This window comes from Actinosynnema sp. ALI-1.44 (assembly GCF_001984155.1).
Taxonomy (GTDB): domain Bacteria; phylum Actinomycetota; class Actinomycetes; order Mycobacteriales; family Pseudonocardiaceae; genus Kibdelosporangium.
Genome location: NZ_MTQO01000036.1, coordinates 57672 through 173014 on the forward strand (window position 1 = coordinate 57672; position 115343 = coordinate 173014).

The 115343-nt window shown below is 68.7% G+C and carries 88 protein-coding genes and 2 pseudogenes (1 of these 90 only partly in view); 37 read left to right on the forward strand and 53 right to left on the reverse strand.

Features of this window, described 5'->3' with window-relative positions:
* Positions 1-252: 252 nt before the first annotated feature.
* The gene (locus ALI144C_RS58360) at positions 253-387 is read left to right on the forward strand and encodes a hypothetical protein (RefSeq protein WP_269086663.1); all 135 of its coding nucleotides are present in this window, start codon (positions 253-255) and stop codon (positions 385-387) included.
* A gap of 21 nt (positions 388-408) precedes the next feature.
* Here ALI144C_RS58360 and ALI144C_RS09795 read toward each other — a convergent pair whose 3' ends face one another.
* From ALI144C_RS09795 to ALI144C_RS09810, 4 genes are all read right to left on the reverse strand, one after another.
* Positions 409-3324 carry an ATP-binding protein gene (locus ALI144C_RS09795; protein WP_076986721.1) on the reverse strand — a complete coding sequence of 972 codons (2916 nt, stop codon included), beginning with the start codon at positions 3322-3324 and terminating at the stop codon, positions 409-411.
* 62 nt (positions 3325-3386) lie between these two features.
* A complete protein-coding gene (locus tag ALI144C_RS09800) occupies positions 3387-3632 on the reverse strand; it encodes a hypothetical protein (protein WP_076986722.1) in 246 nt (81 codons plus the stop codon).
* A gap of 37 nt (positions 3633-3669) precedes the next feature.
* Positions 3670-6657 (reverse strand): type 2 lanthipeptide synthetase LanM family protein, encoded by a 2988-nt coding sequence (locus ALI144C_RS09805; protein ID WP_202818905.1) that lies wholly within the window; start codon positions 6655-6657, stop codon positions 3670-3672.
* Positions 6658-6779: 122 nt separating this feature from the next.
* Positions 6780-7277 (reverse strand): DUF488 domain-containing protein, encoded by a 498-nt coding sequence (locus ALI144C_RS09810; RefSeq protein WP_076986847.1) that lies wholly within the window; start codon positions 7275-7277, stop codon positions 6780-6782.
* A gap of 62 nt (positions 7278-7339) precedes the next feature.
* On the opposite strand from ALI144C_RS09810, the gene ALI144C_RS09815 reads away from it, so the two are divergent.
* The 3 genes from ALI144C_RS09815 to ALI144C_RS09825 all read left to right on the forward strand — a co-directional run bounded on the left by ALI144C_RS09815 (position 7340) and on the right by ALI144C_RS09825 (position 10010).
* Positions 7340-8317: a helix-turn-helix transcriptional regulator gene (locus tag ALI144C_RS09815; RefSeq protein ID WP_076986724.1), complete on the forward strand. Its 978-nt coding sequence runs from the start codon at positions 7340-7342 to the stop codon at positions 8315-8317.
* Positions 8318-8516: 199 nt separating this feature from the next.
* Positions 8517-9095, forward strand: coding sequence for a DUF1062 domain-containing protein (locus ALI144C_RS09820; protein WP_237774075.1), 579 nt, complete (start codon positions 8517-8519; stop codon positions 9093-9095).
* Between the two features lie 129 nt (positions 9096-9224).
* Positions 9225-10010, forward strand: coding sequence for a BPL-N domain-containing protein (locus tag ALI144C_RS09825; protein WP_076986725.1), 786 nt, complete (start codon positions 9225-9227; stop codon positions 10008-10010).
* Positions 10011-10052: 42 nt separating this feature from the next.
* Here the strand turns inward: ALI144C_RS09825 and ALI144C_RS09830 are convergent, their stop codons facing one another.
* The 16 genes from ALI144C_RS09830 to ALI144C_RS09905 all read right to left on the reverse strand — a co-directional run bounded on the left by ALI144C_RS09830 (position 10053) and on the right by ALI144C_RS09905 (position 30628).
* The gene (locus tag ALI144C_RS09830; RefSeq protein WP_076986726.1) at positions 10053-10907 is read right to left on the reverse strand and encodes a helix-turn-helix transcriptional regulator; all 855 of its coding nucleotides are present in this window, start codon (positions 10905-10907) and stop codon (positions 10053-10055) included.
* A gap of 125 nt (positions 10908-11032) precedes the next feature.
* A complete protein-coding gene (locus ALI144C_RS09835) occupies positions 11033-11836 on the reverse strand; it encodes an SDR family oxidoreductase (protein ID WP_076986727.1) in 804 nt (267 codons plus the stop codon).
* A 211-nt stretch (positions 11837-12047) separates the two neighbouring features.
* The gene (locus ALI144C_RS09840) at positions 12048-13340 is read right to left on the reverse strand and encodes an NAD(P)/FAD-dependent oxidoreductase (RefSeq protein ID WP_076986728.1); all 1293 of its coding nucleotides are present in this window, start codon (positions 13338-13340) and stop codon (positions 12048-12050) included.
* Positions 13340-14785: an NAD(P)/FAD-dependent oxidoreductase gene (locus ALI144C_RS09845; RefSeq protein ID WP_076986729.1), complete on the reverse strand. Its 1446-nt coding sequence runs from the start codon at positions 14783-14785 to the stop codon at positions 13340-13342. The genes ALI144C_RS09840 and ALI144C_RS09845 overlap by 1 nt, the downstream gene beginning before the upstream one ends.
* 25 nt (positions 14786-14810) lie before the next feature.
* Positions 14811-16646, reverse strand: a complete 1836-nt coding sequence (locus tag ALI144C_RS09850) for a phosphopantetheine-binding protein (RefSeq protein ID WP_083752882.1) — start codon at positions 16644-16646, stop codon at positions 14811-14813.
* Positions 16603-20163 carry a type I polyketide synthase gene (locus ALI144C_RS09855; RefSeq protein ID WP_076986731.1) on the reverse strand — a complete coding sequence of 1187 codons (3561 nt, stop codon included), beginning with the start codon at positions 20161-20163 and terminating at the stop codon, positions 16603-16605. The genes ALI144C_RS09850 and ALI144C_RS09855 overlap by 44 nt, the downstream gene beginning before the upstream one ends.
* Positions 20156-21820 carry a condensation domain-containing protein gene (locus ALI144C_RS09860; protein ID WP_076986732.1) on the reverse strand — a complete coding sequence of 555 codons (1665 nt, stop codon included), beginning with the start codon at positions 21818-21820 and terminating at the stop codon, positions 20156-20158. Before ALI144C_RS09860 ends, ALI144C_RS09855 begins: the two co-directional genes overlap by 8 nt.
* The gene (locus ALI144C_RS09865; protein ID WP_076986733.1) at positions 21817-23328 is read right to left on the reverse strand and encodes an amino acid adenylation domain-containing protein; all 1512 of its coding nucleotides are present in this window, start codon (positions 23326-23328) and stop codon (positions 21817-21819) included. The genes ALI144C_RS09860 and ALI144C_RS09865 overlap by 4 nt, the downstream gene beginning before the upstream one ends.
* Positions 23325-24656 (reverse strand): class I adenylate-forming enzyme family protein, encoded by a 1332-nt coding sequence (locus ALI144C_RS09870; protein ID WP_076986734.1) that lies wholly within the window; start codon positions 24654-24656, stop codon positions 23325-23327. The genes ALI144C_RS09865 and ALI144C_RS09870 overlap by 4 nt, the downstream gene beginning before the upstream one ends.
* Positions 24653-25123 carry a hypothetical protein gene (locus ALI144C_RS09875; protein ID WP_076986735.1) on the reverse strand — a complete coding sequence of 157 codons (471 nt, stop codon included), beginning with the start codon at positions 25121-25123 and terminating at the stop codon, positions 24653-24655. The genes ALI144C_RS09870 and ALI144C_RS09875 overlap by 4 nt, the downstream gene beginning before the upstream one ends.
* Positions 25120-26229 carry a beta-ketoacyl-[acyl-carrier-protein] synthase family protein gene (locus ALI144C_RS09880; RefSeq protein WP_143230547.1) on the reverse strand — a complete coding sequence of 370 codons (1110 nt, stop codon included), beginning with the start codon at positions 26227-26229 and terminating at the stop codon, positions 25120-25122. The genes ALI144C_RS09875 and ALI144C_RS09880 overlap by 4 nt, the downstream gene beginning before the upstream one ends.
* A complete protein-coding gene (locus ALI144C_RS09885; protein WP_202818906.1) occupies positions 26226-26729 on the reverse strand; it encodes a 3-hydroxyacyl-ACP dehydratase FabZ family protein in 504 nt (167 codons plus the stop codon). The genes ALI144C_RS09880 and ALI144C_RS09885 overlap by 4 nt, the downstream gene beginning before the upstream one ends.
* On the reverse strand, positions 26716-27141 hold the full coding sequence (locus ALI144C_RS09890) for an acyl-CoA thioesterase (protein WP_202818907.1): 426 nt from the start codon (positions 27139-27141) through the stop codon (positions 26716-26718). The genes ALI144C_RS09885 and ALI144C_RS09890 overlap by 14 nt, the downstream gene beginning before the upstream one ends.
* Complete coding sequence (locus ALI144C_RS09895; RefSeq protein WP_076986737.1) at positions 27138-28514, reverse strand: aminotransferase class III-fold pyridoxal phosphate-dependent enzyme; 1377 nt, start codon at positions 28512-28514, stop codon at positions 27138-27140. The genes ALI144C_RS09890 and ALI144C_RS09895 overlap by 4 nt, the downstream gene beginning before the upstream one ends.
* 26 nt (positions 28515-28540) lie before the next feature.
* Entirely contained in the window at positions 28541-28813 is a 273-nt protein-coding gene (locus ALI144C_RS09900) for an acyl carrier protein (protein ID WP_076986738.1), read from the reverse strand.
* Between the two features lie 51 nt (positions 28814-28864).
* Positions 28865-30628, reverse strand: a complete 1764-nt coding sequence (locus tag ALI144C_RS09905) for a non-ribosomal peptide synthetase (RefSeq protein ID WP_237774076.1) — start codon at positions 30626-30628, stop codon at positions 28865-28867.
* A gap of 207 nt (positions 30629-30835) precedes the next feature.
* Here ALI144C_RS09905 and ALI144C_RS09910 point away from each other — a divergent pair, with 207 nt between their 5' ends.
* Positions 30836-32458 carry a beta-ketoacyl synthase N-terminal-like domain-containing protein gene (locus tag ALI144C_RS09910; protein ID WP_083752884.1) on the forward strand — a complete coding sequence of 541 codons (1623 nt, stop codon included), beginning with the start codon at positions 30836-30838 and terminating at the stop codon, positions 32456-32458.
* 19 nt (positions 32459-32477) lie between these two features.
* Here ALI144C_RS09910 and ALI144C_RS09915 read toward each other — a convergent pair whose 3' ends face one another.
* Positions 32478-33713 (reverse strand): MFS transporter, encoded by a 1236-nt coding sequence (locus ALI144C_RS09915; protein ID WP_083752885.1) that lies wholly within the window; start codon positions 33711-33713, stop codon positions 32478-32480.
* A gap of 311 nt (positions 33714-34024) precedes the next feature.
* The gene (locus ALI144C_RS09920; RefSeq protein WP_441297546.1) at positions 34025-34363 is read right to left on the reverse strand and encodes a DUF3140 domain-containing protein; all 339 of its coding nucleotides are present in this window, start codon (positions 34361-34363) and stop codon (positions 34025-34027) included.
* Between the two features lie 574 nt (positions 34364-34937).
* On the opposite strand from ALI144C_RS09920, the gene ALI144C_RS54230 reads away from it, so the two are divergent.
* Complete coding sequence (locus ALI144C_RS54230) at positions 34938-35939, forward strand: 8-oxoguanine DNA glycosylase OGG fold protein (RefSeq protein WP_143230549.1); 1002 nt, start codon at positions 34938-34940, stop codon at positions 35937-35939.
* Positions 35940-35957: 18 nt separating this feature from the next.
* Here the strand turns inward: ALI144C_RS54230 and ALI144C_RS09930 are convergent, their stop codons facing one another.
* Positions 35958-36926, reverse strand: coding sequence for a helix-turn-helix transcriptional regulator (locus tag ALI144C_RS09930; RefSeq protein WP_076986743.1), 969 nt, complete (start codon positions 36924-36926; stop codon positions 35958-35960).
* A 108-nt stretch (positions 36927-37034) separates the two neighbouring features.
* On the opposite strand from ALI144C_RS09930, the gene ALI144C_RS09935 reads away from it, so the two are divergent.
* From ALI144C_RS09935 to ALI144C_RS55390, 3 genes are all read left to right on the forward strand, one after another.
* On the forward strand, positions 37035-38126 hold the full coding sequence (locus ALI144C_RS09935) for an FAD-dependent monooxygenase (RefSeq protein ID WP_083752886.1): 1092 nt from the start codon (positions 37035-37037) through the stop codon (positions 38124-38126).
* A gap of 283 nt (positions 38127-38409) precedes the next feature.
* On the forward strand, positions 38410-40263 hold the full coding sequence (locus tag ALI144C_RS09940) for a S53 family peptidase (RefSeq protein WP_076986745.1): 1854 nt from the start codon (positions 38410-38412) through the stop codon (positions 40261-40263).
* Positions 40264-40756: 493 nt separating this feature from the next.
* Entirely contained in the window at positions 40757-40909 is a 153-nt protein-coding gene (locus tag ALI144C_RS55390; RefSeq protein ID WP_168211217.1) for a hypothetical protein, read from the forward strand.
* Here the strand turns inward: ALI144C_RS55390 and ALI144C_RS09945 are convergent.
* A complete protein-coding gene (locus ALI144C_RS09945) occupies positions 40894-41244 on the reverse strand; it encodes a VOC family protein (protein ID WP_076986746.1) in 351 nt (116 codons plus the stop codon). The genes ALI144C_RS55390 and ALI144C_RS09945 overlap by 16 nt on opposite strands.
* A gap of 44 nt (positions 41245-41288) precedes the next feature.
* Here ALI144C_RS09945 and ALI144C_RS54235 point away from each other — a divergent pair, with 44 nt between their 5' ends.
* Both ALI144C_RS54235 and ALI144C_RS09950 read left to right on the forward strand, forming a co-directional pair.
* Positions 41289-41537 carry a hypothetical protein gene (locus ALI144C_RS54235; protein WP_143230550.1) on the forward strand — a complete coding sequence of 83 codons (249 nt, stop codon included), beginning with the start codon at positions 41289-41291 and terminating at the stop codon, positions 41535-41537.
* Positions 41474-41638 (forward strand): annotated as a pseudogene (locus ALI144C_RS09950) (phenylacetate--CoA ligase); the annotation flags it as partial. The gene ALI144C_RS54235 and the pseudogene ALI144C_RS09950, both read left to right, overlap by 64 nt.
* Positions 41639-41693: 55 nt before the next feature.
* On the opposite strand, the gene ALI144C_RS09955 reads toward ALI144C_RS09950, so the two are convergent.
* On the reverse strand, positions 41694-41945 hold the full coding sequence (locus ALI144C_RS09955; protein WP_143230551.1) for a hypothetical protein: 252 nt from the start codon (positions 41943-41945) through the stop codon (positions 41694-41696).
* Between the two features lie 421 nt (positions 41946-42366).
* Here ALI144C_RS09955 and ALI144C_RS09960 point away from each other — a divergent pair, with 421 nt between their 5' ends.
* Complete coding sequence (locus tag ALI144C_RS09960) at positions 42367-43599, forward strand: lipase family protein (protein WP_076986748.1); 1233 nt, start codon at positions 42367-42369, stop codon at positions 43597-43599.
* Positions 43600-43767: 168 nt separating this feature from the next.
* On the opposite strand, the gene ALI144C_RS09965 is transcribed toward ALI144C_RS09960, so the two are convergent.
* The gene (locus ALI144C_RS09965; RefSeq protein WP_076986852.1) at positions 43768-45276 is read right to left on the reverse strand and encodes a PucR family transcriptional regulator; all 1509 of its coding nucleotides are present in this window, start codon (positions 45274-45276) and stop codon (positions 43768-43770) included.
* A 182-nt stretch (positions 45277-45458) separates the two neighbouring features.
* On the opposite strand from ALI144C_RS09965, the gene ALI144C_RS09970 reads away from it, so the two are divergent.
* Both ALI144C_RS09970 and ALI144C_RS09975 read left to right on the forward strand, forming a co-directional pair.
* On the forward strand, positions 45459-47063 hold the full coding sequence (locus ALI144C_RS09970; protein ID WP_076986749.1) for an amidohydrolase: 1605 nt from the start codon (positions 45459-45461) through the stop codon (positions 47061-47063).
* Positions 47064-47095: 32 nt separating this feature from the next.
* Positions 47096-48475: a purine-cytosine permease family protein gene (locus ALI144C_RS09975; RefSeq protein ID WP_237774077.1), complete on the forward strand. Its 1380-nt coding sequence runs from the start codon at positions 47096-47098 to the stop codon at positions 48473-48475.
* Between the two features lie 31 nt (positions 48476-48506).
* On the opposite strand, the gene ALI144C_RS09980 is transcribed toward ALI144C_RS09975, so the two are convergent.
* Entirely contained in the window at positions 48507-49730 is a 1224-nt protein-coding gene (locus tag ALI144C_RS09980) for a cytochrome P450 (protein WP_076986751.1), read from the reverse strand.
* Positions 49731-49933: 203 nt separating this feature from the next.
* Between ALI144C_RS09980 and ALI144C_RS09985 the strand changes: the two genes are divergently transcribed.
* Complete coding sequence (locus ALI144C_RS09985) at positions 49934-50947, forward strand: YncE family protein (protein WP_076986752.1); 1014 nt, start codon at positions 49934-49936, stop codon at positions 50945-50947.
* 25 nt (positions 50948-50972) lie between these two features.
* Here ALI144C_RS09985 and ALI144C_RS09990 read toward each other — a convergent pair whose 3' ends face one another.
* The 8 genes from ALI144C_RS09990 to ALI144C_RS10025 form a co-directional block, all read right to left on the reverse strand.
* A complete protein-coding gene (locus tag ALI144C_RS09990) occupies positions 50973-52598 on the reverse strand; it encodes an FAD-dependent monooxygenase (RefSeq protein ID WP_076986753.1) in 1626 nt (541 codons plus the stop codon).
* A 10-nt stretch (positions 52599-52608) separates the two neighbouring features.
* Positions 52609-53142: a cupin domain-containing protein gene (locus ALI144C_RS09995; protein WP_237774078.1), complete on the reverse strand. Its 534-nt coding sequence runs from the start codon at positions 53140-53142 to the stop codon at positions 52609-52611.
* Positions 53139-54353 (reverse strand): cytochrome P450, encoded by a 1215-nt coding sequence (locus ALI144C_RS10000; protein ID WP_237774079.1) that lies wholly within the window; start codon positions 54351-54353, stop codon positions 53139-53141. Before ALI144C_RS10000 ends, ALI144C_RS09995 begins: the two co-directional genes overlap by 4 nt.
* Positions 54350-55480, reverse strand: coding sequence for a type III polyketide synthase (locus ALI144C_RS10005; protein ID WP_076986754.1), 1131 nt, complete (start codon positions 55478-55480; stop codon positions 54350-54352). Before ALI144C_RS10005 ends, ALI144C_RS10000 begins: the two co-directional genes overlap by 4 nt.
* A gap of 136 nt (positions 55481-55616) precedes the next feature.
* On the reverse strand, positions 55617-56810 hold the full coding sequence (locus tag ALI144C_RS10010) for a cytochrome P450 (RefSeq protein WP_076986855.1): 1194 nt from the start codon (positions 56808-56810) through the stop codon (positions 55617-55619).
* A gap of 5 nt (positions 56811-56815) precedes the next feature.
* Entirely contained in the window at positions 56816-57988 is a 1173-nt protein-coding gene (locus tag ALI144C_RS10015) for a cytochrome P450 (RefSeq protein WP_076986755.1), read from the reverse strand.
* Entirely contained in the window at positions 57985-61065 is a 3081-nt protein-coding gene (locus ALI144C_RS10020; protein WP_076986756.1) for an amino acid adenylation domain-containing protein, read from the reverse strand. The genes ALI144C_RS10015 and ALI144C_RS10020 overlap by 4 nt, the downstream gene beginning before the upstream one ends.
* A 31-nt stretch (positions 61066-61096) precedes the next feature.
* A complete protein-coding gene (locus tag ALI144C_RS10025; protein WP_076986757.1) occupies positions 61097-61549 on the reverse strand; it encodes a pyridoxamine 5'-phosphate oxidase family protein in 453 nt (150 codons plus the stop codon).
* Between the two features lie 458 nt (positions 61550-62007).
* Here ALI144C_RS10025 and queC point away from each other — a divergent pair, with 458 nt between their 5' ends.
* From queC to ALI144C_RS10080, 11 genes are all read left to right on the forward strand, one after another.
* Positions 62008-62718: a 7-cyano-7-deazaguanine synthase QueC gene (gene queC, locus ALI144C_RS10030; RefSeq protein WP_076986758.1), complete on the forward strand. Its 711-nt coding sequence runs from the start codon at positions 62008-62010 to the stop codon at positions 62716-62718.
* Complete coding sequence (locus ALI144C_RS54240) at positions 62715-63191, forward strand: 6-pyruvoyl trahydropterin synthase family protein (protein ID WP_076986759.1); 477 nt, start codon at positions 62715-62717, stop codon at positions 63189-63191. The genes queC and ALI144C_RS54240 overlap by 4 nt, the downstream gene beginning before the upstream one ends.
* On the forward strand, positions 63188-63958 hold the full coding sequence (locus ALI144C_RS10040) for a 7-carboxy-7-deazaguanine synthase QueE (protein WP_237774080.1): 771 nt from the start codon (positions 63188-63190) through the stop codon (positions 63956-63958). Before ALI144C_RS54240 ends, ALI144C_RS10040 begins: the two co-directional genes overlap by 4 nt.
* Positions 63955-64545, forward strand: coding sequence for a GTP cyclohydrolase I (folE, locus tag ALI144C_RS10045; protein WP_076986760.1), 591 nt, complete (start codon positions 63955-63957; stop codon positions 64543-64545). The genes ALI144C_RS10040 and folE overlap by 4 nt, the downstream gene beginning before the upstream one ends.
* Before the next feature lie 66 nt (positions 64546-64611).
* Positions 64612-64986, forward strand: coding sequence for an RIP homotypic interaction motif-containing protein (locus tag ALI144C_RS10050; protein ID WP_076986761.1), 375 nt, complete (start codon positions 64612-64614; stop codon positions 64984-64986).
* Positions 64987-64995: 9 nt separating this feature from the next.
* Positions 64996-67299: a tetratricopeptide repeat protein gene (locus tag ALI144C_RS10055; protein WP_076986762.1), complete on the forward strand. Its 2304-nt coding sequence runs from the start codon at positions 64996-64998 to the stop codon at positions 67297-67299.
* A 135-nt stretch (positions 67300-67434) separates the two neighbouring features.
* On the forward strand, positions 67435-68394 hold the full coding sequence (locus ALI144C_RS10060; RefSeq protein WP_076986763.1) for an aldo/keto reductase: 960 nt from the start codon (positions 67435-67437) through the stop codon (positions 68392-68394).
* Positions 68395-68490: 96 nt separating this feature from the next.
* Positions 68491-68682, forward strand: a complete 192-nt coding sequence (locus ALI144C_RS58990; protein ID WP_441297547.1) for a serine hydrolase — start codon at positions 68491-68493, stop codon at positions 68680-68682.
* A 362-nt stretch (positions 68683-69044) separates the two neighbouring features.
* The gene (locus tag ALI144C_RS10070; RefSeq protein WP_076986765.1) at positions 69045-70289 is read left to right on the forward strand and encodes an MFS transporter; all 1245 of its coding nucleotides are present in this window, start codon (positions 69045-69047) and stop codon (positions 70287-70289) included.
* 335 nt (positions 70290-70624) lie between these two features.
* Entirely contained in the window at positions 70625-71677 is a 1053-nt protein-coding gene (locus ALI144C_RS10075; RefSeq protein WP_143230553.1) for an amidohydrolase family protein, read from the forward strand.
* A gap of 13 nt (positions 71678-71690) precedes the next feature.
* Entirely contained in the window at positions 71691-74981 is a 3291-nt protein-coding gene (locus tag ALI144C_RS10080; RefSeq protein WP_083752892.1) for an AfsR/SARP family transcriptional regulator, read from the forward strand.
* Positions 74982-74987: 6 nt separating this feature from the next.
* Here ALI144C_RS10080 and ALI144C_RS10085 read toward each other — a convergent pair whose 3' ends face one another.
* The 3 genes from ALI144C_RS10085 to ALI144C_RS58365 are packed head-to-tail and all read right to left on the reverse strand — an operon-like array spanning position 74988 to position 77597.
* Positions 74988-76130 (reverse strand): YcaO-like family protein, encoded by a 1143-nt coding sequence (locus tag ALI144C_RS10085; RefSeq protein WP_076986768.1) that lies wholly within the window; start codon positions 76128-76130, stop codon positions 74988-74990.
* Entirely contained in the window at positions 76130-77449 is a 1320-nt protein-coding gene (locus tag ALI144C_RS10090) for a TfuA-like protein (protein WP_076986769.1), read from the reverse strand. The genes ALI144C_RS10085 and ALI144C_RS10090 overlap by 1 nt, the downstream gene beginning before the upstream one ends.
* 22 nt (positions 77450-77471) lie before the next feature.
* Positions 77472-77597, reverse strand: a complete 126-nt coding sequence (locus ALI144C_RS58365; protein ID WP_269086664.1) for a hypothetical protein — start codon at positions 77595-77597, stop codon at positions 77472-77474.
* A gap of 337 nt (positions 77598-77934) precedes the next feature.
* On the opposite strand from ALI144C_RS58365, the gene ALI144C_RS10095 reads away from it, so the two are divergent.
* Both ALI144C_RS10095 and ALI144C_RS10100 read left to right on the forward strand, forming a co-directional pair.
* Positions 77935-79035 carry a hypothetical protein gene (locus ALI144C_RS10095; protein ID WP_143230554.1) on the forward strand — a complete coding sequence of 367 codons (1101 nt, stop codon included), beginning with the start codon at positions 77935-77937 and terminating at the stop codon, positions 79033-79035.
* Between the two features lie 256 nt (positions 79036-79291).
* A complete protein-coding gene (locus ALI144C_RS10100; RefSeq protein WP_083752894.1) occupies positions 79292-80677 on the forward strand; it encodes a DUF2079 domain-containing protein in 1386 nt (461 codons plus the stop codon).
* Here the strand turns inward: ALI144C_RS10100 and ALI144C_RS10105 are convergent.
* Both ALI144C_RS10105 and ALI144C_RS10110 read right to left on the reverse strand, forming a co-directional pair.
* The gene (locus ALI144C_RS10105) at positions 80656-81345 is read right to left on the reverse strand and encodes a response regulator (RefSeq protein WP_076986771.1); all 690 of its coding nucleotides are present in this window, start codon (positions 81343-81345) and stop codon (positions 80656-80658) included. The two genes, ALI144C_RS10100 and ALI144C_RS10105, sit on opposite strands and share 22 nt — an antisense overlap.
* Positions 81342-82520, reverse strand: a complete 1179-nt coding sequence (locus tag ALI144C_RS10110; RefSeq protein ID WP_083752895.1) for a sensor histidine kinase — start codon at positions 82518-82520, stop codon at positions 81342-81344. Before ALI144C_RS10110 ends, ALI144C_RS10105 begins: the two co-directional genes overlap by 4 nt.
* Before the next feature lie 72 nt (positions 82521-82592).
* Between ALI144C_RS10110 and ALI144C_RS10115 the strand changes: the two genes are divergently transcribed.
* The 3 genes from ALI144C_RS10115 (at position 82593) to ALI144C_RS10125 (ending at position 90988) form a co-directional block, all read left to right on the forward strand.
* Positions 82593-83159 (forward strand): helix-turn-helix domain-containing protein, encoded by a 567-nt coding sequence (locus ALI144C_RS10115; RefSeq protein ID WP_193441166.1) that lies wholly within the window; start codon positions 82593-82595, stop codon positions 83157-83159.
* Between the two features lie 221 nt (positions 83160-83380).
* Positions 83381-89887 (forward strand): golvesin C-terminal-like domain-containing protein, encoded by a 6507-nt coding sequence (locus ALI144C_RS10120; RefSeq protein ID WP_076986772.1) that lies wholly within the window; start codon positions 83381-83383, stop codon positions 89885-89887.
* 192 nt (positions 89888-90079) lie between these two features.
* On the forward strand, positions 90080-90988 hold the full coding sequence (locus ALI144C_RS10125) for a YncE family protein (protein WP_076986773.1): 909 nt from the start codon (positions 90080-90082) through the stop codon (positions 90986-90988).
* A 43-nt stretch (positions 90989-91031) separates the two neighbouring features.
* On the opposite strand, the gene ALI144C_RS10130 is transcribed toward ALI144C_RS10125, so the two are convergent.
* From ALI144C_RS10130 to ALI144C_RS10165, 8 genes are all read right to left on the reverse strand, one after another.
* Positions 91032-91748 (reverse strand): alpha/beta fold hydrolase, encoded by a 717-nt coding sequence (locus tag ALI144C_RS10130; protein ID WP_076986774.1) that lies wholly within the window; start codon positions 91746-91748, stop codon positions 91032-91034.
* 60 nt (positions 91749-91808) lie between these two features.
* Positions 91809-92399, reverse strand: a complete 591-nt coding sequence (locus tag ALI144C_RS10135) for a TetR/AcrR family transcriptional regulator (protein WP_076986775.1) — start codon at positions 92397-92399, stop codon at positions 91809-91811.
* Positions 92400-92414: 15 nt separating this feature from the next.
* Complete coding sequence (locus tag ALI144C_RS10140; RefSeq protein WP_076986776.1) at positions 92415-93236, reverse strand: ABC transporter ATP-binding protein; 822 nt, start codon at positions 93234-93236, stop codon at positions 92415-92417.
* On the reverse strand, positions 93233-95047 hold the full coding sequence (locus tag ALI144C_RS10145) for a dipeptide/oligopeptide/nickel ABC transporter permease/ATP-binding protein (protein WP_076986777.1): 1815 nt from the start codon (positions 95045-95047) through the stop codon (positions 93233-93235). The genes ALI144C_RS10140 and ALI144C_RS10145 overlap by 4 nt, the downstream gene beginning before the upstream one ends.
* Positions 95044-95985, reverse strand: a complete 942-nt coding sequence (locus ALI144C_RS10150) for an ABC transporter permease (protein WP_076986778.1) — start codon at positions 95983-95985, stop codon at positions 95044-95046. Before ALI144C_RS10150 ends, ALI144C_RS10145 begins: the two co-directional genes overlap by 4 nt.
* 74 nt (positions 95986-96059) lie before the next feature.
* Complete coding sequence (locus ALI144C_RS10155) at positions 96060-97583, reverse strand: ABC transporter substrate-binding protein (protein ID WP_076986779.1); 1524 nt, start codon at positions 97581-97583, stop codon at positions 96060-96062.
* A 203-nt stretch (positions 97584-97786) separates the two neighbouring features.
* Positions 97787-98764 (reverse strand): methyltransferase family protein, encoded by a 978-nt coding sequence (locus tag ALI144C_RS10160; RefSeq protein ID WP_076986780.1) that lies wholly within the window; start codon positions 98762-98764, stop codon positions 97787-97789.
* A gap of 62 nt (positions 98765-98826) precedes the next feature.
* Positions 98827-99771: an aldo/keto reductase gene (locus ALI144C_RS10165; RefSeq protein WP_076986781.1), complete on the reverse strand. Its 945-nt coding sequence runs from the start codon at positions 99769-99771 to the stop codon at positions 98827-98829.
* 77 nt (positions 99772-99848) lie between these two features.
* Between ALI144C_RS10165 and ALI144C_RS10170 the strand changes: the two genes are divergently transcribed.
* Positions 99849-100571: an SDR family NAD(P)-dependent oxidoreductase gene (locus tag ALI144C_RS10170; protein ID WP_083752898.1), complete on the forward strand. Its 723-nt coding sequence runs from the start codon at positions 99849-99851 to the stop codon at positions 100569-100571.
* A gap of 93 nt (positions 100572-100664) precedes the next feature.
* On the opposite strand, the gene ALI144C_RS10175 is transcribed toward ALI144C_RS10170, so the two are convergent.
* Positions 100665-102014 carry an amidohydrolase gene (locus ALI144C_RS10175; protein WP_143230556.1) on the reverse strand — a complete coding sequence of 450 codons (1350 nt, stop codon included), beginning with the start codon at positions 102012-102014 and terminating at the stop codon, positions 100665-100667.
* 113 nt (positions 102015-102127) lie between these two features.
* On the opposite strand from ALI144C_RS10175, the gene ALI144C_RS10180 reads away from it, so the two are divergent.
* The 5 genes from ALI144C_RS10180 to ALI144C_RS10200 are packed head-to-tail and all read left to right on the forward strand — an operon-like array spanning position 102128 to position 107404.
* Complete coding sequence (locus ALI144C_RS10180) at positions 102128-103231, forward strand: zinc-binding dehydrogenase (protein WP_076986783.1); 1104 nt, start codon at positions 102128-102130, stop codon at positions 103229-103231.
* A 34-nt stretch (positions 103232-103265) separates the two neighbouring features.
* Positions 103266-104225: an aldo/keto reductase gene (locus ALI144C_RS10185; protein WP_076986784.1), complete on the forward strand. Its 960-nt coding sequence runs from the start codon at positions 103266-103268 to the stop codon at positions 104223-104225.
* Between the two features lie 4 nt (positions 104226-104229).
* Complete coding sequence (locus ALI144C_RS10190; RefSeq protein WP_076986861.1) at positions 104230-105222, forward strand: alpha/beta hydrolase; 993 nt, start codon at positions 104230-104232, stop codon at positions 105220-105222.
* Positions 105219-106190, forward strand: a complete 972-nt coding sequence (locus tag ALI144C_RS10195; protein WP_076986785.1) for an alpha/beta hydrolase — start codon at positions 105219-105221, stop codon at positions 106188-106190. The genes ALI144C_RS10190 and ALI144C_RS10195 overlap by 4 nt, the downstream gene beginning before the upstream one ends.
* On the forward strand, positions 106187-107404 hold the full coding sequence (locus ALI144C_RS10200; RefSeq protein ID WP_076986786.1) for a multidrug effflux MFS transporter: 1218 nt from the start codon (positions 106187-106189) through the stop codon (positions 107402-107404). Before ALI144C_RS10195 ends, ALI144C_RS10200 begins: the two co-directional genes overlap by 4 nt.
* On the opposite strand, the pseudogene ALI144C_RS58995 reads toward ALI144C_RS10200, so the two are convergent.
* The 4 genes and pseudogenes from ALI144C_RS58995 to ALI144C_RS10220 all read right to left on the reverse strand — a co-directional run.
* Positions 107398-108590, reverse strand: a pseudogene (locus tag ALI144C_RS58995) (APC family permease); the annotation flags it as partial. The gene ALI144C_RS10200 and the pseudogene ALI144C_RS58995 overlap by 7 nt on opposite strands.
* Before the next feature lie 193 nt (positions 108591-108783).
* Positions 108784-109449: an HAD family hydrolase gene (locus tag ALI144C_RS10210; RefSeq protein ID WP_076986787.1), complete on the reverse strand. Its 666-nt coding sequence runs from the start codon at positions 109447-109449 to the stop codon at positions 108784-108786.
* A gap of 61 nt (positions 109450-109510) precedes the next feature.
* Positions 109511-112924, reverse strand: coding sequence for an RICIN domain-containing protein (locus ALI144C_RS10215; RefSeq protein ID WP_083752899.1), 3414 nt, complete (start codon positions 112922-112924; stop codon positions 109511-109513).
* Positions 112925-112926: 2 nt separating this feature from the next.
* A protein-coding gene (locus tag ALI144C_RS10220) for an RHS repeat-associated core domain-containing protein (RefSeq protein ID WP_076986789.1) crosses the window boundary here: on the reverse strand, positions 112927-115343 show its final stretch. The gene runs 4351 nt beyond the window's last position; only the last 2417 of its 6768 coding nucleotides appear in the window; its start codon lies off the right edge, out of view — the gene reads right to left on this strand; the stop codon is at positions 112927-112929.

The window sequence follows — 115343 nt, forward strand, 5'->3', positions numbered from 1 at the left end:
CCTGCCCGTCGACCTGCCCCAGGGAACCACGGACTATCAAGAGGATCGGTTTGGCTGTCGCTGGGGCTCTTTTGGAGGCCGACCTCTTGACAGCCCGTGGTTGGCTTCGCCCAGGCCGACGGGCAGGAGACACCCCCGAAGCACCACTCTGCGCTTGCGCGCAAGCCGCCTGCCCTGCGCTTGCGCGCGAACCGACCGTGGTTGCTCTGCGCTTGCGTGCGAGCCGCAAACCTCCACAGCCTCTCCCAGGCCATGGCCGAAGTGAACGTGGCCAGGATCTGGGCCGGAGTGCACTACCGCTTCGCATCCAAGGACGGCCATCGGCTCGGCTCCACCGTGACCCGCGACGTTCTCGACCAGGCCTTCGGTCCCACGGACGGCCACTGACCCCGAAGGACTCGACGACCGCTAGGCCTGGTCCACCGTGGCGGCGAGTTCGCCGAGCGCCTTCCGGTTGGGCAGGCCGGTTTTCGTGAGCAGGCTGGAGATGTGCCGTTCCACGGTCCGCGGTGACAGGTGCAGCTGGTCGGCGATTTCCCGGTTGCCCGGTCTGTCCACGAGCAGGCGCAGCACCTCGTACTCACGAACCGTCACGCCCGCCGCTCGCAACGCCGCCGGAATCTCCTCGGCGCCGCTGCGCCGCTGGGCGACTTTCGCCCCCGCGCCACGCATCAGCGCCCGGCAGGCACCGGCCACGGCGGGGATGTCGGCTTTGTGGAAGTACTCCTCAGCCATCCGCAGCCAGTCGACCGGGGTTCCCCATCCGTCGGCCAGCGCCGCCTCTCCCACGAGGCGCAACCCGAGGTGCCGCCCCATCGCGTACGGCTCACCCACCGCCAACGCCTCCGCGACGGCCTCGCCCGCTTCGGCGTGCCGTCCGGACCGACCGGCCAGCACGGCCCGGCCGAACGCCTGGAACTGCCGGTCCCACCGGAACCGGCTGGCCGGATCGTCGGTGATCTCCCGGTACGCGTCCCAGCCCGCTTCCCCCGCCAGGATCCGCAACAGCAACTGGACGCCGTACTTCCCGGCGTACGCGTAGATCGTGGGGTTCCTGGCCTCGTACGCCACCGCCGTGGACAGTTCGATCACCGCGCGTGGGCGGTCCTCCTCGAGCAACGCGCAGGTCGCCTTCGCCAAGCCGTGCACTCGCGGCGCGTGCTGGATCTGGTTGCCTCGTTCGTGGTCGAAGAAGTCGTCCAGTGCCCGGGCCAGTTCCTGTCCCTGGCCGCGGTGCCCGGCGAGCACCACCCGCATCAGGCGGACGTACCGTGCGGGATCCCACAGGCCCAGGCGGGTCGTCGCGCCCAGCACGTCGTCGATCAACGCCTCGGCGGCGTCGAATTCGCCACGCAGAACCAGCTGCAACGACATGCTGGCGTCGGCGTGGTACCTGGCGGTCACGGCACCGATCCGCGACGCCTTCTGCCTCGCCTGTCTCATCCGGTCGAGGCTGCCGTCGTTCATCGCGTCGTCGTTGCCGAGCCGGGCCAGTGCGTGGATCTCCCAGATCGGCAGGTCGTGCCGGACGGCGATCGCTCTGCTGCGTTCCAGGCAGGTGGAGGCCCTGGCCGGGTCACGCGGCCGCACCAGCGCGCCGAGCAGCTGCCAAGCCTGGCACGCCACGACGTGCAGGTTCGCCGGTTCCGCCGCGGTCGCCGCCCGCCGCGCCAACGTCTCGGCCTCCCGCAACTGCTCCGCGCCCGGCTGGTCCACCGCCAGGTACGCCTCGACGATGTCGATCGGCGCGGAATCGGCCGCGGTCGCGTCCGCACCGAGCAGCGCCCTGGCGGCGTCGACCTGGGCAAGACCGTCGGTGTAGCGCCCGGCGACGTGAGCGGCCCACGCCAGGCGGGTGCGCAGCCGGGCCCGTCGCTGCCGGTCCAGTCCGCCGCCGACCTCGTCCAAGGCGGTGACGGACGCGAGCGCCCGGTCGATCTGCCCCGCCTCGGCGAGCGCGTACAGCAGGGTCTCCAGCACGTCCGCCCGTAGAGCACCGCCGCCGTGCGCGAGCAACTCCCACGCGCGGTCGAGCAGTGCGACGGCCGAGTCGGCAGCGCCCTGGTTGAGGGCACGCCGCCCGGCTTCGAGGAACAGCCGCCCGGCCGCCATGACGTCACCGGCGTCCAGACGCAACGTCGCGCACGTCTGGCACCACTCACCCGGCAGCCCCGGATAGACGATCTCCACCGCGTCGGCGACCCGCGCCGACAGCCGTGAACGGCCCGCCGCGCCGAGCAGCTTCAGCAGCGCTTCCACGATCAACTGGTGTTGGAAGCCGTACCAGCCCGGCGCCTGGTCGTCGGCCACGATCAACTGCGCGGCGCGGTCGGTGTGCAGGTGGCTGAGCAGATCCCGGTACGACAGGCCGGTCACTTCCCGCATGAGCGCGAGCGGGAACCGTCGGCCCAGCACGGCCGCCGCCGACACCAGCTCGCGTGTGCGGGGGTCGAGCGACTCGACGCGCCGGGCCACGCTCCGCACGAACGTCTGCGGCGCCGTGGCTCGGGCGGTCGCCCGCAACCGCCACTGCCCCTCCTCGGCCACCAGCAGGCCGCCGTCCACCATCCCGCCGAGCACTTCCTCGACCAGGAACGGATTTCCGCCACTGCCCGCCCACAACACGTCGGCGGCGTCCAGCGGCACGTCCTCGTGCTCGACGCCGAGACAGGACGCGGCCAGCACGCGCACGTCGGACCGGTCGAGCCTGCCCAGCTCCACCATCATGGCGGCACCACGCCGAGCCGCGGACTGGGCGAGCGCCAGCGCCGGTCCGTCGTCGGCCCGGACGGTGCAGAGCAGCACGGCCGGTTGGCGGTCGATGTTGTCAGCCAGGTATTCGACCACGGCCAGTGTTTCCGGGTCGGCGTCGTGCATGTCCTCGATCGTCACCAGGCAGCCGTTGCCGCGACCGGCCAGCCCGATCAGCCGCAGCACCGCCTCGGCCAGGATGACCAGCGACCCGTCGTCGTCGCCCGCGACCGGCGGTCCCCAATCCGGGATCAGCCGACCCAGAACCGGCCGGTACGGGCCGAGTGCCGCCACGTCGACCGGGCTGTCCAGCCGGGTCAGCGACAGCAACGCCTCGGTCAGCGTCCGGAACGGGGCGGGCGGGCCCATCGCGCTGCCACGGCCGCGTAACAGCCGCATGTCGGCGGCGAAGCCGAGGTCGGCGGCCGTCGCGGCGAGGCGCGTCTTGCCGATACCGCCCTCACCGACGAGGAAGATCGCGGCGCCTTGCCCGTCGCGTGCCGACTCCAGCAGTTCGCGCAGGGTGCGCAGTTCGCCATCCCGGCCGACGACGGCAGACGACTTTTGCCCCACTGGCCCGACATTAGCTCAGCCGCTGACAACCGGTCCAACAACCGGTTGTCAGCAACCAGGTCTCAAAGGACCACGGGATCGCGGCGGCTGCAGACCGGCAAGGTCGGCGCGATGCCACCACCCGGCTGTTCCGCCGTCCCGGCCACGGCCAGGCCCGCGGTGACGACCAGTCCGGCGAGCGCCGCCGCGCGTAAACCGAACGGCGACGTCATGGGCAGGAGTTCGAATCGGTCGACCGTCCCGAGCGGTGACTGCCCGATACCTTCGGCGTTTCCGGGTTCGACCATTTCCTTGACGTTGTTCGACACTGCACTCTCCCCTTTCGAGGTATCGGAAAAACGGTTTTCATTTCTTTCCCGGCGTGGCTTCCAGCAACAGCACCGACGGCACCCGGTCGGGGAATCCGAGCCTGAGCAGCCCGTACCCGATCCCGGCCAACCCGGTGAGCAGCCCGGGGGTGGGCACGGCATTGGGTGTCCCGCACCAGGCCCCGTAGCGGTTCACCACGTCCAGCACCATCCCCGCGCGGCTGCGCAGAGCTGGTACCGCCGACGGCTGGCGTCCGGCCATCACGGTCAATGCCTCCGTGATGCCCAGTTCGCCGTGACACAAGCTGAGGTCACGCAGCACCGGGCGGTCGGCGAAGTGCCGCACGGCCCGTCCGAGCTCCGTGTCGTCCGCGACGAGTGTCCGCGCGGCCACGACACCGGCCAGGCCGGAACACCAGCCGTCGTGGTCCTGGTGTTTCGCCGCCGCCAGCAGATCCCGGCCCGTGCGGGCGTGGTGTGCGTCGGCGTCGCCGAACCTTGCCAGCGCCAAGCCGATCCCGGCACTGCCGTCGGCGAAGCCGTGCCCACCGACCGAATCGAGCAACCGGTCCGCACAGCTGACGGCCAGTCGTGCCGCTGACGGCATGCCCAGTTCCGCGTGCACGGCGGTCATCGCCGCCAAGCACCCGGCTGTCCCGTGTGCCCAGTCGGCGGCAGCCCAGCCCGCAGCGGCCACAATGTCCACTACGGACTCGACGACCGGTTCCAACTCAGTGTCCGGCAACAGGGTCGCCATCCGCGCCAGCGCGTAGGCGATGCCACCGAACCCGTGGTACGCGCCGGGGCCGACCGCCGCCACGAGCGCCGGTTGCGTCGCGAGCGCCTCCACCAGCGGCGCCACAGCCGAAACAGCACGGCACGCCACATCGCCGTAGTGCGCAACGCCGGTCAGGTTGGCCAGTTGCGCCAGGAACAACGCGATGCCGGTGTAGCCGTTGGCCAGGCCCGCACCCATGGGCAGCAACAACCACTGCCTGTCGTCGACGAGTTCCAGGCCGAGCCAGTTGACACGGTCGCCCGCGACCGCGCTTCGGGCGACGATCTGGTCGGCGACACCGCAGGCCGCCGCGAGCAGACGCTCCGGCTGCGCCGCGACGACCTCGACCGGACCGGGCAACGGCACAGTGCTGACGTGCCCGTCGTACGGCCGTCTGGTGGCCAGGGTGGCCGAGACGATCCACTCCTGGTCGCGCCGGTCGGCCTCGTCGTGGCCGTCGATCCTGGCGCGGACCTGGTCGAGCACGGTGTGGCCGAGGACGTCCGGCACGCGTCGGCCGTCGGAGTCCCACAGGTCACGCCGATCCGGGCGGCCGGTGAACAGCGGCATGTCCCCCGCCCACAGGTCCACGACCTCGTACCGTGACAGTGTTCGGCGCAGCGGGTACCCGGCCGACTGTGTCCACAGCAGATCGAACAGGCGGTCGCGGTCGAGTGCGTCCCGCAACAGGTCGGGGTGGGTGGACGCGGCGAGCAGGTTCGCGTAGCCCTGCGTGGGACGCACGAGGACGCGGACCTCCATGCCCGCGCTGTCCTCAACGAGGCCAGCGAATTCCTCGCGGTGCAGCATCACCGCGTCGTAGCCGAGCCGGAAGCCTTGGATCAGCGACGTTTCGTGGTCACAGGGATCGAGGTCGCGGTCATCGAACCGGGGCCGGTTGGCCGCGCCGGTGAACTGCCACGGCCGCCGGACCAGGCGCATGCGGTCGGTGGCTGGGAACTCCCACACCGCCCCGCTGCTCGGCGAGACCGTTCCCTGGTCGCCGCCGAGTCCGGACATGTCGGCCGCGCCGTGTTCGCCGACCACGACCATGGGGAGCAAGGCAGTGCGGTACACCGAGGTGGCCAGCGCCTGTGCCGCCGGATCAGGTGCTTGGTCCTCGGGTCCCGGGAGCACGGGCTGCAACAGTGTTTCGGTGTCCACCAGGACAGGTTGGTCACCGCACGCGATCAGGTTCTCGCAGTGGATGTCCGATGAGGACGTCGCGTGCAGCAGCGCGAGCAGTGCGCCTTGGCGGAGATAGAACACGTCCGCATCGGCGGGATTCGCCAGCGGGCGTGCGGTCACGAACTCGACCCAGCCGTAGCCCGGTTTGGCCACGACGGCCGCGGTCCGCAGGCCGAGCTGGGGCACTGCGCGGTTGAGCAACCCGACCGCCGCGTTGAACCACACGTGTGTCCGCAGGTCACGGGGCTTGTAGACGACTCGCGCGCCATCGGCGAACGACAGGAACGCCACCGAACGGCCGCCCTGGTGCATGTCGCCGCAGCCGCTCTCGATCGTCACCAGTGGACCGGGGTCGACGCCGTGCAGCAGCCGTTCGACGACCTCGTCGCGGTCGGCGGCGAACCGGCCGAGCAGTTCGATCCGCGCGTCGGCGGCGAACCGGCTCGTCTGGCCGAGCAGCCTGGCGAGCACGGGGTACTTGCCGAGCAGGGCGGCGAGACCGGCCGGGCCGGATGTCCGCCGGACGAAGTCGGCGAATCGCGCGTTGCCGTCGTCACCGGCCAGGTGTCCACGGGATTCATGCATTTCCTGAACCAAAGTCCGGGCGGCCAGCCGGGCCAGTCCGTTTCCCAGTTCGACAGCGAACTGTCCGGCCATGGCAACGAGATCGGCCGAATCCTGACGCGCGGCGACGACGACACGGTCGGTGGCCTCGGTGACGAACGGACGGAGAACGGCTGCGAACGCCTCCTGCCAGTCCTGGTATGCCACGGAGTCCCGCGGCAGCGGCTCGGCCGCGCACACGGCCCGCTCGGCGACGCCCGCCCAGTCCGGTCGCGCGATCCTGGCGGCGACGTCCGCCGGGGATTCGGCGACCAGACCGGCGGCATCCCCCTCGCCGAAGCCGAGTTCTGCCAGCCGGACGCCGAACCAGCCGGGTGGCTCACCGCTGTCCGGATCGGACGGCGCCGACCGCGGCGGGACGCGTTCGTGCAAGGCCACGCCACGGCTCCACCAGGTCGCGCCCAACCTGGCGGCAGCAGTCGGATTCGTGGTCACGGCGGACAATCTGCCAGCCGGATCCCCGATGGTCATGGGTAGTTTCCACTCACGTTCGCGGACATGCCACGTACGTCTGGCGGCGCCGTCCACCCAACAACCACTTCCGGCGGTTGCCTGGGTCAGCCTGGCCGGAGATCCGTGACAGGCAAGCCATGCGCGCTGCGCACACGCGCGGCTACAAGTGAGCGGTGGCATGCCTCCGGGTCGCGTTCGACGCAGAGGAGCACTGTCACCGAGTCACTCGGAAGTCCAGCCACGAGCGCACCGAGATCGAACGGGTCGAGGACCTCCCGGGTGTAGCCCTTGACGTACTCAGGCGCCAGCGCCACGCGGTTGCGCTTGCCCACGCCCTGACGATCGTCCTCGTGGTACTGGAGCAGGCGCAGTTCAGTCGTCGGCGCCAACTCCTTCACGTGCCGGTAGCCGATGTCCGCCGCGGCGAGCATTCGCTGGAGCCGTGCCGAGTTCGCCCAGGAGTACTCGGGTCCCCGCACGCCCCGGCGCTGCCGGAGGTCGAGCAGCAGCCCCACGCCCGCGCCGGTGAGCGCGTCGACGAACGTCCCGGCTGTGCAGCCGTAGACGCCGATCGTCGCGATCCGCCTTGGTCCGCCTGTCATGGTGATCAGCTTCGCACCCAATCACGACGTCCTGTGTCGTGTATTCCCGTAGAGTTTTTCGCGTGCGTGCCGACCGGCTGGTGTCACTGGTGCTGTTGCTGCGCCAGCACGGCCGGATGTCGGCGACCGCGCTGGCCCGCGAACTGGAGGTGTCCACCCGGACTGTGCTGCGCGACATCGAGGCGTTGTCGGCAGCGGGCGTCCCGGTGTACGCCGAACGTGGCAGGCACGGCGGTTTCGCGCTGCTGCCCGGTTTCCAGACCGAGTTGACCGGCCTGAACCACGACGAGGCGTTGGCCCTGCTTGTCGCCGGATCACGCCGCGGTGGGCAGGCGTTCGGCCTCGGTTCCGCGCTCGCCTCGGCCATGCGCAAGGTGGTGGACGCGCTGCCCGAGACCTACCGGGCCACCGCGGCTGGCGCGGCCCAGCGGCTGCTCATCGAGCCGGAGACCGATCTGCTTTCGCGCCGCCTGGTCGCCGAGGAGGTGTCCGACACCGTGGTGGCCGAGGTCCGGCGCGCGGTCTTCGCCGGGCACAAGCTGCGCATCCACTACGCGGCGGCGAACCAGGCCCCGAAGTGGCGCACGGTGGACCCGATCGGCCTGGTGACCGTGCGCGGCCAGGGGTACTTGCTGGCCACGAGGTCAGGCGCGGACCGCACCTACCGGCTGTCGCGGGTGCTGGCCGCCGAGGAACTCGCCGAGCCCGCGCAGCGACCGGACCGCGTCGATCTCGACCGGGCATGGCAGGAGCGCAGCACGCGGTTCCGGACCGGCGGTGACCAGGTCGCCGCGCGGGTCCGGGTGCACCCCGCGCGGCGGGAGGACCTGGTGGGGACCGCGCTGGCTGTCCGCTCCGAGGAGACCGACCCGGACGGCTGGCTGCGGCTGGAGGTGACCTTCCAGGACCCGCGGCACGCCGAATGGGCGCTGTGGCAGCTCGCCATGAGCGCGGAAGCCCTTACCCCGCAATGGTTGCGTGCGTCCTTGCGTGACCGGGCCGCCGCGCTCGCCGCCTCCTACGAATCGGCACCGTCCTAAAACCTGTTGCCCGCTCGCCGCGGGGTTGACCATTGTGGCGGGCATGGGTCTGTGAACCTGGGCGCACGTACGGAACGAAGGCGGCGAGTCGCTCCCGCCTGGCTTTGACGTGCTCCCCGACGCCCGCACGTGATCAGTGCGGTCCCTTCCACAGACCCTGGGGTTCACCAAAGCCATGCATGACTTCCGTGGTACCCGCATGCCCGCTGACAGCGCCGACCGGAAGTCGCTGTGGGTGGTGAGCGAACTCGGATTGCCCGCCATCGTCAAAGCGTGCGTGTCGTGCCGGTCCACGCGACACCGCCCGTCCGGGAAGTTCCGGGTGAACGCCAACGGCAAGCTCCTCGACGTCTGGCTGCTGATCGGCTGCGAGCTGTGCGGCCGGACGTCGAAGATCCCCGTCCACGAACGCGTCCACGTGACAGCGCTGGACCACGACCGGTTGGTGATGTTCGAGACCAACGACCCGGCCATGGTGCGAACTCTGGCCATGGACGCGGCGCTGGCGGGCAGGGCCGGTCACCGGCTCGACTGGACCGGGACATGGCGGCTGGACACCGACATGCCGTTCTACGACCTCCAGAGCGAGGACACCGCGTCGCTGGAGGTCCTCGTCCGGTTCGAACTCCCGGTGCCCGTGCGGGTCGAGAAGCTGCTCAGAACGGGGTTCGGCCTGAGCCGAACCGCCGTGCGGGAGCTGGTCGGCTCGGGGCGCGTCCGGCTGCCCGTGGCCGTCGACGCCAAGGTCCGCGCTGATTTCACGCTGTTCGTCGAATGATTCACCGTTGCGCATAAATGATTACTTCGCCCTTTTATCCCCTCGCATTTACCCGTTAATCCCTCGGCATACAGAAAAGCCGGTAAAGTCGGACCCGAGTCGGATTTCCACAATCGAGGAGAACACACCATGCCTGTTGTGCGTCGGCGCCGACTGCTTTTCGGCGTTCTCCCGGTCGCCGCCATCCTGCTGGCCACCGCCTGCGCCACGCCGGACGCACAAGCGCACAGCCCCCAACCGGAAACCGCTGAGCGGAACGCCAGACCACCCCTCGCGTTGGTCTACAACGGACCGCAGGGTTGCACCGCGTGCGCGCCGTCGGTGGCAGCCCTGCTACGTCGTGCGCCCCAGCCGTACCGAGTGGAAATGCTGACCAGCCCGCCGACCGCCGAGAAACTGGCGGAGGCGAAGGTGTACGTCCAGCCCGGCGGCGGTGCCGACCTCGACAGGACCTGGCGGGACCTGAGCGGCGCCGCCGAGGTGGTCCGCACCTGGGTCAGGGACGGCGGCAGCTACCTCGGGCTGTGCTTCGGCGCATACCTGGCAGGCCGGAATCCGGGCTTCGACCTGCTGCCCGGCGACACGAACGGGTACATCGACTCCCCCGGCGCCACGGTGCCCGACGGCCGGGACACTGTGATCCCCGTGACCTGGCGCGGCAAGCCGAGGCACATGTACTTCCAGGACGGACCGGCTTTCTTCCTGCGCGACGGCCACAACGCCACCGTCCTGGCGACCTACGACAACGGACTGCCCGCCGTGGTCGTCGCCCCGTACGGCAAGGGCCGGGTGGGAGTGAGCGGCCCCCACCCCGAAGCCGACGAATCCTGGTACGAGGAAAAGGACCTGACCAATCCCGACGGGGTCCGCTTCGACATGGCCTACGAGCTGATCGAGGAGACCACCAGGCGGTGAGCCGCGCGGTCAGACGTGGAAGACGACCCCGCGTCCCGCGTTCTACCCGGCCTCCCACGACGCCAGCAGGGCCAGACCGTCCGCGGTCGCCGTGCCGTCGGCCGCGGTGTAGACGACCAGGAGCAGGCCGGGGTCGGCAGGCAGCTCCATCGACTCGACGTCCAGGTCGAGCTGGCCCACCACCGGATGGCGCAGCCGCTTGCGTCCGGACCGGTGGAGCCGAACGTCCTGAGATGCCCACCGCTGCCGAAACAGTTCACTGCGTGTCGACAGTTCACCGACGAGGGCGATCAGCTCCTCGTCGTGCGGATGGCGACCGGCTTCCATGCGGAGCTTCGCGGCCACGTCGCAGGCGATTCGGTCATAGTCGACGAAGAACGTCCTCGCCGCCTCGGGATCCAGGTACACGAACCGCGCGGTGTTCGCCGGGCGTCGCGTGTCGGCCAGCACCGGTGAATACAGCGCACGGGCAAGGTGATTCATGGCCAGCACGTCATAACGGCCGTTGCAGATCCAGGCCGGTGCATTGGTGATGGCGTCGAGCACCTGCTGAAGCGCCGGACGCACCGTCGCGGCGGGTCGCCTGCGGCGTGGACCGCTGGGCGCCCTGGACTGCCGCGCCAGGTGGAACAGGTGATCGCGCTCGGCCTCGTCGAGTTGCAAGGCAGAGGCCAACGCGTCGAGCACCCCGTCGGAGGCGCCGGCGAGGCTGCCGCGCTCCATACGCACGTAGTAGTCGACCGATACCCCCGCCAGGAGAGCTACCTCTGCGCGACGCAGACCTTTGACCCGGCGGTTGCCGCCGTAAGCGGGCAGTCCCGCCCGCTCGGGCGCGATTCGCGCGCGACGCGAGCTCAGGAACTCCTTGATCTCAGTGCGCAGGTCGGTCATGGCCACCCCTTCACCATAGGCCCTGTCCGCAGGCGAAGGGAGGTCCTGCTGGTACCCCCAACGGCCACGCACCCCCCTCACACGCGGCAGCGCCCAGCGTCGTGGCAGGAAACGCCTGGCGGTCGTGACCACTAGGTCCCTGATGCGGTCGTGGCGATGCCACCGTCGACCGGGATGATGGTGCCCGTGAGGTAGGACCCGGCCCGGCTGGCGAGGAACACGGCGGTACCTGCCATGTCGTCGTCGCGGCCGAGCCGACGCAGCGGGGCCTTCGCCGCGATCTTGTCGCCGACGGCATCGAGCGTGGATGCCATCATCTGCGACGGGAACGGTCCTGGGGCCACGGCGTTCACGGTGACGTGCTGTGGGCCCAGTTCCCTGGCGAGCACTCGGGTGAGTTGATGGAGTGCCGCTTTGCTGCTGGCGTACGAGTAGTTGGGCGACTCGGCGACGTGGATGGCGGCGATACTGCCGATGTTGATGATCCTTGCGGGATCGTCGGCGGTGCCCGCACTGCGAAGTGCGGGGAGCAGCGCCTGCACCAACCAGAACGGCGACTTGAGGTTGAGGTCGACCACCGCGTCCCATGCCTCGGCCGGAAACGTCTCCAGCGGCTCGCGCCACATCGCTCCCGCGTTGTTGACGAGGATGTCCAAGCGTTCCGAGTGGACCTTGACAAGCTCAGCGAGGCGCTGGCACTCGTCGTACCTGGACAGGTCGGCAGGGATTGCTTGAACGTCACCGAATTCGGACAGTAGACGCTGTGCTTCCGCGCACGTGTCTGCATTGCGTGAGCTGATGACGACGCGGGCACCCGCCCGCAGAAGGCCGCGCGCGATCATCATCCCGATACCCTTGGTGCCGCCAGTGACAAGTGCGTACTTCCCACTCAGGTCGAAAAGGCCTGGATGAGTGGTGAAGTGGTTGTCCGCCATTGGTCTTCGTCCATTCTGCCGTGAGAGCCAACTCGATCAGGTTGACAGGCGTCCTGGACATCTGGGAGACCCTGCTGATACAGGTACTGTCAGAGCCCCTTGCGAATTGACGCGCGCCGCATGGACACGAGCTCCGTCGGGGACGTTCGAGGGCAGTTCCGGCGGGTTGTCGTTCATGTGCTTGAACGCTGACGTCCGTCCGGGGCACATGTCAGGCCTGCGGGAACATCCCGGCCTTGATCAGTGCGTCCGTGCCGCCAGGGGCTTCGGCGGGGTTGCGGTACAACTCGGTGGCGGCGGTCGCCTCCAGCAGTGCGGGCCACTCCACCGGTGCGGCCCAGTTGGACTCGTAACCGGTGGCCATCAGGTGTGTGACGGCAGCCGCCACGGTTTCCGCGCGGCTCAAGGGTGCCGCCGGTGTCCTGGTGGGCCGCAACAGGTCCAGGTCGGCGGCGGTTTCCTCGCCCAGCAGAAGTGCGGCCATCTCGTTGGCCAGCAACGGGACCAGCGTCAGGCTGTCCTGGTGTGGCCCGGTCATCACCCACACGCCGTCCTCATCGGTTTCCCCGAGAAGTGGAAGGCCGTCGAGACTGACCGGACGGTTGTCGAGCTGGATCTCGCGCACGCCGCTCTCCCCCACGCCCCGGCGGATCTGACGAGCGGCGCAGTTGAGCAGGTGGAGCACGTCGCCGACGGGTGCTGCGGTACGGGGCGAAGGCGAGAAAACCTCCATCGCGCCCACCTGCAGTTGGCCGTTCCCGTGCGGGATCACGCACGCGCCCGACGCGAAGGCACGGTTGGGCGTGCGAATCACACTGCGCGGCAACGTTCCGTCATCCGTGTCGACCAATGCGGACACCGCGCACGCGTTGACCAGCCCCGGCGGTTGGGTGAGGACCACGTTGCCCGCGCTCATCGACGTGCCGGATTCCAGTTCGACACCACGACCGGCCCGCACAACCGCTTCGGGGACCAGCACGCCACCGGCGGCCAGGAAAGCCTGCTCCAGACGCAGCAGCAACAAGTGGGCGTTCACCGCGTGCTCCTGCGGCAGGAACATCGCCCGCATCGGTCGCGCGGTCGGCTCCGGGTCGAGCCAGTCGACGTCCTCGGGGTCCAGGTCCTCGAACGGCTCGTCATACGACTCGAGTGCCGTTCTGATGGCGTGGTAGTTCGCGGTGTCGACGTCAGGCAGGCCGACGGTGTTCAGCACCACGACTGTGCCGTGCGCCGTCATCAGCTCTGTGCCGTCCGACAACGACGCCAGCCATTCCGGCCACAGTTTGCTCGCCCGGTGGGTCCAGTCGAGTTTGGTCCGGCCGTGCGGACTTTTCAGCACTGCGGAAGTGACATCCCCGAAGGCGCCGAGAACAGCCGCCGCGCCAGGAGACTGCGGACGGCCGACCACAGCCACCCGTACTCCGCGCCGGGCCAGCACCAGTCCGAGCGACAGACCCGCCGACCCCGCCCCGGCAACGATCACGTCCATGGTTGTTCCCTTCATCAGACGGCAACGGCGGTTTTGCTGGCCGCGTAGTAGTCACGCAGCGACTGGGCGATGGACAGGTGGATCCGTGACGAGGCAAGAAGTTCCGGCGGCGGCGTGAAGACCGGGTCGAACTCGTCCGCGATCCGCGTGTAGGCGAGGCGCAGGTAGTGCTCGATGGTCAACGGCAGGTCGACGGGCAGGCGCCAGTTGGTCTCGTAGCCGGTGGCCATCATGTGGGTGACGGTGTCGTTCACGATCTCCGCCCGGCTCAACGGCTGGATCGGGGGCCGCACCGGCCGGAACAGTTCCAGGTCTATTGTGGATTCCTCACCGAGGATCACGGCGGCCATCTCCCTGGCCAGCAACGGGGTGAGCGTGAGGCCGTCGCGGTAGGTGCCGGTCATCATCCACAGGCCGGGCAGGCCGGTCTCCCCCAGCAACGGCATGCCGTCGAGCGCGACCGGCCGGTTGCCGACCTGGATCCGGTGCAGGTCGCTCCTGCCCAGGTTGCGGCGAACCTGGCGGACCCCGCAGTCGAGCAGAAAAAGCACGTCGGAAACCAACGCGGTCCGCCGCGGCTGCGGCGAGATGACGTTCGTGGCTCCGACGTAGACCTGGCTGCTGCCCCGCGGCACGACGTGCAGTCCACAGGCGAACGCACGGTTGGGAGTGCGAATGACACTGCGCGGCGCGGTCTGGTCGATCGTGTCGACGAGGGCGGAGACGCCATATCCGCTGACCAGGCGCGGGATGACAGCGGCCTGATCCGGGACGGTGTCGAGAACAGCCTGCGTCGCGGAGCCCGCGGCGAGCACGACATGTCCGGCGCTCAACACCGTGCCGGACTCGAGCGTCACGCCGCCGGTGCGGTCGCCAACGCGATCGACACGCACCGCCTGTTCGGGGATCACCACACCACCGGCGGCGAGAAAAGCTTGCTCCAGTCGGACAAGCAACGAGTGCGCGTTCACCGCGTGCTCGTGTGGCAGGAACATCGCCTGAAGGGGCCGCGCTGTCGGCTCCGGGTCGAGCCAGTCGACGTCCTCGGCGTCGACGTCCTCGAACCGCTCGCCGTACTCGCTCAGCGCCCGGCGGATGGCGCGGTAGTTCTCCGTGTCGATCTCCGGGAGGCCCACGGTGTTGAGCATGACGATCGTGCCGTCGGCGGTCAGCAGATCCGTGCCGTCCGAGTCCGGCGACAGCGACGCCAGCCACTCCGGCCAGAGCTTGCTCGCCTGGTACGCCCAGTCGAGCTTGGTCCGGCCGTGGGAGCTTTTCAGCAGCGTGGTCGTGACCTCGCCGAACGTCCCGATCATGGCCCCGGCGGCCGACGACGCCGCCCCGGGCCGGTGCGGACGGCCCAACACGGCCACTCGCACCCCGCGCCGAGCCAGTACGAGCCCGAGCGACAGCCCTAGTGAGCCGTTCCCGACCACCACCACATCGTGCGCTTGACTCATGGTGTTTCTCCGTTCCACGGCGGTTTCAGGCTTCGGCCAGACGGTGGGTCAGGCTCGGCACTGTGGGGTTCTCCAGGATCATCCGGACGGGTACGCGCAGTCCCAGCCGTTCCCGCAGCCGGGCGGCCATCCGCACGGCGATCATCGAGTGCCCGCCGAGGGAGAAGAAGTCGGCGTCCGGATCGACCGCCCGGACGTCGAACACGTCGCACCAGATGGCGGTGACGACGGCCTCGACGGTGTCGCCGACGAGCCAGCGCTCACCCACCCGAGCAGTGGCGTGCACATCGGCTGCCAGTTCGGCGGACAGGTCCGCCCAGAGAGCGTCGAGACGATGCCTGGCCGTCTCACATGCCGCGTCGGCCAGGTCTGGAGACACGGCGGAACGGGCGAGCACGACCGCCATCCCGAGCAGTTCACCGCCGATCCGGCCGATCAGCGCGGTGACGCGTTGCCGGGCGAACAGCTCGGCCTGCGAACGGCTCCGGGTCAGGGAGAAACAGGTCGTGCCCAGCCGAGCGGCTTGTGCTTGCACGTAGTCCCGGTGGCTGTCACCGCGCGTCTCGGTCGGCGGATCCGTTGGCTGGCCGGAGTAGTAGCAAGCCGTGAGGTTGTCCTCTGCCGACCAACGGTCCATCATCACGTCAACGCCACCAGCCACCCGCAGCGACCGCGCGTCACGCAGACAACGCTCGACCGGCAACGGCTGCGCGCCACGGGCGGCTTTGCTGCGCGCGGTCTCGTAGCCTTCCCCGCCGAGCAACGACATCGTCCGGTCGATCGCGCGCCAGGCCGCCAGCGAGGTGAGGTTCTTCGCCGCGGTGAGGTCAGGCGTGGTGTCGGCACCGAGCAGGCACCACAGCTGGACGCTCTCGATCGCGAAGACGTCGGCGGCCGTCTCCCCCACCGAGCGGCGGACTTCCTCGTAGGAGCCGAGATCACGACCGTCGATCCGGCGCCGGGTCACGAACTCGCGCGCCCAGTCCAGTGCCGACCGCGCGACCGCCAGCGACGGCGGGCCGATCACCAGGTGCCTGCCGAGCACGGCGAGACGCCCCAGGTCGAGGTCGCCGGACCCCGGCCGCATCCGCCAGTCCTGGTCGACGGATTCGGGCATCAGGTGCTCGGCGGGCACGCGCACGCCGGACAACCGCAGCACCCCGAACGGCGCCCCACGCAAACCCATGAACTCCTGTGTGGTCACCACTTCGAAGCCGGGGCTCGTGGTGTCCACGAAGAACAGCCGGACCGAGCCGTCCAGAGTGGCCGAGACGTCGAGGAAATCGGCGATCGCGCCGTTGCCGACGAACAGCTTCTCGCCGGTGAGCAGGTACGCCGTGCCGTCCTCGGTCGGCACGGCGACGGTCGTCCTCGTCTGGTTCGCCGCGCCTGCCACCTCGGCGTCGGCCGCCGCGGACACGATGCCCTCGGCGACCCGGTCGGCGATGACGTCACGCAGCGGCCCGGACGGCAGCACCTGCAGGTACGCGCCCGAACCGAATCCATTGTGGATGGACAGCACGAAGGCGACCGGCATCGACCGGCGCGCGGCCGTTTCCACCACCCGGCAGGCGTTCAGCCAGGACAGTCCGAGGCCACCGAGCTCCGCGGGGATCATCAGCCGCATCAGCCCGGCGTCCTGCAGCGCGGCGACGAACCCGTCGGGGAGCTGCCCGGTCGCGTCGACCTCGTCCGGATCGACCCGGCGCAACAACTCCGTCAGGACGGCCACCGCTTGGTCTCCGGCGAGCTTGTCGGCTGGGTCCTGCTCGGGGAACGGGCTCAGCAGATCCCAGCGCACCCGCCCCGCGTACAGCTCACGGAGCACGCTCGTCGCCGGCGAGGTATCGGAGGAGGTCATGCGTCCGCTCCCGGAAGTAGAAGTGATCGCCTGGGAAGATCCGTGTTTCGAAGGGCCCGGTGGTGTAGCCGCGCCAGGCGTCGAGCAACTCGCCGCGTTCCTCGTCATCGCTGCCGCCGAGTGCGGTGATCGGGCACGTCAGCGGGGCGACGGGCCGTGCACGGTAGTCGGCGACGATGGCGAGGTCCGCTCGCAGCACGGGCAGCATCAGGTCGAGCATTTCGCGGTTGCCCGACAGTTCGGGCGGGATGCTGCCGTACTTCGCTTCGACAGCGGTGAGCACGTCATCGGCGTGATACAGCTCGGTGCTGGGGTTGTGCAGGTGCGGCGCGCGGAACGCCGACAGGTGGAGCTGTTCGGGGCCTGGCCGTCCGGCGTCTCGCAAGGCGCAGGCGACCTCGTAGGCGACCAGTGCGCCGAGGCTGTGCCCGAAGAACACGAACGGCTCGACCAACTCGGTTTCGGCGATGAAGTCGTCCACCAGCGGTCGCATCGTGGTGTACGGCTGCTCGGCCAACCGGCTGCCCCGGCCGGGTGGTTGCACCGCCCACAGTTCGACTCCGGGCAGGCTGTCGGCCCAGGCCAGGTACTCCCCTGCTGAGCCGCCGCTGTGCGGGAAACAGTACATCCTCAGTGGAGCGTCGGGCCTGGGTACGCGGCGCAGCAGCCATCGCCGGTCCTGCGCGGGGGCGGCTGTGTCCTGGGCGTCGACCAGTGCGGCCAGCCGAGCGACCGTCGGAGCTTGGAAGAACGTGCGGGCGGTGAGACCGTCCCCGAGCTCATCACGGACCGCGCCAAGGATGCGGGCGGCGACGAGCGAGTCGCCGCCGAGGTCGAAGAAGTCGTCGTGGGCACCGACATGGGACATGCCCAGTGCTTGGGCGAAGGCAGTGGCCAGGATCTTCTCCGTGGCCGTCATCGGCGCCGCCGTGGTGTCCCGTACCGGGGCGGCCTCGGGGATGTTCTCCTCGTCGAGCCGGAACCTGGTTCGTTGGAAGGGATACGTGGGCAGCTCCACCTTGCGTCGCACGTGATCCTGGTGCAGCGCGGACCAGTCGAGTGCCACGCCGGACGCCCACAGCCGTCCGGCGGCGCGCAGCATCGTGACAGTTCCACCGTCCCGGTCGGGCGCTATGGCTGCGGGCAGGCTCTGTGCCGTCGGCCGATCGGTGGCGCAGGCGGGATGGCGGCGGGCAAGAGTGCTGAGCGTGTAGCCAGGTCCTACTTCCAGCAACGCGTGTTCACCCGATGCGAGCAGGGTTTCCAGGGCGTCGGAGAACCGGACGGTGTGCCGCAGGTGGGCCGTCCAGGACTCGGTGTCCAGTGCTTCCTCGGCAGTGACCAGAGCGCCGGTGCGGTCGGAGATCCACGGGATCGCCGGTGGTCGCTTCGGGACGTTCTCGACCACGGCCGCGTATTCGGGCAGCACCGCTTCGACAAACGTCGAGTGCGCGGCCGCGGAGATCCGCAGTGGACGGACGTCGACCGCACGGGACTCCAGCAGCGCCCGCAACGCCTGCACTTGGTCCGTCGGGCCCGTGACCACGCACTGGTCCGGACTGTTCACCGCCGCCACGACCAGGTCACCGGTGAGCAGCGGTGCGAGCTCCTCCGGGACAAGGGGAACGGCGAGCATCGCACCGGCAGGAAGGTCCCCGAGCAGGCGCCCACGGGCGAGTACCAACCGCATGGCGCCCACCAGATCAAGCACTCCTGCGGTCATGGCCGCCGCGTACGCACCGAGGCTGTGCCCCAGCACCACTGCCGGGACGACACCCCGCGCGAGCCACAGCTGTACCAACGCGTACTGGACGGCGAACAACGCGGGCTGACAGAACCGCATCTCGTCGAGCCGCTCCTGTGCCCCGGCATCATCACGCGGGTAGATCACGTCACGCAGATCAACACCGAGGTCGTCGGCGGCCAGGTCGGCGCAGGCGGAAACGGCCGACCGGAACACGGGTTCGTCGCGGTACAGCTCGGCGCCCATCCCGAGGTACTGGCCACCCTGCCCGGGGAACAGGAACGCCATGGAACGCCCGTCCCGCGCGGTCGCCCGTTCCTCGGTGGGCAACGCCGAGGCAGAAGCCACGACGAACGCTCGTTCCGGGAAATGCCGCCGCCCGGTCTGCAGTGTCCACGCGATGTCACCGAGCGCGTCCGTCGTGCGCGTCAGGTGTTCGGTCAACCCACGAACCGCCGCCGCGAGAGCCTGGGACGTACGCGCGGACACTGGCAGCAACTGATGTCCGTCACGTCGCATCGGCTTCGGCGCCTGCGGGGATTCCTCGACCACCACGTGCGCGTTCGTCCCACCGAGACCCAACGAGTTCACGGCGGCCCGGCGCGGCGTCTCCCGGCGCGGCCACGCGAGTGGTTCGGCGCTGACCACGAACGGGCTCCGCTCCAGCATCAGGTCGGGGTGCGGGCGGCGGAAGTGCCGTGTTCCGGGGATGACACCGTGCCGCAAGGCGAGAACCACCGTGATCAGGCCGATCACCCCCGCGGCCGCGTCGGTGTGGCCGGTCGACGACTTCACCGAGCTCAACCGGCAGAACCCGGTGGCTTCGGTCCCGAACGCCTTGGTCAGGGCGCGTACCTCGATCGGGTCACCGGCTTGCGTCCCGGTGCCGTGCGCCTCGACGTACTCGATCGTGGTGGGATCGATGTCCGCCACGAGATGCGCGGTCCGCACCGCCTCCGCCTGCCCCGCCACGCCAGGCGCGAAGAAGCCCACTTTCCCGGCGCCGTCGTTGGTCACTGCCGAGCCCCGGATCACCGCCAGCACGCGGTCGCCGTCGTCGAGCGCGTCCTCCAATCGTCGCAGCACGACGACACCGGCACCGTCGCCCGCGACCGTGCCGTTCGCGTCGGCGTCGAACGACCGGCATCGCGCGTCTTCGGACAACACATCCTCGTCGCCCCCGCCCGGCACAGGCGTGGGGACGTGGACAGTCACCCCACCGGCGAGCGCCAGGTCGCAGTCGCCGGACAGCAGCGCCTGGCCCGCCATGTGCACTGCCACAAGCGATGTCGAGCAGGCGGTCTGGACGGACACGGCCGGTCCGCGCAGGTCGAGTTTGTACGCGACCCGGCTGGTGAGGAAATCGGAACCGGAGGCGTTACGCAGTTCCCACGATGTGCTGCCCGGGAAACGGTGTTGGTGCGCGCGCAGCGCGCTGGTGTGCTCGGTGATGCCGCAGCCGCCGAACACCCCGATCGAGCCCGGGTACGTTGACGGGTCGCATCCGGCGCTTTCCAAGGCCTCCCAGGCGCATTCGAGGAACACGCGGTGTTGCGGGTCCAGCATCAGGGCTTCGCGTGGGGAGAACCCGAAGAAGGCCGCGTCGAACATGTCCGTGCCCGGCACCACGCCGTACCCGAACACGCGCCCGTCCGTCTCCTCGCGGGTGATCAGGTCGTTCCCGGAGAGGAGGTTGGTCCAGAACTGGTTTATGTCGCGTGCACCGGGGAACCGGCCCGCCATCCCGACGATCGCCAAGTGGTGATCACTCATCGCGTGTCCTCACGGCGGCCCGGCGGCGCTGGCGGAGCCGGTCGCGACCGGTGGCCGACCGTTCGGCCGACCGAACTGGCGCTGGGTCGTCGGAACCGCTGAGGTGCTGGGCGAGCGCGGCCACGGTCGGGAATTCGAGGAGCGTCACGAGCGGCGGCGTGGTGCCGGTCAGTTCCCGCAACCTGCCCTGCACGGCAGTCAGGGCGAACGACGTCCCGCCCAGATCGAAAAAGTTGTCGTGCGGTCCGACCTCGTCGAGCCCGAGCACGTCCTGCCAGATCCCCGCCACCTCACGCTCCACCGTGGAGTCAGCGCGACCGGCGGATGTCGGTGGTCGTGGCACGTGCGGCGCGGGTGGCGTGAGGTCGGCCAGCGCCGGACTGGCGGACAGCGGCACGGCCGGATTGGTTGCGGCCCAGGCCAGCAGGTGCTCGAACCGCCCGGCGAGAAGCGCGATCGTGCTCTCGTCGAACAGGTCGGTCCGGTAGGTGATCGTCAACCGGAAGTCGTCGCCCGTCGCGCGGAAGATCGTCACGTCGATGTCGACCTTGGCGTCGTCGGGCGGGCAGTCGACAACGGTGGCTGTGGTGCCGGTCAGCCGGGGCGCGGCGATCGGCTCGGGCTCGAACGAGAAGAAGGCCTGTACCAACGGCGCGTGTCCGGGGTCGCGGTCCGGTGCCAACTCCGCGACGAGCCGATCGAACGGCACGTCCTGGTGCTCCAGGGCGTCCAGCAGTTCCGACTGCACCCGCTGCGCCAGTTCACCGAAGCCCGGGTCACCAGTGGTGTCGACGAGGATCGGCAGCGTGGTGACGAAGAACCCGATCACGGCCTCGAGTTCGGCCCGGTCCCTGGTGCTCACCGGGACACCGACGAGCACCTTCGGCACACCGGACGACCGAGCCAGCAGCGCCGCATAAGTCGTCAGCGCAAGGACGAACGGCGTCACCCTCAACTGCTGTGCCAGGCTCAACGCCGGTGTCATGACCGCGGCGGGCAGCGTGCGGACGTGGTTCGCGCCTTGCGTTCCCGCCAGGCGCGGGCGGGGCCGATCGGTCGGCAACCGCAGCACGGTCGGAACGTCGGCCAGCCGTTCCCGCCACCAGAGCAGGTCCTCGGCGGCGGGCAGTCGGCCGTTCTGCCAGGCCGCGTGGTCGACAAGCTGAACGGTCAGGCGAGGCAGGTCGTTCCGGCCGTCGTAGGCGTCGGCGAGTTCGTCGAAGAACAGGTGGATCGACGGACCGTCCGTGATGAGTTGGTGCATTACCACGAAAAGGGTGTGCCGCTCCGGCGCCGACCGGATCAGCCGTGTGCGCAGCAACGGACCGGTTTCCAGGTCGAACGGTTCACGGACCCACTGCCGCACCAACGTGTCGGAGTCACCCGAAGCGACCGGCAGTTTCACAGCCACGGGGGTGAGCCGTTGCGCGGCGTCGGCGAACGTCGTGCGCAGGGCTTCGTGGCGTGCCACGATCCGGCCGATCGCGGCCTCCAGCCGGGGCACGTCCAACGGACCGTCGAACCGGACAGCCACCGGCACGTTGTGCATCGACGTACCGGGGTGCAACTGTTCCACCAAGTACAGCGCACGCTGTGCGGGCGAGAGCCGCAGCGGGGCACCGGTTCTGGGCAGCACCGGGATGATGTCGCCGGTCATGCCGTGCTTCCTTCCGGGGTCGCCAGGGCGAGCCGATCGATCTTGCCGCTGGCCGTCCGGGGGAACGACCCGACGACCTCCACCCCGGCGGGCACCATGTACGCGGGCAGGCGGTCACGCAGCATCGCCAACAGCCGCACCGGGAGTCCTCCGTTCTCCGAACCGGTCGGCACGACGTAAGCCCTCAGGTACCGTTCCTCCGCAGCGGTACCGGCGACCGCGACCACGGCCTGTGCTACGGCCGGATCGGAGTTGAGGACGGTCTCGATCTCGCCGAGTTCGATCCGGAAGCCGCGGACCTTCACCTGCGTGTCCTGGCGGCCGAGGAACTCCACCAGACCGTCCGGGCGAACACTGCCCAGGTCACCGGTGCGGTAGGCGGGCTGGTTCGGGTCGAGCGGGTCGGGTCGGTAGCTCTGCGCGGTGCGTTCGGGCAGCCCGAGATACCCGGGTCCGACGGCGGCGCCCGCGATCCACAGCTCCCCCACGGTGCCGTCCGGCACCGGCCTGCCGTTCTCGTCGCACACCAGCACGCGGGTGTCGCGGATCGGGGTGCCGATGGACGGCAGGTCCTCCCATGTGGACACGTCGGCGGGCAGTTCGTACGCGGTGGCGACGTGGGTTTCCGTGGTGCCCCACTGGTTGACGAGGCGGCAGTCCGGCAGCCGGGTGAACAGCGCCCGGATCCGGTCACTGGCCTGCACCTGTTCGCCCGCGGTGAGGATCTCGCGCAACGGGTGCGTCGCCGGGCTCACGTCGTCGGCGAACAGGGCGAGGGACTGGATCATCACGAACGGCACGAAGATCCGGTTGATCCGCTCACGTTCGACCAGGTCCCACAGCAGCTGCGGGTCCAGTCGCTCGTCCTCGGTGCAGCACACGACTGTGCCGCCTTCGCCGAGGGTGGTGAGCACCTCCTGGTAGATGATGTCGAACGACGCCGGGGAGAACTGCAGTGTGCGATCCCCGGCGCCGCAACCGCTCGTCTCGCTCTGCCACGCGATCAGGTTCGCCAGGTTGCGGTGCGCGTACCGGACTCCTTTGGGGCGGCCGGTCGAGCCGGACGTGTACACCACATACGCCAGGTCGTCCTCTGTGGACTGGACCGGCACATTCTCGTTCTCCGCGTAGACAAGCTTGTCGTCGTGCGCCACCGGATGGAATCCCCCCAGGCGTGCGAGCGGCTCCTCGTGGCCGATGATCAACCGCACTCCGGCGTCGGCGCACATGAACCGCAGCCGCTCGACGGGATAGCCGACATCCAGGGGCACCGCGGCGGATTCGGCACGCAACAGGCCGATGATCGCGACGATCAGGTCGATGGAGCGTTCCAAGTGGACGCCCACGGTCGTGGCGCCGAGTTCGCGCACCTGGTGCGCGACGCGCCCGGCCCTGGACCACAGCTCTCCGTAGCTCAGCGTCTCACCATGCGCGCGGACAGCGATTTCGTCCGGGGACATCGCCGCGCGGTCCGCGACGGCGTGGAGTTCGGGAACCGTGCTGGTCACTTGTGCCACGCTCCGTCCGCAGTCGGGCGCACCGTGATGCGGTGCGGGCGCTCGCTGCGCAGCAGCAACCGGTTCAGCGCACGCTCGATCTCGGCGGCGTGCTGCGGGCCTGGGTCGTCCATGGACACCTCAAGGTCGTATCGGACTTCGTCGCGGTCGTCGCGGTAGACGGTGGTGGCGCAGTGCCGCACGCCCGGCACCTGGGTGGCGATCCGCCGCACCGACGGCAGCCAGACCTTCTCCCCGCCGACCACCACGGAGTCGCTGAGCCTGCCGAGGAAGTAGTGGTAACCGTCGTCGTCGATCCGGAACCGGTCCCCGGTGGCGACCGCGCCGGACTCCGTCAGCGGGCTCGGGACGCTGTCAGGCAGGCGCCTGCGCAGGGCCGTGTCGGATTCGACGAACAGCTCACCGCCCTCGCCCAGTCGCGTCGTGACTCCAGGCAACGGCAGGCCGACCGACGACCAGCGGTGCCCGGGTTCATCGTGGACGGCGAGGGTGCTCACCCGTGGTCCGGCTTCGGTGAGACCGTAGGTGAGATAGAGCTCGCGCGTCAGCAAGGCCTTGACGTGCCTCGGGTCGAGCGAGTCACCGCCTACGGTGAGAACACGCAGCGTCGACGGGATATCCGGTGGGTCGTCGACCAGGCGGATGGCGGCGCTCGGGGTCAGCGAGGAGACAGTGACCTCATGTGCCGCGATGGTGCTCGCGTAGGCCCGAGACGTGAAGGGCGGGCCGGAGATGACCAGACGTGAGCCGCGTACGAGCGCTGCCAGCGCTTGTGCGACAAGCGCGTACGAGTAGTGCAAGGGAAGGCACACCAGAACGGTGTCGTTCACGTGCTGCCCGATCGCGTCCGCGTGCCGGGCAGCGTTGCGTAACAAGGCGTCGATGCCGTGCAGGCAGCCACTCGATATGCCCGCCGTGCCCGACGTCAGGAGGATGACGTCGCCCCGGCGATGCACCTGCGGGATGCCCGTCAACAGCACCGCCTCGGCCGCTCCGAGATCGTGGGTGCGCGTGGCGCCGTGACGGCTCGGCTCGACCCGTGCCGCGATCAGGGCGGTCGCGCCGAGCCGGTCGGCGATCGTGGCGATCCGGGTGGCTCCCGACGCGGGGGCGACCGGTACCGGTACGCCGCCTGCCAGCAGCACGGCGAAGAACGCGGCGAGCATCGCCTTGCCGTTGGGCAGGGCGACCAGGACCGGTGATCCCGGGACGAAGTCCAGGGCCGCGACCCCGTCGACGATCTCCGCTGGTTCGATGGGCGGGTTCACGGCGTCGACGGTCGTGTCCAGGAACGCGAGCACGGTCTTCCGGTCGATCATCGCTGGGTCGCCAATACGACACTGTGGACGTGGTGCGGGTCCGTGGTGTGTGCGCTGAGCACCACGTGCGCGGCAGCGCCCGTGCGTAGCCACGACTGGGCAACAGTGAGCGCCGTCTGCCTGCCGACTTGCGGGCCGGTCGTCAGCAGCAGGCTGGGGCCGCGGAATCCGTGCACCCGGCAGGCGAGGCTTGCGGCTCCACCGGGGCTGGCTCCCGCGAACCGCAGCGGGGACAGCCGCCCGCCCGCGATCTCCGCCATGGTGTCCCGTGTCGCGTGTGTGCTGATCAGGATGACTGCCACGTCGTCCGGTGACTTCTGGACGGAGTCGGGGCACTCGGCGAGTGCGGCGTCGATCGCCGCCAGCACGAGCCACGCCACGGGGTCGACGTACATCGATGGGATCCGGCGTTCGGTTCCGACGCCGTCCGCGTGCCCCTCGCCCAACACTGCGAGTTCGTCGATCATGCCGCCTCCAGGACCAGGCAGGTGTTGAAGCCACCGAAACCGAGCGTGACGCTCAGCCCGACGGTGCCCGTGAACGACAAGGCCTCACCGACCGGGAGCCGGAGCGGGAAGTCGGGAATCGGGTTCGTCAACCCCGCCACAGGAGGGACGCGACGGTCGCGCAGCGCCAGCAGCACCGCGACGGCCTCCATAGCGCCCGTCGCACCGAGGGTGTGCCCGAACGCACCCTTGGTGGCGAACGCGACCGGTCCAGCGCCGAAGACCCGGCGGAAGCTGCGCGATTCGACGTCGTCGTTCACGGGCGTGCCCGAGCCGTGGGCGTTCACCACCGCGACTTCGGACGCGTCACGGCCCGCTGCCCGCAGTGCGGTGCCGACCGCGCGGACCACCGTGTCGCCGGAGGGGTCGGGGGCGGTCGCACCGGTGGCGTCGTTGGCCGATCCGGCCCCGGACACCGTGCCGTGCACGCGGGCGCCTCGTGCCTCGGCCGAGCGGGCCGACTCCAGGACGAGGAACGCCGCGCCCTCGCCGAGGATCGTGCCGTCCCGTGCGACGTCGAAGGCTCGCAGCCGGGTCGGTGACATGGTGCCGAGCAGGGAATGCCCGATCCGCTTGGCCGGGGTGAGGACGTCCACCCCGCCGACGACGCAGATGTCGGTCACGCCTTCGGTGATCAGCGCGGCCCCGACCAGAACGGCGTCCGACCCGGCGGAACACGCGGTGCTCAGGGTAATCGGAGTGTGCGCCATGCCGGTCACCGTGGCGATGTCGTCGCCCCAGCGGCCGAGCGAGTCCGCCGGGCTGTCCAGGTGCGGGCCGTAGCTGGTGCCCGCGACCAGGCGCAGCCGGGGGTCGGGGAGGTCCAGTCCGGCGTCGGCCACCGCCGCCAGGAGGGTCTGGCAGCCGAGCAGGTGCTGTCGCCCGGTGTGGTCGTCGTCCATCGGGAGATCCGGCAGGACGACCGCCAGGTCGTTGCGCACCGGGTGGGCGGTGGGGACCGGCTTGATCCCGGACGCACCGGACAGCAACGCGTCCCACACGTGGTCCAGACCGGTGCCGAGCGCGGTGTGCCACGCCATCCCGGTGACCCGGACGTCGCCGGTCACCACCACTGCTCCCCCATGTCGGCGACCTTGAGCCGGACCAGGTTGGCGCGGAACGCGGCGACCGGGCGGCCGTCGACGGCGGCGCGGCCGGAGAAGAACAGCGTGTTGCCGACCAGGCGGTCGAAGGTGACGTTCAGCAGGACGTGGTCGCCCGGCACGACGATCTTGAGGAACCGCGAGTCCATCGCGCCGACCAGGGTCAGTTCGTCGTCGGCCAGCCGGGAGGTGCTGACCTGGAACAGGATGATGCCCGCCTGGGCGAACGCCTGGCTCAGGTGGCTGGCCGGGAAGATCGCGCGTTCGGGGAAGTGCCCGGCGATCGCGTCCATCTGGGCGGACACCGCCAGGCTCGCGACCAAACGCTCGTTGGGCACGTAGTCCACGACCCGGTCCAGGTAAAGCATCGGGTGGCGGTGCCGCAGCCAGGTCTTGATCTCGGTGAAGCCCATGGTGCGCGTGGCCGAGCCGTTCGTCACGGCACGGGACTCAGTGGAGTGCATGGTCTGTGGCCTCCGTGAGGACGTCGTGCAGTGCGGATGTGAGCACGCGTGGCGTGCCGGTGGCGCGGTCGACCAGCCCGAGAACGAGCGTGCCGACAGCCAGTTCCACGTCGTCTACCGGTCGTCGTACGGTGCTGTCGATGCGTACGCGTGCGGCGCCGACATGGTTGACCGCGGTTTCGAGGCTCAATTCGTCGGGGTAACGCGCTGGGGCGCGGTAGCGGATGGTCAGTTCGGTGACGACCAGTTCGGCGCCGTCGCGGGCGAGGACGTCGATCCCGGCGCCGAGGCGTTCGAGGTTGTCCAGCAGTGCTGTTTCCATCAAGGACGCGTAGCGGGAGAAGTGCACGACCCCGGACGCGTCCGTGTCGACGTGTTCGACCATGCGGCGCACCGGCGACAGGATGGTCACGCCGTTTCACGTCCTGTCGCGACTGCCCCGGACACCAGACGGTCCACAATGGCCTCGATGTCCGACCGGGTCGCGACCAGCGGCGGGGCGACACGCATCGTCGGGTACAGGTAACGCAGACCCTGCGATCGGCGCCCGGCTCCGGACATGAACTCGACGTACACGCCCGCGCGGATCATGCACTCGCGCACCACATCCCGCTTGGCCGCGGCCTGCTCGGTGAGCTCGACGCCGTGCAGGTGACCCGTCCCGCGGGCCTCCGTGAACAGGTCAGGGAACTTGACCACGAGCTGCTCGTGCAGCAGCGTGCCCAGGTACGCCCCGAGCTCGCCGGAGCGCCCCAGCATGTCCTCCGCGACGATGTGGTCCAGCCCGGCCCGGATCACGGCACACGTGAGCGGCCGGAGGTCCGACGTCGCCACCGCGCCGGTCGCCCGCACTCCCAGGTCGCGGCGCGCGATGACCATCGACGTCGACAACGCGCCCATGCCCAGGCTCTTGCCGATCACGGTGATGTCGGTCGGGATCGCGCCCTCGCTGTCGGTCATCGCGAAGAACCGGCCCGACTTAGCGAAGGTCAGCACCTCGTCGGCGACGAGCAGCGCCCCGCTGTCGGCGGCGAGCTCGGCCAACTCGCGCAGGTAGCCGTCCCGCGGGACGAGGATCCCGGCGTCGCCCTGGATCGGTTCGACGACCACGGCCAGCACGCGGTTGCCGTTGCGCGCGAACCACTCCCGTGCCGCGTCGAAGTGCCCGAACGGGATGTGCTCGACGGTCAGCCCGAACGGTTCGGGCGCCAGCGACGGCAGGCCGACCCGGTAGTGCCGTCGGTTGAGCGTCGGGAGCAGCCCGCCGGTCCAGCCGTGCCACGCCCCTTCGAACGCCAGCACGAGATCGCGTCCTGCGGCGCCGGGAACGGGCCGCAGTTTGCGCCCGTCGAACCGGGACTCGAGGGCGAGCCGCAACGCCAGCTCCATCCCCTCCGAGCCGGAGTTGCGTCCGCTGACCACGTACTCGGCTGCCGGGAACCGGTCGGCGAACAGTCCGCTCGGGCCGAAGAGGCGCTCCAGCAACAGCGATCGTTCCGACGACGCGACTTCGTCGGTCACATAACCCGCTGTGGCCACCGCGTCGGCCAGCGCGGTGCCGACGACCGGCGACCCCGCGCCGAGGCACGCGGATCCGTAGCCGCCGCTGGCGTCGAGCACGTCGAACGGCTGACCGGCGCGTGGTCCGTGCAGTTCGACGAACGTGTGCACGATCCCGCTGGCTCCGGTGCACCCGAACGGGAGCCGTGACCCGTAGTGGTCGAACTGGGCGACTCGGTCGAACCAGGTCGCCGACAACGCACCGGGCGAATGGATGGCAGACATGGGGACGTCCTCCTGGCGCTGCCGACTCATGGTCCGGCGAGCTCGGCGCGGGCCTGCAGGTCACGGACCAGTGCGGCGACGGTCCTGACGCTGGTGAAGTTCTCCGGGCTGAAATCCTCGTCCGAAATGGACACGCCGAACTTGTTCTCGCACTGCACCCGCAGCTCGACGAACCCCAGTGAGTCCAGTGCGAACTCACCGCGCAGGCGGTCGTCGAGCCCCATCCGCTCGACAGGTGTCTCCACGAACAGGTCGGTGACGAGGATGGAACAGATGGCGGACTCGATGCCGTCGATGATGGTTCTCCTTGGGACGAGGGCGGACCGGGCCGCCGCGAGTTTCCGTTCTCACTACTTGGTCAATCTGCCTCGGCGGTCGCGAAGCCGGTCACGCGTCGAAACCCTCGCCGCCGGGGTGCTTTCGACGTCCGGATCACGCAGGTACGCGGCGAGCGCCCGGACAGTGGGGTGGTCGAACATCGCCACAGCGGGGATCGTTCGTCCTGTCTCGGCAGTCAGGCGATCCCGGACCTGGGCGACCAACACCGAATGCCCGCCGAGGTCGAAGAAGCTGTCGTCCCACCCGACCTCGTGCACACCAAGTACCGCACGCCAGACGCTCACGATCAAGTCCTCTGTGGTCTCCACCTCCCCGATCACCATCGGTGGGGTGGCTGCCGCCGGTCGCGGCAAGGCACGGACATCGATCTTGCCGCTTGTCGTGACAGGCATGGCGTCCAGCCGGACGAACACGTCCGGGACCATCACGGCGGGCAGGCTGGCGCCAAGATGTCTGCGCAGGTCGAGTGTTTCGGCGTCGCCGCCGAGGACCACATAGGCCACAAGGCGGTCGTCAGCGCGTACATGCGCCTGACGTACCGCGGGATGCTCGGTGAGGACGGCGCTGATCGCGGCCGGTTCGATCCGGTGCCCCCGGATCTTCACCTGGTCGTCCTTCCTGCCAACGAAGACAAGTCCTTCTCGGTCCGCTCGCACCAGGTCACCGCTGCGATAGGCGCGCCCCAACTCGGGTACGTCGGTGAATCTCCCGGTGTCGTTCGCCGGGTCCAGGTATCTCGCCAGGCCGACCCCGCCGATCGCCAGCTCGCCCACGTCTCCCCAGCGGACTGGCGCGCCATCGTCTTCGACGACGGCGAGTTGCCAGCCGTCGAGCGGGAAACCGATCCGGACGGTGTCGCCGGGGACTATTCGCCACGCGCAGGCGACGACAGTGGTTTCTGTTGGCCCGTAGGTGTTCCAGACCTCTCGATCCGCGCGGAGGAACCGTTCGGCGAGTTCCGGCGGACAGGCCTCACCGCCGAGGATCAGCAGCCGCACGCCCGGCAGGCCGTCGACCGGCCATTGGGCGGCCAGTGTCGGCACGGCGGACACCACGGTGATGCCGCGTTCGACCAGCCACGGACACAGATCCACCCCGGCACGAACCAGCACCCGGGGCGCTGGAACGAGGCAAGCCCCGTTGCGCCACGCCAGCCACATCTCCTCACAGGAGGCGTCGAACGCGACGGAGAACCCGGCGAGCACTCGGTCATCCGGCCCCAGTGGCTGCTCCGACAGGAAGATTCGCGCTTCGGCGTCCACGAACGCCGCCGCCGACCGGTGCGTGACGGCGACACCCTTGGGCCGCCCGGTGGTTCCGGAGGTGAAGATGATCCACGCGTCGTCGTCCGGGGTCGGTCGTCGGGGTTCACCGCGCGCATTGTCCCGTGCCTGCAGGAGTTGGTCTGCTTCCAGGACAGCACACACCCCGGCCTGCTCCCACACCATCTCCGCGCGTTCACCTGGATCGTCCACATCGACAGGGACGTAGGCGGCCCCGGAGGCGAGGACCGCCAGGATCGCCAGGTACACGTCCGCGGTCCCTGACGGGACCCGTACACCAACCCGGTCACCTACACCAATCCCTGCCGCACGAAGGCGAAAACTTGCCAACCTCGTTTCCCGGGCGAGCTCCTGGTAGGTCAGCACTGTCTCGCCGTCGTCGATCGCCACGACATCAGGGTGCGCGCGAACCGTCGCGTCGAGCACGTCGAGCAACGTCCGCCCAGGTGGGGCAGATTGTCCGCGCAGCACAGCAGAAAGAGCCCTGTCCATGGAACTTCCAACCGGTGAGAGCAAGGGAAACGACCACATAGTCCGGCAATCGGACACCCCGACTTGCGGCGCGGAGTCACTACAACCGATTTCCCTTGCCCTGTCAAGAAGAAGTACTGTTCAACCTGCCGTCAAGGTCGTGTTCACCCAACGTCCTCTTCGTGACCGCTCCGCTGGCCACTTTCAGGCAACTAGCGTCGGCACCCAATGACTACTATCGACGATGAGAGCGGTTACGTGGCCGTCACGGCGATGACCGGCCGCTTCCCCGGAGCCTCGACCGTCGCGGAGTTCTGGGACAACCTGCTGCAGGGCACGGAAAGCATCACACTCACTGGCACAACTGAATCCGATCACGTTCCGGCGTACGGGATCCTGCCCGGGGCTGACGAGTTCGACGCGGAGTTCTTCGGGTACTCGCCCGAGGAGGCGTTGATCATCGACCCCCAGCAGCGCCTGTTGCTGGAATGCGCGCACGAGGCGTTGGAGCGTGCCGGGCACGGTGGCCCGGAGCGCTTGACGACCGGTGTGTTCGTCGGCGGGTCGAGCACCGACCACGCGGCCAAGGTCCGTGAGCGGCTGCCGTCCATGGCCGAGAGCAAGGTCCGACTGGGCAGTGATCTCGACTACCTCAGTAGCCGGATCGCCTACAAACTCGGACTTTCCGGCCCGGCCATGACCGTGTTGACCGCTTGTTCGTCGTCACTCGTGGCCGTTCACCTTGCCGTGCAGTCGTTGCTTTCCGGCGACTGCGCGTTGGCGATCGCCGGTGGCGCGAGTGTTCTCGTGGACGTTCCACGGATGCGGTACGACCCGGATGGGATCTTCTCCCGGCACGGGCGTTGTCGTCCGTTCGACGCAAACGGCGATGGGACAGTAGGCGCCAGCGCGGTGGGGGTCGTCGTGCTGCGCCCACTGACAGAGGCGCACGCCGACGGCGATCACATCCACGCCGTCATCCGCGGCACAGCGGTGAACAACGACGGCCGCGCGAAGATCGGATTCACCGCGCCGAGCGTGTCCGGTCAGGCCGCCGCCATCCGCGCCGCTCATCTGGTCGCCGGGGTCGACGCGGGCGAGATCGGCTACGTCGAGACGCACGGCACCGCGACCGCGATGGGTGACCCGATCGAGATCGCCGCACTGACCAGGGCCTTCCGGGACAGCACCGACGGTGTCGGGTACTGCCGGATCGGGTCGGTCAAGTCGAACATCGGCCACGCCGACGCCGCAGCAGGCGTAGTCGGGTTGATCAAGACTGTGCTGTGCGTCGAGCACGCCATGCTTCCGGCGAGCCTGCACTTCGAGCGGCCCAACCCGGAGATCGACTTCGGCTCGTCGCCGTTCGTGGTCAACACCCGTACCCAGCCATGGGCTGGGAGTCCCCGGATCGCGGGTGTCAACGCGATCGGCATCGGTGGCACCAACGCACACGCCGTGATCGCACAGGCCCCGCCCCCGCGTCCCACCAGTTCAGCACCGTCACCCCAACTCCTGGTGCTCTCGGCAAGGACCGAGCAAGCATTGGATCGGCTGGCCCGGCTGCTCGCCGAGCAGGTGGCCGACCAGGATCTCGCCGACGTGGCGTGGACCCTCCAAACCGGACGAACGCATCACGCCGTGCGCCGGTACGTCGTCGCGGCGAGCGTCGCCGAGGCCGTGTCCGCGTTGCGCGGCGAAACCCATGCCGCGCCGGACGACCTCGTGGCGCTCGGCGACCGATGGGTCGCCGGTGAGCCGGTGGACTTCACGGCATTGCACGCCGGTCACCAGCGGCGACGCGCCAGGGTGCCGACGTACCCGTTCGAGCGCCGTCCGCACACGATGTGAGGACGGCGCCGCCCCGGCATCACGTGTAGTCGCGCATCCGCGGGATCGGGGAGAACAGCGGCGGGAAGAACGACAACACGTTCAGCGCCGCCGCGATCCAGAAGACCCCCTGTAGCCCAATGGGTTCCACCAACAGGCCGCCACCGGCCGCGCCCAGCGGGATGACACCCCACGTGGCGAACCGGAACACGGAGTTCATCCGGCCGAGCAGGTGCGACGGCGTCACCGCCTGGCAAAGGCTGACCTGCAGGACGTTGAAGATGTAGGCGCCGAGGAAGACCACGAACAGCCCGGCGCCGAAGCTCACCGGACCGACCGACATCGGCAGGATCGCCGACCCGGCCGTGAACAGCACGATCGCGACCATGAACGCCGTGCCGGTGCCGAACTTCCGGGCGAACGGCTCCGCCACCAGTGCCCCGAGCACACCGCCGCCGTTGCCGATCGCCAGCACGACACCGATCACCGCGGGATTCATCAGCAGGACGTCGGCGGCGTAGACCACTTGCAGGGCAAGCACTGCGGCGAACGCCAACTCGGCGAGCGTCGCGCAGAGCAGCAGCGGCCGAATCAGCGGGTGTCCGAAGACGAACCGCAGCCCTTCGCGAATCTCCCCGCGCAGGTTGACTTTCTCGGTCGCGGGCGCGGCACGGGGGCGCCCCTTGATGAACACGACGAAGTAGGCCGAGGCCAGATAGGTGATCGCGTCGGCGAGGATGGCCAGCGGCGCCGTGAGCACCTGGACGAGGAAGCCGCCGACGCCGGGCCCGCCGATCTGCGCCACTGACCGGGACAGTTCGAGTTTCCCGTTCGCGTCAACGAGTTTGTCTTCGTCGACCAGGTCGGGCAGGATGGACAACTGGGCGACGTCGAAGAACAGGGTGCCCAGCCCGATCATGAACGCCACCGCGTACAGCAGCGGCATGCTGAGGAAGTCCAGCCACAGTGCGAAGGGAACCGCCAACAGGGCGACGGCCCGGCCGATGTCGGCCACGACCATGACTGTCCGCAGTGGAAGCCGCTCGACCCAAACTCCCACCGGCAGGCCGACGAGCACGATCGGCAGGTACTCCACGGCCCACAGCAGGCCGACCTCGAACGCCGACGCGTCCAGGAAGAACAGGCCCACCAAGGGTAACGCGAGCAGCGTGACGCTCGTCCCGAACAGGGTGACCGTCTGGGACAGCCAGAGGTTGCGAAATCCGGAGACCCGCCACAGGCTCTTGCTCAGGTCAGGCAACCACTTCGTCGTCACCGCGCGGGCCGATCATCGAGCTTCGCTGACATGGGTATGGGTGTCCTCTCTGGACGGCGGCCGACGTGAACTCAGGGCCGGGATCGAACAAGGATCACGCGGTACCCGGATCGTCGACGGCAGTGCGGCCAACCCGGTCCGCGTCCCCTTGGCGAAAACACGACGAGCCAGCGGCTCGTCGGTCACCAGGTCGGTCAAGTCCACCACAACGCGACGCCATGCGATCCAACCGAAAGCCAAACAATCGGTGATCAGCGAATGTACGACGCAGCGGGGACCCGGCAACGCCGGGCCCCCGCGTCAGCACGCTCCTACGGTGCCTTCAACGGGTCATGCCCGAGCGACATCAACCGCCGACGCCAGTTGGCCTGCCCGGGAGTGGGTTCGAGGTCGTCACGCCGCTCGGCCAACACCCGGTCGACCACCGAACGCATGACACGAACATCCTTCGCGTCCAAATCGGTCCGGCGCTTGCGCAGGATCCCCAGCACCTGTTGACCAGTGGGCGTGCCGGCCTGGTCAGGCAGCGCCTCGGTCTCCGGCTCGGCGGACCGGGTGCGCAGCCAATCGCTCAGCTCCCGTGAGGACATGTTCACCACCCGGTGGAACTCGTCCCACAGTTCATCGTCGACATGTGACTCAGCCAAGATCTTTCACCTCCTCGTCCAGGCGTACCCGTCCCCCGGCTGTCCGACACTGACCTGTGGGGCGTTTCGGCCCGTCGAACGCGTGGTAGCCGGACTTGGACAGGGATTTCCACCAGGAAGGTGCGTGCTCATGGCCGCCCTTGTGCACCCGGTACCGACCGAGCCGCCATCGCCCATTCCGGCAGAACCAGGGCGGCCGGTCCCCGAGGACCCCGAACCCATCATCCCGCCGTCGCCCGAGCCACCACCGCCCGGACGGCCGTCACCCGAACCGGAGCAGCCGGTTCCGACCCCGTAGCGCTAGTCCAGTGCGCCTGTGTCAATGCCGTGTGAGCGACCCACAGCAAGCTCGGCACATCGCATTTGTCGACACTGAGAAGCCATTAACGCCGTTGACCCGGGCACGACGAGGCCCGAGGTGAGGACATCACACGGTCGCGTATGTGGTGTCGCCGTCTTCCGAGGAACGCACATCCGCAGCGTTGTGGGCCGATCATGAGTTCGCGGCCCCTGCCTCTGCTGAACCCAGCCCCACTGGTAACGCAGGCGCGTACGTAGCGATGCATGCTACATGTCGATGACCGACCTGGCCTCGTTGGCGCTGCCAGCTTGGGCGGTTCCCTCCGGGCCGCGCCGCGTGGCTGTCGACGACCACACCATTCGTATCAACAAGCAGTGGTGGCATGACGCGATCACCACACGACGACTGCCAGGGACGGCGCCAACCCAGACCACGCTCACCCGTGCCGAGGTCTGGGCACCGACCGAGCACGTGTTCACGCTGCTGTGGCGGACCCTCGCGTGGGGATCAGGCCGTTACCTGCCTCATCCTCGACAGGGTCGTTGCCACCGCACTCCGCGACCACTGTGGATGGGCATCATTGCACCGCACGGGCCCCTGGCCAGCCGTGACCTACGAACGCTACTGCACCTTACTCGCCCGCTGGGCACACGACTTCCACTGCGCACCCGACGAGATCGAACAAGCCCTCTTCCACGGCGAACGACCGAGGACAACATGATCATCACCTGTCCGAAATGCTTCGCCGCCGACGACGTACTGCCGCCACGCCGACTCCCCGACCGCCTGCTGCAGTACCGCTGCACCAACCCGATTCATGGGAACCACGAATGGCTCACCACCCGTGACGCCGTCCAGGCACCCAGCGACGTGCAGGAAGGCGTGACCGACGAACTGCTCGAACCACTCAGCCGCTGTATCGACGCCGACGCCCCCTTCGTGGAGTACGGGATCGTCGAACATCGCCTGCGCACCCGATTTCCGGACCTGTTCGCCGCGCATGTCGCCGAACAGGGACACTCCATGTTCGGCCCTCGCGCGTACACCGCATCCAGCGTTCGCTTCGGCGTCGCACTCGGTCGACTCGAACGAACAGGCGATCTGGTCAGCGAATACGGACCGGCAACCGGCGCCTGGCACCACAACGGCCAGGTGACCTACTGGGCCAGGAACCCTCCGGCAGATCGCCGCCGCACGACCTGGGCTGAGTACTGCGCCGAAATCGGGCGTTCCCCACAATGGACAGACCAAGACCGATTCGGTCTCCGTATTCCGTGAAACGCCACAGCATCACAGTCAACGGCGTGCGACGGTGCTGGACGGCAGTTCGCCGAAACGCCGCCGATAGGACTCAGCGAACCGGCTGAGGTGCGTAATGCCCCAACGGCTGGCGGCGGTCGTGACGGAGTCGCAGCCGGCGAGTAGGTCGGCGCGGATGCGGTCGAGTCGAAGGTCCCGGACGTAGGCCATGGGAGATGTACCCAGGCGTTCGCGGAAGGCGGTGCTGATGGTGCGCGCGCTACAGGCACCTGCTCGGGCGATGTCGCCGAGGGTGATCGTTTCGGTGAGGTTGGCGTCGATCCAGGCGAGGGCGGTACGCAGCGCTCGTGGATGCCTGGCGGCCGCGCCACCCCGCAGCGCGCCGGTCTGAGAATGCGGTTGGGTCAACAGAAGCGCGGAGACGAGGGTACGCAACTGGCCGCGTTGGATCTCGGGACGGCGGAAGAGCGGATCCCCGGTGTCGAACTGCTCGACGAGGGACGCCACGAGCAATCCGACGCCCTTCTGCTTTCCGGTGAGGTCGACGGCGAAGTCGAACAGGACAGTCGAGTCGACCGTCGTGCACGCCAGCGCCGAGATCTCTTCGTGGATCAGGTGTGCGTCGATGCGGAGCCCGAGGAACTCGGTGTTGCCGCGGACCGGCCGCAGGTACTGGTGGTCGGACGGGTTGAACACGGCGGCCGTGGTGGTGTCGAGCACGAGGTCGTCCCCGCCCCGGCTGGCGACGATCTCGCCCTTGACGCCCAGGTTCAGGAAGTAGCTGCGGTGTCCGGAGTTGTGGCTGACGTGGACGTCGAGCGGCGAAGCGAAGTAGCCCAGGGTGAAACCGGCCGCGGCGACGCCGCGTACTTCGTGCGTTCCGTCGGCGAGGGGGCCGAGCGGTCTTGGTGCCACTGTCCCGTCGAACAGGATCGCCGCGGCGGTCAGCAGTTGCATCGGGTCGCTCGACCGCGTGATCACGAAGTCGCGAAGCGGGCTTGACACCCTTCGATCTTACTGCCGGAACTGGATACAAGCAGCCGTAAGCGGACAGCGCGATGGCGGGCCGCTCGTTAGCGTCGCGGGTGGACGGACGATGCGGAGGCTGTTTTGATGACCAGGAGTGTTGTGGTGGCAGGTGCGGGGATCGCCGGGCTCACGGCGGCGACAGCCCTGGCCCGGCAGGGCTGGACCGTGGAAATCGTGGAAATCAGGCCGGAGGGGGCAACAGCGGGGTGGGGGCTGACCCTGACCGGGCCGTCGTTGCGTGCTCTCGACAGCCTGGGGCTCGCCGATGCGTGCGTCGAGCGCGGGTACGGCATGACGACCATCACCAACGTCGATGGGGCTGCCGCCGAGACGATCGATCTTCCTGGGCTCATCGGGCCTGGTCGGCCGTCGATGGTCGGGATCGCCCGTCCGGATCTGCATGCGGTGCTGCGCGACGAAGCGCTCCGGCTTGGTGTGCGGATCACCTGTCAAGCCGGAGTCGCCGCGATCGACAGCCGAATGTCGATCAAGCTGACCGACGGTACGACACGTCACGCGGACCTGATGATCGGCGCGGACGGTATTCGCTCCCATGTGAGGGATCTACTGGGGCTTCAGGCGACGGTCCGCTACCACGGACAGATGGTGTGGCGGGCTCGAGTGCGGCGACCGACGTGGGCCACCGGCATCGTGACGTACGCGGGCCCGGCGATGACCGCAGGCGTCGTGCCCATCTCGCACCGCGACGCCTACGTGTTCCTCACCGAGAACGGTGTAGCCGCCACTGTCCTGCCCGACAACGAACTCCCCACACGTATGAGAGATCTGCTCGGGCCTTTCACCGGACGAATCACCGACCTGTGCCCGCAGATCCAGGAATCGGTTGTGCGGCGGCCGGTGCGGACCGCCCTGATCGAAGGGCCGTGGAGCCAGGGGCGCTGCGTCATGATCGGCGATGCGGCACACGCGCCGTGCCCGCAAATGGCCAGCGGAGCCGCCCTGGCCATTGAGGACGGCGTGGTCCTGGCAGAGGAACTGGACATCCACAGCGATGTCACGAGCGCACTGGCGGCCTTCGAGAACCGACGCCGGGAACGCTGCACCGCACTGGTGAAGACCTCGGAGGAGATCGCCGCGCTGGAAGGACGACAGCGCCACCGCGAAACCTATCCGCTGACTGCGAAGTGCCATTCCCGGATGGCACTTCCCGCATGACTTTGGCGTAATCTGGCCACGTCGGCGCGTGTCTGGTTCCGATTTCCCCTGGTCCACCGCCAACCAGTCGGACACATGAGGAATTTCCCGGGCCTTATAAACAAGAAATGAAGTCGGCGCACCTACGGTTCCCTCCCGAACCAGTCGTGAACTGTGCGGAGGTGCGATGCGTCGGATCAGATTCCGGTGGGCGTTCGTGGCGGTATGTGCCATGATCCTCACCGCCACCGGACCAGCGACCGCGGGAGCGACGCCCGGTCGAGTGCCCCTCATTGGCACTGGCATGGAATGGCAGCTGGTCGACAAAGGCCCTGTGCCTGTGGACACTCCCGTGTCGCAGACCATCTACCTCTCGGTCAAGGACCCGGAGGCTCTGGCCCGCCAGGCAAGAGCGGTGTCCGATCCGAACAGCCCGGGTTACGGGCGTTTCGTCGGGGCGGACCGGGTCCGTGAGACCAACCAGCTCGACCGCGCGCAGGTCGATCGCGTCCGTGACTGGCTGACCAGGGCCGGTCTGGGTGTGACGCAACCGGATTGGCGGCACCTGAGGGTGACCGGCACGTTCGGGCAGCTGAACGCCGCCTTCGCGGTGACCTTCCACGACTACGTCTTCCCGCCCGACAGCGGGATCTTGGGCCACTACCTGGCGCCGCCCACCGATCTGAGTGTGCCTGCCGAGCTGGGTGCCCTGGTGCTGGGCGTCGGGGAGGTCCCGATCGTCGTCGTCGACAAAGGCCAAACCGCGTCGGCGCGGCCCGCCGACCGCAATCCGCGCGTGGACGCCGGTGCTGCGGCCAAGGATTGTTCGCAGTACTGGGGCCAGCGGTCCGCGACCGGACTGCCGCAGGTGAACGGCGCGGTTCCGCCATTGGCGCCGTGCGGGTACACGCCGAAGCAGTTGCGGCACGCCTACGGGCTCGACAACCTCGGTCTCACCGGCGCCGGGCAGACCGTCGCCGTGATGGTGGCGTCGATGGACACCCTCGAACAGGACATCAACACCTGGTCGGACCGTGTCGGCACACAACGGCTGCGCCCAGGGCAGCTCACCAGGGTGCCGACGCCGGACGGCTCGCCGCCCCACGAGCCGCGCGACATGTACGGCGCAGCGATCGAGGCCACCCTGGACGCCGAGGCGGTGCACGGCATCGCCCCGGACGCGAACATCATCGCCGTCGGGAGCTCCACCGCGCAGGGCGGGAATCTGTTGGCAGGCCTGAGCTACGTGCTGGACCACACCGACGCGAGCATCGTGTCCCTGTCGCTGGCGAACGACCCCCTTCCCGGGATGCGCAAGGCATTCGACCAGATCTACCAGGAGGGCGCGCTGCAAGGCGTGGGGTTCTACTTCTGCACCGGTGACGGTGGTTTCAAGATCAACGAGACCGGTGGCGACTGGATCAACGGCTACGCGGGCAGCAGCTGGGTGACCGCGGTCGGCGGCACCTCGGTGGCGATCGGCCAGGACGGCAGGCGTCTGTGGGAAACCGGTTGGGGCTCCCCGGTCAGCGACCTGTCCGACGACGGCAAGTCCTGGGGCGAGATGCACGCCGACGGGGGCACCGGAGGCGGCAGGCCCACCGATCGTCCACAACCGTGGTACCAGCGGGGCGTCGTCCCGGACCGCTACGCCGTCGTCCCGGGCGGGACCCGCAGCAGGGTCGGCCCGGACGTCGCCGTCGACGCGGACCCCGCGACCGGCATGGTGGTCGGCGGCACCCCGGTGGGCGGCTCGCCGGACACGGACCCCGGCACCTGGCGCTATGCCGAACACACCTTCGGCGGCACCAGCCTGTCCACCCCGCTGTTCGCCGGCGTGCAGGCTCTGGCTCAGCAGGCGAGGGGCGGCAAACGGCTGGGTTTCGCCAACCCGGCGCTGTACGAACGGGCAGGCACCTCCGCGTTCCGGGACGTGACGGCCTACCGGCTGCCCAACGGGTCCCCCGCGACCGCGGTGCGGTACCAGACGGATCCCGGCGGCGGGAAGACCCCGCAGTTGCATCACTTCCTCGCCTCCCAGTGGACCGGGCCGCCGAGCAAGGAGTACCAGCCGCCCGAGGTCGCGCCGGGCTTCGACACCGAAACCGGGCTCGGTACCCCGACCGGGGCCTACCTGTGGTCCTTCATCGGCCGCTGAGACGAACACCCCATCGACGGCTCTCCACCTCGCACGAGGTGGAGAGCCGCTCCCCTGCCCACGGAACCGTGTTCCGGCTGATCGTGGGCGCGAACCACACCACCACGAGGAGATTTCCGAACGAGAGCACGACGAAGCGTGCTGCGTTCGGTGCGCCCGACGGTAATGGTGTGGCCGCCCAGGTTCTACGAGAAGATCGCCGGTGAACTGATCGCGCGGACGGAGTCCTGGCCGTGGCTGCGGGCCGCGTTTACGGTGCCGCGATGCCCGAGAGCGTCGTCGCGGTCTGACAGATCTGGGGGATCGACCTCCGCGAGAACTACGGCCTCACCGAGACCGGCGGGTGTCCCATCGCGCATTTCGACCACCCGTTCCCCCGCCCCGGAACCATCGGCAGGGAGTTCGCCGACCCCCGATTCGGAGTCAGGACCGCCGACGACGGCGAGATGCTGATCCGCGGACCGCTGCTGTTCACCGGATCCTGCCGCGCCCCTTGGAAGTCGAGCACGGCGAGCGGACCGCCAACAGCAAGATCAAACGCAAGGCCGTGGTCAGCTCGTTCGCCGCGCTGATCGACGACATGTACGGCGCGAACGACGACGCGGCGATCGCGAAGCACGTCCGATCGAACTACCGCGGTCCGTAAACCACGACAGTGTTTCCCCAGGGGTCACGCGCCACGGCCCGAACCTCGTGCGGACCACGCTCAGGCTCTCGAACCACAGCGCCACCACTCGCCACGACGGCGGTCAGCGCCGCGGTCACGTCCGCAACCTTGAACGACGCCGCGGGCACGCCACCTGTGATGTCCTCCGCCTGGCCCACGAGAGCCAGTGTGGTGCCGCCCGCGTCGAGCGCGGCGTAGCGGTCGCCGTCGACGAACTTCGTTGCCAGACCGAAAGTGTCGGCGTAGAAGCGCACGGCGGCGTCCACATCGGCCACTGGGTGCAGCACGTTCCCGATCTTCGCTTTTTCGCTCATCGCACGACCGTAGCCCGTATGAAGGAGTTCCGACGTCGGCACCCATGGTTTCCGCCGAAGACCGGGTGGCGGTGCTCGAAGAGATCGAGCAGCGGGTGCGGTGGCTAGCCACCGCTGTCGTCGACCACGCCAACCGCGTCAGGCCCAACCCGACGGGTCTGAAGGTCGGCGGCCATCAGGCGTCGTCGGCGTCGATGACCACGCTGATGACCGCGCACGCGGCGATCCGCAACCTCGGCGGATCACCGACCTCGAACCGGACATCATCATGGTCACCCCGTCGTACATGCTGACGCTGCTGGACGCGTTCGACAGCGCCGGGATCGATCCCGCCGCCGGTTCGCTGCGGGTCGGCGTGTTCGGCGCCGAGCCGTGGACCGAGCAGATGACCAGGTTGTGTTGACCTCGGGGTTGACACAAAGGGTGTGAGGCCCGGCCACGTCACGGGGTCAATCGCGGGCCTTGCATGCCTCCACCGCCCAGGCTTGTCGTCCGTACTGGTCACGGAAGATCCGGTAGCACCCGAGGACCGAATCGTCTGTGCAGGCCATGAAGGCGATGCCTACGTCGGCACCGCCTTCGTCCACCGCGTAGTCCACGCAGTCCGGGACAGCCCGGGTGTCGGCTGCCGCGCTCGGCGCCGACGGCACCAGTGCGCCCGCCGCCAGCACCAGCGCGGGCACCACCACCTTGCCGAACATGTCGTTCCCCTTTCGGTCCACGTGGCGAGGCCCGCCAGCGAGTTCTTCCCAGTACAGCGTTTCGGCGGTCCGGCCTCCAGAACTCCGCGCCGGGATCAGCCAACGGCGCCGCCGAGTCACCACGCCGTGGCTGTGAACTCACCGGGAACTCACTGGCCGTATCCCCCTTCGCGCCGTGTCCGGGGAGGACACCATCGACCGGATGATCCTGGTCCCCCGAACGAGCGGACGGCGGGTAATTCGGCGTACGCATATGTCCTTGCTCCCCGACACGGGACGTGCTTCCTGTCACCGTGCATGAACCACGCAGTAATTTCTTTGGCCGCCGTGCCAGCAGACAAGCCCCATTCGTGAGGACATACTTCGTCACGTCTCGAAGAGGGGGCGGATTGACGAAAGGAAGTCCCCAAGCGTGAAACGAATGATCAGCGCGATGCTCATTGTCGCGGTGGGACTCACCGGCATGGTGGGCACGGCAGAGGCGGCCCCGTCCGCTCCTGCGGTCAGCGATGCGGGTATTCCGCTGCCGAAGGACGATCCGTTTTACGTCCCGTCACCCGGCTACGAGTCCTTGCCGAACGGGACGGTGCTGCGTTCTCGTCGTATCACCGCCATCTACCTCGTGCTGCCGTTGCCGGTAAAGGCGCATCAGGTGTTGTACAAATCCGTGGACAGCCACAACAAACCGGTCGCCGAAGCCGCCACGGTCCTGGTACCGGACCAACCGTGGACCGGCCAGGGCACCCGGCCGTTGGTGTCCTACCAACTCGCCGTGGACTCGTTGTCCACCCGCTGCCAGCCCTCGTACACCCTGCAAGTCGGGCTCAAGGCTCCCACACCGGCGTCGACCTACGAATTGAGCATGTCCTTGCCCGCGCTGCTCAAGGGATATGCCGTCGTCTACTCCGACTACCTCGGTCCCGGAGCGGACTTCCTCGCCGGGCCGCAGTCCGCGCACGCCATCCTCGACGGGATCCGTGCCGTGCAGCACCACCAGCCAACCGGCCTCGCCCCGGACGCGCCCGTCGCGCTGTGGGGCTATTCCGGCGGCGGAATCGCCACCACATGGGCCGCCGAACAACAGCCCGCATACGCCCCTGAGCTGAATCTGGTCGGCGCCGCAGCTGGCGGAGTTCCCGCCGACTTCAAGGAGATGTTCCAGCACAACAACGGCGGCCTCGGTTCCGGTCTGCTCATCCTCGGCATCATCGGCCTGTCCCGCGCCTACCCCGAAGCCGGCGTCGAGGAAGTCCTCAACGACAAGGGCCGCAAGCTCTTCGCCGACAACGCCGACGCCTGCACCCTCGACATCGCGGTATTCCACCCGTTCGAGCGCATCGAGCAGTACACCACCATTTCCAACATCACCGAATCGCCGCAGGCGAAATTCCTCTTCACGACGAACAACGCAGGCCAACGGACGCCCCGCGTGCCTTTCTACAACTACCAGGGCCTCGCCGACGAGTTCGTGCCCAGCGCGGCAGCCGACCGACTGCTGCGCAAGTACTGCGCCGACGGCGGCATCGTGCAGAAAGTACGACTTCCGCTTGCCGGGCACATCGTCGGCGAGGTCGTCGGTGCCAGTGACGCCCTGAACTTCCTCACCGACCGGATCAACGGAAAGCCCGCGCGCAACGACTGCGGCACCGCCTGAACCCGCTGTCACCTCCACCGGTCCACGAAGCCCCACGGACCGGTGGAGAGCGCTATCACTGTCCGGCCGGGCGGATGACGAGTTCGTTCACGTCGACGTAGCGAGACTCGGCGAGATCTTCCACCGGCTGCGTTCCCGCGCCGCCCTGTCGACCGGATGAACCGACCTTCAGCGCACAGTCGTGTCGGCGTACGCCAGCGCCTCCCGGGCCTCCAGCGCCAGCCACAGCTCGTAGCGCGCCGACGCGACTGCCAGGTCGCGGCCGGTGAGCCTCTCGATCCGGTCGATCCGGTTGCGGACGGTGTGCCGGTGCACGCCGAGGGCATGCGCGGTGGCGTCCCACACGGCGTTGGCGTCCAGCCACGCTCGAAGCGTGGCCAGGAGCTGACCGCGTGGATCGGCCGCGTCGATCGGCGCCAGCACTGTGTCGGCGAACGAGGCCAGCAGGTCCGGCGAGCCGAGCGTGAGCAGCAGCCTGCTGGTGCTGTGGTCGCTGGCCTCGGCCGGACGACCGAGCCGTTCGCTGCTGCCCAGCAACGCCCGCGCCTGCCGCAGCGACACCGCCGCCGATCGCGGCCGCAACGCCGCGCCGATTCCGGCCGCACGTCCCGGCGCGAACCGGCCGAGCAAGGCGATCACGTCCACCTCCTCGGTGGTCATGGCCTCCACGGTGTCCCCCGAACAGCGGACGAGGCCACCCGGCAGCACGAGCGCGAGGTCGGCGGCCAGATCGGCCGCTTCGCCCTGCTGTGCCTGCAGAACCAGCCCCCGCACGCGTGGCGTGGACAGGCCGAACGTGGCGAGCATCGGCTCGATCTGGTCCTCGGGCATACCGGCCCCCAACCTCGTCATCGCCTCCGCACCGGCACGCCGACGCGGTTCGTCGGCCAGGTGGCGGCGCTCCAACTCGAGCGTCAGCAGGGACACGAGCGCGGCGTCCAGCGTGCCCAACTGGGGCTGCCGCGTACGGACGAGCATGATGTGCCCGCGCAGCCGCCGCGCCCCGATCGGCTGCACACCGACGGCGAGCCCGTCGACCTCCACCGAGGCGCTGCCCAGCAGGCCACGGCCGCTGACCTCGTCCAGCGCCGGACGGCCCGCCGCCACCAGCGACGGCGCGGCCGACCCCACCGCCGCCAACTCCCGGCCGAGCAGGTCGGTGACCACCGCGGCGCGGCCGGTCGCGTCCAGCCACACCTTCAGGATCGCGTTCAGGCCCGCACCGGAGGTCGCCGCGACGGTGAGCTTGCGCTGCACGTCGATCGTGTGCTCGAGCGCGCGGCGGTCCTCGGCCGCGAGTGCGGCGAACACCGCCTTGGTGACGGCGATGAACGGCACCTCGTCCGGCACCACCAGCAGCGGCAGCCCGGCGGCTTCGGCGGCGTCGACCAATCCCGGCGGCGGCTGCCGGTACGGCTGGCCGTGCCCCACGCCGAACGCCAACGCGGCCGCCCCGCCGCCGACCACGTCCTGGACGAACTCCCGACAGGAACCGGGATCCGCCGGCAGTACGACACCCGCCGTCATCAGCAGTTCTCCGCCGCGCAGCCACTCGCCCGGCCGCTCGAGTTCGGACACGTGCGCGGCGGTCACCACGCGGTTTCGCCCGGCTGCCCCGGCGACCAGCGACAGACGGAGGTCACGCACCGACAGCAGAGCGTCCACGGTCAACGGCATGGACAGAGTGTCCACACGAACGGGCGAAATTCAACCCCGTGTCCATCGACCGGGCCGGATGCCGAGACCTAATGTCCCAAGCCACGTGACCCGCCTCACTCCGCCAACGACGCCGCTGGAGACTCCGTGATCGACAACCCGACAGGCCCGAACCGTCCCGGCAAGCCCGGTGGAGCCGGCCGATGAGCGCGGCGGACCTGGTGATCCGCGGCGCCACCGTGCACACCATGGACCCGGCACGGCCGACCGCCGAGGCTGTCGCCGTGCGCGGTGGTCTGATCGTCGCGGTCGGCGACGCGGCGGACGTCCGTCCGCACATCGGCGCGCGGACCGAGGTGATCGACGCGTCCGGTCTGGTCGTCACACCCGGGCTGGTCGACTCGCACCAACACCCCATGCACGGCCTCGCGGACGCCGGTGCCGTCGACGCCGCCGGGTTCACGACGCTGGAAGAGCTCGACGACCTGCTGCGCCGCGTTTCCACAGCTTTGCCGCGTGACGCGTGGGTGGTCGTGAAAGGCGTGGAGTACAGCGCACTGCCGCCCAACGGCCGCTTCAGCGCGTTCCTCGACGACGCCGTCGCCGGTCGGCCCGCGTTCCTGTGGCTCACCGACTCCCACAACGCCCTGATGAGCACGAAAGGACTCCAGCTCGCGGGCATCACCGGCCCGATCGGCTTCGGCGACCGGTCGAAGATCGTGGTCGACGACCAGGGCGTGCCCACCGGGCAGCTGCACGAGATGTCCGCGGTGATGCACGGTTACGCCGCCGTCCCGGCGCCGTCGACGCAGGACATCGCCCGGTTGGCGGCCGACCTGTTCGCCGACCAGGCCGCGTGCGGTATCACCGGCATCCACGTACCGGACAGCTGGGCAGGCACCGAAGCGATACTGGACGCGCTGGACCAGCAGGAGCGCCTGCCGCTGCGCGTTCTGCGTGCACCGTGGATGTTCCCGAACGGGGTCGACGAGACCGTCGACGCCGTCCGCACGCGAACCGATCGGCCCAGATGGCGGACCGGGGCGGTCAAGTTCTTCCTCGACGGCACCATCGACGGTGGCTCGGCCTGGTTGCAGCACCCGGACTGCGCGGGCGAAGGCGTCCGTCCCATGTGGATAGACGTGGAGCAGTACCGGGACGCGGTGCGCCGCGTGGTGGAGATCGGGCTGCCCTGTTTCACCCATGCCATCGGCGACCGTGCCGTCACCGAGGTACTGGACACCTACGAGGCGGTCGGCCGCCCGAAACAGGGGCGGCACCGAGTCGAACACGCGGAACTGCTGTCGGACAACGACATCCCGCGCTTCGCCGAACTCGACGTGGTCGCGTCGATGCAGCCCACCCACATGGACTGGACACTGCCCGACCACTCCGACAACTGGTCCCAGCGGCTCGGCTCCCCGCGCTGCGGGCACGGCTGGCGCTGTGCCGACATCACACGCGCGGGTGGCCGTGTCGCGCTGGGCTCCGACTGGCCTGTGGCCCACTACGACCCACGAGTGGTCATGGCCGGAGCCCGGCTGCGTCGGCCCGCCGCCGAGCACGACCGCGATCCCGTGGGTGCGGACCAAGCACTCACCGCACTGCAGAGCCTGGCGGGCTACACCACGTGGGCCGCCTACGGCGTCGGCGAAGAGCACGTCGCAGGCCGTGTCCGGGAAGGCTTCCGCGCGGATCTCACCGTGTTCGGCGGCGATCCGCTCGCTTGTCCGGCCGAGGAACTGGCGGACCTGCCGGTCGCCCTGACCGTCGTCGACGGCCGCGTCGCCCACCGGGCGCAGTTATGAGCCATTCGACTGAGGCAGCAGCCGAGACACCTGTGCGATCCGGGCGTGCCAGCCGAATCGAGGCGCACGGGATCGACGTGATCGGCGACGACGAACGCCACGGTCGCCCCCGTGACCTGTTCGGCGTGTGGGCGGCTCCCAACGTGAGCTACCTGAGCCTGGTGGTCGGCGGGGCGCTCGTGCTGATGGGCCTGGAACTGTGGCAGGCGCTCGTGGTGATCCTCGCGGGCAACCTGTGCTGGATCCTCGTCGGAGTGGTCGCCGTCAGCGGCCCGGCGGCGGGTGCGCCGAGTGAGGTGATCACGCGAGCTGTGTACGGGATTCGCGCCAACCGCGTCGTCATCGGCGTCAACGGCTGGTTCATCTCGGTCTGCTACGCGGCACTCAACTGGTCGGCGGCGGCCGTGACGGCGTTCAGCCTGTTCGGGCGCTACGGACTGGAACTGGACACGGCCGGGAAGATACTGGTCATCATCGGCATCGCGGCCGTGACGCTGGTGATCAGCGTCTACGGGCACGCCACCATCGTGAAGCTGTACCCGGTGCTGTCGCTCGTCCTCACCGTGGTGTTCGCGGTCCTGGCCTCGTTCGTGCTCGGCCACACCGACTGGACCTACCGGCCGCAGAACACGCTGCACGGCGTCGAACTGTGGACAGCACTCGCGGCGGGCCTGGCGCTGGTGGCGTCGGCGGCTTTGTCGTACAACAACAGCGCGGACTTCGCCCGGTATCTACCGAGAACCAGCAAGCCCACCGCCGTCGCCGGGTGGACGGCGGTGGGCGCCTACATCCCGAGTGTCCTGTTCACCGCCCTCGGTGCGCTCGCCGCGACCACACTGGACATGCGCGATCCGCAGACCGCGCTGGCCGGGATGCTGCCGGAGTGGTTCGTTCCGGTCTTCCTGGTCGCCGTGATCATCGGCGCGGTCGCCAACAACGCCATGACCATCTACAGCGCGGGTCTCGCCATCCAGGCGATCGGCATCCGGTTGCGCCGGTCGCGCAGCGTCCTGCTGGACGGCACCATCGGCGTCCTGCTCACCATGTACGCCCTGCTGGTGTCGAACTTCCTCGACGCGGTGAGCAGCACGTTGCAACTGATGGTCGCGGTGCTCGGCCCGATGATGGCGATCTACGTCGCCGACGTGCTGTTGCGGCGCAACCGGTACGACGGCCACGCGCTGAGCGACGAGTCGAAAGACGGACCGTTCTGGTACGTCGGCGGCGTCAACTGGGCCGGTGTCGGAGCACTGGTCGCCGGTGCGGTGCCTGCCTTCGCGTGCATCGCCATTCCCAGTCTGTACACCGGGTTCCTTGCCGAGGCCGTCGGCGGGATCGACCTTTCGCTGCCGGTGGGGCTGGTGGTCGCCGCATCGGTCTACACCGTAGCGATGCGCAAGCAGTTGTCGTGAGTGTTTTCCGGGTTCCAACCCTGGAAACCACTCACGACGCTTTCCACGTCACGGGAAGGGCGACTGGGCGTCTGCTCACCGCGCCTCGCAGCCACTCGATTTCCGTGGCCGGGCAAGCCAGTTCCAGTCCGTCGAACCGCTTCAGCAGCGCGGAGAGCAGTACGTCCAGTTCCATCCTGGTCAACGCGGCGCCATGGCAGTAGTGGATCCCGTAGCCGAATGCCAGGTGCGGGTTGTCGGCCCGTTCGAGGTCCAGCTGGTCCGGTTCCGCGAACACGGCCGGGTCGCGGTTGGCCGTGAGATATGAGACGTAGACCGCTTCCCCCGCACGGATGGTCACGTCTCCCACCTGGACGTCCTCCATCGCGATCCGCGGCAGGCCGACACCGTTGCGGGCGGGGTTGAACCGCAGCATCTCTTCGACGGCGACCGGCAGCAGGCTGCTGTCGTCACGCAGACGCGCTGCCCAGCCGGGCTGGGTCAGCAGCAGGTACACCATGGACGACGCCGTGCTGAGCACCATGTCCATGCCGTTGAGTTGCAGGATGACCGCCAGGGAGATCAGTTCGGGCGTGGTCAGCTCGCCCGTGTCCCGCGCCACGACGAGCGCGCTGAACAGGTCGTCGCCCGGTTGGCCGCTGCGGCGCTCCGCCAACGCGCGGAAGTAGCCGCCGATCTCCTTCTTGACCGCGTCCGCTTCCGCTCTGGAGTGGTTGCTGGACAGGATGATCCGCTGCCAGTCGCGGACACGGTCCCAGTCCTGGTCCGCGACACCGAGCAGCTCGCTGATGACCCGCATCGAGAACGGCGCGATCACCGCGTCCACGAGGTCAGCCAGCGGCCCCTGCCGTGCCAGTCCGGTCAGCAGTTCGTCGGCAGTGGCTTCGGCCCGGGGCCGCAGCCGGTCCACGCGGCGCGGGCTCAGGCTCTGGGTCACCAGGCGCCGCAGGCGTGTGTGGTCCGGCGGGTCGATCCGCCCGATGCCCCGGGGCAGGCCGATGACGTGCGGGGTCATGCTGGTCACCGGCCGGTCCACTGTGGCCGCCCGGCTGAACCTCGGGTCCGCGGTGACGAGTTTGACGTCCTCGTAGCGCGTCACCAGCCACGCGTCGCCTTCGCCGAACCGCAGGCGGATCCGGGCGATCGGCTCCTCGCGCAGCAACCGGGCCAGCAGCGGATCGAACTGCACACCCGGCAGGTCATCCACTGGCCAGTAGTGAGCGACACGCTCGCGGGCCAACGACGGCTCCGCCATGGTGACTCCTCCACATCGCGGACGATTCGCGCCTCAATCGTCGCCGCGGAGGCCACACGCGCGCCACCGCCACCACCGGATTCCACCCGTCCGTTGAGCCACGTCACCTGTTGAGGTGGCGCCGTGCTCTGGTCATCGCCACAACTGTGCGCTACTAAGGATGTACGGGTCGTACCCGAGAGTCTGGAGTGGAGAGTCCAATCATGACAACATCTTCCCGTGACAACGGCATTCTGGCGGTCGCGAACCAGGGCGGCCACACCGTCACCTTCTTCTCGACCGACGACCACCAGTGCCGAAATGTCGTCGACGTCCTGCCGGAGCCCCATGAACTGTGCTTCGACCACACCCGCCGATTGCTGTACTGCTCCCATACCTACCGCAAGGGGTACTACAACAACCACGCCGAGCGGGCACACGAGATCAGCGTGATCGACCCGGACCGCGGCCGGGTAGTCGAAGTCATCGACCTGGCGCCCGAGTTCGCGCCGCACGGATTGGCGTTGGACGCTGAGCGGAATCTGCTCTACACCAGCGTCGAGGCGAACGACGCCGCACAGGGTGGCCTGGTGGTCATCGACACCGAGACCCGCCGTCCGGTCGACCGGATCGCGACCGGGGCGAACGGACCGCACTGGTTCGGCCTCACGCCGGACGCGGGCAAAGCCTACGTCACGAACATGGAAGCGCCGTTCGTGTCCGTCGTGGACCTCGTCGGTTGCCAGTGGACCGGCAAGGTCGACGTGACGGGCAGCGCCGGTGTGGGGATGTCGCCAGACGGCAGGCACGCGTATGTGGCCACGCCGCACCCGCACGCGCGTTCCGCGGAACTGGAGACGGGGATCCAGGTCATCGAGACCGGGACCGACCGGATCGTCCGGACCATTCCGACACAGCACAAGGTGATCGGCGTGCACGCGACGACAACGGGCATGATCATGGCCACCGAGATGCGATTCGGTGAGCGAGGCCCGACGAACGGACGGCTGAACGTGTTCTCACCGAGGACGTTCGAGTCGCTCGTCCGCATCGAGATCGGCAAGCAGGCGCTCAGCGTCACCTCGTCGCCGGACGGGGCGGTCGGTTACGTGTCCAGCCTGGCTTCCGATTCCGTGGACGTGGTGGACCTGGTCGCACTGGCTCCGATCACCACGATCGCCACGCGGGACCAGGGTGGCGGCGGACCACACGGCATGGTGCACATCCCTGCCGGGTGACCCCGGCCGGCACACCGACCTCGGTTCACGACACCGTGACCGAGGTCCTGGCCTGCGTGCACAGCACCAGGTTCACCACATCCAGCAGCCGCTGTTCGACATTCCCGTGCGCGGCAACGGACACGGCACGCCACGCGACGAACCCATCCGGCCGGACGAGCACGATCCCGTCGGGGCCGATGCCGTAACGCTCGGTGAACCGGACGTCGACCGCACGGATGTCACCGTCGTCGGCGACCCGGTACCAGTCGACCTCCACTCCGGTTCTCGCCGCCACATAGGACGCGGCTCGCTCGTGTCCTTTGATCGCTTCGCCCGCAAGCACGACGAAGGACCGGCCAAACAAGTCCACAATGGACATCTCTTCGCCGGAGCGCTCCACCACCAGGTGCGGTGCCCTGGTTCCCGGCCGCGCGCTCGGGTTCGCGGGATCCTCCATCTTGACCGGGTTCCCGCCCGGTTCGCTGACGAACGCCCCGCTCGGGTACGTGTAGCCGTAGATCATCACTCCGAGCGGATCGACGTGCTCGCCAGTCGGCTTTCCCTGGACGGCGGCGTACCGCACGAGCAACTGCCGTACGGTCTCCTCGGCGACCGGGAGTCGTTCCGACTCATAGCTGTCCAACAGTTCAGGACCAGCGACGCGACGCCACACCAGCGCGAGTTTCCAGGCCAGGTTGTACACGTCCTGGACGCCCGCGCCCGCGCCGAAAGCCGCGATCGGTGGCATCGTGTGCACGGAGTCACCGGCCAGCAGCACCCTGCCCTCCTGCCAGCGGTCGGCGACCCGGCCGGAGATCTCCCACGGCGCGTTGGCGATCTCCTCGATCTCCAGCGGCAGGTCCGGCACGCCGACGGCGGCGCGGACCAGGTCGGTGCAGCGTTCCTCGGTGAACGCGGCGAGGTCTCCCGACCAGTCCGGGGGCATGCCGATGGCCAGCCGCCACAGGCGGTCACCGTCCATCGACACGACGCTTCCGCTCACCGCGGGGTTCTTGACCACCAGAACCCGCATCTTCCTGCCGCGCATCGGCTCGGTCAGGTCTGCCCGGAAGTAGACGTTCACCAGACGGGTCAGCGTCCCCGGCCCGTGCTGCCCGATGCCGAGCATCTCCCGTATCGGGCTCTTGGCGCCGTCCGCCGCGATCATGTACTCGGCGAACACCCGGTACTCGCGCCCGGTGGCACCGTCACGCAGCACGCCGACGACACCGTCGCGGTGTGCTCGCAGCTCCGCCAGTTCGGTGTGGAAACGCAGATCCGTGCCGACTTCTTGGGCCCTGGCATGCAGGATCCGTTCGAGTTGGTCCTGGTCGATCGGGGCGAACCCACACGGTCCGCACCCGTCGAGGTCCTCCCCCGCGGCCGGGGGCAGCCGGGTGTGCTCCGTTCCCGCCAGGCTGTCGGCGTGCACGACGAGGTCGTGGTCCGCCACCGGGGAGCTGACCGCCCTGATCCGGTCCTCGATGCCCGCCGCCCGGTACAGCTCGACCGTGCGCGGGTTGATGGCCCGGACCTTCGGCAGCCCGACCGTGCCGGGATGTCGTTCGACCAGCATCGCGGGAACACCGTGCCAGGCGAGGAAGACAGCGGCCGACAGGCCCGTCAGCCCGCCGCCGACGATGAGTACGGGAACTCTCGTGTCGCCCATGTCTCGCCCTTCATTCGCCGTACCGCAACGGAGTCAGTTGCTGGATGTCGTAGCGTTCACGCAGCCGGGCGATGGCCTCGTGGTCGACCGGCCCGCCGCTTTGCAGGATGTCGAGCAGCTCCTCGAAGTACCGCTCGTGATCGGGCGGTGGCGACGCCTGGAACAGCATCCGCACCGGATCGGACGTGGCGTTGGTGAAGGCGTGCGGGCAGCCGGGCGGCACCAGGATCAACGTACCCGCTCCCGCGCGCACGGCCCGCTCCCCCGACAGGGACTCCCACTCCCGCCAACTGTCCGGGGTGCGGACCTTCGGCTCGAACGCGAGCACGTCCAACTCGCCTTCGAGCACGTAGAACAGCTCCTCGCTGCGGGCGTGCACGTGGGCGCCGACGTCGAACCCCGGCGGCACCTTGACCTCGAAGGTGGACGCGGCCGACGAGTGCGCGCCGGTGACCTTGAACGTGACCTCCTGCGCGCCGGTGGCGATCGTGCGCCCGGCTCCCGGCGGCACGATCAGGCCTTCCCGCAGGTCCGCCGCGGTCACCAGGCGACCGGCAGGGTCTCGGGGCCGCGGATGAGCGCGGCGCGTTGCCAGCGGACTTCCCCGACCGGCACCGCCAGGCGCAGCCGTGGCAGCCGGTCGAGCAACGTGGACACCATGACCTGGGACTCCATCCGCGCCAACGCCGACGCCACGCAGTGGTGCGGTCCGTGGCCGAAGGACACGTGCGGGTTGAAGGTCCGGTCGAAGTCGAGGTGCTCGGGATCGTCGAACACGTCTGGGTCGCGGTTGGCCGTGAGGTAGGACGCGTAGATCGCCTCGCCCGCGCGGATGACCACGTCGCCCACTGCCACGTCCTCGGTCGCGATCCGGGACAGGCCGACGCCGCTGCGATGCGGGATCCACCGCAGCAACTCCTCGATCGCCTGCGGCAGCAGCCCCGGCTCGGCACGCAGCCGCGCCATGTGCCCGGGGTGTGTCAGCAGGGCGTACATCATGTTGCCGGTGTTGTTGCGTACCGCGTGCGCGCCGCTGACCTGGATCAGCACGGCGAGGCCAACCGCTTCCTTCAGCGTGAGCTCTCCCCGCTCGATCGCTGACGACAGCAGGCTCAACAGCTCGTCTTCGTTGCCGCTCGCCGGTTGTGACAGGCGCGCGGTGAAGTAGGCGCCGACCTCGGCCTTCGCCCGTTCACTGCGCTCACGGCCGTGCCCGGCCGACAACAGGACGCCGGACCACTCCGCCATCGCGGGCCGGTGGTGTTCCGGCACGCCCATCAGGTCGCTCACCACCGCCAGCGGAAGCGGGTTGTGGACGTGTTCCATCAAATCGGCCGGGGAACCCCGCCGCTGCATGGCGTCGACCAGTTCGTGCATCCGTCGCCGGGTTCGTGCCCGCAACGCCTCGACGCTCCTGGCGCTGAACGCCTTGGCCGCCGCGCGCCGCAGGCGCGTGTGTTCGGGCGGGTCCGCGAAACCCACGGCGTCGTCGAGCGGGATGAAGTGCGGGGCGAGCCGGGTGACCGACCGGCCCAGCACGGCCTGCCTGCTGAACCGCGGATCGGAGGTGACGAACCGGACGTCGGCGTACCGGGTCACCAGCCACGCGTATCCGTCGCCGTTGGGCAGCCGGACCCGTGCGATCGGCTCGTCCCGCAGCAACTCGGCCAGCAGTGGATCGAAGTCGGTTGCCGGCAGATCGGGCACATCCCAGAAGCGCACGGGATGCGTCATACTCGTCGACTCGGTGGTCACAGGCGGTCCGCTCCTTCCAAGGGCGCGACAGGTCGAGACGACCGGGGCTGGGGAACCTCGGAGTGGGCGAGTCCGGCGCGCACCGACATCCAGGTGCCGAGTGCGCTTTCGGCGGTGATGCCCGGACCGAATCCCGCGATCAGGCCCCTGTGGCCCTGGACGGCGGTTCCTTCCTCGAACATCCGGCGCACGGCGTCGATCACGACGGCGCTGGCGATGTTGCCGTACTCGGTCAGCGTGGCCCGGCTGAACCGGAACGCCTCCGGTTCCACGTGCAGGAACCGGGACAGGTCGTCGAGGATGCGCGGTCCACCGGCGTGCACGATGTAGAAGTCCAGCTGCGAGGCGTCCCAGCCGTGTCCTTTCGCCAAGGTCACCAACGCGGGCGCCAGCGGTTCCATGGTGGTGGGCACCCGTTTGTCCAGCAGGAAGTGGAAGCCCGTTTCCCGGACGCTGTACGCGATCCAGTCCTCGGTGTCGGGCACCAGGTGCGACCTGTTGCGCACCAGCTTGATGCCCTCGCCGCCTTCGCCCCGCACCGCCACGGCGGCGACGGCATCACCGAAGAGCCCGTTGCTGAGCAGTGAACCGACGCCGACATCACCCGGCTGGTAGCACAACGAACAGAACTCGCAGGACACGATCAACGCGTTGGCATAGGGATAGGCGGTGCAGAAGTCGTGGGCGCGGTTGATCGCGGCGCCTCCGGCGGCACATCCCAACTGCGCCATGGGCATCTGCCGGGTGTCCGATCGGAAGCCCAACGTGTTGATCATCCAGGCCGTCAGCGACGGCATCATGAATCCGGTGCAGGACACGTAGACGATCAGATCTATGTCCGCGCTGGACAGCCCCGCGTTGTCCAGCGCGGTGCGCACGACGGTGGGAACACGGGCCTTCGCCTCCCGCTCGTAGATTTCGTTCCGTTCTCGGAAACCGGGGTGCCGCAACGTCGTCTCGATCGGTTGGATGATGTGCCGCTTGCGCACGCCGGTGTTCTCGATCAGCCGCAGCGCCAGTGGCAGCTGCGCGTGGTCGGCGTGGATGGAACGCGCGAGGGCGAGCGTTTCCTCAGCGGTGATGACGTGTTCGGGAACGGCGACCGCTGGTCTGCACAAGGTAGCCATGAGGCTCCTTTCCTTTCCCCACCAACATACTTTCCGTGCCCGGCCGAACAAGTACTCGTTGTGATGAAACGGCTTCCCCGTCGAGTGCCGCACCGCACACTTTCTGTCCATTGTCGACTGGACGTAACCGTTTCCGTCACCAGTAAACCGGAACGCGCTCGGGAATTATGGCCATTCGGTTGGGCGCCCACGCGATGTCCGCGACGGGAACGGCGAGCCTCAGGCGAGGCAGGTGGTGCACCAGGACCTGGATGGCGACCGCCGACTGCCTGCGGACAAGGTGGCCGCCAGGACAGTGGTGGCGGCCATACCCGAAGCGCAGGTGCGGATTGGGGCTGCGAGCGGGGTCGAAGACCTCGGGTTCGGCGAAGGCGGCCGGGTCGAAGTTCACCGCGTCGAGGGACACCATGATCAGGTCTCCCTGCCTGACGAACACGTCCCCGAGCGGACCGTCCTCCGTGACGTAACGCTGGATGGCGTTGCCCAGGACGACACTGCACCGCAGGAGTTCTTCCACGCAATGGGCCGTCATGTCCGGCCGGTGCCGCAGGGTGTCCATCACGGTCGGCTGCTCGAGGAGTTTCACCACCGCGACGCCGAGGAAGCTGGCGAAGTCCTCGTATCCGCTGACGTACAGCAATGCCGCGATGTTGGCGAGTTCGACGTCGTCGAGGACGCGGTGGCGATCGTTGAGGACGGCGATCCGGTCGAGCAGGCCCCGTGGGCGGTCCAGCCGGGTGCGGATGTGCGCGAGCATGTAGTCGCGGAGCTCGTCCCAGTTGCGGGCGAGTTCCTCGTTGGTCGGCGTCTTCATGGTCAGGTCGAGATCGGCGCGCGGTGCCAGCCAGTGGTGGTCCTTGATGGGCAGGCCGAGCAGGCGGTGCATGCAATGGCTGGCGACCCATTCGGCGAAGTACCGATGCAGATCGCCGGGATCACCGTTGCCGGTCATCGCGTCCAGACCGGCACGGGTGACGTGCGCGACCCAGCCGGATGGCAGGTCGGGTTGGTGGCGGCCCAGTGCCTTCAGGACCTCGTCACGCAGACCGGCGCGGTGCAGGTAGTCCATGGCGCCCATCAGTTCCGGCGCGAGGATCGGCGCGTCCTGCACGGGGCTTCCTTCTTCGGCCAGCACCTGTCGGCCGAACCTCCGTTCCCGCAGGACGTGCCGGGCCAGGTCGTAGCCGGTGACCAGCCACGCTTCCCCGCCCGCGTTGGTCCTGACCTTCGCGACGGGGCAACGACGCTGCAGATCGCTCAGCTCCGGCGCGAGCCTGTCGCCCCGGTCGCTGAACGGGTAGTGCGGCAAAACCTGTTCGGGCGTCGCCACCGGCTTCACCTGTCCCAACGGACAAGCAGGCGCGCCGGTGCACGCAACGGTGTCGATTCGTCCCACGGGATCACGTCGGGTGGTTCGTCGAGTTGGAGACCGGGCAACCGCCGCAGCAACACCTCCAGTGCGACAGTGAGTTGCAGGCGGGTCAGGTGGGCGCCGGTGCAGTGGTGTGGTCCACGGCCGAACGTGGTGTGCGGATTGGGGCTCCTGGCGAGGTCCAGGTCGTCGGGATCGGTGAACGCGGCCGGGTCGCGGTTGGCCGAGGCGATGACGGGCAGGACCGCGTCACCGGCCCGGATCCGCCTGCCGCGCAGCGTGAGATCCTCCTGGGCCACCAGGATGTTGATGGCGTTCATCAGCGGGACGTAGCGCAACAGTTCCTCCACCGCCGTCGGGATGCGCGCGGGGTCGGCCCGCAACAGCCCGAGCTGGCCGGGATGGGTGAGCAGCACCAGCAGCGCGTTGCCGGTGTGCTGGATGTTCGTCTTGTAACCCGCCATGAGCATGGTGACCACGAAGCTGACGACGTCGTCACGGGTCAGGCGACTGAGCAGCAAGCAGATGTAGCTGTCATCGGGCTCGTGTTCCTTGCGACTGACCAGTTCGCTGGCGTAGTCCTGTAGTGCGTACAAGGCGGCGAGCACGTCGTCCATGGGCAGGCCCGCCGCGCTGAGCAGGGTGAGCGTGTGCGGCAGGAAGGTGTCACGGTCCTCGTAGGGCAACCCGACCGTCTCGCACAACACCCGCAACGGCAGTGGCTCCACAAAGGACGGGACGAGGTCCGCCGTCGTGCCCGCGCCCGTCATGACGTCGACCAGCCCGTCGGCGATCGCGCGGATGCGGGGGACCATGAAACGCAGACGTGGCCGGGTGAACAGCGGCAGCACCGCCCGGCGCACCCGGTGGTGCTGTCCGCCGGTCATCTCCAGGAACGTCGGCAGGCACGCGGGCGGCTGCGCGCCCTCGCGGACGGGCCACGCCGACAGCAGTGGCCGGACGAGTCGCGGATCGGCGAACGCGGCACGGACATCGTCGTACCGGCTCAGCAGCCACCCGGTTTCACCGTTGGCCAACCGGGCTTGCACCACCGGCTCGTCGACCCGCAGGCGCGCGTAGGCACGAGGGGGCCCTGCCGTACCCGGGTCGGGCGCCGGTACCGGGATGAGCGTCATACCAGATCCTTGGAGTCGGATTCCCGACGCTGCCGCGGCCGGGGAATGTAGCCGGAGTCGAAGAAGTACTCCAGGTAGCGGTCGAGCAGAGCGGCGTCGACAGGCGGGCAGTGCAGGCCGCTGCCCGCCATCGCCTGTTCGAGGTTGCGCCTGCCCAGGCACGGGAAGGTCCCGTCCAGGTACATCTCCTTGACCGAGATGTCGGCCTTGTGCCCGCGGTCGACGCACAGGGACACGAACGGCGCGGTGGGGCTGGTGGGATTCTGGGCGACGTGCCGTACCAGTTCACCGACCCATTGCTGGTACGGCAGCATCCGAAGGGCGAAGCCCGCGGCACGCATGCGTTCGAGGACGTCGGCCAACAGGGCCGGTCGCGGATTGGTGAGGTGGTAGACGCGATCGCTCGCCCGCTGCCGGGTGGCGACGTGCACGACGGCTTCGGCGACGTAGTCGACCGGCACGAAGTCCATCGGCAGGGCGATGTCGGGCGCGAGGCCGGTCTCGGCGATGGTCTTGAACAGCGAGCAGATCGCCGTGTCGGTGTTGCACGCGCCGTGCCACCGGTCGCCGGTGATCTCGTACGGCCGGTAGACGGCGGTCGGCAACCCCTGGGACGCGGCTTGGCGCAGCAGTCCCTCGGCCACCCATTTGCTTTCCGCGTAGCCCATGCTGAGCCGGTCGGCGTGACACAGCTCGGTGTCCTCGTCCACGTGCCGGACGCCCGCGGTGCCGAATCCGGCCAGGACCGCGATGGTGGACAGGAAGTGCACCGGCACCCGCCGGGGCCCGGCCAGCCGGATGATCTCCCTCGTGCTCTCCACGTTGGCTGCCCGCAACGCCTCGTAGGGATAGAGGAAGTTGACCTGGGCGGCGTTGTGCACCACCAGGTCCAGACGCCCTGCCAGCTCCGCGACGTGGCCGGGCGACATGCCCAGTCCCGGCGCCGCCAGATCCGCCGGAAAGCACACCACCCGGTCCCATGCCGTGTCCGGCAGGCGCAGCCCGTATCGGCCAAGGGCGGCCCGCACTCGCCGCTCGGCGTGCGCGGATGTCGTTGCCCGCACGGGAAGGTGCACACGGGCGGGTGTCGCGAGCAGCAGGCGGCGCAGCAGAAAAGCACCGACGAACCCCGTGGCACCGGTGAGCAGCACCTCCGACGGGTTCTCCGGCCGGGGTGCCGGTCCCTGGACGTCGGGAAGGACGAGTCCGAGTTCCCGCTCACGAACGAAGTCGACCGTCGCGACAGGAGTCGTGGTGCCGGTGCCGCGCACAGCGCGCACGGCTTCGGCGAACCCGGCCAGCGTTGGCGTGTCCAGCAGGGACCTGATCAGGCTGGAGCCGAAGGTGGCGTCGATGTTGAGCACCGCGAGTGTGCGGGTGACGATCTCGGAGGCGAGCAGCGAGTCACCACCGATGGCGAAGAAGTCGTCCTCGGGGGCGGGACGCTCCCGCAGGACCAGCTCCCACACGTGCGCGATCGCGTCGAGCACACCCTCGACCGGTGCCGCGGCGCCCGGCGTCGCCGCGTTGACCGACAACCGCTTCCGGTCGACTTTTCCGCTGCCGCCGACCGGGAACTGGCGCATCGCGACCAGGAGCGGGACGGCTTGGCTGGGCAGCCACTGCGCGCAGTAGGCGCGCAACGCGTCCAACGGCAACGGGTCGCCGGGTTCCGCGGCGGTGAGGTACGCGACCGGACGGTCCCCGTCGAGCTCCACCGCGGCCTCACCGACAGCGGGATGGATACGCAGCCGAGCCTCGATCTCGTCGAGTTCGATGCGGTGCCCGCGCAGCTTCACCTGGCGGTCCAGCCGTCCCCGGTACTCCAGCAGCCCGTCGTGCGCCCGCACAGCACGGTCCCCGGTGCGGTAGAGCCGTTCGCGCCGCCCGTCGACGGCCACCGTCACGAACCGCTCGGCGGTCAGCTCCGCGTCGCCGGCGTACCCCACGGCCAGACCATCGCCGCCGACGTACAACTCGCCTTCCTCGCCCGGCGCGGCCACAGTGCGGTCCGAGCGCAGGACATAAGCGGTGGAGGCGCCGAAAGGCCTGCCGATGGGAACGCCCCTGTCCTGCGCGGGCGCGGTCCGCAGGACGTGGGCGGTGGAGACCACCGTGTTCTCCGTGGGCCCGTAGAAGTTGACCACGGTGGTGTCCGGGCACGCTGCCATGACGGTCGCGGCGAGACTGGCGTCCATCGCCTCACCGCCCGCGGACACGAAACGCAGCCCGCTCAGCGCCCGCGGACGCGTCCTGGCCACGTGGTGGAAGACGCTGGTGGTCAGGTACGCGACCGTCACCCCGTTGTCACGCAACACATCCTCCAGCGCCGGCGGTGAAACCAGGTCGGCTCGGTCGACCAGGACCAGGCACGCACCGGTGAGCAGCCCGTTCCAGATCTCGATCGTGGACGCGTCGGAGGACAGGCTGTAACCGTGCAGCACCCGGTCGCCGGGACCCGGTGGCGGCAGCTCCGGATCGGACAGCACCAGGCGGACGACACCACGGTGGGTGATCACCACGGGTTTGGGGCGACCGGACGAGCCGGACGTGAACATCACGTAAGCACAGTCCGTGCCAGGGGAAGACGCCGCACGCCTGGTCTGGTTCGGCACGTGACCGGGTGGATCGGCGGATACCGCCCGTGACACGGGATCGACGTCGACGAAGGTCCGCGGGCCACGCGGGCGTCTGGCGCCGGGCAGCATCACCACCGCGTGCACGTCGCCGTCCTCGACCATCACGCGCAACCGGGCAGGCGGGAGTTCCTCGTCGAGCGGCACATAGGCACAACCGGCTTTGAGCACACCCAGCACAGCCACGAGTGCTTCCAGGCACCGTCCGCCACACACTCCGACAGCCGAACCTGGTTCGACGCCGTGGTCGAGCAGCCGCGCAGCCACCTGATCGGAGCGAACGTCGAGCTGCGCGTAGGTCAGCTCACCGCCGCGGTGCCGTGCCGCTGGTGCGTGCGGGCGGGCGCCCACCTGTGCCTGGAACAGATCCGGCAGACTGCGGTCGCCGGGATAGGCTGGTGCGACTCGTGTGTGGCACGCGGGGACTTCGGCGGTTCTCATGTCGTCCTGTTCCCGTTGGTGTGTATGTCGATCACGACACGGTGCCGGCGAAGTCCGCGGCGAACGTCGCGAAGTTCGCCGTCCGCCAGTGCTGTGGCCGCATCCGGATCGCGATGTCGTCCGTCAACTGCTGCACGGTCGCTGCCAGGTAGGGGCCCGCTTCCCCTGGATCCAGGTACCGGTAGGCCATTGCCTCACGCTCGGCGGGCGGCACCGGATCGCTGACGGAGGTCACGGGGCCTTCCACGCTGACGTACCGGTACGGCGGGCTTTCATCCTGCACGCAGATGCTGAACCGCCCCGCCACACGCAGCAGCCGCGCTTTCACCGTCTCCCGGCCGGTCTGGACGACCAGGTCACCGCCGGGCGTGTACCTGTACCAGACAGGCACGAGCAACGGGGCGTGACCGTTTCGCGCGGTGGCCACGCCCAGCACTCCGACGTGGACGTCGGCCAGGAAAAATTCGCGTTCTTCATTCGACATAGCGGGAACCACACGACTCTCCCTGCATCGACTGTTACCTGTGATCCACCATGCCATGACCGCGGCATCACACAAGTAACCTAACCGGGGGATTCGCGTCATCAATAGGGCATTCCCGGTTCATTGCTCGAACGCGGCGAGGTACCGTCATTCGCATGCGACAGACCGCCTTACTTCATCACGTGTAGAAATCGACGCGAACGAACCGCGAACACCCCCGCCCAGGCCACGTCAACGCCACTGAACAGCGGCGTTGACGTCGACAGGAACACCTGGGCGGCATTTCAAACATGCGAAACGCGACATGGAATCCGCCCGCCCGGAATGGACAAATTCCGGACATCCCTCGATTGGTGAGACCATTTGACCACCCTCCGAATCCGGGCCGGTCGACGGCCAGTTCGATCACTCATCGACCGCGGCCGACGGCCACGATATTCCACGAAAGGTTGCCGCTCGTGAATGGCAATGGCGATCGAGGAGATTCGACGCTGGTTCTGCTGTCGGGTGGACTGGATTCCACCGTGCTGACGACAGAACTCCTGCGCACCGGGGCCGTCGTGCAGGCCGTCAGCGTCCACTACGGCCAGCGGCACGCCGTCGAACTGGAGGCAGCGGCCGCCGTCGCGAGCCGACTGGGGATCCCTCACGAGATCGTCGACCTCGGCGTGTTGCGGCAGCACCTCCGGTCCGCGCTCACCGGGGCGGGCGACATCCCCCACGGCCACTACACAGCCGACACCATGACGGCCACCGTCGTGCCCAACCGCAACGCGATCATGCTGATGGTGGCGGCAGGCATCGCGGCCGCGCGGGGCCTGAGGAGGGTGGCCACGGCCGTGCACTCCGGTGACCACCCGATCTACCCGGACTGCCGACCGGAGTTCATCGCCGCGGCGAACCTGGCGGCGATGCTCGGGACCGAGACCGTCCGCGTCGAGGCGCCCTACATGCGCTTGACGAAAGCCGAGATCGCGGCCAAAGGCGCACTGCACAACGCACCCATGGAACTGTCCTGGTCCTGCTACGAGGGTGGCGACTTCGCCGGGCGGCACTGCGGCCGGTGCGGCACATGCGTGGAACGCGCCGAGGCGTTTCACCTGGCCGGCGTGCGTGACCCCACCGACTACGCCGACACGGCGTTCTGGCGTGAGCAGGTGACCGTATGACAGACCGGTTGACAGGCCGTTTGACACAGCAGACGTCGGTACAGGTCCGGCACAACTTCGAAACCGCGCACCGGCTGCCCGAACTGGGCGGCAAGTGCGTCAACCTGCACGGCCACTCCTGGTGGCTGGAAGCGACCGTCACCGCGGTGACAGGTGATCCCGGCGAAGTGGTGTGCGAGTTCGGCGCGTTGAAAGTGGCGCTGCGCGAATGGGTGGACGTCAACCTCGACCACGGCACCATGCTCGGCGTCGCCGATCCGCTGCTGCCTGCGCTGGCCGACGCGGGCCGGGTGTTCGTGTTCGGCAAGGACGAACCAGCGGCCGATCTGCCGTGGCCGACCGTGGAAGCGACAGCACACCTGCTCACCCGGGTGACCACCACCATCGCCACCGATCTCGACCCCCGCCTCGTGGTGACGCACATGCGGGTGACCGAGACCCACGTCAACGCGGCGGAGGTGCACGCCTCGTGACCACCGGCATCCCCGTCGCGGGCAGCGGGCTCGCCCGGCACCGGCAGACTCTCCCGTTGTCCGAGGTGTTCGGTCCCACCTTCCAGGGGGAAGGCCCGTTCACCGGGTACCGGGCGCGGTTCGTCCGCCTCGGCGGCTGCAACCTGTCGTGCGGCACCGGCGACGCCCCGATGGTGTGCGACACCGAGTACACGTGGAACGCCGCGAAGTTCGACCTCGCCGTGGAGTGCCCGGAGATCCGGACGAGCACCATCCTGGAGCGCGCCGGGCGCATCAGCGCACCGATCTCGGTCCTGACCGGCGGCGAACCGATGACCCACCAGCGCAAGCCCGCGTTCACCGCGTTGCTGACCGGCTTGCGTGAGCTGGGTCAGGTGCACGTCGAGACCAACGGCACCATCCCGCCCACCCCGGCGGTCGGCGAACTGGTCGACCACTTCACGGTGTCGCCCAAGCTCGCCAACACCGGCGACCCGGCAGGCAGGCGGCTCAAACCCCGCGCACTGGCCGCGTTCGCCGCGGCGGCGCCGGGCAGGGCCGTGTTCAAGTTCGTGGCCGCGTCGCCCACCGATCTGACCGAAGTGGACAGACTCGTGTCGGAGTACTCGATCCCCCGCCGCGCGGTGTGGATCATGCCGGAAGGCCGCACCGCCGCCCGTGTGCTCGCGTGCCACCGATCGTTGGCGGACGCGATCCTCACGCGCGGTTACAACACCACGACCAGGCTGCACATGCTGCTGTGGCCAGAAGAGGACCGGGGACGATGACACTGACCGACCCAGCACTGGATCTGGACGTCCGGGCCCGCGCCGAGGACGGCGTCCGCGCCCTGCTCGAACTCGCCGGGGAGAACCCGAACAGGGCCGGTCTCGCCAGGACGCCAACCAGGTTCGTCGACGCGATGCTGGAGATGACAGCGGCTCCGGGCGATCCGGCCCAGTTCCTCGCCGTCCAGTTCGAGGACGTCGGGCCGGTCGACGAGATGGTCCACCTCGGACCGATTCCGTTCACTTCGGTGTGCGAACACCACATCCTGCCGTTCACCGGCCACGCCTGGGTCGCCTACCTGCCCAGCGCGGGACGAGTGGTCGGCCTGTCCAAGCTCGCCCGGCTCGTCGAGCACTACGCCCGCCGGCTCCAGGTCCAGGAACGCCTCACCGGCCAGATCGCGGACACCCTGATCGACCACCTCAACCCACGCGGCGCCGGAGTGATCCTGCGTGCCACCCACGCGTGCATGGCGCAACGCGGCATCAGCAAACCCGACGCGGTCATGACCACCTCGGCGCTCCGCCGTGCCTTTCGTGAGCAGCCCGCTGCCAGAGCGGAGTTCCTGGCGTTCGCAACACCTTGACCACCGGTGCCCGAATTCCGCATTTGTGCGGGAACGCCCGCACGGCTCGACCGATACCATCGCACCATGTTGGCCGACTCCGCCGAACTCGTGGTGGCAGCGCTGGGAGCAGGCGCCGCGGCAGGCGTGTCCGACACCGCGTCGACAGCCGTCAAGGACGCCTATTCCGGGTTGAAGTCCCTGACACGCAAGGCGTTGCGCCGCGACGGACGGGACGGTGAGCGGTTGCTCGCCGATCCGACCGCGCACCGCGACGAGCTCGTCGCGGCACTGACCACAGTGGACGCGGAGCCCGATGTCGACCTGGTGGCCGCGGCGAAGACCGTGCTGCACCTGACCGGGCACATCGACCAACGCGGGAAGTACGTCGTCGACGTGCACGACAACAAGGGTGTGCAAGTGGGCGACGGAAACACCATGACTGTCAGCCTCGACGACTAGGCCGCCGCTGTGAACCAGCGCCCTTCCACGTGGGGTGGCGAACAGCGACAGTCCAGGCTGAGCGCGTTCCTCGGCATCGACGTGCGGCACAACACCGGCGTCCAGGTCGGGGACGGGAACACGCAGATCATCCAAGCCGCGCCGCGGCTGGTGACGTGGCCCGCGCGGGTCGGCTTCCCACCCGTCGTCGCCGACCGGTACCAGGACCGGCACACCGCCCCGGAGTTCACCGCGCCGGAGGTGGTGCTCACCGGGCTGGGTGGCGTCGGCAAGACCCAGCTCGCCGCCCGGCACGCCAGGAAGGCGTGGGGAGACCAGGAACTCGACCTGGCGGTCTGGATCAACGCGGTCACGCGATCGGCGGTGGTCGCTGGTTACGCCGAGGCGGCCGTCCGCGCGATCGAGGGGACCGACCAGCGCGCCGCGCGGCGGAATCCCGAGCAGGTGGCGAGGGCGCTGCTGGCCTGGCTGGGAACGACCCGGCTGCGGTGGCTGATCGTCCTGGACGATCTGCGGGATCCCACCGACATGCGCGGCTGGTGGCCACCCCGTACCGCCACCGGGCAAGTGCTTGTCACCACGCGCAGGCGTGACGCGTCCCTGGTGCGGGAGGGGTGGCAACTCGTCGAAGTCGACGTGTTCACGGAGTCCGAGTCGGTGTCCTATCTGAGTGCGAAGATCCCCGACCAGGCGGAGTCCGAGCACGTGCGCGGTCTCGCCGACGACCTCGGGCACCTGCCGCTCGCGCTGGCGCAGGCCGCGGCGTTCATCGCCGACAAGCCCCTGCTCGACCTCGCCGCGTACCGGTCGAGGCTGGCCGACCGGCGCAAGACGCTGGCCCAGGTCATGCCCGCGGCGACGGAGGTGCCCGACGAGTACCGGGACACGGTGGCCGCGACCTGGTCGCTGTCGATCGAGCACGCGAACGGCCTGCGACCGGAAGGCCTCGCGCGGCCGGTTCTGGAGCTGGCGTGCCTTCTCGATCCAGCCGGGATCCCCACGAAGGTGTTCACGTTCAGCGCGGTCTGCGGTTACCTCCGCAGGTTGTTGGCACAGGACGTCGACGCCGACACCGTCGCCGACGCGCTCGGGTGCCTGCACCGGCTCAGCCTGATCACCCTCGACAAGAACGACCGGGTACGACGTGTCCGGGTGCACGCACTCGTCCAACGGGCCACACGGGACACGTTGGCGCCCGAACGCCTGCCCTTCCTCGCGCGCGCCGCCGCGGACGCGCTGCTGGAGATCTGGCCGGAGATAGAGACCGACACACCCCTTGCTCACGCGTTGCGGGCGAACACCGACGTGCTCTACAGCCATGCGTCGGCGCACTTGTGGGCCTCCGGCGGGCATCCGGTGCTGTTCAGAGCTGTGCGGTCGCTTGGCGAGGCAGGTCTGTTGGCCGCGGCCATCGACTATGCCGTGCGGCTGCGCGACGACGCTCGTCAGCACCTGGCGGCCGATCATCCCGACGCGATGGAGACACGGCAGAGCGTCGCCTACTGGCGGGGTGAAGCGGGAGACGCGGCCGGCGCCGTGAGTGAGCTCAAGACGTTGCTGGTCGACCACCAGCGCGTGCTGGGACCGGACCACCCCGCCACACTCACCACCCGCCACAACCTCGCCCGCTGGCGCGGCGAAACCGGAGACACCGCAGTCGCCGTCGCAGAATTCGAAACACTGCTGGTCGATCGGCGGCGGGTGCTGGGGCCGGATCACCCGCACACGCTCACCACCCGCTACAACCTCGCCCGCTGGCGAGCCGAGACCGGAGACGTGGCCGGAGCAGTGGCGGAGTTGTCGAAACTGCTGGCCGACCGGCGGCGGGTGCTGGGCCCGGACCACCCGCACACGCTCGCCACTCGGCACAACCTCGCACGGTGGCGTGCCGAATCGGGTGAACGGAACGAGGCTGTCCGGGAGCTTGAGGACCTGCTGGCGGACCACCTGCGCGTACTGGGCCCGAACCACCCGGAGACGTTGACCAATCGGCACAACCTCGCTCTCTGGCGGGAGATGGCCGGAGCCCCGGACCGAGCCATGGCCGAATTGAAGGACGTCCTCGCGGACCGGCGGCGGGTGCTGGGTCCGGATCATCCCCACACGCTCACGACGCGCGGCCTGATCGCGCTGATGCTGGGCCGGGCGGGCGACGCGGCGCAGGCAGTGCGGGAGTTCGAATCGTTGCTCGACGACCAGCAACGGATCCTGGGACAGCACCATCCGCACACCACGACCACGCGCGGCGACCTCGCCCACTGGAAGTCACGGCTCCAGGCGCGTGACGGGGCGGCGGAGGTGGACGACACCTGAACCGAAGGTGCGGGTCTCGAAAGTTCGAGGTCCCCGCTGTCCGGGGCGGGACTTTCGGGAAAACCCGATTGCCCCTTTCGAGCACTCCTGCCGAGCTGGGAATGCGGCTCACAAAACGCGTGGTTGACTCGATGGATGGCCAAGCTCCGCGCGCTCGCGTCCACCGACATCCTCGTTTCCCCGCTCTGCCTGGGCGGCAACGTCTTCGGCTGGACAGCCGACAAGGAGCAGTCGTTCGCGGTGCTCGACGCCTTCGTCGCCGCAGGTGGCAACTTCGTGGACACCTCCGACTCGTACATGAACTACTTCCCCGAGCAGGGCAACGTGCCGGGCCAGTCCGAGACCATCATCGGCGAATGGCTCGCCGCCCGCGGCAACCGCGACGACGTGGTCATCGCCACCAAGGTGGGAGACCACCCGGACTACTTCGGGATCGCGCCCGCGACCATCAAGGCCGCTGTCGAGGAGTCCCTGCGGCGACTGGGCACCGACCACATCGACCTCTACTACATCCACTACGACCGGGACGAGTCCATTCCGGTGGACGACGTCATCGGCGCGCTCGACGAACTCGTGCAGGCGGGCAAGGTGCGCGCCCTCGGCGCCTCCAACATCAGTCCCGAACGGCTCTCCGCGTACCTGGCCTTCTCCGACCGCGAGGGCCTCGCCCGGTTCGCCGCCCTGCAGCCGCAGTACAACCTCATCTCGCGCGACACCTACGAGGGCCCGCGCCGGGACATCGTGCAGCGCGAAGGGCTGGCCTGCGTCCCGTACTTCGCCCTCGCTTCCGGTTTCCTGACCGGCAAGTACCGCCCGGGGCAGACCGTTGAGAACGTGCGCAACATCCCCGGCATGGCCGGCGGTTACGCGGACACCGAACGCGGCGCGAAGGTGCTCGGCGCGTTGGATCAGGTCGCGTCGGCGCGGGGTGTGGAGATCGCCACGGTGGCGCTGGCCTGGCTCGCGCAGCAACCGACTGTGACTTCTATGATCGCCTCCGCGCGCACCCCCGAGCAGTTGCCCGCGCAGTTCGCTGCGGAGAACCTGCGGCTGTCGGAAGCCGAACTCCAGGCGTTGACCGCCGCCTCCGCCTGACTGGAAGTCTGATCCTTCGACAAAAGAACAAGGAGCACGCGTGTCCACACTCGACCGCGTCGTGTCAGATGCCGTTGCGCGGCAAACGCGCCATATCTGGTTGCGATGGTGGCCAACCGCGACGGTGTGCTGTGGCAGGGAAGTTCCGGCCACGCCAACCCCACTCACGACGCGGGGCCGGATACCGCGTTTCGCATCTTCTCGATGACGAAGGCGATCGGCAGCCTCGCCGCGTTGCTCCTCGTCGACAGGGGGACCTGGCCAACGACATCACAGCGTTGTTCATGACACAACTCCTGCCCTTCTGCGACCCTGTGTTCATGAGCGAGTACGCGACGTTCGAACAAGCCGTGGACCAGGAGTTCGTCAAGTAGCACACGCCCAGTCCATTGTGTGTTGTCCGAAGTCCCACTGCCGGTGCCCTGCCGGACGAAACACTGTCCGGACCTGGACTGGCGACCTGCGGTTGTTCAGACTGTTGCGCATCGACCTGAGCAGGGAGGGAGGTCGACGTGCGCAACCGCGACTTCTGAGAGTGACCGGCCGGACGGCTGGAAAGATCGCCCGCGGCGACGCCATGCCGTGGGCGATCCGTTACGTCGAGCAGGACAGAGCGACCGACGGGCCTTGCGGCTGGGGAAGGAAAAGCGGTGCGGCACGCGCCCCGACGTGAGGTGTTCGCGTCGCCGGAGTTCCGCGCGGTGTGGCTGGCGGACTTGCTTTCCGTTGCCGGGGACCAGATCGCCCGTGTCGGCCTCGCCGTCCTCGTCTACACCCGCACGAACTCGGCCGCACTCACCGCGCTCACCTACGCACTGACATTCCTGCCTGCTTTGTTCAGCGGTCCGCTGTCGACGGTCGCCGACCGGGTCCCGCGCCGCACCTTCATGGTCACGGCTGATCTCACCCGTGCCGTGCTCGTCGCGTCCATGGCTGTCCCGGACATCCCCTTGCCCGTGCTGTCCGCTCTCCTGCTGCTGACCCAGATCCTCGACCCACCTCACGCGGCGGCACGCAACGCGGCGCTGCGTGACATCTTCCCGACGCACGCGGCCGATCCGGACGACACCCACTACCGCAGCGCGGAAAGCATCCGCACCGTCACCTCCCAGATCGCGCAGCTCGCCGCCTTCCCGTCCGGTGGTCTGCTCGCCGCGATCAACCCCCAGGTCGCGTTGGCCGGAAACGCGCTCACGTTCGTCGTTTCGGCCGTCCTGGTCGGCTTGTTCGTCCGCCGGATGCCGCCCGCTGCCACGCCCGGCACGTCCTCCTACTGGAAAGCCATCCGCGACGCTCGCGGCACACTCCGTCACAACCCCCGGATACGCGCCATAGCCGCGATGGCAGCCCTGGCCGGTCTCACGGTCGTTCCGGAGGGCCTCGCCATCCCCTACGCCTCCGACGCGGGCGGCAACCCCGCCGCCGCGGGCTTGTTGATGGCCGCCGATCCATTGGGCAACACCCTCGGTGCCGCGGCGGTCCCGTTCCTCTCGGCAAGACTGCAACAGCGGATCATGGCGCCGTTGATCGCGGTCACCGGCATCCCGCTGCTGTTCGTCCTGCTGAGACCACCGCTCCCCGTGGCCGCCGTCCTGTTCCTGCTCTCCGGTGCGTGTGGCGCCTACCTGTTGATGAGCAAGACAACGCTGACCACCCTCACGCCGGAACCGCAGCGCGCGGGCTTGATCGGGCGGATCCGCGGCCGGGTCAACGTCTCGCAGGGAGTCGTGATCGTCGCCAGTGGAGCCGTTGCCGGGTGGATCGGTCCCGTACCCACCATCGCCCTCGCCGGTCTGCTGTGCCTGATCGCAGGCGCGTGCGTCACGGTGATGTGGCAGCGTGCCGTCCGATCGACATCTGCCCCGCCCCGGGACAGCAGCCCATCGGCCCGATGAGCGGCACTGGGCCCGAGGACGGCCGTTGTCGTTCCCGGGCCCCCTCCCCCGCAAGCTGCCGGAAACGGTCTTCGACGAGGGCGCCAAGCCGACCCGGCCGGGGGTGCGCCGGCCCCGCGAGCCGAGGGTCCGAACCGAGCCCCAGACGATTCGGACTCCAGCCTGCGATCGGCCGGCGCTTTCCCTCCTCTTGTCTATTCGATCTCGCTGTCGTCTCGATGACTGATCGATGACGCCGCCGTCAGCGGCACGTCAGAAAGCGGTGAATCGCCTGCTCGCGGCGTGCGTGTTCGGGTAGTGTTCGACGTGACCGGACCATCGCCGGGGGAGACGAAGTGGCCTTCAGGGTACGTGGGACGACATTGCCGGACCGGGCGAATCAGACGTTCGTCATAGACGGTGACCGGCTTCGAGTGGACCCGGAGTCCGAAGCCGAGCTGATCAGCGACGGCGGCTGGATCCTGCCTGGCCTGGTCGACATGCACACCCACCCGGGTACCGAGCAGCCAACGGACGTCTTCGACGAGGACCGGATGGTCCGGCACCTGCGTGCGCACCGCGACGCGGGCGTGCTCCTGGTGCGGACGCCCGGCTCCCAGGCCAGGATCCCCCAGTGGGTGCACGAGGACCCGGACCTGCCGCGTGTCCTCTCGGGTGGCCGCTGGCTGGCCACCCCGAACCGGTTCTTCCCCGGCGACTTCGGCCGCAGGATCACCGAGGACGAGCTGGTGACCGCCGCGGTCGAGGAGGCGACGGCGTCGTCGGGGTGGTGCAAGGTCATCGGCGACTGGGAATTCGGGGACCCGCCCGTCCCGCTGGAGCTGATGCGTGCGGTCGTCTCCGCCGTGCACGACGTCGGCGGCCGAGTCGCGGTGCACTGCCAGCACGCCGAGGGCTGCCGCAACGCCGTCCTCGCCGGTGCCGACAGCCTCGAACACGGCGTGCACCTCGAACTGGATCTGCTCGATCAGATGGCCGCCCAGGGCACGGCGCTGGTCCCGACGCTCACGACGTTCTCCGAGATGCTCGACGCGATCCGGGCACGGGAGCCGGGCCCGCGCCGCGACTGGATGCTCGAGGGCTGGGACCACCACCTCACGACGTCCATCCGCGCCGCGCACGCGGCAGGCGTGACCGTCCTCGCAGGCACCGACACCGACACCTTCGGCCGGATCAGCACCGAAGTCGACCTGCTGGTCCAGGCGGGCCTGCCGGTCGAGGCCGCGGTCGGCGCCGCCTCGTGGACCGCGCGGACGTGGCTGGGACAGCCCGGCATCACCGACGGCGCACCCGCCGACCTGGTGATCTTCGACGAAGATCCCACGACGGACCACACTGTGCTGGCCAACCCGAAGCGGATCGTCCTGCGGGGCCGCGTCGTCAAGTGAAACTGGAGGAGGTTTGACACCAGAGCGAGGCGTGACCGCCGACTTCGGCATCCTCGGACCTTTGACGGCCGCGGTCGACGGGACGCCTGTGTCCGTTCCCGCCGCCAAGACCCGGATCGTGCTGGCCAGCCTGCTGCTGCGGCCGAACCGGGTGGTCTCGGTCGAGGAACTGGTCGACCGCCTGTGGGACGAGGATCCCCCGAAGGGTGCGCGCAACGCGGCCCAGTCGTACGTGATGCGGCTGCGCAACGCCCTGGGTAAGGCGGGTGCGCTCATCAGCACGCATCCCGCCGGGTACGTCATCGCCGTCTCGCCCGACATGGTCGACCTCGGCCGGTTCCGGGCCAGGGTCGCCGCCGCGGACGAGGCCCGCACGGCCTCGGACACCGCACGGGAAGCCCGCGAACTGCGTGCCGCCGTGACGATGTGGCGTGGCGCGCCGCTCTCGGACGTGCCGTCGGAGTTCCTGCGCGCGCACGAGGCCACGCGGCTCGACGAGGAACGCCTGCAGGTCCTGGAACGCCTGATGGACCTGGAGCTGGCGCTGGGCAGGCACGCCGACCTGATCGGCGAGCTCTACACCATCACAGCGGACAACCAGCTGCGGGAGCGGTTCTGGGGTCAGCTGATGCTCGCGCTGCACCGTTCGGGCCGCCAGGCCGAGGCGCTCGGCGTGTACCGGAAGGTCTCGCAGCTGCTGCGCGACGAGCTCGGCATCGACCCGGGTGACGCGCTGCGGGGCGTGCACCAGCGCATCCTGGCCAGCGACCGGCCTGTGTCCCCGCCCCCACCCCCGGCCGCACCGGCGGTCGCGCCACCGGCCGACACCTGGAAACCACCGTTCCAGCTGCCCGCGGACATCCCCGACTTCGTCGGCCGGGAGGACCTGCTCGCCAAGATCCGCGAGCTGACCATCGGTCCTCGACGCAACAAACTGGCTGTCCCGCTCGTGGTGCTGTCGGGTCCCCCCGGCGCTGGCAAGACGGCGCTCGCCGTGCACGCCGCACACGTGCTCAGGTCGGAATTCCCCGACGGTCAGCTGTACGTCAACCTGCGTGGCTACTCCACAAGCCCGCCGATGGCGGCGACGGACGCACTGGCGCGGCTGCTGCGCGCGCTGGGGGTCGAGCCCGAGCGGATCCCGCACGAGGCCGACGAGCAAAGCGCGTTGCTGCGGTCACTGCTCGGTGGCCGCCGGGTCTTCATGATCCTGGACAACGCGGCGAGCCCTGAGCACGTCCGGCCGCTGCTGCCGTCCGACGGTTCCTGCGCGGTGCTGGTCACCAGCCGCAACAACCTCCAGGGTCTGACGGCCCTCAACGGGGCCAAGCGGTTTCCGGTTGGAGTCGTGACAGCCAACGAGGCCGCCGCGATGGTGACCAACATCGTCGGTGCGGACCGCGTGGACGCGGAGCCCCGGGCCGCGGGCTCGTTGGCCGCGCTCTGCGGGTACCTGCCGCTGGGTCTGCGGATCGCGTCGACCAACCTCGCCGGTTCGGAGAGCAGCAGCATCGCGGAGTACGTGCGAGTGCTCCGGTCCGGCAGCAGGCTGGACGCGATGCAGATCGAGGGCGACGACGAGGCCGCGGTACGCCCCGCCTTCGACCTGTCCTACAGCACCCTGAAACCGGCTTTGTCCCGGTTCCTGCGCATGGTCGGCCTGATTCCCGGACCTGATTTCGACCGGATGGCCGCCGCGGCCGTCGCGGGGCCGGACGAGGCCGAGGCGCAGCGCATGCTCGACCGGCTGACCTCGATGAACCTGCTCGGTGTCGGCGCGACCGGCCGGGCGGGCTTCCACGACCTGATCAAGGAGTTCGTCCTCGAACGGGTGCGGGACCAGGACAGCGAGGAAGAACGCGGTCAGGCGCTGGCCGGACTGTTCGCTTTCTATCTACAGTGGACGTATTCGGCGTGCCGCATGCTCTACACCGACGCGTTCCTCACGCCCGCGACGCAGCAGGCCAAGCCCACTCCCCCGTGGACGGACCTGCCCGACGCGCTGAAGTGGCTCGACGTCGAGGCCGAGAACCTCCTCGCGATGATCGGCACCGGCTCGGCGCACGACCTGCCAGTATGGACACTCGCCGAAGCCCTGGCCCCGTACCTGCAGCGGCGACGGCACCAGTCCAGCTGGAAGTCCACGTACGCCACGGCGCTCACCGCCGCGGAACGCACCGGTGACCCGCGGGCGCAAGCCGTCATCCACCACGCCATCGCCCGGCTGCACCTGCAGAACACGCAGTTCGGCGAGGGGCGCGCGCACGGGGTCACCGCGGCGCGACTGTTCCGCGAGGCCGGCGACGTCATCGGTGAGGCACGGTCGCACAGCGCGCTCGGTGTCTTCGCGAGGGACATGGACGAATACGACAAGTCGGCCGAGCACTTCGAGGAATCGTTACGGCTCTTCGGCGACGGGCCGGACCCCGCGGGCCGGTGCATCACCGTGTTCAACCTGAGCATGCTGTACATCCACCTCGGTCGCACCGATCGGGCGCGGGCGAACCTGACGCTGGCCGACGAACTCGCGGACGAACTCGACCTGCCCCTCGTCGACGCCCGGTGCGAGGGTGCACTGGGGTTCGCGGAGATGTGGGCAGGCAGGCTCAGCTCCGCGCTGGCCCGGTTCGACCGGGCGCTGACGAAGTTCTGGGAGCTCAATTTCCTGCCGGGAAGCATCGAGATGAGCAGGCACGTCGCCGAGGTCAGCCGGTTGGCGCGGCAACCGGCGCTCGCGATGGACTTGGGCCGCTGTGCGCTGGCCAAAGCGCAGGAGATGGAATCGGCATGGCACGTGATCGGGTGCCACGACGTGCTCGGCAAGACGGCGCTGGACATGGGCGACGCCGCCACGGCGATGCGGCATTTCGACGCCGCACTGACCATCGCGGGTGAGGGGGTTCGTTACTGGACGCCGACGGTCACGCTCGGGCTGGCCGCTGGTCACCGGCAAGAAGGACGGCTGGCCGAAGCGGCGGCGTTGGCCAGCAAGAGCACGACCGAGCAACTCCCCCGCGAGCGCGGAAGGGCACACACCGAACTGGCCACTGTGCTTGTGGCACAGGGAGATCATGCGAGCGCGATCACGCACGCCCGTGAGGCCCGGCGAATCGCGGAGGCCCACGGATACATCCTTGACCACGCGAACGCCCTGTCGGTGTCGGCCACCGCGCACGCGGCGATGGGTGACACCGCCGCGGCGCAGGATAACCGACGCCACGCCGAGACTCTCTTCGAAACCGGACGAGCCGGTGTCGAACCTGCTTTGAGCACTCTGGCTGCGCGGATCATCGACCAGCGGTGACGACCGTCATCGCATCGGCACGTGTACGCGGTCGATGTCGATCACTGTCCCCGGTGCCAGCACCCGCACCACAGCGAATTCGTCGATCGTGCTGAGATCCGACACGAGCGGCTCGACCGAGGTGATCTCCTGCACCCGGCGGCAGACCCAGTCGAGTTCGGCACTGATGTCGTCGAACGGCCCCGCGGCGGTCCGGGCGAGTTCGTCCCAGGGCATCAGCGTGCCCTGCCGCCGCACGAACTCGTCGACGCCGAGCCGAACCAGCTGGTAGATCGGCGGGAGGTCGTCGCGGCTGCCCACGATGGCGGTCAGCCTGCTTTGCACCGCCTCGGTGATCGCCCTGGACACGGCGACGTGGGCGTCCAGGTGCGCCCCTGTGCCCACCGCGGCGACGGGGAAGTCGGGGCTGAAGACCTCGGCGCGGTAGCAGGGCACGCCGAACCGGCTGGGCAGGCGCTCGATGGTCAGTGTCGCGCCACCGGAGCCGATCGAGGAGATGAGCGAGGCGCAGTGGTCGTCGGTGATGGACGCGGGGTCGACGTACTGGCCTGACGTGCCGTCGGGGTGAACGGAGACCGCGTCGCGTTCGATGATCTCGTAGAGGGCGTGCAAGCTTGCCTCGGCGTGGCTGTTGCCGGACGCCAAACCGTTGCTGCTCCACTCGAAACCCGGAAGTGACCATGGCCTGCCGGCACGCGGCAGCGACACCGCCACCGATGGCACCGGCACGACGGCACCGGTGATCATTCCGACTGCGTTGACCCAGTCCAACGGCGTCCGGTCGGTCACCAACGCGCCGGGCCCGGACACCAGCCCGCTGATCCGATAGGGCAGGTTCAGGTCCTCGGCGGGCGTCGCGCGGAAGGCGATCGGCGGGTGCACGTTCTCCGCGTGCCACACTTCGATCGCTTCCATCGCCGCGGAGACCTTGGCGAGCAACGCCGTCTGCCCTTTGCCCTGCGAGACGGCCAGGAGGCGAGCCAACGGGCGCACACCCATCGCCACCGGGACACCGAGGCTGTCCAGCCCGGTGACGTCCGCGACGCGGGTGACCCCGAACCTGGGCAGCAACGGCTCGATGACCTCCCATGTCCGCTCAGGCGTGCGGACCCGGTGCGTGCCTGTGAAGAACACCTTCGCTTCGGGCATCAGTCCGCCCGCACGCCGGTCAGCAGCCGCGTGCGCAGGAAGAACGGGCGGACCGCCGCGACTGCCGCGTCCACCGAGTCGAATCCGCGGTCACGGGCGGCCGCGGTCAGCGCGGCGCTGCCCTCGGCTCGCCAGACCTCAGCCAGGTGTGCGCGCAGCACGTCGCTGTTCAGGTGGGCGATGCTCTGGCCGTTCTTCCACGACGCGACCCTGGCGTTGGTCACCTGCGCCTCGGCGACGGCTCGGCGTGCCGCCGGATCGGCGACGACACCCGGGTCGAATCCGGCGATCCGACGGGCCGGAGCGGGCGCCTTGTGGGACCGGACCAGCAACCGGATCACCGCGTCCGCACCGGACAGTTCGGCCCGCTCCGCCGCTGTCAGCCAGTACTCCGCCTGCGCCGCGGTGATCGACTCCGGCGTCAGTCCCAGTCGCGCCGCGGCGGCAAGGGCACGCGGCACCAGATCGTCACCTGGTCCAGCCACTGTGGACAGAACGAGCCTTTCCCACCGCGTGGGGAAATCGGCGAGGTAGATCTGCTGGAACCGGGCTACCGCGCCCGTGCCGACCTCGACGCCTTCCACTGTGGTGACGGAGAACTCGGCCTGCCAGTCAGCGAGGAACCCGGTACGCCAGTCCGGGGAGGACACCCACTCCCCCGGTCGGCCCGCTCCCGGGAGTTCGCGCCGCGCGATCTTCGTCAGGGTGTCGACCGTGTCCAGGGCTTTGACGTCCGGCTGCCCGGCCATCGACGAACGCAGCCGGGCCACCTGGTCGGCCAGCCCGTCCCGCTGAGCGGACACTTCGACGGCCTGCCAGGAGCGGTCCGTGTAGTGCAGACTCCGGGCAATGCCGATGATGCCGCGTTCGTCGGGTTCACTGAGCAGACCCGACAGCCTCGCCGACGCGGCCGCATGCCGGATGGCCACCGAAGGAACAGTGAGCTTGCGGTACTCCGGCCCTTCGGTGTGTTTCACCGCGACCTCGTCGTCACAGTCGATCACGCCATCGCGGTACATCCCGAACACGATGCCGTTGCCGACCATGCCGCACTGGTGCAGTTCGGCGGCCCGTAGCGCGCCCATGCTCGCGCACCCGACGACATGGACACCTTCGCTCAGCAGCGCGAGTATCTCCTTGTGCCGCACGGATGCACTGTGGTGGTAGTACCCGTCCACCAGCAGCACGACGTCGCCTGCCGCGCAGTCAAGCCGAAGCATGTCGCCGTGCGCTGCGGGCGGGTGCACCAGTGCCTCGGGCAGGATGCGCAGGGCATCCCGCCCGGGCAAGGTGGGGCCAAGGAAGACGTGAACGCGCACGTCGTCCCCTGCGTCTACGACGTCAGTTGTGGCAAGGTCCGCCCGGCATCATGCCGTTCGTGACGATGGCGTCGACCCACGGATCGAAGAAGTCGTTCAAAGCGACCTGGTTGCCTGCAGCGTCGATGCGCTCGATCAAGTTGTCCATGTCAACCCCTCACTATGAGCGTGTCCCTACCCCAGTAGGGACCCTCCCACCGCAGAGTGTAACCACGAGCGGGCGAGGTCTCATCCGGTCGGCCGAATCGAACTGCTCCACCCGGGCCGGATCACCCAGTGTTAACCCCGACGAGACCTGACCGTTATCTCAACGAGGGCCTACTCGGGCCGCTTCACGACCTCGGCGAGGGGCGGACGTCCGGATCCGTCGGAAGAAAACCGCAAGCCGCACCGCAGAGACTGCTTTCCCGGAGTGGCGACACCAGCCCGTCGTGTCCAGTGTGGACCATAACGGCGAGCGCGGTGACAGCGGAAGGGATCGGGACATGTCAGTAGTTCTGTCAATGCGGCGCAGGGTGGCGCCCGTCGTGCTCATGATGGCGGTGCTCGGCACGATGGTGACAGCGGGTGGCACGATCGCGAGCGCGGCCTCGCCCCAGGGCGTCACGGCCGCACAACCGGCGCCCGGGGGGAAAACCAACTTCGTGGTGTCGCTCGGTGGTTTCCGGGCCGGTCGCACCGACAACTGGCTGCGGATCAGCCAGTACACGTTCCGCCCCGACAACGGCACGGTGACCGCACAGTGGTGGCGGTGGAACCAGGGCACCATGCGGGACATCAGGGTCGACACGCCGATCGCGGCAGCCGACTGCGGCCCGACGCAGTGCTACGCGCGGACGCCGAAGCGGTTCATGTCAGGGCCGTCGGAATCCGCCAGCGGCACCTACCAACTCAGCGGCTCGGCGCTGACGGTCACCTGGCTCGCCGGAGGCACGGAGTTGGAAGAAAGGTGGACGGTCAGGACCGTGGCCCGCACCGACGGCACAGTCGACCCGTCGCTGGTCCAACTCGACTGGGCAGGAGCGGGTAGCGGGTACACGGCGACCGTGGGGTACGGATTCGGCTCCAACGCCGCGTTCTCGGCCAGCGCCAGCGCGAGTGACCTGATGCGACCGGAGAACAAGGTGAACTACTCCTACCGGTACTCCGGGATCTCGAAGGGCAGCCTCATCGCAGGCCCGAGTTCCATGAGCCTGTCGATCTACAAGCAGTGCAGGGACGCCCGCTGCATCGGAACAGCCACCAGGACCACGGCAGGCGACGGCTGCACGTACTACCCGCCGGGTGAGAGCAAGGACAACGCGACGATCAACTTCTACCTGGCGTCCTTCGCCGGGGACCGGCGCAACGCCTACGAACACTGGTTCCGCTGCCTGGGCTACCGGCCCCAGACCGGCCAGACCTGCTACAAGATGAACTCGCACGTCAAACCCCTGATCCAGGTCATCGACGACCACGGCGGCTTCCGCGGCTGGGTGGGAGCCGAGACCTCGTTCAGCACGACAGGAGACGGAAACTCCAACGGCGACCCGATCAACGACACGCTGAGCGTGGTCAAGGCCGGTCCACGGCTGTTGGCACCCTGACCTGACCTGACCGGGACGGGCCCCGCTCGCTGTCGAGCGGGGCCCGTCCCGGCTTACGCGATCATGTCCCGGTCAGTCCCCACTGGACGCAGCCCTGTCGCGGCTGGGTCCTACTGGGGGACGACCCTGGTCCTCCCGGCGCATGATCGAACCGGGCCCGCGATCGGATCTCAGAGCCCGCTGTTCCTCGGACGATGTCGGAAAGTCCGCCGCTGACCCGCGGGGGACGGGTGTTTCCGCGCGGCGAGGAGAGTGGATGATCGGGCAAATCCATGTGCTGGGTACGGCGACGCGCACCCTGCGGGCCGCAGTGGCGGAAGGTCGCGCGCCGCGTTCCATCCCCTGGTTGCTTGCCTTGTGCGCGTTCGCGATCTACACCACGTGGTCGCTGTCCTTGCACATGGCGTTTCAGAGCAGTGGCCAGGACCTTGGCCTGTTCGAGCAGGCCGTGCACGCCTACGCCGACGGGCACTGGCCGACCGCGGATCTCAAGGGCCCCGGCATCATGCTGCTGGGCGACCACTTCTCGCCGATTCTCGCGCTGCTTGCCCCGTTCTACAAGCTCTGGCCTTCCCCGGCCATGCTGCTGGTGGCGCAGGCCGCTCTGCTGGCTGTTTCGGTCATTCCCGTGACCCGGTGTGCGATCCGTGTGCTCGGTCCGATGCGGGGCGCGGCGATCGGTGTCGGTTACGTTCTCGCCACCGGCTTGCTGGAGACGGTGATCCACGACTTCCACGAGGTCTGTTTCGCGGTCCCGATGCTGGCCTTCGCGGGTGAACGGCTGCTCCGGCGGGAGTGGGGCTGGGCGGTCGCGTTCGCGGTACCCCTTGTGCTGGTCAAGGAAGACCTGCCGATGACGGTGGCCATGCTCGGTCTGTACCTCGTCGGGCAGGGGCAGCGACGGCTGGGCTGGCTGACGGCCGCGTTCGGCGTTGTCACCACGGTCGTGATCGTCCGCGTGGTGCTGCCCGCGATCAACGGCAGCGGCGGCTACTCCTACGGGAGCACATGGGGCGACCTCGCGCCGTTCGCCGGGTTTCCCATCAAGCTGGCGACGTTGGCCGTGTTGCTCGCGCCCACCGCGTTCGCCGCGCTCCGGTCACCGGTGGCGATCCTGCTCATCCCCACCCTGGCGTGGCGGATGCTGTCCGGTTTCCACTTCTACTGGAGCCCGGCTCTCTACTACGACGCGGTCCTGGTCCCGATCGCGTTCCTGGCCGCCATCGACGGAATCAGGCGTGCACAGGGGGCCTGGCTGCGCCGAGCCGCTCCGGTCTGCGCGGTGGTCGCTGCGCTCTGCGCGACGACAGTGATCCTCCTGCACGCCAACCATCCGCGCTGGAACGACGAGCAACAAGCAGCCGCCAGGGACCTGCTGGCGCGGATACCCGACGGTGCCACCGTCGCCGCCTCCGGTCGCCTTGCCCCGCACTTGACCAGCCGATGCCGGGTGCTGCTCTACCCCACCTACCCCTCAGGCGCGGAGCGGACCGAATGGGTCCTGGTGACCAGGCCGGAGGGGACGTGGCCACTGTCGATCCCCGAGCAGGAAAACCGCCTCGCGGGCCTGACCAGCACGAACTACGACGTGGGGGCCGGGAACGCCACGGCGGTCCTACTTCACCGGCGTCCCGGTTCGTGACCCGTTCCCTCGGTGCTCGACGGCGTGACGAGGCCGTGTTCGTAGGCGAACACCACCGCTTGCAGCCGGTCGCGCAACTCCAGTTTGTCGAGTACTCGGCCAAGGTGGGTCTTCACCGTGGTGACGCCGATGAACAGGCGCTCGGCGATCTCGGTGTTGTTGAGTCCTCGCGCGACGAGCACGAGGACGTCTCGTTCCCGTTGGGTCAACCTGGCCAGCCGCGAGTCGTCCGAGGGCGCGGGGTTCGCGGCGAGGTAGTGCCGCATCATCCGGTCGACCACCGACGGTGCGAGCACGCGGTCACCGCGCAGCACTGCCCGCATGGCGAGGAGCATCTCCTCGCCGGTCGCGTCCTTGAGCAGGAATCCGCCCGCGCCCGCCCTGGTCGCGGCGAGGACGTACTCGTCGAGGTCGAAAGTGGTCAGCATGAGCACCTTGACCGCCGGGTCCCGCGCGCAGATCCGCTCGGTGGCCTCCAGCCCGTCGAGCACCGGCATGCGGACGTCCATCAGCACCAGGTCCGGCCGCGCCGTGACGGCCAGATCCACCGCCTGGCTGCCGTTCTCCGCTTCGCCGACCAGGACGAGGTCGTCCGCGCTCTCGATGATCATGCGCAGCCCGCCCCGGGTGAGCGCCTGGTCGTCGCAGACAAGCACGCGATGTGTCATCGGTCCTCCGAGGACGTGAGCGTCAGCAGCGCGGCGACCTGGAAGCCCCCGCCCGGCAGCGGCTCCGCGGTCAGTTCGCCGCCGTACATCGAGGCGCGCTCCCGCATACCGCGGATGCCGTATCCTTCCCCGCTCTGCCCGGCGGGGTGCGGGCGGGGGCCCCGACCGCCGTCGTTGACGACCTCGATCCCGATCGTCCGGTGCGGATCCCCCGGCGTCCCGTAGCCGACAGACACCGTGCACCGGGCGCCTTGCGGGGCGTGTTTGACCACATTGGTCAGCGCTTCCTGGACGATCCGGTGCGCGGTGAGCGCGGCGCCGGGCGGAATCCCGTCGTGGGCGCCGTCCACCACGAGGCGGGTTTCCAGCCCGGCGGCGCGCACCTTGCCGACCAGTTCGCCGAGCGCGCCGACACCCGGCTGGGGTCGCGTGCCGGTTTCGGATTCCCGCAGCAGACCGAGAATCCGCCTCAGTTCGGCGACGGCCTCCCGTCCGGTGACGCCGATCGTCCGCAGCGCCTCGTCCACGGCGGCGGGATCGCGCGTGCCCAGCAGCCGAGCGCCTTCGGACTGCAGGACCATGGTGCTGACGGCGTGCGCGACGACATCGTGCATTTCCCTGGCGATCCGCGCGCGTTCCTCGACGACAGCGGCCCGCGCCAACGCGTCACGGCGTTGTTCGGCTTCAAGCGCCCGCGCCCGCGCGTTGGCCAGTTGCAACCGTCGGTGACGTGTCGTCTCGCCGATGGCCGTCGCGATGGCCATGACGGCGGTCACCAGCACGAACCCATCCACCGCGGCCGCGCCCGGGAAGTGGAAGACGGCCCAGGCCGCGAACAGCACCTCGGACGCGAGCAGCAAAACCCAAAAACTGCGCCTGCCGCTCTTCACGATCACCGAGTACATGAGGACGGCCAGTGCGAGGTCTGCGGCGAACAAGACGCCCGCGTACGGCAAGGGCAACAGAGCCTGCACGACGAAGACCACAAGCGCGAACAGCATCGCCTGCACGGGGAACCGGTGCCGCGCGAAGATCGACGCGAGCAGGACCACCGCGAGCGCCAACACCACACTCCACGAACGACCCGACGCCAGGACGCTCAGCACTGTGCCCGCACCGAGCACCAGGACGAGCAGCAGGTCCGTCACCAAGGACCGGGTGAAAAACTTGCGCACGTTTCCAGCTAACTACGTGTCGGAATGTTCTGCATAAAGCGCCGTTTGCGGACAGAGCATACCATCTTGCGTATGACGCAAGATGACGGCGAGTTGGACAGCCTGGTACGCAAACGCCTCCGAGCGCTACGCGTGGCGCAGGGCTGGTCGCTGGACGAGCTGGCCAGCCGGTCCCGGATAAGTCCGTCGTCACTGAGCCGGATCGAGAACGGTCAACGCCGCCTCGCCCTCGACCAGCTCGTCACCCTCGCGCGAGCGCTGGACACCTCGCTGGATCAACTGGTCGAGGCGGACACCGACGACGTGATCGCCAACCCGGTGATCGACAGCACCCACGGCCTGATGCGGTGGCCGGTCAAAGCGGACCCCGGGATGACCGTCATGCGCCAGCGCATCACGACACCGCCGCCGGACCACCCCGCCGCCATGCGCGCCCACCCTGGCCACGAGTGGCTCGTCGTCCTCTCCGGAACCGCCGTCCTCATGCTGGGACACCGCCGCTTCCGCGTCGAGACCGACCAGGCCGCCGAGTTCCCGACCATGCTCCCGCACGCGATCGGCACCGCGGGCGGACCGTGCGAGATCATGGGTATCTTCGACCGCGAGGCCCGCCGCGGGCACCAGACCGACAAGAACTGACCCGAACCCTGTCACCGGCATACCCGGACGATCCGGGGAGCTCTCCCGACACCGCCGCCTAACATGCCCAATCGCGACATCTGACGCTTGTTTCTGGCGGCTTCCACTCGGCCATGGGGATGGCCGTATGTCCACACGGGATTCATGTCGGTGTTCCACGCTTCTGCGGACAAGGGCGAGGTGTGATGGTGTTCGGTTCACGGATTAGATGGTTGCGGGGCGTGGCGCTGGCTGTGTTGCCTGCCTTGGTCGTGTCCGGGGTGTCGCCGCTTCCGCCGGAGGTCGCGGTCGCCGGGGAGTCCGCGGTGGCCCGGTTCGCGGCGCCGCCGTCACCGCGGTGTGTGACGACTCCGGGGTTGGCGGCTGTCCCGGCAGGCGGGTCACCGGCGCCGGAAGCACTGGCGGCAAAGGCATCGGGCGCCCGGGCCACCCAATCGCCGTCCTACTCGGCTCCGGACACCGCGCGCCGGATGATTCCGAACAACGAGTACCACTCCGCCGTCACGGTGACCAACACGACGGCGTCGGCATTCCCCGCGGCGACGAAAGTCCTGTCCTACCACTGGACACGGCCGAACGGCGATGACGCCACCACGACAGGCAACCGCAAGGAGACCCGCTTACCGGCAGACCTCGCACCGGGCGCTTCCGTCACCCTGGACGGGCTGATCAAAGCGCCAACGTTGGCCGACACGGGCAACGAACGCGAGCAATTCGTGCTGCGGTGGGACATCTACGACACCGGTACGCGAACGTGGTTGTCCGACACGGCACAAGTCCCGACGCTGAACCAGGACGTGCGGGTGGAGAACCCGACGTCCGACCAGCTCGGCCTGGAGAGCTTCTCGTCGTACACGTCGGTGAAGACGGGCGCGGGCGGGACCGTCTCGGTGAACCAGTTCTCCGGCAACGCGGTATGGGGCTACAACGTCTTCTCCAACCCGAGCCGGGGCCCTTCGAGTTTCGTTCGGCTGAACTACAACAGCAAGGACACCGCGACCGCGTACGGCGGGCCGGGCTGGTCGATCGCCGCGTCGACGCTGAACCGGCTCGGCACACCGCTCGACTTCACCGGTGTGCTGCCGGGCGTGCAGTGGTCCGAGGAGATCGTCCTCACCGACGGGGACGGCACCAGCCACCGCTGGAAGCTCAACCGGCACGGCAGCGCCAACGCCGCCGACTGGACCTACGACTCCCCCGCCGGGGTGAACCTGTACCTGCAGCACCTGCCCGGCAACGGAAACGACCGCAAATGGGTGTTCACCGCCCCGGAACGCACGCGGTTCTTCTTCGACGCGGACGGGTACCACACCGCGACCGTCGACAAGAACGGCAACACCATGTCGTTCGCCTACGACCGCACGACCATCGGCAACCGCAACACCGGTCTGCTGCGGACGGTCACCGACGCCAGTGGGCGCCGCACCCTGACGTTCGACTACTACCAACCCGGTCAGGCGGCGAGTCTCGTCGTCGCCGACAAGCGGCGTCCCGTGGCGAAACTGGACACCGCGGCCGTCGTCAACCAGATCAAGTCCATCACCGACGTCTCCGGCCGTGTCCTGCACCTGGTCTACGGTGACAACGGCGCGTTGCGCGAGGTCGACGACGGGGCCGGAACCCCCGACAAGAAGACGTTCCAGTTCTTCTACGGCTCCAGCGGCCCCACGGCGGGCAAGCTGATCCGCACGGTCGATCCGCTCGGCCGCGCCACGAAGATCGACTACTTCACCGACTCGGGTGACGCTGTGCGCTACGGCGACGCTCGCGTGGTGACCGACCGCGACTCAGCAACGACCGGGTTCGACTACAGCGACCCGGACGGCAACACCGGACCGGACATCGCCGCCACCGTGACCGACGGCAACGGCCACGCCACCCGATACCGGCTCGACGGCTACGGCCGCATGACGTCGATGACCGACGCGCTCAACCGCACCACGAAACTCGTCTGGGACGCGGACAACAACGTCGTCCGCATGACCGAGAACAACGGTGCCACCAAGACCTGGACCTACGACCTGAAAACCGGGTTCCCGCTGGAGATCCGGGACGCCGAGGCCGTGCGGCAGAACACCCCGCCGACCAAGCTGGACTACCGCTACGAACTCGACGGCCACATCGCGGACCTGACCGGGAAAACCACTCCCGAGGGCAGGAAGTGGCTCTTCGTCTACGACGCCCGCGGCAACCTCGTGGCGGTCACCGACCCGAAGGGCACCGCGACCCCTGCCCCCGACGACTACACCTCGCGCAACTCCTACGACGAGTTCGGTCACCTGGTCGAGCAGGAGGACGCGAACAAGCACAAGACCACGTATGGCGATTACGACGCTGTCGGCTACCCCAACTGGATCGTCGACGCGTTGGGGTGCACGACTCGTTACCGCTATGACTCCGTGGGCAATGCTGTGTCCACTATGGACGCACGCGGCAAGGTCGGCACGTCCACCTACGACATCTTCAAACGTCCCTTGGACAGCAAGCTGCCCAAGGATCAGGACGCGGGCGTCTACGTAGTCACGCCAGGAGCGCGCTATGACGCCAACGACAACGTGGTCACCGCCACCGACGCTCGTGGCTCGGTCACCCGCAACGTCTACGACGAGATGGACCGTACAGTCGCGGTCTACGCACCGAAAGACACGCCGAACGGCCCGGACAAGCTCACCACGCTGAGATATGACGCTGTCGGCAACGTCATCGGGATGACCAAACCCAAGGGCAACCTCACCCCTGGCGATCCGAACGACTTCACCGAGTCGATCCGCTACGACGAGGCGAACCAGCGAATCGAGACCAAGGACGTCAACGGCGACCGCATCACCGTCGCCTTCGACGACGTGGGCAACATCGTCACCAAGTGGGACGCGCGCGCCAACCGCAGCCCAGATCCGAACGACTACGCCACGAAGTGGACGTTCGACCAGAACCACCACGTCATCACGACCGTCGACCCGTTGGGCAACTCCACGAAGACCCGGTACGACCGGGACGGCAACGTCGTCGGCAACACCGACGAAGACGGCCAGGAAACGCTCATCACGCTCGACGAGCGCGCCAAACAGGTCGAGGTCCGGGCACCGTACGACGCGCCCGGCGGCAACATGCGCCACTTCACCACGCGCTACGAGTACGACCAGGTCGGCAACAAGACGCGCACGATCAACCCGCGCGGTGTGGACACACCGAACGTCCCGAACGACTTCGTGACCGAGACCGTCTACGACGAACTGAACCGCAAACGGGAGGAAATCCTTCCCTACGACCCGTCCGACGCGGACGCGAAAACCGCGGTCGCCACCATCTACACCTATGACGAGCTTGGCCGCGTCATCGAGATCAGCGCGCCGCCGTCGCACGGATCCGACACGCGCACCGTCACCCGGCAGGCCTACTACGACAACGGGTGGATTCGCAGCTCGACCGACCCGTTCGACATCCAGACCAGTTACGACTACAACGAAACCGGCCAGCAGACTGTACGCACTGTCCGCGGGTCGGGCGGTTCGTCCGCGCGGACCCAGACGTGGACCTACTACCCCAGCGGCAAACAGCGCAGCCGTTCGGACAGCGGCGTCCCGGTCGGCGCGGCGTCCACACTGGTCGACAACGCCGATGAGCGGCGTACTTGGGCCGACGACGGCTGGCGCACAGCGGAGTCGCCACGGGGTTACCAGGGGCCGGAGTACTCCACCATCACCACCCGCACGGACACCGAGTACTTCACCTGGAAGGCGACGATCCCGCGCGACGGCCGATACGACATCCAGGTCTGGTACCCGGAAGGCACCGCCACCGACGCGCATTACTACATCACCCACAACGGTGGCAAAACCACGAAGGTCGTCGACCAGAGCAAGAACCACGGCACGTGGGTCAGCATCGGCTCGTACGACTTCAGCGAGGGCGACACCCGTGACATCGTGCTCGGCGGCGAGAGCAACGGCACCGTCACAGCGGACGCGGTGAAGCTGGTCCGTGACACGTCCAAGGACGCCGACACCGAGAACAAGACGTTCACGATGTCGTACGACCCGAACGACAACATGGTCAAGATGACCGACACGTCCCCCGGCAGCATCGCCGACGCCTGGGACATCGGCTACGACGAGGTCGACCTCGCCGACTCGATCAAGGAGTCGAAGGCCGGGAAGGTCCTGCACACCACCAAGTACGGTTACGACGAGAACGACAACGTCGCCAGCGTCCGGATGGACGACCAGTCGTCGGTCTTCACCTACGACAGCCGTGACCTGGTCACCACCATCCTCAACAAGCGCAACGACGGGGACTCGGGCAAGACGACCACGTTCGCCTACGACAAGCAGGCGCACGTGATCAAGCAGGTCAAGGGCAACGGGAACACAGTCGAGGCGAGTTACTACCTCAACGGTCTGCTCAAACGGCAGACCGAGAAAAAGAAGAACTCGTCCACCGTCGTCGCCGACCACCAGTTGACCTACGACTCGAACTCGAACAAGACCCGCGACGCGGGGACCATGCAGAGCGGTGACGGCGGCAACTCGACGTCGTTCACCAAGTCCTACACCTACGACCCCCGCGACCGGGTCCGCAAGGTGACCAAGTCGGGTTCGAGCAGCGGCACCGAAACTTACCGCAACGACGACAACGGCAACGTCTACGACCAGACCGTCGACGGTGTCCGCACCAAGTTCGAGTACGACCGCAACCGGCTCGAGACCACCGAACGCGACGGCACGGAGTCAGACCACGACTACGACGCCTACGGCAGGCTCGACCGCGTCACCGAGAGCGGCAAGGTCCGTGAGCGGTACACCTACGACGGTTTCGACCGGAAGGTCAAACTGGTCAGGGACATCGCGGGCGACGGCGAGGACGAGAAGACGACCCTCTACGCCTACGACCCCCTCGACCGCGAGGTCCGCAAGACCGAGGACGCGACCGGGGACAAGCGTGTCACCAACCTGAACTACCTGGGTCTGACCCAGCAGGTGATGACCGAACACGTGGACAACAAGCTCGCCAAGATCTACCAGTACTCCCCCGACGGGGAGATGCTCGGCCAGATCCGCTTCGGCGACAACGGCGGCGGCGCGGCCGAGGACGTCTACCTGGGTTTCAACACCCGCTCGGACGTCGAACAGGTCACCGACAAGAACGGCAACACCAAGGCCACGTACGGATACACGGCCTACGGTGAGCAGGATCTCAAGCAGACGACGGGCGATGACAAACCCGACCCCGCGAACCCGGACAAACCCGAGAAGAACTCCTACCGGTTCAACACCGCCCGGCACGACAAGTCGTCCAACTCCTACGACATGGGATTCCGGGACTACTCCCCCGGCACCAACCGGTTCCTGACGCTTGATCTCTACGGCGGGGCCGTGTCCGACCTCGGCATGAGCGCCGACCCGTGGACCAGCAACCGCTACACCTTCGGCGCGGGCAACCCGCTGTCCCAGGTGGAGCTCGACGGCCACGGCTGGTTCGACGACGCCGTCAGCTTCGTCAAGGAACACGCCGAAGTCGGCCACCTGATCCTCGATGTCGCCAGCAACATCCCGGTCGTGGGTTCGGCGGCTGCCGTGATCAACGGCGCGTGGTACGCCGCCGAGGGCGATGTCGCGAACTCCGTGATGTCGTTCGCCTCGGCTGTGCCCGGGGCCGCGGCGGTGGCGACCGCGGTGAAGCTCGGCAAGGCAGCCGTCAAGGGCGCCGAGGCAGTGCAGACCATCAACGGCGCGAGCAAGGCCGCGACCGCCGCGATCCGCCAGGAGAAGATCGCGAGCAAGGCAGCGGAAACCGGGCTGAACAACGCCAAAACCGCCCCGACACCGCTGCCCGACCCCAAAGGACTGGGTCAGCGCGCCCCCGATTCACCGTCCGGAGCAGGAGCGGGCGGCGGTCCGGCGGCCAACGGTGGCGGCACAAGCGCGACCAGTTGTCTCACACCGAACAGCTTCACGCCGGGCACTCCTGTCCTGATGGCCGACGGCACAACGAAGCCCATCGAGGATGTCCGGGTAGGCGATCTCGTCGCCGCCACTGATCCCGGTGCAGGCAACGGCACACTGGAAGCCCAACCTGTCACGGACCTGATCACCGGTGAGGGCACGAAGAACCTCGTCGAGATCACCGTGGACACGGATGGTGAAGCAGGAAGCGCCACGGGGAAGGTCGTCGCCACCGACAACCACCCGTTCTGGGTGGACGACCGGGGCCGGTGGCTCGACGCCGGGGAACTGAAGGCGGGCGACTGGGTCCGCGACCAGATCGGCCAACGGCTGCTCGTGGTCTCGATCCGAGGCTGGACACAGCAACAACGAGTTCACAACCTCACTGTCAACGGCGTCCACACCTTCTACGCGCTGGCGGGCACCACTCCGCTGCTGGTCCACAACTGCGGCGGAGCGAATCCCAGCCATCCCGCCTCCTGCAAATGCGGACTGACCCCCGGAAACAAGATCGACCCCGCCAAGATCACCGGTCCGCCCAAGGAACGCGGGCAAGCACCTATCGGCATCGACGGCAAATCCGTCGAACTCCACCACCGCGGCCAGACGATGGACAGCCCGATCGACGAGCTGACCATGACGGAACACCGCGGCAAAGGGAACTTCCGCAGGAACCACCCCAACACGGGGCAAACACCATCGAAGATCGACAGGAAGCTGTTCGAGGTACAGAAGCGGAGGTACTGGGAGGCCGAGTGGGATTCGGGACGGTTCCACAAGAAATGAATGTGAAGCTCTCAGACTTGAACGTCTAGCGGATGACGGTGATGACAAATGTCGATCAGACCAAGACAACTCACGAAATCGGCAACGGCTCTCCTGGGGATCGTGGCCGCGTCGGCGATAAGTCTTACCGCGGTGACTCCGGCATCAGCCGCAGTGGCTGCGTTACCTCTGGCTGGCTACGGGGACATAGCCGTGGACGATGTGCACAAGCAGGTGTTCATCACGGGAGGACCGTCCTCCAACAGCATCCTCGTCACCAATTTCTCCGGGCAGGTCACCAAGACCATCGACAACCAGCTCGGAGCGACAGGCCTGGAACTGTCGGCGGACAGCACCCAGCTCTACGTGGCACTGGCCAGTGGTGACGCCATCGCGGTGATCGACACGACCACTCTCGCCGAGACCGCCAGGCACGCGACGGGCGCACGGACCTGCCCGACACACCTCGCCCGAGCCGGCGCCTACGTCTGGTTCGGGTACGGCTGTGAAGGGACGTTCACCGGCAAGATCGGCCGGTACGACCCTGCCACCGGCCAACCGGTCGGCAATCTCCAGGGAAACGCGAGGTTCCAGCGCGCCCCGCTGCTGACGGCGGCCACGACCGCGACCGGGCCACTGGTCGCGGGCCAGCTGGGTCTCAGTTCCTCCACCGTGCAGGTCTACTCGCTGGCCGGGGAGTCCCTGACGGCAGGGGCCACCGGTGACGTGGTCGGTGCCAGTCTGACCGACCTCGACATCACGCCCGACGGCACGACGCTGTTGAGCGCGGCCGGATCACGCGACCGGGTCGACGCGTTCGCTCCGGCCGATCTGGCCGGTCGCGGCGCGTACAGCGTCCGACCCAGGCCCAACTCGGTCGCGCTCAACGCTGGCAACACCCACATCGCGGCCGGGGCCATCACCGGTGACAGCAAGGACGTCCTCGTCTACAAGCTCGGGGCGAGCGTTCCCGTGAGAACCATCGCGCTCGGCACGGGCGACGTTGTCGCACCACGTGGTCTGGCGTGGTCGGCGGAGGGCAATCGCCTGTTCGTCGTCAGCCATCACGACAATGACCCCGAACCCGAGTTGTCCGTCTTCACCAACGCCACCGGTACCTGACACAACCCAAGGGGAAGGCCCGCCCACAGCGGGCTTTCCCCCGTCAGACGTCGAGAAATTCGAACACGGCCGCGTGGAACTCGTCGCTCGCGAGTGCGCCCCGGTGATCGCCGGGGACACGTCGCAGCCGGGCGTCCGGCAGGACCGCCGTCACCTCGTCGATGCCGTGGGACATCGGGTCGTCCGCACCGGCCAGCACCAACGTGGGCACCTTCGGGACGTTCGCGGCCGGGTCGAACGGTTGCTGGGCAAGGCCTTCGACGAGGCGGAGCAGGGAGTCCGCGTCCTGGCCCCCGACCATCCCGGCGATCGCGGCGGTGAGCGGGTCCGACGGGGACGGTCCGCCGTGGACGAACGACCGGGCCGCCGCCAGGTCCACCATCGCGAACGGCTCCATCGGGCTCAGTCCGCCGAGCACGAGCTTGCGCACCTCGACCACCTTCGTGGCGGCGAGATCCCAGGCCAGGCGTGCGCCGAGCGAGTAGCCGACCAGGTCGAGCTGCTCGGCGGGCAGGCTCGCGGCCAGTCGCCGCAGCACGTTCCCGGTCGTGACGTCCTCGACGTCGTCGACCGCCGGACCGCCCTGATGCCCTGGCAGGTGTACCACGAACGTCTCCCGGCCCGCCGCGGCGAGCGGTTCGGCCCAGCGGGCGGCGGGCCAGTCCCCGGCGCCGCTCGCGGCGAAGCCGTGCACGAGGACGACGGGCGGTCCGGCGATGGGGCCGGTTGGTCTGGTGTGCGTCACGGGAAGAGCAGACATGTCTACGAGCGTAGACAAACGGGTCCGTGTGGTCCAGGTCCCGTTACCCCACTGGGACTGTCAGCCGACGATTCGCTCCATCAACGCGTCGACGTACGCGCCGTGGCGGTCGATCAGGTCGCCGACCGGGTGCATCAGGCTGGCCACGTTGGCCCCGATCGCGACCGAGACGATCTCGTCCGCGATGACGCCGACGGCGGGCGCGTCCGGTGACTCGTCCTTGCCCCGCGCCTCCGCGATCCGGCGGCACAACTCCACCCGCCAGGTCGTGAGCAGATCCCGGTACTGGCGCGCGAGGTCCGGATTGGACACCGAGTGCTCCCACAGCACGAGCAGCACGCGGCCGGACCTGATCCGGTGCGGATCCAGCGGCATGGCCGCCTCGACGAACCCGCGCAGCGAGTCCGCCGGGCTCAGGTCCGGATCCAGTGCGGACATGTGCTGCTCGGTCTCGTGCAGGACGCTCTCGAACGTCGCCGCGATGATGGCGTCCTTGCTGTCGAAGTAGTGCTTCAACGCGCCGTTGGCGTACCCGGCGGCCGTCACGATGCTGCGCATCGTCGCCGCCTCGAAACCACCTTCGATGATCAGCTTCTTGGCGGCTTCGACGATCTCTCGACGTCGCTGATCGTGGTCGATGACCCTCGGCATGACTGTTTATTCTAGTCAGGCCGGGTCGCGCAGACCGAGCCACGTTGAGCGGCGTTCGGCCTGGCGAGCCGGGTCGGCGACGGGTGAGGCGAGCCGGAGCCGTTGCGTGTACGGGTGCTCGGGCTCCTGCGTGACCTGACGGGCCGAGCCCGTCTCGACGATCTCCCCCTGGTACATGACGGCCACGCGGTGGCAGAGGCGGCGCACCACACCGAGGTCGTGCGAAACGAACAGATACGACACACCGGTCTCCCGTTGCAGGTCGAGGAACAGGTCCAGGATCGTGGCCTGGGTGGTCAGGTCGAGCGCGCTGACCGGCTCGTCGCACACGATCAACCGCGGACGGCGGACCAGCGCCCGCGCGATCGCGATCCGTTGGCGCTGCCCGCCGGAGAACTCGCTCGGATACCGGTGCACGGCATCCGCGGGCAACCGCACGCGGTCGAGCATCTCCGCGACAACCGCGCGCGCGTCGGTACGAGTCGTCCCAGCGACCACCAGCGGCTCGGCGAGCACCTCGCCGACGGTCATCGTGGGATCGAGCGAACCGTACGGATCCTGGAACACCACCTGGATGTCGCTGGCCAGCCGTCGCCGCGCGGCGCCGCGGGCGTGCGTGATGTCCGTGCCGTCGAACGTGATCCGGCCGGATGCCACGGCGGCCAGCCCCAGCACGGCTTTGCCCAGTGTGGACTTGCCGGAGCCGCTCTCGCCGACCAGGCCGACGCACTCCCCCGGCCCGACCGTGACCGACACGCCCTTCAGTGCGCGGAACTTGGTCCGGCCGCGCAGCCGGTAGTCGACCACGACGTCGTCGATCTCCAGCAGCGGGCTCATCGCACACCGTCCTGCGCCACGCTTCGCGCCTGCCATTTCTCGTCCAGTTCGTCGCGGCCCTCGGCGTCGTCGAGTGACGCGGCGATCAGTTCGGCCGTGTACGGGTCCTCAGGCCGGCGGAAGATCTGCTCGACCGGGCCCGTCTCCACCACCCTGCCGTCCTTCATCACCACCACGCGGTCGCAGATGTCCGCGACGACACCGAAGTTGTGCGTCACGATCACCAGCGCCATGCCGTACTCCCGCTGCAGTTCCCTGAGCAGTTCGAGGACTTCGGCCTGCACGGTGACGTCGAGCGCGGTCGTCGGCTCGTCGGCGACGAGCAGGGACGGCTGCCCCGCCACGGCACCGGCGATGAGCACGCGCTGGGCCATACCGCCGGAGATCTGGTGCGGATAGGCGGCCAGTACGCGGTCCGGGTCCGTGATGCCCACCCGTACGAGGATTTCCCTGGCTCGCTTGGCGGCGTCGGCCTTGGACAGGCCGTGCACGTGCCGCAGCGGTTCGACCAGTTGTCGTTCGATCGGGTAGCACGGGTCCAGGTTGGTCATCGGCTCCTGCGGGACGTAACCGATCTTGCGGCCGAGCAGCGCCGCCCGGTCCTTGCGCGAGAGGTGACCGACTTCCTCACCGCCGACCCAGATACCGTCGGCGACCACCGTGCCGCCCGGCGGGAGCAGGTCGAGCACCGAGAAGATGGTCTGCGTCTTGCCCGAGCCGGACTCACCGACGATACCCAGCACCTCGCCGGGCGCCGCGTCCAGCGACACGCCGCGGACCACCTCCTTCACCCCGGTCGGCGTCGAGTACCCGACACGCAGGTTCTCGATGCGCAGCGCACAGTCCTCCGCTTGGTGTGCGTGCGTACCGCTCGGTGTCCGGTCAGGCAGGTCGGCGGGTGCGGCCAGGGCCTGGCGGAGACGGGCAAGGCCGCGCCGCGTGGGCTGTTCGACGCGGACACTGACCAGGTCGGCCAGCGTGGAACCGATGAACGCCAGCGCGGCGATCGTGACACCCAGCGCGATCGACGGCCACAGCAGGATCAGCGGGTAGGTCAGCATGTTCTGGAAGCCGTCGTTCATCATCTGGCCCCAGCTCGGCGTGGACGCGGAGCCGATGCCCAGGAACTGCAGGCCCGCCTGCATGCCGATCGCGATCCCGGCGGTCAGCGCGGTCTGCACGATGATCGGCGCGTACACCGCACGCAGCATGTGTGTGCGCAGGATACGGCCGTTCGTCACGCCCGCGACTCGGGCGGCGTCGATGTAGGGCTCCTTGCGCACCGCCAAAGCACGAGCCCGCGCGATCCGGTAGTAACCAGGGGCGAGGAACACACCCAGGGCCACCATCAACACGGAGAAGTTCTGGCCCGTGCCCGCGGCGACCACCAGCAGCACGATCATGCCGGGCACGGACTGCAGCGCGTCACTGATCCACGAACAGACCCGGTCCACGGTGCCGCCGAAGTAGCCGGCACTCACACCGGCCGGGACGCCGAGGACAAGACCCGCCACGCACGTGATCACCGCGCCGTACAACGTGGTCTGTGCGCCGAAGAACAGGCGGCTGAGAATGTCGCGCCCGGCGGAGTCACCGCCGAGCGGATGCCCGTCGCCCGGCGGGGCGTGCGTGATCTTGAAGTCGACGAAGTTCGGGTCGAACGGCGCCAGCCACGGCGCGAGCACCGCGGCGGCCACCACGATCGCGAACACGGCGAGCGCGACGACGCCGAGCGGGCGCCGCGAGTAGCGGCGCCACAACGAGATCCGTTTGACGGGCGCCAGCGTGGCGGGGAACGGGGCTGCGGTCATCGCTCGCGCACCTTCGGGTTGACCCACCCGAGCACGAGGTCGAGCAGGAAGTTGACGATGACGACGAACACCACTGTCACGGCGGTCAGGCCGAGCAGGATCGGGATGTCGCCGATCTGCGACGCCGACTGCGTCAGGCTGCCGATACCGGGCAGGTTGAACACGATCTCCACGACGATCGCGCCACCCAGCAGGCCGACGAACATCAGCGCAAGGACAGTCAGCGCGGCGGGTGAGGCGTTGCGCAGCACGTGCGTCGTCACGCGCCGGTGCGAGAGGCCACGGGCGCGCAGCGTGCGGACGAAGTCCTGGTTGGCGACCTGGAGGAAGCCGTTGCGCAGTTGTTCGGCGACCATCACGATCGCGCCGAGCGCCAGCGACACCGACGGCAGCGTGATGGAGCGCAACCAGTCGCCGACCGAGCGGTCCGGCGAGACGTACCCGATCGCGGGGAACCACTTCAGCTGGATGGCGAACCACGTCACCAGCACCAGGCTCACCCAGAAACCGGGCAGCGCGAACAGCACGACGGACGCGAGCTTGAGGCCGCGGTCGAGCAGGCCGCCGGGCCGCAGGCCGGTGGCCACGCCGACGACGAGGCCGAGCACCGCGGCCAGCAGCGTCGCGAACACGACGACCGACAGTGTCACCGGCACGCGCAGGGCGATCTGGTCGGCGACCGGCTGGAAGTTGCGCCACGACGTGCCGAAGTCGCCGGTGACCGCGTGCGAGAACCAGCTCCCGAACTGGGTCAGCAGCGGGTCGTCGTAGCCGATCTTGGCGCGCAGCGCGTCCTGCTGGGCAGGGGTCGCGTTGTTGCCGAGCAGTCCGGCGGTCGGGTCGCCGACTGCCAGGTGCGCGAGGAAGAACGTCGCACTCGTGACGACCACGAGGAGCACGATCCCGGACACCAGGCGTCTGGCGATGAACGTCAGCATTTCCGACTCCCTCGGCGGCGGGCCCGTCCGCAATGGATATACACAGTGGACGGACCGGCCGCTGGACGGGCGCGTCAGCCGCGCTGGATGAACCGCAACGTCGGGAACATCATGCCGGTGACCGGCGTGACCGTGATCCCCTTGACGCTGAAGTAGATGTTGTCGGCCTGGTACCAGACATCCCACCAGGCCAGGTCGACGAGCTTGGTGTTGAGCTGCTTGAGCAGGTCGGACTGCGCCGGGCCGGGCTCGGCGCGCTCCGCCTGCTGAACCAGGGCCTTGACCTCGGGGAACGCGTCGACCGACGGGTTCGGGTTGTACCACTGCGCCGAGGTGACCTGGTCGGTGAGCGTGGCCATGTCGTTGCCGTCCATGGCGATCACCGCGAGGAACATCGGGTACGTCGGGGCGTTCTTCTGGTAGTCCGGCATCGCCATGTCCTGCCATTCCACCTTGATGCCCAACTCGCCGAACGTCTGGTTGGCGGCGGGCTGCCACGCGGCGAAGATCGGCGACATCGGCATCTTCACGGTGAAGCCGTTCGGATACCCCGCGTCGGCGAGCAGTTGCTTGGCCTTGGCCTTGTCGTTCTGGTACTTGGTGCTCAGCGCCTTGTCGTAGATCTGGCTGTGCACCGGCCACAGCTGGTCGGTGACGGTGCCCGCGTCGTTGCCGACCGCCTTGAGGATCCCGGCGGCGTCGAAGGCGAGGGCGATCGCCTGGCGGACGCGCTGGTCGCCGAGCGCCTTGACCTGGCTGCCGGTCCGGTCGGCGAACTGCACGCCGACCCACGACGACGCCTTCTGCGCGATGTTCCAGCCGTTCTCCTGCGCCTTCGGCTTGTTGGCCGCGTTGGCGAACTGCACGTTGAGCTGGCCGGACAGCATCGCGTTGAAGCTGGCGGTCTGGTCGGTGATCGGGAACAGCCGGACCGTCGGGAACGGGTAGGTCCCGCTGTCCCAGTGGTTCTGCTTCTTGGTGAACACGTACTGCGACTGCGGCTGGGACGCCGCCTTGTCGTAGGTGTACGGCCCGGACCCGGCCGGGCCGCCTGCCAGCGAGTTGGCCTGGATGGCCGCGGGGGAAACCATCCAGCTGCGGCCGAGACCCATGAAGTACAGCAGCGCGTCGTCCCGTTTGGACAGTTTGATCTCCACCGAGTCGGCGCCCTTGGCGCCGACGCTGGCGACGTTGAGGTACGCCTGTCCGGATCGGACACCCGACTTCAGGTGCTGGAGGTTCGCCACCGCGGCGGTGGCGTCGAACTTCTGCCCGTCGTCGAACGTGACCCCGTCACGCAGCTTCATGGTGAGGGTCAGCCGGTCGGCCGACCACTCCCATGACGTCGCCAGCGCGGGCACCGGCTTGGCGTCCTTGTCGAGCGCCACCAGCGGGTCGTACACGGCGGACAGGTACGGCCCGTCGAAACCGATGTCGGCGTTCGCCGGGTCCCACGACGTGACGTCGAGGAACACACCCGCCTTCAACTCGTCCGCACCAGCGCCCCCGCCGCCGGTGTCGCCGCTGGAACTGGTGCATCCGGCCAGCGCGGCGGCAGCGGCCACCGCGACCAGCGCCGCTGTCAGTGTCCTCGTCATCGAGTCCTTCTTTCGGGGAGCTGGGCTGCCTGCGGGAATCACACACCCACCGGTGGCGGGTCGGGCATCGCCCCCGCGGGCTCGTCAAGCCAGTGGTGAGATCTGGCTCACCCGTCGTGCGGGATAGTCTACGACTGTCGGCAAAAAAATCAACGGGTCGATGACCAGCCGTTATCTTTGCGCCATCAGGAAAAGATCCAACTTCAGACCGCGTGGGCAACCAGTACGCGCGGACTGCCAGGCAAAGCCAGGACATCACGCGGCCGCCAGCCCGCTTCCTCGAGCCACGCACGCACCTCGGCCTCGGGGTACACGATCGTTCCGTCGATGACGAAGTACTCCCCCGCGTGCAGCGCGTCGATCGGCCGCTGCCGCTCGTCGTCGTCCAGGAAGAAGTCCAGCAACAGCAGCGTGGCCCCCGGGCCCGCCGCGGCACGGGCGTTGGCGAGGATCTTGCGGTTCTGTTCGGGCGTGAACCGGTGTACCACGTGGTTGACCATGACGATGTCGTGCTCACCACCGGGCGCGGCCGACTCGGTCTCCGCCGGTTCGATCGTCGCGCGGTCGGCCAACCCGGCCGCCACCAGCGCGTCGGTGATGCCCTGGGTGGCCATCGGGGCGAAGACGAACCGCACCGCCAGGTCGGGATTCGCCCGCATGGCGCCGATGGCGAACTCCGGGGACAGCCCGCCGAGGTCCACCATGGACTTGTACGGCGCGAAGTCGAACTCACGAGCCAGCATGCTGGCATGCAGTGCGTTGTAACGCATCACGCCCGCCATGAACGTCGCCCACCGGGCGTCGTCCATCTGCAGGTCACCGGGCTTGGTCGTGTCCACTGTGGCGTCGAACTGCAACCAGTGGCCGTAGCTGATCTCGTTGAGGAATGTCAGGAAGGGAGCCAAGTCCGTCGTTGACTGACCGCCAAGGAAGGCGGCCGCGTCATCGGCGAGACTGTAGCGGCCGTCCGCGCGGTCGAGCAGCCCTTGTGCGTTCATCGCGTCGGCGAGGATCCGAGCCATCTGCTCGCTGACGCCCGTGGCGCCCGCGATCTCGGCGACCGTCTGCGGACCGTCGGCGAGCGCGCGGAACAGTCCGATCCGGGACGCCGCGAACAGCTGTTTCGCCCCCATGTAACCGATGGCGATGTCGACGATGCGGTCCGGGGTTGGTGCGGCCATCGTTGGCCCCTCTCAGTTGACCTCTCGGGAGTTTCTACGACTGTAGACAAAAAGCGCGGCGGTCACCAGGTGCCGTCCGCCGCGACTTCCCGGTCCAGCCACAAATCGCCGGTGAGCGCACGGATCCGCTCCGCACCGACCCGGTCGAGCAGCTCCACCGCGCCGACGTTGTCCTCCAGCTGGGCGAGGCGCGAGGCGCCGACCAACACGTTGGCCGTCGCCGGATTCGCCAGGCAGAAGGCGATTCCCAGACGCGCCGGGGTGGTGTCCAGCTCACGGGCGATGTCCCGCACGCGCGGCCGGACGTCGACGATCTTCTCCCTGATCCCGCCGACATCCGCCCCGATCTTGCGACCGGGCTGGGAATTGCCCACCAGGATACCGCCTTCGAACACGTCGGACGCCTGCAACGCCAGCTCACCGGAGTCGAACAGCGGCTTGTAGCAACCGCCTTCGGCCATGGATCGCCGCACGAGCCCGTACTTGAGCTGGGCGAAAGCCGGGGGCACCAGGCCACGGCGGTGTGCGATGTCGACAGCGGCTCGCAGGTCGGCGTACTTCCAGTTGTTCACGCCCCAGGTGGTGAACCGCCCGTCCGCGATCTCCTCGGCCACATCCGCGACCACGCGCTCGACGTCGAGGTCGCCGAAGTAGTCGCCGACGACGACCATGTCGGCGTGCTCGACGCCGACCCGCTCGAGCGAAGTGGTCATCTGCTGCGCGAAACCGGTACCGGGATAGTCCCAGAGCCACAGTTTGCCGCAGTAGAGCCAGTCCGCGCGGGCCAGGCCCGCCTCGCGGACCGCCTTGCCGAAGATCAGGTCCGTCCGGGAGTTCTCGGCGTGCGGGCCCATGTCGTAGTGGGCGACGTCGAAGAAGGCGCAGTCGAGCTCGGCGGCGCGGACGATCATGGCCACGGCCTCGTCGAACTCCATCCGATCCCACGTGTGCCACGAGCCGAACGACAGCACGGGCACCTCCCGGATCCCAAGTTGGCGGTAGCGCACTGTTTCCTCCTGGGGTACAAGGGGTTTATTTTCTACGAACATAGACAATAAAGTCCACCCCGTGGAAGGGACCGCTGATGACCGCCACCCGTACCGTCCTGGTCACCGGAGGAGCCGGAGGGATCGGCCGCGCGATCGCGACGGCCTTCGCCAAAGCGGGCGATGACGTCGTCGTCGCCGACATCGACGGCGTCGACGACGCCGCGGCGGCGCTCGGCGTGCGCGGCGTGACCATGGACATCACCGACGACACGTCGATCGCCAAGGCACTCGACGAAGTCGCCCCGGTCGACGTGCTGGTCAACAACGCGGGCCTGCTCAGCGTGCACGGCAGGCTGCTGGAACTGCCCGCGCCGGACATGCTCCAGATCCTGCGCACGAACGTCCACGGCACGTTCCTCATGACACAGCAGGTGGCACGCAGGATGGTCGCGGGCGGCAGGCGGGGTGTGATCGTCAATCTGTCGTCCATCGGCGGCCGCCAGCCGACCCCCGGCATGGGCGGCTACGAAAGCAGCAAGGCCGCCGTCGACGCGCTGACACGCTGGGCGGCCGTCGAGCTGGCCGAGCACGGCATCCGCGTCAACGCAGTCGCCCCAGGACCGGTGCTCACGCCCATGCTGGCCGCGGGGATGCCGGAGGGATCCGCGGCTCGTGCGGCATGGGTGAGCAGAATTCCGTTGCGGCAGATGGCTTCCGTCGAAGACGTGGCCTCGGCGGTGATGTTCCTGGCCAGCGAGGGCGCCGCCCACATCACCGGCACGAGCGTGCCCGTGGACGGCGGCCAGCTGCTCACCTGATCCCACCCCCCGGCCGTTGTGCAACCAATGTGGCCTTCGTTGCGTCTGGCGCTACGAAGGCCACATTGGTTGCACAACGGCCGGGGGTGGGGGCTACCGTTGGTGGACCACGCGCCCGCCGAGGACGGTCATGTCGACGTCCACATCGGGCAGTTCGGCGGCCGTCACTGTCAACGGATCCGCAGCCAGCACACAGAGATCGGCCACCATTCCTTCGGCGAGCGTGCCTTTCCACGTCTCCGCACCGTCCTGACGAGCGGGATTCACGGTGTAGCACCGCAGCAGCGTCTCCACGCGGTCGCGTGGGTCGTCGGCGGGCCCCATCCACTCGTCGGCGGCGGCGATCTCGCGGCGCCAGTCGGGCGGCAGGACGGGCGCGTCGGAGGTGAGGCAGAGCGGGATGCCGACGTCCAGGGTTTCCCGCAACGGCCACGTGTTCCGCGCACGATCCGCCCCCAGGACAGCACCGACAGCGCCCGCGGTCCGGACCGCGATCCCCGCCTGCGTCGACAGGCCGACGCCCAGCCGGGCCATTCGCTTCAACTGGGCGGGATTCACCATGTCGCCGTGGATCACGTAGTGGCGCAGGTCCACGTCGCGCTCGGCGCGGGCGCGTTCCACGGCGTCCAGCATGAGCTCGATCGCGCGGTCACCTGTCGCGTGCACACCCACCTGGAGTCCGGCGTGGTGGGCCTCGATGATCATCGTGGTCAGGTTCTGCTCGCGCTCGGCGTCGTCCTCGCCCGCGACGAGCAGTTCCGCGTGCGACCCGTCGGCGTAGCAGTGGTGGGTGTAGGCCGACTGCATGGGCGGGATGCCGTCGGCGAAGATCTTCACACCGGCGAAGTTGAGCGTCGCCGGGTCGGAATCGCCGCCACCCAGCGCGGCCAACCCGGCCCGGTAGTCGTCCAGGGTGCTGGGACCGTCGAGTTCGCCGTACAGCCACAGCGCCGTGACACGGGCGCGCAACAGCCCCTCGGCCGCAAGGCTCCGGTACTGCTCCACAACGGACATTCCGAACGCCCCGGCGCTGCCCGCGTCCTCACCCGGACCGAGGCCCGGCTCGGTGTAGCTGGTGATCCCCAGCCGCGCCAGCAGATCCCCGGCCTTGAGGATGGCGGATCGGCGTTCCTCCGGCGTGCACAGAGGACGATCCGGACCGGGGCCCGGAGCCGCGTGGTCGCCGAACAGGGTGTCCGGCCACAACGCGCCGAGCCACGTCGCGTGCAGGTGGGCGTCGTTGATCCCCGGGATGACCGCCCGTCCGGCGAGGTCGACGACCTCGGTACCCGGGCCGATCAGGTCACGCACGTCCGCGTCGGCGCCGACGCGCAGGACGCGTCCGGACCGGACAGCCAGCGCCGTGCCGGACTGGGCTTCCGGGCCCGCGAAGGTGTGGACCGGTCCGCCGCGCAGGACCAAGTCCGCGACTGGTTTCGGCACAGACGCTCCCGATGTGTTCTGGGGTCTCGACATTTTTGTCGACGCACGTAGACTAACCCATCACGCGGCCATGTCGCGCACATCCACATCCGCGATGCGGCGGAAGGAGCCCGATGACCGTCCCGACCTCCACCCGTGCGGCGGTGCTCACCGAACACGGTGAACCCCTGCACATGGCCGAACTCCTGCTGCCCGCGGAGATCGAACCCGGCGCCGCGCTGGTGCGCGTCTCGTGCGCCACGCTCTGCGGCACGGACGTGGAGATCTGGTCCGGCAAGATGTCCTTCCCCGGCATGCTGCCGATGGTCCTCGGCCACGAGATGGTCGGCGAGGTCGTGGCGACCGGACCGGACACCCGTGACGCACTGGGCCGGGAGATCCCGGTCGGTGCCCGCATCGGGTGGTCCGAGTCGACGTGCGGCGAGTGCTACGGCTGCTCGGTCCTCCGCGAGCCCGTCGCCTGCTCCCGCCGTGGCTACGGGTTCCTGCAACGCTCGGACGTGCACCCGTTCGCCACCGCCGGGCTGTGCGAGTACGCGTACGTCGTGCCGAACGCCGCGAAACTGCTGCTACCGGACGAAATCCCCGACACGTGGGCGGCGATGGCGGGCTGCGCGGCCAAGACGGTGTTACGGGCGTTCGCGCGAGCCGGTGGCGTGACGCCCGGGTCCCGTGTCGTCGTACAGGGATCAGGAGCGCTCGGCCTGTTCGCGACGGCCGTCGCCCGGATCTCCGGCGCCGGAACGGTGATCACGGTCGGCGCGCCCACGTCACGACTGCGGCTCGCCGGGGAGTTCGGCGCCGACGCCACAGTGGACATCGCCGACGGCGAGACCGTCCACCGTGTCCACGAGCTCACCGACGGGCACGGCGGGGATCTCGTGCTGGACTTCGCCGGAGCGCCATCGGTCGGTCACGAGGCCGTGGCGATGGCCGCGCAACGCGCGACCGTCGTCATCGTCGGGACCACCGGCCCGAACGACGTGCCCGTGCCGTTGGGCGCGTTGATGGGCAAGGAACTCACTGTCGTCGGCTCGCTCAACGGCGACATCGCCGACTACCACAACGCGATCGAGTTCTTCCGCTCGTTCGGCGACCGGATGCCGTGGGACTCGCTGTTCGGCGCGCCCGTCGGCCTGTCGGCCGCCTCCGAGCGGATCGCCGCGATGCAACGCCTTGACGAGGTCAAGGCCGTCATCGACCCCCGTCTCGACTGACCACCACTCCCGAGAAGGAGGCACTGTGTCATCAATGACCTCGCTGCCCCGCCGCCGCGTCGGAACGTCCGATGTGGAGGTGTCACAGCTGTCACTCGGCTCGTGGCACACCTACGACCGGATGGACTTCGCCGACGCCGTCACCATGATCCGCACCGCGGTCGCGGCAGGCGTGAACCTGTTCGACGTCGGCGTCTACGGCATACCCGGGATGGCGCCGGTGTTCACCGACGTGCTCTGGAGCGCGATCATGCGCGCGTCGGGCATCCCGCGCGAGGAGTACCTGGTCTCGGCGAAGCTCTGGATCGAGGGCTTCGACGACGAGCGCGGGTTCCGGCCCCAGCTCACCAACGCTTTCCTGCGTGGCGGATTCGACTACGCGGACCTGGTCATCCTCGGCGACCTGCGAGACGCCGAGGTCGAACTGGAGGACCTGGTCGACGACCTGTCGGGGCTGGCCCGTGCCGGGCTGGTCCGCGCGTGGGGCGTCAACAACTGGTCGGCGACGAACATCCGCGCACTGCGGGAGATCGCCGCGGCACGCGGAGTCGACGGCCCGCAGATCGCGCAGCTGAAGTACAGCGTGGCCCGGCGGTCCATTCCGGACGGTGAACCGTTCGCCAAGCTGTTCGCCGAAGGCTTCACGATGCAGGCCTCGGACGTGCTCGAAGGAGGCATCCTCACCGGCCGCACGGACCTGACTCGCGAGGTGGGCCGGGACCCCGGCGCTGTCCGGGACGCGATCGCCCGGTCGACAGCCGGTCTGGTCGAACTCGCCGAGAAGCTCGGCACAAGCGCGGCACGCCTGGCGGTCGCCTTCACCCTGACCCACCCCGCCAACGTCACCACGCTGTTCGGCGCGACCAAGCTGGCGCAACTCGAGGACAACCTCGCCGCGGTCGACCTCGTCGAGCAGGTTGGTGCCGACGAGCTGCGTGCTTTGGTCGAGCCGTTCTGGGCCGACCGTGGCGTTGTCGACCCGGAAGGGCCGTGACTTCATGAGTGAGGAGCTCGTCGTGACCCATCCCCCGGTCCCCTTCGACCCGGACATCGAGCCCGCGCTGGACGAGATCGTGCCGAAGGACGCCCCGGCGTACACCCCGGAGACGGTCCCGGCCATGCGCCAGGCCATGGCCTCGATGTTCCCGCCCGCCGCCGAGGTGGTCGGCGACGCGCCCGTCGACGTCGTCGAACGGACCGTTCCCGGCCCGGTCGGCGCACCCGACCTGGCGGTCACGATCCTCTCGCCGCGCGACCGGCAAGGACCGGTGCCCGCCCTGTACAACATCCACGGCGGCGGGATGATGGTCGGCCACCGCAACATGGACGTGTCCCGGCTGCTGGCGCTCGTGCTGGAACTGGGTGTGGTCGCGGTCAACGTCGAGTACCGGCTGGCACCGGAACACCCGCACCCGGCACCCGTCGAGGACTGCTACGCGGGTCTGGTGTGGACGGTCGAGAACGCGGACGAGCTGGGCATCGACCCCGACCGGATCGTGGTCATGGGCGGCAGCGCGGGCGGTGGGCTGTCCGCGGGCGTCGCGTTGCTGGCACGCGACCGCGGCGGGCCGCGCCTGGCCGGGCAGTTGCTGCTGTGCCCGATGATCGACGACACCAACACCACCGTCGCGAGCCACCAGTACAGCGGGATCGGCACGTGGACGCGGGAGGCGAACGCCGCGGGCTGGCAGTCGCTGCTCGGCGACGCCGTCGGGACCGACGCCGTGTCCCCGTACGCGGCGCCGACCAGGGCCACCGACCTGTCCGGGCTGCCACCGGCGTTCATCGAGGTGGGCAGCGCGGAGCCGTTCCGCGACGAGGACACCCAGTACGCGCTGCGGATCTGGGCCACCGGCGGACAGGCCGAGCTGCACGTGTGGAGCGGCGCGTTCCACGGGTTCGACCTCTACGTCCCGGACTGGCCGATCAGCCATGAGGCGCTGCGGACGCGCAACTCGTGGCTGCGCCGCGTACTGGGGTTGACCCAATGACCACACCCGTGCCGTACGACCCGGAGCTGGAGCCCGGCCTGGCCGCGTTCCTCGACCTGGTCGAGCGGATCCCGCTGCGCGCCGACACGATCCTGGCCAACCGGGCCCACTTCGCCACCATCATCCCGCCGATCGACCAGATGGTGGGCGACCGGCCGGTGGACGTCGAGGACCGCACGGTGCCCGGCCCGCCGGGTGCGCCCGACATCGTCCTGACGATCATCCGGCCGCGGGGCGGCGTGACGGACGCGCCCGCGTTCTACAGCATCCATGGCGGCGGAATGGTGCTGGGCAACCGGTTCTTCGGCGTCGACGGGCTCATCGACGACGTGCTGCTGTTCAACGCGGTCGGTGTGTCGGTCGAATACCGGCTGGCTCCGGAGAACCCCGCGCCCGCCGCCGTCGAGGACTGCTACGCGGGCCTCGTGTGGCTGGTGGACAACGCGGCAGAACTGGGCGTCGACCCCGGCCGGATCGTGGTGACCGGGGCCAGTGCGGGCGGTGGGCTCTCGGCCGGGGTGGCGTTGATGGCACGGGACCTCGGCGGGCCGTCGATCATGGGCCAGATGCTGCTGTGCCCGATGATCGACGATCGCAACGAGTCGGTGTCGACGCGGCAGTACGACGGGATCGGTGCGTGGGACCGCAACAACAACGACACGGGCTGGAACGCGCTGCTCGGCTCGTTGCGCGGCACCGAGCACGCTTCGCCGTACGCGGTTCCGGCCAGGGCCACGGACTTGTCGAACCTGCCGCCCGCGTACATCGACGTCGGCGCCGCGGAGATCTTCCGTGACGAGGCGACGGAGTACGCACTGCGGATCTGGGCCACCGGCGGACAGGCCGAACTGCACGTGTGGGCGGGCGGATACCACGGGTTCGCGGGCTTCTCGCCCGGCGCCGAGGTCTCCCGTGCCGCCGCCGCGGCACGGTTGTCGTGGTTGCGAAGGATCCTGCGGGCCCCGTGAGCAAACTCCGGATCGCGGTCGTCCTCGGCCTGCTGGAGATCTTCGGGCCGATCTCGATGGACCTCTACCTGCCCACGTTGCCCAGTCTGGCCACCGACCTGCACACCACGGAAAGCCTCGCGCAGGCCACGATGTCGGTGTGCATGCTCGGTCTCGCGTTCGGCCAACTGGTCCTGGGCCCGCTCAGCGACCGGTTCGGCAGGCGCACGCCGTTGCTCGTCGGCACAGGCCTGTTCGCGGTGCTGTCGTTGCTGTGTGCCGTGGCGCCGACAATCGAACTGCTGCTGGTGGCCCGGCTGTTGCAAGGGCTGTGCGGCTCGGCGGGAATCGTGATCTCGCTGGCTGTCGCCCGTGACGTGGCCGAAGGCGCCGAGCTGGTGCGGTTGCTGGTCATGCTGACCACGGTCGGCGCGATCGCGCCCATCGTGGCGCCGGTCGTCGGCGGCCAGCTCGCGACGGTGATGGACTGGCGTGGGATCTTCGTCGTGCTGGCGGGCGTCGGGGTCGCGTTGTTCATCCTGGCCGCCACCTCCCTCCCGGAGACACGGCCGTCCGGTACACGTGGCCGCACACGCGAGTTCCGGACTGTGCTACGAGACCCGGTGTTCCCGTGGTTCCTGCTGGTCAGCATGTTCGGCGGCGTCGCGTTCTTCACGTACCTCGCCTCGGTCAGCTTCGTCCTACAGGACAGCTTCTCGTTGTCACCACAGGTGTTCAGTCTCTGCTTCGCCGCCAACGCCGTCATGTCGGTGATCGGCGCCCAGGTCAACCGGGCGGTGGTGCGCCGCGCCGGGCCGACGCGGATGTACGTGATCGGCGCGACCACCACCGCGCTGTCGGCGCTGGCGATGCTGGTGTCAGTGCTGCTCGACGCCGGGTTGTTCGGCGTGCTCATTCCGTTGGCGCTGATGATGTTCACCGCCGGTGGGTCACAGGCCAACGGGTCCGCTCTCGCACTGGCCGATCACGGCGAGCGGGCCGGAACAGCCGCCGCGCTGCTGGGCACCTCCTCGTTCGCGATCGGTCCGGTGGTGGCGCCACTGGTGTCGTTGAGCGGAACCACTCCGCTCTCGATGAGTGTCACGATCGCCGTCGCGTACGGCTGCGGCGCCACCCTCGTCTGGATGGCTGTGCTGCCAAGGCTACGCCGTCGCGTGGCGGTTGTTGATCTCGAGTCGACAGGCCACCAAAACCCGTCGACGGCGGGTCAGTGACGCTTGGCGGCGACCCACCCGAGAACAAGCCCGGCGGCGAGAAGGATCAGCCCCCGCACCCACACCGCGCCCTCGATCTGGGTGAACAACAGGACACACGATCCGATGCCCAGGATCGGAATCACGAGAGGCACGCGAAAATGGTCGTTGTCGCTGTCCTTGTCACGCAGGAACACAACCGCGGCGTTGACAGCGAGGAAAACCACGAGCAGCAACAGCACCAGAGTCGATGCCAGGACAGCGACCGATCCGGTCAAGGCCAGCACGGCCGACAACGCAGTGGTGGCAACGATCGCCACCCAGGGAGTGCGCCGACGCGGCAACAGCCGCGTCAACGTACCAGGCAACATTCCGTCCCTCGCCATCCCATAAGCCAGCCGCGACGACATGATGCCGGTCAGCAACGCACCATTGGCCACGGCGACGAGGGCTATCGCGCTGAACACCCACAGCGGAACGGCACCTGCCGCACGGACGACCTCCAGCAACGGGCCGCTGGACGCCGCCAGCCGCGCGGTCGGAACCACCGCCGAGGCGACGACCCCTACCAGCACGTAGATCACTCCCGCAGTACTCAGCGCGGCGAGCAACGCACGTGGGTAGGCCCGGCGGGGTCACGGATCTCCTCCGCCAGGTTCACGGAAGTCTCGAATCCGACGAACGAGTAGAACGCCAGGACCGCACCGGCCAGAACCCCGGCGGCGGCGCCCTGACCGGCCACACCGACTTGGCCGAGGCGGGCCAGATCCGCGTCACCGCGCGTCATCACCCATGCGCCGAGCACGACGACGAGGATGAGCCCAGCGACCTCGATGAGGGTCGCCACCACATTGGCCCGCAGTGACTCTTTGATCCCCCTGGCGTTGATCAGGCCGAGGGCGACAAGGAAGATCACCGCTACCAACGGAACGGGCAACCGGACGAACTGGGCGAGGTAGTCACCGGCGAAACCGCGTGCCAAGGCCGCGACGGACACGACACCGGCCGCAAGCATGCAGAATCCCACGACGAAGCCCGCGAACGGCCCGAACGCGCGCTGGGAGTAGTGCGCGGCTCCACCCGCTCGCGGGTATTTGGTGGCGAGTTCGGCGTAGGAGCACGCCGTCAACATCGCGAGAACCAACGCCAGCAGCAGCGGCATCCAGACGGCGCCACCGGAACGCCCAGCGACTTCGCCGATGAGCACGTACACGCCCGCACCCAGGATGTCACCGAGGATGAACCAGAACAGCAAGGGGGTGCTGACCACGCGGTTCAACGTCGTCTTCGAGCTCTGGTCCACCGCACCTGTCTACCCTGCCTCGACAGTCCACAAACGAAACCGACACCGCGGTCTTCGTCGGCGACAGCTCGCACAGCAGATGAGCCGGGAGCCCGCGTCAGGCGAGCGGGGTGTCGTCCAGTGCCGCAGCGAGGTCGCCGGGCGTGTCGAAGATCGCGACGGCACCCGCGTCCCGCAACTCGTCGTCCCCGAAACCACCCGAACGGACGACGATCGCAGGCATCCCGGCGTGGCCTGCCGCCTTGACGTCCCACACCGAGTCGCCGACCATCACACTCGGCGCGTCGGCCGGTACACCCAGCTTGTGCAGCGCCATGTGCAGCAGGTCCGGCGCCGGTTTGGACGCGTCCACGTCGGCGCTGGTCGTCCAGGCGTCGGCGAGGTCGCGGGCATCCAGCTTGTCCAAGAACACATCCACGTGGCGCTGCTGAGCGGAACTGGCCAGCACCAACCGGTGACCACGATCCTTGATGGCCAGCAGGAGGTCGCGAGCACCGGGCAACGGCGCCATCTCGTCGAGCAACGCGTCGGCCTCCTTGCCCTGCCGCTCCCGGGCCTCGTCGCCCACCCGGCGCTCCAGGTCCTCACCGCCCAACGCGGTCAGCAGCTGATCCCCTCCCATCCCGATCAGCCGGTGCAGCCGCCACACCGGCCACACCTCGCCCACCTGGCGCAGAGCCCGGTACCAGGCCAGCGCGTGGTGGTAGTTGGAGTCGATGAGCGTCCCGTCGATGTCGAGGACGGCGATAGCAGAACCGGTCACGCTCGGTGGCTACCCGCCGCCACTGTGTCTCAACCACGCAGGACGGCGGGTTCACCGGGGTTCAGAGCTCCGCGCGCAGGTAGTAGCTCTGGTTGGTCTTGGCCACGACGCCGCAGCGCCACTGGATGAGCACGCCGCCGTTGTCCTGGCTGTAGCCCGAGACGTCCAGACACTTGCCGCTGTGCGCGGCCCGCAGTTCGGTCACCAGGTCCAGGCCGACACCGTCGACGTACTCGAGGCGGAACTGCTGGTTGGCCTTGGGCACACCGGCGTTGCCACACGGGAACTGCTGGACGGCGGCCTTGTCCTGGTGGGACCAGCCCGCGATGTCCACGCACATGCCGGAGACCGCGTTCTCGACGGTGTAGTACGGGCTGGCGCCGATCCGCTTCACCAGGAAGGTCTGGTTCTTCGCGGTGGCCACGCAGTCCGCCTGCTGCAACGGGACAGCCTGCAGCTTCACCTTGTCGGCGGGCACTTCGACGCACTTGTCGCTGTGCCGCGCCACCAGCCGGTACTTCCGGGTGGTTTCGACGTGGACCGCGGGCCGGGCGTCCCCGATCCGGCCGGTCCAGTCGACGCGTTTGCCGCCGAAAGCGGTACCAGTCGACGCGTACGTGTACAGAGCGCGTTGCCCGTCGCCGGTGTCGTACAGGGCGGCGACGTCGGCTCGGCCGTCACCGGTGAAGTCACCCGCGGTGAGCACGGCCCGGGACATCTCGAAACTGCGCTCGGCGCCGCTGCTCCACCACGGCTTGTGCGTCCAGGAACCACCTGCCGAGCTGAACGTGATCATCTGCGCGCTGGCGTCGCCGTTGTCGTACACCGCAACGACCTCGTCCTTACCGGCCGCGTCACCGTCCACATCGCCGACGAGGAACCGGGCCCGGTCACGGTCGAACATGCTCAGTCCGCTGTCCCACTGTTGCGCAGGCGCCGCGAACTGGCCCTTGTTCGACGTGTGCAGCCACAGCTTGGTCTGGTCGTCCGGGTAGCCGCGGAACACGCCGATGTCGTCATCGCCGTCGCCGTCGAAGTCCCCGGCCACCGGGCTGAAGTCCCGGACGTCGGCCTTGCCCGCGCCACTGTCCCACTGCTGCACGGGACCCGCGAACTGACCCTTGTTCGACGTGTGCACCCAGAGCTTGGTCTGCGCACCGGCATAGCCCTGGAAGACGCCGATGTCGTCGTCACCGTCACCGTCGAAATCCCCGGCCACCACGTGGGCGGTGGACAGCCGGTACCTGGTGTCGCCGGTCCACGCCGGGCCGCTGCCCGCCAGGATCTGCGTGCCGTCCGAGTTCAGCAGGTACAGCCCTGTCTTCTGGCCGGGATCCTCCCGGAAGATCGCCACGTCCGACCGCCCGTCGCCGTTGAAGTCACCGCGGGCCGACCGGGTGGTGGTCGCCGGGAACCCGCCGTTGACGCCCGTGTCCCACCCGATGTAGCCACCGGCGAACCCACCGTCGCGGGACAGGAAGTTCCACACCGCGGTGCGCCCGTGGCCCTGGTCGAACACCTGCGTCACGTCGGCCCGCCGGTCCCCGTTCGTGTCGCCCCTGACCGGTTTCGCCGATACCGCACGGGCCTTCGCGTTGACCTCCCACTCCGGTGCCGACGAACTCATGTTGCCCGCACGGTCCACTGTGCGGACGTACAGCCGTTGCGGGATGCCGGACGTGCCACCGGGCTGGTCGGGCCACAACGTGATCGGCACGGTCGCCTTGCCCTGGTGATCGGCCGCGACCCGCAGCGGCACCTCGGGACTGAACCCGTAGGCGAACCCGGCGGTGTCGCTGTCGGCCGCTGTGAAGGACACCGAACCGGTCTCCCCGACCCATCGGACCGCTGCCCCGTCGGGGAAGTCGGTGGAGCTGACCGTGGGGCTGCCCGGCGACACGACGTCCACCGTGAAGTAACACGTCTCGGTGTAGGGACCGAACGTGTTGCTCGGGTCCACGAGCCGCGAGCGGTAGGCGAAAACTGTGCCCGGTTGGTCCTCCGGCAGCACACCGGCGGGCAGCGTGGGCCAACTGAACGCCGTTCCCGAGCCGACAGTGGCCCCGTTCAGCGTGGTGAGCACCGCACCCGCGCGCAGGATCTCCAGCTGGCCGGATACGTTGCTGCCGTCCGGGTCACTGGCCACCGCGGAGAAGCCGGGCGTCGAGGTGTTCAGCGCGGTCGGCGCCTCGGCGGTGCCGCACGGCGTGGGCGGCACGGTGGACAGACTCGTCGGCACGCGGGGTTTGGTGTTGTACTCGACCAGCAGGTGCGCGGTGGCGGGGAAGAACTTCTTCCACTGGTTCTTGTCGAGTTCGTTCTGCGCGCGCAGGCCGAAGCTCATGGTCTCGTCACCCCGGTCGGCCGCGCCCTGGACCGCGTCGAACAACGCCGGTGAACTGAACGCCATGGGCAGGTCCGGCTGGGACTTGCCGCACCCACCGGCGTCGTTCGCGTTGCCCTTGCCGGTCCACAGCTGCTTGACCCAGTGCCCTGGCACGCTGTTGTTCCACGTCAGCTTCTTGGCCGGGTCGATCTCCCTGGTCTGCCACAACTCGACGGGGGTCGGCCCGCACGACGCGGAGTGGTCCAGCGTCATCGTGACGTACGCCTTCCGCACGGTCGTCCCGATCAGCTGGGCGGTGTTCATCTGGAACAACGACCGCCACCGCCCCACGGTGCCGTCCCAGTTCAGATACCCCGTCCGGAGAGCCTTCCGGTTGTGGTCGTCGTCCCAGTACGGCGTGTCCTTCGCACGCTCGTTCACCAGGGTGTGGCGGTACTGCTTGGCGTCGAACGAAGTACCGAGGGACATCGGGTACTCCGTCGGCTGTTCCCGCCGGGTCAGCTGCCCGTCGCCGGTGAACGCCGCCGCGCCGCGTTCACCGGTCTCGAACCGGAAGCCGCGCAGCACGGGGTTGGCTGCCGCCTGTGCGTCGCGGATCACCAGTTCCGGGGCGAACCCCGCAGCACTCACGTGCACCTTCAGGTCTACTCCAGGCAGCACCTGTGCATAGGTGGCGGTATCACCGGAGAGTTCCGGCGACGGCAGCACACCGGGCCAGGACAACGACATCTCCTTGCCTTGCAGGGTTGCCGTCACCAATGGCCCAGTGCCTCCACCGGACAGTTTCACGCCAACCACGGTCGCCTTGGGCGCTACTACTCCGTCGGTACCGCGAACCAGGGTGGTGTCCACCGGAACCCACGCGTTGTCCTTCCGAGCCCGCACAGGCAGCAGATACTGCTCCAACGTCCTTGTGCCGGACGGGTTCGCGAAGACACGGGCTGTCTCGGTGCGCAGACCGGTCACCTCGACCTGTTTGCCCGTGGTCCGTGCGATGGTGGCCGCGGCGACCTCATCCACTGCTTCGGTCGGGGGCAGGGCTTGTGCGCTGGGGAGTGGCGGCAAAAAGGACATCCCCGCGGCGGCCACCGCCACCATCACAGTGGCCGCCCGTCTGGATTTCAGCACGCCTACCCCTTCCGCCGTTTGAGTACTGCCTTGACACCCGCGACGATCATGACGCCGCCCAGTACCGCTCCGGCCACCGGATCGTTACTGACTTTGTCCTTCGGGTTGGCGATGTGGTCCGCCACCGTCGAGACGGCCTCCGCTTGCTTCCTCTTCGCGGTCTCCGCGTCCTCGATGTCCTTCGCTCTCGTGAAGCGACCACCCTCCGGATCTTCGTTCGCCTGCCGACAGCGAGTGCACGCCGCGGCACCACCCGGAGTTCCGTGCGGGCAGGAGTTGTTGTGGTTGAGCAGAGGGATGTCCCCCGCCAGTACGAAATAGGTGTGGATACCGTCGACTGTCAGGTTGCGCACCCGCTGGTTCGCCGTCCACGCCCGGGTGGCGACGACCCGTACCTGCTTGCCCTCGGCGGTCTGCAGCCGCGAACCCGCGTGCAGCTCACCTGCCGGTACCCAGTACTTCAGATCCGGCTCCCAGAACGGGTGTCCGTCCGTCGCGATCACGGTGGCCGTCTGGGCACCGGTGTCCCCGTCGACATCGACAGTGAGCTCGACGAGGTCCTTCTCACCCTCGCCCACGATCGTGGCGACCACCGGCCGGACCTCGGTCACCCCCGTCTCCGGGTTCGTGGCCAGCACCAGGTCACCCGGTTTCAGGTCCTCGATCCGTTTCGTGGAGCCGTCGGCCATCAGCACTCTCGTACCGGGCACGAAACTGTTGCACGGTGTCGCCTTCTGGCCACGGCTGAGGAAGCCCTTGCCCAGTTTGGACAGCCGTCCCGCCGCGTTCGCCACCCGTTGACCCGGGACGATGCTCAACAGCTCCAGCCCAGCGCCCTTGTAGTTGCCGTTGGCCACCGCGATCACGGCGTCGATCCCGCTCATCGCCGCGGACGCGGCGAGACAGACCCCGCAGCCGAACATCCCGGCGATGCCGAGCCCGAGCTTGGCGACCTTCCAGATCTTCCCGCCCGGCAACGAGTTGCGGCCGACCCACTTCGCGCCCTTCCACGCCTTGCTGGCGATGTGCCTGGTGACCTTCACCGCCTTGCGGGTGAACTTCGCCACCTTGCTGTGCTGCACCTTGTGGTACACCCGCTTGGCGACGTGCACGACCTTCTTGACGTGCTCGGTGACCTGCTTCTCGACCTTCTTGATGAACTGGTAGGTCTCCGTCCACGCCTTGTGCATGCCGTCGACGACGGCTTCCACGTGCCGGTACGCGGTCTGCACGATCGGCTGGACGACCGTCTTGACCACGGGCTGCACGATCGTCTTGGCCACGTGCACGATCGAGGAGAACCCGAACCGGCCGTCCGGGTCGGTGAACGTGACCGGGCTGTTGTTGGCGTAGGCGTACCCGTTGAGCTGCTGCGGGTCCTCGTGGTCGATCTCGGGGTCGACCGAGACGAACCGCCCTGTGGCCGGGTCGTACTCGCGGGCGCCGAGGTGGGTCAGGCCGGTGGAGCTGTCCATCGTGCCGCCGACGAATCCCTTTTCCCCCGGCCACCACGCCGGTGCCGTGCCGCGTGCCTCCCCGAACGGGGTGAGCAACCGTCGTTGGGTGTCCTGGCTGTCGGCGTCCACCGCCAGTTGGGCGGTGCCGTGGTGGTCCACGCCGAGCCAGGTCAGCTTGCCGTTCGCGGTGCGCACGGCGACGGCTTTGCCCGCGTGGGTGTAGTAACGGGTCGCCGTGACGACCCCGTTCTGGTCGAGGTGGACCTCGTCCTCGCCGACGTAGAGCGTGGTGCCGTTCGGATCACGGCGGATGAGCCTGTTGCCGTCGGCGTCGTAGAGGAACGCGGTGGTCTTGCCGTTCTCGGTGACCTTGGCCAGGTGCCCTTCGGCGTCCCACTCCATGTTCTGGTCCGTGCCCGCCCGCTTGCGCACCGTGGTGTTGCCACTCGGGTCGTAACCGTACGAGTCGACACTGGTGGTGCCGGTGGGACCGGTGGTCGTCACCGATCGCAGGGCGTGCGGCTGGGGCTGCCCTGGCGCCGAATAGCCGTACGTACTGGTGGTCTTCTTGCCGTCCGGCGTGGTCTTGGTCTGCTGTTTGCGGTTGCCGACGTTGTCCAGCGCCCACGTGTGCCAGTACGGCGCGGGTCCACCCAGGCCTGCGGCGGTGGGCGCGGCGGCGCAGTCGCCGTTGCCCGGTGTCCACGCGGAGTTCAGGCGACGCAGGTAGTCGTACCCGAAACACTGGGTGTCCGGCGCGATACCGGTGTCGGCTCCCGGCGTGTCCGAGATGCGGGTGATGTTGCCGGCCTCGTCGTAGGCGTAGCGGACGTCGGACTGGCGTTGCGGCCCGGTCTCCCGATCGGTGGTCGCCCGCAGGAGCCGGTGGGTGCCCTCCTCGTAGTCGAACCGGTGGGTCAGCCACTTGCCGCCTGCGTTGAGAGTGACCTGCTCCACCTCGT

Bases quoted from the DNA above. Each gene is read 5' to 3' on its own strand.
- ALI144C_RS09985 (WP_076986752.1), top strand. From the start codon at position 49,934: ATGACAACATCTTCCCGTGACAACGGCATTCTGGCGGTCGCGAACCAG.
- ALI144C_RS09935 (WP_083752886.1), top strand. From the start codon at position 37,035: ATGACCAGGAGTGTTGTGGTGGCAGGTGCGGGGATCGCCGGGCTCACG.
- ALI144C_RS58365 (WP_269086664.1), bottom strand. From the start codon at position 77,597: ATGGACAACTTGATCGAGCGCATCGACGCTGCAGGCAACCAGGTCGCT.
- ALI144C_RS09965 (WP_076986852.1), bottom strand. From the start codon at position 45,276: ATGCCGTTGACCGTGGACGCTCTGCTGTCGGTGCGTGACCTCCGTCTG.
- ALI144C_RS10085 (WP_076986768.1), bottom strand. From the start codon at position 76,130: ATGCCCGAAGCGAAGGTGTTCTTCACAGGCACGCACCGGGTCCGCACG.
- ALI144C_RS09825 (WP_076986725.1), top strand. From the start codon at position 9,225: ATGCCTGTTGTGCGTCGGCGCCGACTGCTTTTCGGCGTTCTCCCGGTC.
- ALI144C_RS10130 (WP_076986774.1), bottom strand. From the start codon at position 91,748: ATGTCTGCTCTTCCCGTGACGCACACCAGACCAACCGGCCCCATCGCC.
- ALI144C_RS09990 (WP_076986753.1), bottom strand. From the start codon at position 52,598: ATGGGCGACACGAGAGTTCCCGTACTCATCGTCGGCGGCGGGCTGACG.
- ALI144C_RS09885 (WP_202818906.1), bottom strand. From the start codon at position 26,729: ATGCACTCCACTGAGTCCCGTGCCGTGACGAACGGCTCGGCCACGCGC.
- ALI144C_RS10195 (WP_076986785.1), top strand. From the start codon at position 105,219: ATGACCACACCCGTGCCGTACGACCCGGAGCTGGAGCCCGGCCTGGCC.
- ALI144C_RS09875 (WP_076986735.1), bottom strand. From the start codon at position 25,123: ATGATCGACGAACTCGCAGTGTTGGGCGAGGGGCACGCGGACGGCGTC.
- ALI144C_RS09940 (WP_076986745.1), top strand. From the start codon at position 38,410: ATGGAATGGCAGCTGGTCGACAAAGGCCCTGTGCCTGTGGACACTCCC.
- ALI144C_RS09955 (WP_143230551.1), bottom strand. From the start codon at position 41,945: ATGTTCGGCAAGGTGGTGGTGCCCGCGCTGGTGCTGGCGGCGGGCGCA.
- ALI144C_RS10095 (WP_143230554.1), top strand. From the start codon at position 77,935: ATGTCAGTAGTTCTGTCAATGCGGCGCAGGGTGGCGCCCGTCGTGCTC.
- ALI144C_RS10180 (WP_076986783.1), top strand. From the start codon at position 102,128: ATGACCGTCCCGACCTCCACCCGTGCGGCGGTGCTCACCGAACACGGT.
- ALI144C_RS54240 (WP_076986759.1), top strand. From the start codon at position 62,715: ATGACAGACCGGTTGACAGGCCGTTTGACACAGCAGACGTCGGTACAG.
- ALI144C_RS58360 (WP_269086663.1), top strand. From the start codon at position 253: ATGGCCGAAGTGAACGTGGCCAGGATCTGGGCCGGAGTGCACTACCGC.
- ALI144C_RS09905 (WP_237774076.1), bottom strand. From the start codon at position 30,628: ATGGACAGGGCTCTTTCTGCTGTGCTGCGCGGACAATCTGCCCCACCT.
- ALI144C_RS09970 (WP_076986749.1), top strand. From the start codon at position 45,459: ATGAGCGCGGCGGACCTGGTGATCCGCGGCGCCACCGTGCACACCATG.
- ALI144C_RS09870 (WP_076986734.1), bottom strand. From the start codon at position 24,656: ATGATCGACCGGAAGACCGTGCTCGCGTTCCTGGACACGACCGTCGAC.
- ALI144C_RS10190 (WP_076986861.1), top strand. From the start codon at position 104,230: ATGAGTGAGGAGCTCGTCGTGACCCATCCCCCGGTCCCCTTCGACCCG.
- ALI144C_RS10185 (WP_076986784.1), top strand. From the start codon at position 103,266: ATGACCTCGCTGCCCCGCCGCCGCGTCGGAACGTCCGATGTGGAGGTG.
- ALI144C_RS09850 (WP_083752882.1), bottom strand. From the start codon at position 16,646: ATGACCTCCTCCGATACCTCGCCGGCGACGAGCGTGCTCCGTGAGCTG.
- ALI144C_RS10015 (WP_076986755.1), bottom strand. From the start codon at position 57,988: ATGACGCTCATCCCGGTACCGGCGCCCGACCCGGGTACGGCAGGGCCC.
- ALI144C_RS10150 (WP_076986778.1), bottom strand. From the start codon at position 95,985: ATGCTGACGTTCATCGCCAGACGCCTGGTGTCCGGGATCGTGCTCCTC.
- ALI144C_RS09960 (WP_076986748.1), top strand. From the start codon at position 42,367: ATGATCAGCGCGATGCTCATTGTCGCGGTGGGACTCACCGGCATGGTG.
- ALI144C_RS09810 (WP_076986847.1), bottom strand. From the start codon at position 7,277: ATGACAGGCGGACCAAGGCGGATCGCGACGATCGGCGTCTACGGCTGC.
- ALI144C_RS10160 (WP_076986780.1), bottom strand. From the start codon at position 98,764: ATGGCCGCACCAACCCCGGACCGCATCGTCGACATCGCCATCGGTTAC.
- ALI144C_RS10025 (WP_076986757.1), bottom strand. From the start codon at position 61,549: ATGTCGAATGAAGAACGCGAATTTTTCCTGGCCGACGTCCACGTCGGA.
- ALI144C_RS10140 (WP_076986776.1), bottom strand. From the start codon at position 93,236: ATGAGCCCGCTGCTGGAGATCGACGACGTCGTGGTCGACTACCGGCTG.
- ALI144C_RS10170 (WP_083752898.1), top strand. From the start codon at position 99,849: ATGACCGCCACCCGTACCGTCCTGGTCACCGGAGGAGCCGGAGGGATC.
- ALI144C_RS09910 (WP_083752884.1), top strand. From the start codon at position 30,836: ATGACTACTATCGACGATGAGAGCGGTTACGTGGCCGTCACGGCGATG.
- folE (WP_076986760.1), top strand. From the start codon at position 63,955: ATGACACTGACCGACCCAGCACTGGATCTGGACGTCCGGGCCCGCGCC.
- ALI144C_RS09820 (WP_237774075.1), top strand. From the start codon at position 8,517: ATGCCCGCTGACAGCGCCGACCGGAAGTCGCTGTGGGTGGTGAGCGAA.
- ALI144C_RS09945 (WP_076986746.1), bottom strand. From the start codon at position 41,244: ATGAGCGAAAAAGCGAAGATCGGGAACGTGCTGCACCCAGTGGCCGAT.
- ALI144C_RS10145 (WP_076986777.1), bottom strand. From the start codon at position 95,047: ATGACCGCAGCCCCGTTCCCCGCCACGCTGGCGCCCGTCAAACGGATC.
- ALI144C_RS54235 (WP_143230550.1), top strand. From the start codon at position 41,289: ATGGTTTCCGCCGAAGACCGGGTGGCGGTGCTCGAAGAGATCGAGCAG.
- ALI144C_RS09845 (WP_076986729.1), bottom strand. From the start codon at position 14,785: ATGAGTCAAGCGCACGATGTGGTGGTGGTCGGGAACGGCTCACTAGGG.
- ALI144C_RS10020 (WP_076986756.1), bottom strand. From the start codon at position 61,065: ATGAGAACCGCCGAAGTCCCCGCGTGCCACACACGAGTCGCACCAGCC.
- ALI144C_RS10155 (WP_076986779.1), bottom strand. From the start codon at position 97,583: ATGACGAGGACACTGACAGCGGCGCTGGTCGCGGTGGCCGCTGCCGCC.
- ALI144C_RS09835 (WP_076986727.1), bottom strand. From the start codon at position 11,836: ATGGCGGACAACCACTTCACCACTCATCCAGGCCTTTTCGACCTGAGT.
- ALI144C_RS09980 (WP_076986751.1), bottom strand. From the start codon at position 49,730: ATGGCGGAGCCGTCGTTGGCCCGCGAGCGTGTCGCTCACTACTGGCCA.
- ALI144C_RS54230 (WP_143230549.1), top strand. From the start codon at position 34,938: ATGACCGACCTGGCCTCGTTGGCGCTGCCAGCTTGGGCGGTTCCCTCC.
- ALI144C_RS09860 (WP_076986732.1), bottom strand. From the start codon at position 21,820: ATGACCGGCGACATCATCCCGGTGCTGCCCAGAACCGGTGCCCCGCTG.
- ALI144C_RS10005 (WP_076986754.1), bottom strand. From the start codon at position 55,480: ATGGCTACCTTGTGCAGACCAGCGGTCGCCGTTCCCGAACACGTCATC.
- ALI144C_RS10115 (WP_193441166.1), top strand. From the start codon at position 82,593: ATGACGCAAGATGACGGCGAGTTGGACAGCCTGGTACGCAAACGCCTC.
- ALI144C_RS09840 (WP_076986728.1), bottom strand. From the start codon at position 13,340: ATGAAGGGAACAACCATGGACGTGATCGTTGCCGGGGCGGGGTCGGCG.
- ALI144C_RS09855 (WP_076986731.1), bottom strand. From the start codon at position 20,163: ATGAGTGATCACCACTTGGCGATCGTCGGGATGGCGGGCCGGTTCCCC.
- ALI144C_RS10060 (WP_076986763.1), top strand. From the start codon at position 67,435: ATGGCCAAGCTCCGCGCGCTCGCGTCCACCGACATCCTCGTTTCCCCG.
- ALI144C_RS10100 (WP_083752894.1), top strand. From the start codon at position 79,292: ATGATCGGGCAAATCCATGTGCTGGGTACGGCGACGCGCACCCTGCGG.
- ALI144C_RS09895 (WP_076986737.1), bottom strand. From the start codon at position 28,514: ATGTCTGCCATCCATTCGCCCGGTGCGTTGTCGGCGACCTGGTTCGAC.
- ALI144C_RS10105 (WP_076986771.1), bottom strand. From the start codon at position 81,345: ATGACACATCGCGTGCTTGTCTGCGACGACCAGGCGCTCACCCGGGGC.
- ALI144C_RS10050 (WP_076986761.1), top strand. From the start codon at position 64,612: ATGTTGGCCGACTCCGCCGAACTCGTGGTGGCAGCGCTGGGAGCAGGC.
- ALI144C_RS10135 (WP_076986775.1), bottom strand. From the start codon at position 92,399: ATGCCGAGGGTCATCGACCACGATCAGCGACGTCGAGAGATCGTCGAA.